General features: G+C 64.5%; 127 protein-coding genes, 1 tRNA gene and 2 pseudogenes (1 of these 130 cut by a window edge). 40 read left to right on the forward strand and 90 right to left on the reverse strand.

The features are described from left to right. Positions 1 to 121 precede the first annotated feature (121 nt). A complete protein-coding gene (locus tag ASE00_RS14955) occupies positions 122 to 844 on the forward strand; it encodes an FCD domain-containing protein (protein ID WP_056381767.1) in 723 nt (240 codons plus the stop codon). A gap of 134 nt (positions 845 to 978) precedes the next feature. On the opposite strand, the pseudogene ASE00_RS24090 reads toward ASE00_RS14955, so the two are convergent. The 4 genes and pseudogenes from ASE00_RS24090 to traA form a co-directional block, all read right to left on the reverse strand. Continuing rightward, positions 979 to 1,748 (reverse strand): annotated as a pseudogene (locus ASE00_RS24090) (IS630 family transposase); the annotation flags it as partial. A gap of 154 nt (positions 1,749 to 1,902) precedes the next feature. Further along, a protein-coding gene (locus ASE00_RS14965) for an IS5 family transposase (protein WP_156405479.1) occupies positions 1,903 to 2,663 on the reverse strand; the annotation gives its coding sequence in 2 pieces (ribosomal slippage) (positions 1,903 to 2,339 and positions 2,339 to 2,663; 762 coding nt in all). Between the two features lie 70 nt (positions 2,664 to 2,733). Then, on the reverse strand, positions 2,734 to 4,509 hold the full coding sequence (locus ASE00_RS14970; protein ID WP_056381773.1) for a type IV secretion system DNA-binding domain-containing protein: 1,776 nt from the start codon (positions 4,507 to 4,509) through the stop codon (positions 2,734 to 2,736). Beyond that, a complete protein-coding gene (gene traA / locus ASE00_RS14975; protein WP_056381774.1) occupies positions 4,506 to 7,145 on the reverse strand; it encodes a Ti-type conjugative transfer relaxase TraA in 2,640 nt (879 codons plus the stop codon). The genes ASE00_RS14970 and traA overlap by 4 nt, the downstream gene beginning before the upstream one ends. A 96-nt stretch (positions 7,146 to 7,241) precedes the next feature. Here traA and ASE00_RS14980 point away from each other — a divergent pair, with 96 nt between their 5' ends. Both ASE00_RS14980 and ASE00_RS14985 read left to right on the forward strand, forming a co-directional pair. Then, entirely contained in the window at positions 7,242 to 7,604 is a 363-nt protein-coding gene (locus tag ASE00_RS14980; protein WP_414819860.1) for a conjugal transfer protein TraD, read from the forward strand. Positions 7,605 to 7,641: 37 nt separating this feature from the next. Continuing rightward, the gene (locus ASE00_RS14985) at positions 7,642 to 7,908 is read left to right on the forward strand and encodes a conjugal transfer protein TraD (RefSeq protein WP_056381778.1); all 267 of its coding nucleotides are present in this window, start codon (positions 7,642 to 7,644) and stop codon (positions 7,906 to 7,908) included. A gap of 185 nt (positions 7,909 to 8,093) precedes the next feature. Here ASE00_RS14985 and ASE00_RS14990 read toward each other — a convergent pair whose 3' ends face one another. From ASE00_RS14990 to ASE00_RS15050, 14 genes are all read right to left on the reverse strand, one after another. Then, complete coding sequence (locus ASE00_RS14990; RefSeq protein WP_056381780.1) at positions 8,094 to 9,077, reverse strand: Dyp-type peroxidase; 984 nt, start codon at positions 9,075 to 9,077, stop codon at positions 8,094 to 8,096. Between the two features lie 132 nt (positions 9,078 to 9,209). Next, positions 9,210 to 9,857, reverse strand: a complete 648-nt coding sequence (locus ASE00_RS14995; protein WP_056381782.1) for a lytic transglycosylase domain-containing protein — start codon at positions 9,855 to 9,857, stop codon at positions 9,210 to 9,212. Continuing rightward, on the reverse strand, positions 9,854 to 10,423 hold the full coding sequence (locus ASE00_RS15000) for a S26 family signal peptidase (protein ID WP_235538701.1): 570 nt from the start codon (positions 10,421 to 10,423) through the stop codon (positions 9,854 to 9,856). Before ASE00_RS15000 ends, ASE00_RS14995 begins: the two co-directional genes overlap by 4 nt. Then, entirely contained in the window at positions 10,423 to 10,686 is a 264-nt protein-coding gene (locus ASE00_RS15005) for a helix-turn-helix transcriptional regulator (RefSeq protein ID WP_056381784.1), read from the reverse strand. The genes ASE00_RS15000 and ASE00_RS15005 overlap by 1 nt, the downstream gene beginning before the upstream one ends. Before the next feature lie 142 nt (positions 10,687 to 10,828). Next, the gene (locus tag ASE00_RS23560) at positions 10,829 to 11,323 is read right to left on the reverse strand and encodes a DNA -binding domain-containing protein (protein ID WP_056381786.1); all 495 of its coding nucleotides are present in this window, start codon (positions 11,321 to 11,323) and stop codon (positions 10,829 to 10,831) included. 28 nt (positions 11,324 to 11,351) lie between these two features. Then, positions 11,352 to 11,663, reverse strand: coding sequence for a transcriptional regulator domain-containing protein (locus tag ASE00_RS24490; protein ID WP_414819861.1), 312 nt, complete (start codon positions 11,661 to 11,663; stop codon positions 11,352 to 11,354). 179 nt (positions 11,664 to 11,842) lie between these two features. Continuing rightward, positions 11,843 to 12,169 (reverse strand): DUF736 domain-containing protein, encoded by a 327-nt coding sequence (locus ASE00_RS15015; protein WP_056381788.1) that lies wholly within the window; start codon positions 12,167 to 12,169, stop codon positions 11,843 to 11,845. A 635-nt stretch (positions 12,170 to 12,804) separates the two neighbouring features. Continuing rightward, a complete protein-coding gene (locus ASE00_RS15020; protein WP_056381790.1) occupies positions 12,805 to 13,200 on the reverse strand; it encodes a hypothetical protein in 396 nt (131 codons plus the stop codon). 129 nt (positions 13,201 to 13,329) lie between these two features. After that, positions 13,330 to 13,494 (reverse strand): hypothetical protein, encoded by a 165-nt coding sequence (locus ASE00_RS23875; RefSeq protein ID WP_200957946.1) that lies wholly within the window; start codon positions 13,492 to 13,494, stop codon positions 13,330 to 13,332. A 275-nt stretch (positions 13,495 to 13,769) separates the two neighbouring features. Next, positions 13,770 to 14,702, reverse strand: coding sequence for a DUF2493 domain-containing protein (locus tag ASE00_RS15030; protein WP_056381794.1), 933 nt, complete (start codon positions 14,700 to 14,702; stop codon positions 13,770 to 13,772). A 305-nt stretch (positions 14,703 to 15,007) separates the two neighbouring features. Then, positions 15,008 to 16,054, reverse strand: a complete 1,047-nt coding sequence (locus ASE00_RS15035) for a toprim domain-containing protein (RefSeq protein ID WP_056382586.1) — start codon at positions 16,052 to 16,054, stop codon at positions 15,008 to 15,010. A 58-nt stretch (positions 16,055 to 16,112) separates the two neighbouring features. Then, entirely contained in the window at positions 16,113 to 18,248 is a 2,136-nt protein-coding gene (locus tag ASE00_RS15040; RefSeq protein WP_056381797.1) for a ParB/RepB/Spo0J family partition protein, read from the reverse strand. Between the two features lie 122 nt (positions 18,249 to 18,370). Next, positions 18,371 to 18,775, reverse strand: a complete 405-nt coding sequence (locus ASE00_RS15045) for a DUF2958 domain-containing protein (protein ID WP_056381799.1) — start codon at positions 18,773 to 18,775, stop codon at positions 18,371 to 18,373. A gap of 36 nt (positions 18,776 to 18,811) precedes the next feature. Further along, positions 18,812 to 20,008: a hypothetical protein gene (locus ASE00_RS15050; protein ID WP_056381801.1), complete on the reverse strand. Its 1,197-nt coding sequence runs from the start codon at positions 20,006 to 20,008 to the stop codon at positions 18,812 to 18,814. Positions 20,009 to 20,317: 309 nt separating this feature from the next. Here ASE00_RS15050 and ASE00_RS23060 point away from each other — a divergent pair, with 309 nt between their 5' ends. Next, on the forward strand, positions 20,318 to 20,590 hold the full coding sequence (locus tag ASE00_RS23060; protein ID WP_200957956.1) for a helix-turn-helix transcriptional regulator: 273 nt from the start codon (positions 20,318 to 20,320) through the stop codon (positions 20,588 to 20,590). Here the strand turns inward: ASE00_RS23060 and ASE00_RS15055 are convergent. From ASE00_RS15055 to ASE00_RS15240, 38 genes are all read right to left on the reverse strand, one after another. Next, on the reverse strand, positions 20,565 to 21,821 hold the full coding sequence (locus tag ASE00_RS15055) for a tyrosine-type recombinase/integrase (RefSeq protein WP_056381802.1): 1,257 nt from the start codon (positions 21,819 to 21,821) through the stop codon (positions 20,565 to 20,567). The two genes, ASE00_RS23060 and ASE00_RS15055, sit on opposite strands and share 26 nt — an antisense overlap. A 286-nt stretch (positions 21,822 to 22,107) precedes the next feature. After that, entirely contained in the window at positions 22,108 to 23,706 is a 1,599-nt protein-coding gene (gene guaA, locus ASE00_RS15060; protein ID WP_056381805.1) for a glutamine-hydrolyzing GMP synthase, read from the reverse strand. A gap of 119 nt (positions 23,707 to 23,825) precedes the next feature. Beyond that, complete coding sequence (locus tag ASE00_RS15065) at positions 23,826 to 24,305, reverse strand: hypothetical protein (protein ID WP_056381807.1); 480 nt, start codon at positions 24,303 to 24,305, stop codon at positions 23,826 to 23,828. Positions 24,306 to 24,442: 137 nt separating this feature from the next. Beyond that, entirely contained in the window at positions 24,443 to 26,575 is a 2,133-nt protein-coding gene (locus ASE00_RS15070; RefSeq protein WP_056381809.1) for a prolyl oligopeptidase family serine peptidase, read from the reverse strand. Positions 26,576 to 26,670: 95 nt separating this feature from the next. Continuing rightward, entirely contained in the window at positions 26,671 to 27,093 is a 423-nt protein-coding gene (rplQ, locus tag ASE00_RS15075) for a 50S ribosomal protein L17 (protein ID WP_056381810.1), read from the reverse strand. A 114-nt stretch (positions 27,094 to 27,207) separates the two neighbouring features. After that, entirely contained in the window at positions 27,208 to 28,269 is a 1,062-nt protein-coding gene (locus ASE00_RS15080) for a DNA-directed RNA polymerase subunit alpha (RefSeq protein ID WP_056381812.1), read from the reverse strand. 82 nt (positions 28,270 to 28,351) lie between these two features. Then, on the reverse strand, positions 28,352 to 28,741 hold the full coding sequence (gene rpsK, locus ASE00_RS15085; RefSeq protein ID WP_011952170.1) for a 30S ribosomal protein S11: 390 nt from the start codon (positions 28,739 to 28,741) through the stop codon (positions 28,352 to 28,354). A 62-nt stretch (positions 28,742 to 28,803) separates the two neighbouring features. Further along, complete coding sequence (gene rpsM, locus ASE00_RS15090; RefSeq protein WP_056381814.1) at positions 28,804 to 29,172, reverse strand: 30S ribosomal protein S13; 369 nt, start codon at positions 29,170 to 29,172, stop codon at positions 28,804 to 28,806. Positions 29,173 to 29,500: 328 nt separating this feature from the next. Beyond that, the gene (gdhA, locus tag ASE00_RS15095; protein WP_056381815.1) at positions 29,501 to 30,862 is read right to left on the reverse strand and encodes an NADP-specific glutamate dehydrogenase; all 1,362 of its coding nucleotides are present in this window, start codon (positions 30,860 to 30,862) and stop codon (positions 29,501 to 29,503) included. A gap of 205 nt (positions 30,863 to 31,067) precedes the next feature. Further along, positions 31,068 to 31,283, reverse strand: coding sequence for a hypothetical protein (locus tag ASE00_RS15100; RefSeq protein WP_056381817.1), 216 nt, complete (start codon positions 31,281 to 31,283; stop codon positions 31,068 to 31,070). Positions 31,284 to 31,361: 78 nt separating this feature from the next. Next, entirely contained in the window at positions 31,362 to 32,009 is a 648-nt protein-coding gene (locus tag ASE00_RS15105; protein ID WP_056381819.1) for an adenylate kinase, read from the reverse strand. A gap of 31 nt (positions 32,010 to 32,040) precedes the next feature. Next, on the reverse strand, positions 32,041 to 33,408 hold the full coding sequence (gene secY / locus ASE00_RS15110) for a preprotein translocase subunit SecY (RefSeq protein ID WP_056381822.1): 1,368 nt from the start codon (positions 33,406 to 33,408) through the stop codon (positions 32,041 to 32,043). A 106-nt stretch (positions 33,409 to 33,514) separates the two neighbouring features. Next, entirely contained in the window at positions 33,515 to 34,069 is a 555-nt protein-coding gene (gene rplO / locus ASE00_RS15115) for a 50S ribosomal protein L15 (protein ID WP_056381823.1), read from the reverse strand. Between the two features lie 109 nt (positions 34,070 to 34,178). Further along, a complete protein-coding gene (rpmD, locus tag ASE00_RS15120) occupies positions 34,179 to 34,361 on the reverse strand; it encodes a 50S ribosomal protein L30 (protein WP_056381825.1) in 183 nt (60 codons plus the stop codon). Between the two features lie 5 nt (positions 34,362 to 34,366). Further along, complete coding sequence (rpsE, locus tag ASE00_RS15125) at positions 34,367 to 35,089, reverse strand: 30S ribosomal protein S5 (RefSeq protein WP_082594744.1); 723 nt, start codon at positions 35,087 to 35,089, stop codon at positions 34,367 to 34,369. Continuing rightward, entirely contained in the window at positions 35,090 to 35,446 is a 357-nt protein-coding gene (gene rplR / locus ASE00_RS15130) for a 50S ribosomal protein L18 (protein ID WP_056381827.1), read from the reverse strand. Further along, complete coding sequence (gene rplF / locus ASE00_RS15135) at positions 35,446 to 35,979, reverse strand: 50S ribosomal protein L6 (RefSeq protein WP_056381830.1); 534 nt, start codon at positions 35,977 to 35,979, stop codon at positions 35,446 to 35,448. The genes rplR and rplF overlap by 1 nt, the downstream gene beginning before the upstream one ends. Further along, positions 35,979 to 36,374: a 30S ribosomal protein S8 gene (rpsH, locus tag ASE00_RS15140; RefSeq protein WP_046194310.1), complete on the reverse strand. Its 396-nt coding sequence runs from the start codon at positions 36,372 to 36,374 to the stop codon at positions 35,979 to 35,981. Before rpsH ends, rplF begins: the two co-directional genes overlap by 1 nt. Before the next feature lie 12 nt (positions 36,375 to 36,386). Next, on the reverse strand, positions 36,387 to 36,692 hold the full coding sequence (rpsN, locus tag ASE00_RS15145) for a 30S ribosomal protein S14 (protein ID WP_056381832.1): 306 nt from the start codon (positions 36,690 to 36,692) through the stop codon (positions 36,387 to 36,389). Positions 36,693 to 36,724: 32 nt separating this feature from the next. Then, positions 36,725 to 37,306, reverse strand: coding sequence for a 50S ribosomal protein L5 (gene rplE / locus ASE00_RS15150; RefSeq protein ID WP_056381834.1), 582 nt, complete (start codon positions 37,304 to 37,306; stop codon positions 36,725 to 36,727). Further along, complete coding sequence (gene rplX, locus ASE00_RS15155) at positions 37,299 to 37,616, reverse strand: 50S ribosomal protein L24 (protein ID WP_056381837.1); 318 nt, start codon at positions 37,614 to 37,616, stop codon at positions 37,299 to 37,301. The genes rplE and rplX overlap by 8 nt, the downstream gene beginning before the upstream one ends. Further along, positions 37,616 to 37,987 carry a 50S ribosomal protein L14 gene (rplN, locus tag ASE00_RS15160; protein ID WP_011952186.1) on the reverse strand — a complete coding sequence of 124 codons (372 nt, stop codon included), beginning with the start codon at positions 37,985 to 37,987 and terminating at the stop codon, positions 37,616 to 37,618. Before rplN ends, rplX begins: the two co-directional genes overlap by 1 nt. A gap of 19 nt (positions 37,988 to 38,006) precedes the next feature. Next, positions 38,007 to 38,267 (reverse strand): 30S ribosomal protein S17, encoded by a 261-nt coding sequence (rpsQ, locus tag ASE00_RS15165; protein ID WP_056381839.1) that lies wholly within the window; start codon positions 38,265 to 38,267, stop codon positions 38,007 to 38,009. Positions 38,268 to 38,279: 12 nt separating this feature from the next. Beyond that, a complete protein-coding gene (gene rpmC / locus ASE00_RS15170) occupies positions 38,280 to 38,483 on the reverse strand; it encodes a 50S ribosomal protein L29 (RefSeq protein ID WP_056381841.1) in 204 nt (67 codons plus the stop codon). A gap of 1 nt (position 38,484) precedes the next feature. Next, positions 38,485 to 38,916 (reverse strand): 50S ribosomal protein L16, encoded by a 432-nt coding sequence (rplP, locus tag ASE00_RS15175; protein ID WP_056381845.1) that lies wholly within the window; start codon positions 38,914 to 38,916, stop codon positions 38,485 to 38,487. A 63-nt stretch (positions 38,917 to 38,979) separates the two neighbouring features. Then, positions 38,980 to 39,675 (reverse strand): 30S ribosomal protein S3, encoded by a 696-nt coding sequence (gene rpsC / locus ASE00_RS15180; protein ID WP_046194318.1) that lies wholly within the window; start codon positions 39,673 to 39,675, stop codon positions 38,980 to 38,982. 1 nt (position 39,676) lies between these two features. Next, entirely contained in the window at positions 39,677 to 40,060 is a 384-nt protein-coding gene (rplV, locus tag ASE00_RS15185; RefSeq protein WP_056381846.1) for a 50S ribosomal protein L22, read from the reverse strand. Next, positions 40,060 to 40,332 carry a 30S ribosomal protein S19 gene (gene rpsS / locus ASE00_RS15190; protein ID WP_046194320.1) on the reverse strand — a complete coding sequence of 91 codons (273 nt, stop codon included), beginning with the start codon at positions 40,330 to 40,332 and terminating at the stop codon, positions 40,060 to 40,062. Before rpsS ends, rplV begins: the two co-directional genes overlap by 1 nt. Before the next feature lie 3 nt (positions 40,333 to 40,335). Beyond that, on the reverse strand, positions 40,336 to 41,172 hold the full coding sequence (gene rplB, locus ASE00_RS15195) for a 50S ribosomal protein L2 (RefSeq protein WP_056381849.1): 837 nt from the start codon (positions 41,170 to 41,172) through the stop codon (positions 40,336 to 40,338). Between the two features lie 4 nt (positions 41,173 to 41,176). Next, the gene (locus ASE00_RS15200; RefSeq protein ID WP_056381852.1) at positions 41,177 to 41,488 is read right to left on the reverse strand and encodes a 50S ribosomal protein L23; all 312 of its coding nucleotides are present in this window, start codon (positions 41,486 to 41,488) and stop codon (positions 41,177 to 41,179) included. Continuing rightward, on the reverse strand, positions 41,481 to 42,107 hold the full coding sequence (gene rplD / locus ASE00_RS15205; protein ID WP_056381854.1) for a 50S ribosomal protein L4: 627 nt from the start codon (positions 42,105 to 42,107) through the stop codon (positions 41,481 to 41,483). Before rplD ends, ASE00_RS15200 begins: the two co-directional genes overlap by 8 nt. A gap of 2 nt (positions 42,108 to 42,109) precedes the next feature. Then, on the reverse strand, positions 42,110 to 42,865 hold the full coding sequence (gene rplC, locus ASE00_RS15210) for a 50S ribosomal protein L3 (protein ID WP_056381857.1): 756 nt from the start codon (positions 42,863 to 42,865) through the stop codon (positions 42,110 to 42,112). A 256-nt stretch (positions 42,866 to 43,121) separates the two neighbouring features. Beyond that, positions 43,122 to 43,433 carry a 30S ribosomal protein S10 gene (gene rpsJ, locus ASE00_RS15215; RefSeq protein WP_011952197.1) on the reverse strand — a complete coding sequence of 104 codons (312 nt, stop codon included), beginning with the start codon at positions 43,431 to 43,433 and terminating at the stop codon, positions 43,122 to 43,124. 143 nt (positions 43,434 to 43,576) lie between these two features. Next, positions 43,577 to 44,767, reverse strand: coding sequence for an elongation factor Tu (gene tuf / locus ASE00_RS15220; protein ID WP_056381859.1), 1,191 nt, complete (start codon positions 44,765 to 44,767; stop codon positions 43,577 to 43,579). A gap of 76 nt (positions 44,768 to 44,843) precedes the next feature. Further along, entirely contained in the window at positions 44,844 to 46,919 is a 2,076-nt protein-coding gene (gene fusA, locus ASE00_RS15225; protein WP_056381862.1) for an elongation factor G, read from the reverse strand. A gap of 114 nt (positions 46,920 to 47,033) precedes the next feature. Further along, on the reverse strand, positions 47,034 to 47,504 hold the full coding sequence (gene rpsG, locus ASE00_RS15230; protein WP_056381864.1) for a 30S ribosomal protein S7: 471 nt from the start codon (positions 47,502 to 47,504) through the stop codon (positions 47,034 to 47,036). Positions 47,505 to 47,517: 13 nt separating this feature from the next. Then, entirely contained in the window at positions 47,518 to 47,889 is a 372-nt protein-coding gene (gene rpsL, locus ASE00_RS15235) for a 30S ribosomal protein S12 (protein WP_011952201.1), read from the reverse strand. 340 nt (positions 47,890 to 48,229) lie between these two features. Next, entirely contained in the window at positions 48,230 to 49,156 is a 927-nt protein-coding gene (locus ASE00_RS15240; protein ID WP_056381866.1) for a cation diffusion facilitator family transporter, read from the reverse strand. Positions 49,157 to 49,338: 182 nt separating this feature from the next. Here ASE00_RS15240 and ASE00_RS15245 point away from each other — a divergent pair, with 182 nt between their 5' ends. The 3 genes from ASE00_RS15245 (at position 49,339) to ASE00_RS15255 (ending at position 52,501) form a co-directional block, all read left to right on the forward strand. Further along, the gene (locus ASE00_RS15245; protein ID WP_056381868.1) at positions 49,339 to 50,616 is read left to right on the forward strand and encodes a L,D-transpeptidase family protein; all 1,278 of its coding nucleotides are present in this window, start codon (positions 49,339 to 49,341) and stop codon (positions 50,614 to 50,616) included. 182 nt (positions 50,617 to 50,798) lie between these two features. Further along, on the forward strand, positions 50,799 to 51,437 hold the full coding sequence (locus tag ASE00_RS15250) for a murein L,D-transpeptidase catalytic domain family protein (protein WP_056381869.1): 639 nt from the start codon (positions 50,799 to 50,801) through the stop codon (positions 51,435 to 51,437). A 104-nt stretch (positions 51,438 to 51,541) separates the two neighbouring features. After that, entirely contained in the window at positions 51,542 to 52,501 is a 960-nt protein-coding gene (locus ASE00_RS15255; RefSeq protein WP_235538702.1) for a D-alanyl-D-alanine carboxypeptidase family protein, read from the forward strand. 131 nt (positions 52,502 to 52,632) lie between these two features. Here ASE00_RS15255 and ASE00_RS15260 read toward each other — a convergent pair whose 3' ends face one another. The 4 genes from ASE00_RS15260 to ASE00_RS15275 all read right to left on the reverse strand — a co-directional run bounded on the left by ASE00_RS15260 (position 52,633) and on the right by ASE00_RS15275 (position 56,060). Beyond that, positions 52,633 to 52,845: a hypothetical protein gene (locus ASE00_RS15260; protein ID WP_156405456.1), complete on the reverse strand. Its 213-nt coding sequence runs from the start codon at positions 52,843 to 52,845 to the stop codon at positions 52,633 to 52,635. Between the two features lie 109 nt (positions 52,846 to 52,954). Beyond that, positions 52,955 to 54,349 carry a dihydrolipoyl dehydrogenase gene (lpdA, locus tag ASE00_RS15265; RefSeq protein WP_056381876.1) on the reverse strand — a complete coding sequence of 465 codons (1,395 nt, stop codon included), beginning with the start codon at positions 54,347 to 54,349 and terminating at the stop codon, positions 52,955 to 52,957. A 17-nt stretch (positions 54,350 to 54,366) separates the two neighbouring features. Beyond that, positions 54,367 to 54,759 (reverse strand): acyl-CoA thioesterase, encoded by a 393-nt coding sequence (locus tag ASE00_RS15270; protein WP_056381878.1) that lies wholly within the window; start codon positions 54,757 to 54,759, stop codon positions 54,367 to 54,369. 2 nt (positions 54,760 to 54,761) lie between these two features. Then, entirely contained in the window at positions 54,762 to 56,060 is a 1,299-nt protein-coding gene (locus ASE00_RS15275; RefSeq protein ID WP_056381880.1) for a pyruvate dehydrogenase complex dihydrolipoamide acetyltransferase, read from the reverse strand. Between the two features lie 147 nt (positions 56,061 to 56,207). Here ASE00_RS15275 and ASE00_RS15280 point away from each other — a divergent pair, with 147 nt between their 5' ends. Beyond that, complete coding sequence (locus tag ASE00_RS15280) at positions 56,208 to 56,663, forward strand: universal stress protein (RefSeq protein ID WP_056381882.1); 456 nt, start codon at positions 56,208 to 56,210, stop codon at positions 56,661 to 56,663. Between the two features lie 146 nt (positions 56,664 to 56,809). Here ASE00_RS15280 and ASE00_RS15285 read toward each other — a convergent pair whose 3' ends face one another. Then, entirely contained in the window at positions 56,810 to 57,298 is a 489-nt protein-coding gene (locus ASE00_RS15285; RefSeq protein ID WP_056381884.1) for a GAF domain-containing protein, read from the reverse strand. A gap of 80 nt (positions 57,299 to 57,378) precedes the next feature. On the opposite strand from ASE00_RS15285, the gene ASE00_RS15290 reads away from it, so the two are divergent. Continuing rightward, the gene (locus tag ASE00_RS15290; protein WP_056381885.1) at positions 57,379 to 57,855 is read left to right on the forward strand and encodes an HXXEE domain-containing protein; all 477 of its coding nucleotides are present in this window, start codon (positions 57,379 to 57,381) and stop codon (positions 57,853 to 57,855) included. Positions 57,856 to 57,859: 4 nt separating this feature from the next. On the opposite strand, the gene arfB is transcribed toward ASE00_RS15290, so the two are convergent. Together arfB and ASE00_RS15300 are read right to left on the reverse strand one after the other, a co-directional pair. Beyond that, the gene (gene arfB / locus ASE00_RS15295; RefSeq protein WP_056381887.1) at positions 57,860 to 58,285 is read right to left on the reverse strand and encodes an alternative ribosome rescue aminoacyl-tRNA hydrolase ArfB; all 426 of its coding nucleotides are present in this window, start codon (positions 58,283 to 58,285) and stop codon (positions 57,860 to 57,862) included. Positions 58,286 to 58,291: 6 nt separating this feature from the next. Continuing rightward, positions 58,292 to 58,945, reverse strand: a complete 654-nt coding sequence (locus tag ASE00_RS15300) for an RluA family pseudouridine synthase (RefSeq protein WP_056381889.1) — start codon at positions 58,943 to 58,945, stop codon at positions 58,292 to 58,294. A 157-nt stretch (positions 58,946 to 59,102) separates the two neighbouring features. Here ASE00_RS15300 and ASE00_RS15305 point away from each other — a divergent pair, with 157 nt between their 5' ends. Continuing rightward, entirely contained in the window at positions 59,103 to 59,771 is a 669-nt protein-coding gene (locus tag ASE00_RS15305) for a 50S ribosomal protein L25/general stress protein Ctc (protein WP_056381891.1), read from the forward strand. Between the two features lie 88 nt (positions 59,772 to 59,859). After that, entirely contained in the window at positions 59,860 to 60,435 is a 576-nt protein-coding gene (pth, locus tag ASE00_RS15310) for an aminoacyl-tRNA hydrolase (protein ID WP_056381893.1), read from the forward strand. 9 nt (positions 60,436 to 60,444) lie between these two features. Here pth and ASE00_RS15315 read toward each other — a convergent pair whose 3' ends face one another. Further along, entirely contained in the window at positions 60,445 to 60,756 is a 312-nt protein-coding gene (locus ASE00_RS15315) for a hypothetical protein (protein ID WP_056381895.1), read from the reverse strand. A 141-nt stretch (positions 60,757 to 60,897) separates the two neighbouring features. On the opposite strand from ASE00_RS15315, the gene ASE00_RS15320 reads away from it, so the two are divergent. The 5 genes from ASE00_RS15320 to ASE00_RS15340 all read left to right on the forward strand — a co-directional run bounded on the left by ASE00_RS15320 (position 60,898) and on the right by ASE00_RS15340 (position 65,745). Next, positions 60,898 to 62,700 carry a diguanylate cyclase gene (locus ASE00_RS15320; RefSeq protein WP_056381896.1) on the forward strand — a complete coding sequence of 601 codons (1,803 nt, stop codon included), beginning with the start codon at positions 60,898 to 60,900 and terminating at the stop codon, positions 62,698 to 62,700. A gap of 16 nt (positions 62,701 to 62,716) precedes the next feature. Next, on the forward strand, positions 62,717 to 63,361 hold the full coding sequence (locus ASE00_RS15325) for a DUF2238 domain-containing protein (protein ID WP_056381898.1): 645 nt from the start codon (positions 62,717 to 62,719) through the stop codon (positions 63,359 to 63,361). Between the two features lie 37 nt (positions 63,362 to 63,398). Then, entirely contained in the window at positions 63,399 to 64,052 is a 654-nt protein-coding gene (locus ASE00_RS15330) for a hypothetical protein (RefSeq protein ID WP_056381900.1), read from the forward strand. A gap of 128 nt (positions 64,053 to 64,180) precedes the next feature. Next, positions 64,181 to 65,281: a redox-regulated ATPase YchF gene (gene ychF, locus ASE00_RS15335; RefSeq protein WP_056381903.1), complete on the forward strand. Its 1,101-nt coding sequence runs from the start codon at positions 64,181 to 64,183 to the stop codon at positions 65,279 to 65,281. Positions 65,282 to 65,292: 11 nt separating this feature from the next. Continuing rightward, positions 65,293 to 65,745: a MaoC family dehydratase gene (locus ASE00_RS15340; protein ID WP_056381905.1), complete on the forward strand. Its 453-nt coding sequence runs from the start codon at positions 65,293 to 65,295 to the stop codon at positions 65,743 to 65,745. Here ASE00_RS15340 and ASE00_RS15345 read toward each other — a convergent pair. The 5 genes from ASE00_RS15345 to petA all read right to left on the reverse strand — a co-directional run bounded on the left by ASE00_RS15345 (position 65,742) and on the right by petA (position 70,008). Continuing rightward, on the reverse strand, positions 65,742 to 66,227 hold the full coding sequence (locus ASE00_RS15345; protein ID WP_056381907.1) for a GFA family protein: 486 nt from the start codon (positions 66,225 to 66,227) through the stop codon (positions 65,742 to 65,744). The two genes, ASE00_RS15340 and ASE00_RS15345, sit on opposite strands and share 4 nt — an antisense overlap. Before the next feature lie 96 nt (positions 66,228 to 66,323). Beyond that, positions 66,324 to 67,187: a 5'-methylthioadenosine phosphorylase gene (locus ASE00_RS15350; protein WP_056381909.1), complete on the reverse strand. Its 864-nt coding sequence runs from the start codon at positions 67,185 to 67,187 to the stop codon at positions 66,324 to 66,326. A 116-nt stretch (positions 67,188 to 67,303) separates the two neighbouring features. Beyond that, complete coding sequence (locus tag ASE00_RS15355) at positions 67,304 to 68,146, reverse strand: cytochrome c1 (RefSeq protein ID WP_056381910.1); 843 nt, start codon at positions 68,144 to 68,146, stop codon at positions 67,304 to 67,306. 15 nt (positions 68,147 to 68,161) lie between these two features. Next, the gene (locus ASE00_RS15360; RefSeq protein ID WP_056381912.1) at positions 68,162 to 69,430 is read right to left on the reverse strand and encodes a cytochrome b; all 1,269 of its coding nucleotides are present in this window, start codon (positions 69,428 to 69,430) and stop codon (positions 68,162 to 68,164) included. Positions 69,431 to 69,441: 11 nt separating this feature from the next. Further along, positions 69,442 to 70,008, reverse strand: a complete 567-nt coding sequence (gene petA, locus ASE00_RS15365) for a ubiquinol-cytochrome c reductase iron-sulfur subunit (RefSeq protein ID WP_056381914.1) — start codon at positions 70,006 to 70,008, stop codon at positions 69,442 to 69,444. A 193-nt stretch (positions 70,009 to 70,201) separates the two neighbouring features. Here petA and ASE00_RS15370 point away from each other — a divergent pair, with 193 nt between their 5' ends. The 3 genes from ASE00_RS15370 to ASE00_RS15380 are packed head-to-tail and all read left to right on the forward strand — an operon-like array spanning position 70,202 to position 72,097. Beyond that, positions 70,202 to 70,651: a tRNA (cytidine(34)-2'-O)-methyltransferase gene (locus ASE00_RS15370; RefSeq protein WP_056381916.1), complete on the forward strand. Its 450-nt coding sequence runs from the start codon at positions 70,202 to 70,204 to the stop codon at positions 70,649 to 70,651. Beyond that, positions 70,648 to 71,505 carry an oxygen-dependent coproporphyrinogen oxidase gene (gene hemF / locus ASE00_RS15375; protein WP_056381918.1) on the forward strand — a complete coding sequence of 286 codons (858 nt, stop codon included), beginning with the start codon at positions 70,648 to 70,650 and terminating at the stop codon, positions 71,503 to 71,505. The genes ASE00_RS15370 and hemF overlap by 4 nt, the downstream gene beginning before the upstream one ends. A gap of 7 nt (positions 71,506 to 71,512) precedes the next feature. After that, positions 71,513 to 72,097, forward strand: a complete 585-nt coding sequence (locus ASE00_RS15380) for a GNAT family N-acetyltransferase (RefSeq protein ID WP_056381921.1) — start codon at positions 71,513 to 71,515, stop codon at positions 72,095 to 72,097. On the opposite strand, the gene ASE00_RS15385 is transcribed toward ASE00_RS15380, so the two are convergent. Continuing rightward, entirely contained in the window at positions 72,094 to 72,876 is a 783-nt protein-coding gene (locus ASE00_RS15385; protein ID WP_056381923.1) for a hypothetical protein, read from the reverse strand. The two genes, ASE00_RS15380 and ASE00_RS15385, sit on opposite strands and share 4 nt — an antisense overlap. A gap of 103 nt (positions 72,877 to 72,979) precedes the next feature. Between ASE00_RS15385 and lipB the strand changes: the two genes are divergently transcribed. The 3 genes from lipB to ASE00_RS15400 all read left to right on the forward strand — a co-directional run bounded on the left by lipB (position 72,980) and on the right by ASE00_RS15400 (position 74,691). Then, on the forward strand, positions 72,980 to 73,651 hold the full coding sequence (gene lipB, locus ASE00_RS15390) for a lipoyl(octanoyl) transferase LipB (protein WP_056382590.1): 672 nt from the start codon (positions 72,980 to 72,982) through the stop codon (positions 73,649 to 73,651). A gap of 70 nt (positions 73,652 to 73,721) precedes the next feature. After that, a complete protein-coding gene (locus ASE00_RS15395) occupies positions 73,722 to 73,952 on the forward strand; it encodes a hypothetical protein (RefSeq protein WP_056381924.1) in 231 nt (76 codons plus the stop codon). Between the two features lie 43 nt (positions 73,953 to 73,995). Continuing rightward, positions 73,996 to 74,691 carry a hypothetical protein gene (locus ASE00_RS15400; protein WP_235538704.1) on the forward strand — a complete coding sequence of 232 codons (696 nt, stop codon included), beginning with the start codon at positions 73,996 to 73,998 and terminating at the stop codon, positions 74,689 to 74,691. Between the two features lie 42 nt (positions 74,692 to 74,733). Here ASE00_RS15400 and queE read toward each other — a convergent pair whose 3' ends face one another. Continuing rightward, complete coding sequence (queE, locus tag ASE00_RS15405; protein ID WP_056381927.1) at positions 74,734 to 75,366, reverse strand: 7-carboxy-7-deazaguanine synthase; 633 nt, start codon at positions 75,364 to 75,366, stop codon at positions 74,734 to 74,736. After that, positions 75,366 to 76,058: a 7-cyano-7-deazaguanine synthase QueC gene (queC, locus tag ASE00_RS15410; protein WP_056381929.1), complete on the reverse strand. Its 693-nt coding sequence runs from the start codon at positions 76,056 to 76,058 to the stop codon at positions 75,366 to 75,368. Before queC ends, queE begins: the two co-directional genes overlap by 1 nt. Positions 76,059 to 76,186: 128 nt before the next feature. Between queC and ASE00_RS15415 the strand changes: the two genes are divergently transcribed. After that, positions 76,187 to 76,978: a peptidase gene (locus tag ASE00_RS15415; protein ID WP_056382595.1), complete on the forward strand. Its 792-nt coding sequence runs from the start codon at positions 76,187 to 76,189 to the stop codon at positions 76,976 to 76,978. Positions 76,979 to 77,185: 207 nt separating this feature from the next. Here ASE00_RS15415 and ASE00_RS15420 read toward each other — a convergent pair whose 3' ends face one another. The 4 genes from ASE00_RS15420 to ASE00_RS15435 all read right to left on the reverse strand — a co-directional run bounded on the left by ASE00_RS15420 (position 77,186) and on the right by ASE00_RS15435 (position 80,870). Then, positions 77,186 to 77,626, reverse strand: a complete 441-nt coding sequence (locus ASE00_RS15420) for a DUF3617 family protein (protein ID WP_056381931.1) — start codon at positions 77,624 to 77,626, stop codon at positions 77,186 to 77,188. A gap of 161 nt (positions 77,627 to 77,787) precedes the next feature. Next, positions 77,788 to 78,690, reverse strand: coding sequence for an Hsp33 family molecular chaperone HslO (locus ASE00_RS15425; RefSeq protein ID WP_056381932.1), 903 nt, complete (start codon positions 78,688 to 78,690; stop codon positions 77,788 to 77,790). Between the two features lie 63 nt (positions 78,691 to 78,753). Next, positions 78,754 to 79,683: an ornithine carbamoyltransferase gene (argF, locus tag ASE00_RS15430; RefSeq protein ID WP_056381935.1), complete on the reverse strand. Its 930-nt coding sequence runs from the start codon at positions 79,681 to 79,683 to the stop codon at positions 78,754 to 78,756. After that, entirely contained in the window at positions 79,680 to 80,870 is a 1,191-nt protein-coding gene (locus ASE00_RS15435) for an aspartate aminotransferase family protein (RefSeq protein WP_056381936.1), read from the reverse strand. The genes argF and ASE00_RS15435 overlap by 4 nt, the downstream gene beginning before the upstream one ends. 217 nt (positions 80,871 to 81,087) lie before the next feature. On the opposite strand from ASE00_RS15435, the gene ASE00_RS15440 reads away from it, so the two are divergent. From ASE00_RS15440 to ASE00_RS23565, 6 genes are all read left to right on the forward strand, one after another. Then, positions 81,088 to 82,080, forward strand: a complete 993-nt coding sequence (locus ASE00_RS15440; protein WP_235538705.1) for a hypothetical protein — start codon at positions 81,088 to 81,090, stop codon at positions 82,078 to 82,080. A gap of 91 nt (positions 82,081 to 82,171) precedes the next feature. Then, the gene (locus ASE00_RS15445; RefSeq protein WP_056381940.1) at positions 82,172 to 82,636 is read left to right on the forward strand and encodes a GFA family protein; all 465 of its coding nucleotides are present in this window, start codon (positions 82,172 to 82,174) and stop codon (positions 82,634 to 82,636) included. A gap of 48 nt (positions 82,637 to 82,684) precedes the next feature. Next, positions 82,685 to 84,085 (forward strand): threonine synthase, encoded by a 1,401-nt coding sequence (gene thrC / locus ASE00_RS15450; RefSeq protein ID WP_056381943.1) that lies wholly within the window; start codon positions 82,685 to 82,687, stop codon positions 84,083 to 84,085. Positions 84,086 to 84,089: 4 nt separating this feature from the next. Continuing rightward, a complete protein-coding gene (locus ASE00_RS15455) occupies positions 84,090 to 85,322 on the forward strand; it encodes a M16 family metallopeptidase (RefSeq protein WP_056381944.1) in 1,233 nt (410 codons plus the stop codon). Further along, positions 85,319 to 86,185 (forward strand): class I SAM-dependent methyltransferase, encoded by an 867-nt coding sequence (locus ASE00_RS15460; RefSeq protein WP_056381946.1) that lies wholly within the window; start codon positions 85,319 to 85,321, stop codon positions 86,183 to 86,185. Before ASE00_RS15455 ends, ASE00_RS15460 begins: the two co-directional genes overlap by 4 nt. Before the next feature lie 336 nt (positions 86,186 to 86,521). Further along, positions 86,522 to 87,031: a hypothetical protein gene (locus ASE00_RS23565; RefSeq protein ID WP_156405458.1), complete on the forward strand. Its 510-nt coding sequence runs from the start codon at positions 86,522 to 86,524 to the stop codon at positions 87,029 to 87,031. Between the two features lie 49 nt (positions 87,032 to 87,080). Here ASE00_RS23565 and ASE00_RS23570 read toward each other — a convergent pair whose 3' ends face one another. Further along, positions 87,081 to 87,623, reverse strand: coding sequence for a hypothetical protein (locus tag ASE00_RS23570; protein ID WP_156405459.1), 543 nt, complete (start codon positions 87,621 to 87,623; stop codon positions 87,081 to 87,083). Between the two features lie 97 nt (positions 87,624 to 87,720). Beyond that, positions 87,721 to 88,014, reverse strand: a complete 294-nt coding sequence (locus ASE00_RS15465; protein ID WP_056381948.1) for a 4a-hydroxytetrahydrobiopterin dehydratase — start codon at positions 88,012 to 88,014, stop codon at positions 87,721 to 87,723. A 53-nt stretch (positions 88,015 to 88,067) separates the two neighbouring features. On the opposite strand from ASE00_RS15465, the gene ASE00_RS15470 reads away from it, so the two are divergent. The 3 genes from ASE00_RS15470 to ccmB are packed head-to-tail and all read left to right on the forward strand — an operon-like array spanning position 88,068 to position 89,697. Next, on the forward strand, positions 88,068 to 88,469 hold the full coding sequence (locus ASE00_RS15470) for a metallopeptidase family protein (RefSeq protein WP_056381950.1): 402 nt from the start codon (positions 88,068 to 88,070) through the stop codon (positions 88,467 to 88,469). Then, entirely contained in the window at positions 88,466 to 89,053 is a 588-nt protein-coding gene (ccmA, locus tag ASE00_RS15475) for a heme ABC exporter ATP-binding protein CcmA (RefSeq protein ID WP_056381954.1), read from the forward strand. Before ASE00_RS15470 ends, ccmA begins: the two co-directional genes overlap by 4 nt. Next, on the forward strand, positions 89,050 to 89,697 hold the full coding sequence (ccmB, locus tag ASE00_RS15480) for a heme exporter protein CcmB (protein ID WP_056381956.1): 648 nt from the start codon (positions 89,050 to 89,052) through the stop codon (positions 89,695 to 89,697). The genes ccmA and ccmB overlap by 4 nt, the downstream gene beginning before the upstream one ends. A 4-nt stretch (positions 89,698 to 89,701) precedes the next feature. Here ccmB and ASE00_RS15485 read toward each other — a convergent pair whose 3' ends face one another. Next, positions 89,702 to 91,789 (reverse strand): S9 family peptidase, encoded by a 2,088-nt coding sequence (locus tag ASE00_RS15485; RefSeq protein WP_156405460.1) that lies wholly within the window; start codon positions 91,787 to 91,789, stop codon positions 89,702 to 89,704. A 2-nt stretch (positions 91,790 to 91,791) separates the two neighbouring features. Next, positions 91,792 to 92,325, reverse strand: a complete 534-nt coding sequence (locus tag ASE00_RS15490; RefSeq protein WP_056381958.1) for a hypothetical protein — start codon at positions 92,323 to 92,325, stop codon at positions 91,792 to 91,794. A gap of 82 nt (positions 92,326 to 92,407) precedes the next feature. On the opposite strand from ASE00_RS15490, the gene ASE00_RS15495 reads away from it, so the two are divergent. Beyond that, positions 92,408 to 92,484 (forward strand) — tRNA-Arg (locus tag ASE00_RS15495). Between the two features lie 248 nt (positions 92,485 to 92,732). Here ASE00_RS15495 and ASE00_RS24495 read toward each other — a convergent pair. Together ASE00_RS24495 and ASE00_RS15505 are read right to left on the reverse strand one after the other, a co-directional pair. Beyond that, positions 92,733 to 92,939, reverse strand: a pseudogene (locus ASE00_RS24495) (HGGxSTG domain-containing protein); the annotation flags it as partial. Continuing rightward, positions 92,936 to 93,256 carry a hypothetical protein gene (locus ASE00_RS15505; RefSeq protein ID WP_235538706.1) on the reverse strand — a complete coding sequence of 107 codons (321 nt, stop codon included), beginning with the start codon at positions 93,254 to 93,256 and terminating at the stop codon, positions 92,936 to 92,938. The pseudogene ASE00_RS24495 and the gene ASE00_RS15505, both read right to left, overlap by 4 nt. A gap of 179 nt (positions 93,257 to 93,435) precedes the next feature. Between ASE00_RS15505 and ASE00_RS15510 the strand changes: the two genes are divergently transcribed. Further along, the gene (locus tag ASE00_RS15510; RefSeq protein ID WP_162256470.1) at positions 93,436 to 93,588 is read left to right on the forward strand and encodes a hypothetical protein; all 153 of its coding nucleotides are present in this window, start codon (positions 93,436 to 93,438) and stop codon (positions 93,586 to 93,588) included. A gap of 22 nt (positions 93,589 to 93,610) precedes the next feature. On the opposite strand, the gene ASE00_RS15515 is transcribed toward ASE00_RS15510, so the two are convergent. Genes ASE00_RS15515 through ASE00_RS15530 form a run of 4 tightly spaced genes read right to left on the reverse strand, consistent with a single transcriptional unit; the run spans position 93,611 to position 98,353 of the window. Next, complete coding sequence (locus ASE00_RS15515) at positions 93,611 to 94,567, reverse strand: hypothetical protein (RefSeq protein WP_056381963.1); 957 nt, start codon at positions 94,565 to 94,567, stop codon at positions 93,611 to 93,613. After that, on the reverse strand, positions 94,564 to 95,631 hold the full coding sequence (locus ASE00_RS15520; protein ID WP_056381965.1) for a DUF262 domain-containing protein: 1,068 nt from the start codon (positions 95,629 to 95,631) through the stop codon (positions 94,564 to 94,566). The genes ASE00_RS15515 and ASE00_RS15520 overlap by 4 nt, the downstream gene beginning before the upstream one ends. Further along, positions 95,631 to 96,683: a BsuBI/PstI family type II restriction endonuclease gene (locus tag ASE00_RS15525; protein WP_056382600.1), complete on the reverse strand. Its 1,053-nt coding sequence runs from the start codon at positions 96,681 to 96,683 to the stop codon at positions 95,631 to 95,633. The genes ASE00_RS15520 and ASE00_RS15525 overlap by 1 nt, the downstream gene beginning before the upstream one ends. Positions 96,684 to 96,688: 5 nt before the next feature. Beyond that, the gene (locus ASE00_RS15530; RefSeq protein ID WP_156405462.1) at positions 96,689 to 98,353 is read right to left on the reverse strand and encodes an Eco57I restriction-modification methylase domain-containing protein; all 1,665 of its coding nucleotides are present in this window, start codon (positions 98,351 to 98,353) and stop codon (positions 96,689 to 96,691) included. Between the two features lie 844 nt (positions 98,354 to 99,197). Between ASE00_RS15530 and ASE00_RS15540 the strand changes: the two genes are divergently transcribed. The 3 genes from ASE00_RS15540 to ASE00_RS15550 all read left to right on the forward strand — a co-directional run bounded on the left by ASE00_RS15540 (position 99,198) and on the right by ASE00_RS15550 (position 102,182). Then, on the forward strand, positions 99,198 to 99,599 hold the full coding sequence (locus ASE00_RS15540; RefSeq protein ID WP_056381972.1) for a response regulator: 402 nt from the start codon (positions 99,198 to 99,200) through the stop codon (positions 99,597 to 99,599). Positions 99,600 to 99,696: 97 nt separating this feature from the next. Then, positions 99,697 to 101,562, forward strand: a complete 1,866-nt coding sequence (locus ASE00_RS15545; RefSeq protein WP_056381974.1) for a PAS domain S-box protein — start codon at positions 99,697 to 99,699, stop codon at positions 101,560 to 101,562. Further along, positions 101,559 to 102,182, forward strand: coding sequence for a response regulator transcription factor (locus ASE00_RS15550; protein ID WP_056381976.1), 624 nt, complete (start codon positions 101,559 to 101,561; stop codon positions 102,180 to 102,182). The genes ASE00_RS15545 and ASE00_RS15550 overlap by 4 nt, the downstream gene beginning before the upstream one ends. 6 nt (positions 102,183 to 102,188) lie before the next feature. Here ASE00_RS15550 and ASE00_RS15555 read toward each other — a convergent pair whose 3' ends face one another. Beyond that, a complete protein-coding gene (locus tag ASE00_RS15555) occupies positions 102,189 to 103,679 on the reverse strand; it encodes a thymidine phosphorylase family protein (protein WP_056381977.1) in 1,491 nt (496 codons plus the stop codon). A 206-nt stretch (positions 103,680 to 103,885) separates the two neighbouring features. Between ASE00_RS15555 and ASE00_RS15560 the strand changes: the two genes are divergently transcribed. After that, positions 103,886 to 104,554, forward strand: a complete 669-nt coding sequence (locus ASE00_RS15560; RefSeq protein ID WP_156405463.1) for an NAD(P)H-dependent oxidoreductase — start codon at positions 103,886 to 103,888, stop codon at positions 104,552 to 104,554. Positions 104,555 to 104,597: 43 nt separating this feature from the next. Next, a complete protein-coding gene (locus ASE00_RS15565) occupies positions 104,598 to 104,981 on the forward strand; it encodes a c-type cytochrome (protein ID WP_162256471.1) in 384 nt (127 codons plus the stop codon). A 4-nt stretch (positions 104,982 to 104,985) separates the two neighbouring features. Here the strand turns inward: ASE00_RS15565 and ASE00_RS15570 are convergent, their stop codons facing one another. Next, complete coding sequence (locus tag ASE00_RS15570) at positions 104,986 to 106,563, reverse strand: MBL fold metallo-hydrolase RNA specificity domain-containing protein (protein WP_056381983.1); 1,578 nt, start codon at positions 106,561 to 106,563, stop codon at positions 104,986 to 104,988. A 146-nt stretch (positions 106,564 to 106,709) separates the two neighbouring features. On the opposite strand from ASE00_RS15570, the gene ASE00_RS15575 reads away from it, so the two are divergent. Beyond that, complete coding sequence (locus tag ASE00_RS15575; RefSeq protein ID WP_056381985.1) at positions 106,710 to 107,261, forward strand: HdeD family acid-resistance protein; 552 nt, start codon at positions 106,710 to 106,712, stop codon at positions 107,259 to 107,261. A 34-nt stretch (positions 107,262 to 107,295) separates the two neighbouring features. Here the strand turns inward: ASE00_RS15575 and ASE00_RS15580 are convergent, their stop codons facing one another. Both ASE00_RS15580 and ASE00_RS15585 read right to left on the reverse strand, forming a co-directional pair. Further along, positions 107,296 to 107,811, reverse strand: coding sequence for a GNAT family N-acetyltransferase (locus ASE00_RS15580; protein WP_156405465.1), 516 nt, complete (start codon positions 107,809 to 107,811; stop codon positions 107,296 to 107,298). Positions 107,812 to 107,939: 128 nt separating this feature from the next. Then, positions 107,940 to 108,084 carry the end of a cupin domain-containing protein gene (locus tag ASE00_RS15585; RefSeq protein WP_056382601.1) on the reverse strand. The gene runs 251 nt beyond the window's last position, so only the last 145 of its 396 coding nucleotides appear in the window; its start codon lies beyond the right edge, outside the window — the gene reads right to left on this strand; it ends in the stop codon at positions 107,940 to 107,942.

Consider the following 108,084-nt stretch of genomic DNA (forward strand, 5'->3'; position numbering starts at 1 on the left):
AAGCTAGCGCTGCCCGCGATGGAGCACGCTTCAGCCAGATGGCGAGAACGAGGTCTGCCGCAACGGCATCGGCTTTCACAGGCCGGCGCTCACCCAACCCTTTAGAATGTGATAAGCAAAAATGGCCTCCCATCCCGTGATTTCGACCGCCATCGACCGGCCGAGCGAAGCGTCTCCTAAGAGCCTAGTCTCCGCGGCATATCGGAGTTTGCGCAAGGACATTATCGAGGGTCGCTTGGCACCGGGTTCGAAACTGCGTGCTGAACATCTCAAGGATATCTACAATGTCGGAGCAGGCACTCTCAGGGAAGCGCTGGCCTTGCTTGCCTCCGACGCCCTTGTGGTTATGCAAGAGCAACGCGGCTTTCGTGTCGCGGCCATGTCATATGCCGATTTTCAGGATATTACGGAAACCAGGGTGGTACTGGAATGCCATGCGCTGAGGCTGGCAATTCAGGCGGGGGACGATCAATGGGAGTGCGAACTCATCGGCGCTTTCCATATGCTTAATCTCGCCGAACAGCGGTTCCAGAAGAACCGGACGGAAATGTTCGAAGAATGGGAGATGGCGAACAAACGTTTCCACGAGGCCCTGATATCTCGATGCGATACGCTCTGGACCGAGCGCTTCCTTAAAATTTTGTATAGTCAGGCTGAGCGATATCGCCGGTTCTTGCTGCCCAAACGCCCCGAAGCGCGCGATGTCCATGAGGAACATAAGGCGATTTTTAACGCCGCCATGGCAAGAGATCCGAATACCGCATGCGACCTTTTATCTGCGCATATACGCTATAATCTCGACAATTATAAAAATGTCGATGAAAAATCTACGATAACTTTATGATTATAGCTGAAAAAAAGGCAATTCCCATCGAAAGAGAGTTGTCAAAATATTGTCATGCGCCGTCCCCCGGCCTGTCCNGATCCGAATACCGCATGCGACCTTTTATCTGCGCATATACGCTATAATCTCGACAATTATAAAAATGTCGATGAAAAATCTACGATAACTTTATGATTATAGCGGTTTTTGTGCATCGAAACTAACGCTTGGTGCCCACGTCTGACGGCGGCGATAACACTATCCGGTTCAGCGGTTCACTGGAAGGGTTTGGGTTGGCGTTGTTGTGCTTAGCGACGAAGCGGTTGACGGCTGCCTAGAGGCGAGGATGGACCGGAAGACGCCCCGTGAGGGGCCATTCCGACAGCCTGACAAAGAAATCCTCGACCGCGTTGAGCCTGGAGGATGTCGGCGTGAAGTGCAAGTGAAGCGCTGATGGCGGTCGAGCCAAGCGCGCAATTTGAGAGTTAAGTTGCTTGTAAGAGGCGTAATTGTCGAGGATGACATGAACGGTCTTGCCGACTGGCACCTCGGTATCGATTGCGTTGAACAAGCAGACGAGCTCCTGAAGCCTATCGCGCCGCATGTTCCTGCCGATGACGGCGCCGTGGAGCATGAGGGAGGTAAGCAGTGCGGTCACGCCGTGGCGCTTATAATCATGGATAATGGTGCCGAGCCTGCCCTGCTTCATCGGCAGGCCGGGCTGAGTGCCATCGAGCACATGGGTCTGACTTTTATCGTCGACCGACAGCAGGATCACGGGCGCCGGCGCATCGACATAGAGGCCGACTACGTGTCGCAGCTTCTCCACGAACTTTAGATCGTTAGAGAGCTTGAATAGTCGCCAGCGAAGCGGCTGCAGGCCGTGCGCCTTCCAGAGGCACCTGACCGCGCTGGAGCTGATGCCGGCACCACTAAATGGTCGCATTCGAATCCCAAGCACTTCTTGATGTTTGAAGAACTTCCGCGAAGCGCAAGCGGAAGAATTCTTAAGCATGACTTGTCCCAGAGATGCTCGACAAGATAATATCTAGAGAGTCTAGGTCGTAGTGACGATTTAATCATTTGAGCCAGAGCATGATGCTTGCGAGCTTGATGAATCCGAGGAAGTTTGCGGCGAGTTTGTCGTATCGGGTGGCGATGCGTCGCCATTGCTTGAGCTTGGCGAAGAAGCTCTCGATGCCCCAGCGTTGCTTGTAGGCGATTACATTGTAGGGTCGGCGGATGCTGCGATGACGGCGTGGCGGGATGACGGGTTCGCCTCCTTGTGTACGGATGAGATCGCATAGGCTGTCGGCGTCGTAGGCTCGGTCGGCCAGCACCTGCCTGGCCGGTATTCCGCGGATCAGATCGCAGGCGGGCGCCATGTCGTTCTGCTGGCCGGGTCCCAACATGAAGCGCACCGGCAGGCCAAGGGCATCGACTACGGCGTGGATTTTGGTTCCGAACCCGCCTCGTGACCGGCCAAGAGCCTGGGCTTGAGCGCCCCCCTTTTTACCCGAGCCCCGGCAGCCTGGGCTTGGGCTCGGATCACGGTGGCATCGATCGCCAGCCATTCGATGTCGGGATCGTCCGACACCGCCGCGAATATCCGGTCGATCACGCCTTGCTCGACCCAGCGATAGTACCGCCGCTTCGCTGTCTGATAAGGCCCGAACCGCTCCGGCAGATCGCGCCAGCGACCACCCGAACGCGCCAGCCATAGCAGCGCATCCAGAAACAGACGGCCATCGCTGCGCGGACCACGTTTGCCCTTGCGCCCGCCAGGCACAAACTCGCGCAGCCGTTCCCACTGATCATCCCGAAGTACTTCGCCTTCCACACCAGCCTCCAAAAGCCAGTGTTGAATCAGAAAACCTCGCCGCCGTGAATCCCTAAAATGTCACTACGGCCTAGATCCCGTCCAGGAGCTCAAAGGGAGTCACTCGTTCGGAATATGAAGTATAAGGAATTTTTACTTTTCGCCATTGCCCTTCCGTTGCACGCTTCATGAAGCCCTCACGATTGGGAAGCTGCATGATTTCGCTTGCGAGCGTCACGTCCTCAACCGTCCTTTTGGTCTGCATCGATATCGAACGCGACGTGTAACGCCCCCGCGTGCGCGACCGGCTGACATCGTCGCGCTCTACCTCGCGGCTGCCAATCAGATCCGAAGCGAGTTCGGCGGTCCCGCCCCCTTCGCTTAGACCCGAGCGCAGCAGCAGCAGGTTTCCGCAGTTCTCGATGATGGTGTGCGCGCCCTCGCCGTAGACAGCTTTCACCTGCGCTAACGACTGGAAGCCGATCGCGACGCAGCCGCCGAACTTCCGAAGCCGAGCCTGCGCGTCCTTCAGCCCCTCGATCCGTCCCAAGGCGTCGAGCTCGTCGATGTGGAACCAGATCCGCCGGTCCCGATCGGGCGAGAGCGACAACGTTTCGAGGATGGCGATGTTCATCCAGCACGAGATCAGCCCACGTAACGCTGCCACCTGGTTGGCGGTGTAGGGTAGCCAGAGCGAGCCGGTTCCTGAGCGAACCCATTGCCGGATGGAGAAGGGTGCGCCATCCAGCGCAGCGATAAACCGGAGGTTCGCGACTGCGGGCGCCAACGTGCCCAGTATGCTGGCGAGCATCTTCTCGCCGCCCGGCTCGAAATAGCGCGCCGCCGCGGTGCCCTGGCAGAGCAGCTTCAATTCGGCGACCGATCCAGAGGCAAGCATCGTGATGAGGTCGCTTGTCGTGCCAAGCCCGAGACGGCCAAAATTCTCTAGCGCCGCCGCGAGCAGCTGTTGGGCATAGGTGATCCACTGGTCATGCTCGCCGATCCCGAGATGGGGTAAGACCGATTGGGAGAGAAATGCATGATCGCCGGGCCGCTCGATCTCGCCGAGTAGATCCCAGCGTGCGCAGCGCCGGTCGAAGGGGTTGAGGATTACGTCGCCCGGCTCGAAGAAGGCGCTCATCGCCGCGCCGTCGGGGTCGGCGACGACCTGCCGGTCACCACGACGGATCGCGTCTGCCATCAGCGCACGGAGCGCCGTGGACTTGCCCGATCCGGTTGCGCCGATCGCGGCGACATGCATGGTCTCGTCCTCACGGCTCAGTGGCACGCCGGCCAAGGTCACGCCGCCTGTGAGCCTCGCCTTGAGCCGCCCGCCCCGTTCGCCGGTGAACACACCCACGCGCGTGCCGCGCAGATGCGTGACCTTGCGCGGGCTGGCGGCGATCCGGGCAGCGATGGCACCGCCGAGGAAGCTGAAAGCCGCAGGCATCATCACCGCCAACGGCCAGCTATCGGCACGGAAGCTGGTGTAGAGCCAATAGCCCAGCGCGCTTCCACCCAGCCAACCGATCGGCGCATGCAACAGTGGCCAAAAGGTTCGGCGATCCGCGCCCTGAACGATCGCGGCTGCAATCACGCCGGGTAGCGCGGCGAGCGCGAACCACAGATGATAGCCGTGGAGCGCGAGCCAGGCCCATCGCTGCTCCAGCCATGGTTCGAGCGCCTGTCGATGCGCCCAATGCTCTCGCACCAGATCGGCGAGCGCGAAGCGCCCATCTGCCGGAACAATTAGCCGGACCAGCGGCCAGCAGGCCGCGATCGCGCCCAGCGCCGACAGGAACGCAATCTGTTGAACGACCGGCTCGGACCCGCCCCGGACACCGCCCCCGCCGGCAACGCCGGTCATCGCTCGGCTCCATAATCCTGTTCGCGCGAGATGCCGGGCGCCTTCTTCGCCGCCGCCAGCGCCTCGCGCATGGACTCCGCCGTTTGACGAGGGGCACGTTCACGCGCCGCCATCATGGCACGCAGCGCCTTGGCCTGGTCGCTGTTCGCCGGATCGGCGCCACGGCCGGGGTCCGCGCCGCGTTGCGTTGCTGGCGAGACGCGCGCGGCCGCCTGATCCTTTCCCGGTTCCCGGACGGCCCCGCCGCTGCGATCGCCCGCGCGATCGCCACTCGCTTCGCGGCCCGGATCGGGTGCCACCATGCGCTCGTCGCCTGTGCGACCGAAGACGCGCGACACCAGCGCTGCCAATCCCTGGGGCTGCTCGCGCGGTGCGGTGGACCTGCCGTCATCGCCCGCTCGCGCGCCGGTCGTGGGTTGCGATCGGGAGGGAGGCGACACAGCCGGCCGCTCATAATCGAGCGCCATATCCTTCGGCCGCTCGCGCGCGAGCGTGCGGCGGAGCGCCGCCTCGTCTGCGAAATCGTCGCGACCAAAATGGAGAGCGGTGCCCTCGCGATGGCGGCTGAGCGCGACGTAGGAAGCGTGCGCATCGAGCCCGGGCGTTGCCAGCACATGCGTTCGATCGACGGTCATGCCCTGGGTCTTGTGGACGGTCGCTGCGTAGCCATGATCGACATTCGCGTAGCTCTTGAGATCGACGCTAATGCGCCGACCATCATCGAGCCGCACGGCGAGGCGATCCGGCTCGACTTTCTCGACCTGCCCCAGCGATCCGTTCTTCACGCCGAGGTCGCGTTCATTTTTGAGGAACAAGATGCGGTCGTTGTCAGCGAACTCGCGCAGACCGCGTTCGGTGCGGATCGCGACGTCGGTGCCGAGCTCGCCTTGTGCGTGGAGCCGCTCGCGCGCAGCACGGTTGAGCATTTCAACCTCCTGGTTGGTGTGCGTAAGGATGATGCGGGTGGCCGCGGGTGCGGCGCGACGGTCGGCGTCCCAGCGATCAATCAGCGCCGCGCGCGCGGCGTCGCGGGTATTAGCGGCATGGACCATGCCCTCGTCCGAATATGCCAAGATTGCCTCGCCGGTTCGCCCGGTCGCAAAGGCGCGGGTCGCCTCGCGCATCCACTCGGCGGTCTGGCGGCGTACCTCGCCGATCTCAGCAGCACCATGGCGCTCGGCGAGCAGTCGGAACGCGGCGCCGGCCTCGATCGCCTGCAGCTGCTGGACGTCGCCTACCATCACGACCTTGGCGCCGGCACCGGCCGCCTCGGCGAGCACGCGCTGGAGCTGGCGTGTGCCGATCATTCCGGCCTCATCGACCACCAGCACGTCACGCGATGTGAGCCGGTCGCGGTCGCGCGCCCAACCATGTTCGAGGCTGGCGATAGTGCGCGACGCAATGCCCGACCCGCCTTCAAGATTTTCGGCGGCAATGCCTGAGAGCGCGGCACCACGCACAGAATACCCGGCCGACTCCCACGCCTCGCGCGCAATGCCGAGCATCGCGGACTTGCCAGCGCCGGCGTAGCCGACGACCAGTGCAAGACCGGGTTTGCGCAGCACATGATCGAGCGCGGCGCGCTGCTCGACGCCGAGCCGCATCCCGCGCGCCTCACTATCCGTGACAGCTTGGGAAAGATCGCCGCGCGTGACCGCGTGGCTGCGTGAAACGGCGAGGCGCTCGCCTTCACGCACCAACGCCTCTTCGGCGCTCATCATGCCGGACGTGGTGAAACGCTCGGCGCCGGTCCCGTCGCGGCCGAGCGCAAGCACGGACTCATGATTCCGCATGCTGGCGAGCACGCGATTGAACTGATCCTGGCCGTCCGAATGGCGATGCGCGAACATCGCAAGGTCGCGCACCGTGAATGTCGCCTGCTGTCGGGTCAGCGTTTCCAAACCGATGCGCGGATCGGCGATGATCGCCACACCATTGTCGCGCGCGATTTCGCGGTGGTCGGCAGCGCGTTCGGCATCCTCACCTTTCGCCTCGCGTCGCGCGCCGGCCGCGCCGATCTTGTGCTGCGGCTCGAGTTCGATTCCCTGCGCATCGTAGCTGCGGTGATCGATGCGCGTTTCGATCCCGAGCTGCGCCAGGCGCTCGTTGACGTGGCTCGCCCAATTCTCGCGCCATTGTTGCAGGAGTGCGGTCGCGTTCCACTCGCGCACCTTCGGACCGAAACCGTCCGGCCCAACCTCGCGCATGGTGAGCATGACATGGGCGTGAGGCTTGGCTTCGCCGTCGGCGCCGATGTCCCAATGCACATTGAGATCGGCGACCATGCCGCGATCGACAAACTCGCGGGCCGCAAACTCGCGGGCGAGCGCGACGCCCTGTTCCCGCGTCATCTCGCGCGGGATCGCGAATTCGACCTCGCGGGCGAATTGCGCGTCCTTCCGCTTTTCGGTCGCCTCGACCTCGTTCCACAGCGCCTCGCGATCGCGCAGCCGCTCGGGCGCGCCCTCCGGCAGCATCACCTCGGAGTGGACGACGCCCGGCTTGTTGGTGAAGTCATGATGCCGGCCGAGCCGCTCGTCGTGGAGGCGCGAGGCCGAGCGGTAGGCCGCTGACGCCACCGCGCTGCGGCCGCTGCCGCGCCCCATGACCTTGGCCGAGAAGTGATAGATCGCCATCGCGGCAACCCATCTACGCCTGATCCCGCGACGTCGGTACGACGTATAAGCGCGCTCTCCTACGCTAGAGCGCTCCAGAGAGATTTGCAGCGTTGAATGGGGCCTCAGACCGCCCAGCTAGAACGTATCGATCCGCGAAATGGAGATGCAACGATGCGAAAGGTACGGGATTTCGACGCTGAACTGAAGGCGCTCAACGATCGGGCGAAACTCCTCAAGCAGCGCAAGATCCAGCAATTCGGCGAGCTGATCGAGGCGACCGGTGCAGATGCGCTCGAGCCCGATCTTCTTGCGGGCGCTTTGCTGGCGGTCGTGGCAGAAACGGACAAGGCGGTCATGACGAAGTGGAGCGCGCGGGGAGCGCAATTCTTTCGCGAAACAAGCCGGCGACCCTCGCGCCGCGCTGATAGCAATGATGCAAGCGGCAAGGCGGCTGAGACAGGCACGGAACCGGCTTGATGCGGCACGGGCGAGGATCGACACGCGAGCATGGGTCGTGGCGAGACGCGAACGCACCAAGCATCTGATCGAGCTCGGTGGGCTCGTGCAGAAAGCCGGTCTCGTCGCACTCGCCGACGATGACCGCGCGCTGCTGTACGGCGCATTCCTTGATCTCGCGATCCGCCTCCAGGGCGATGACGGGGCGCAGTTAAAGCTCCTGTATCGGCGGCGCGGCGCCCGCGCGTTTGCGACCGAGGCCGAGGACGCAGCGGCAGCGCGAGCAGCGCGCCTGCATTCGCCCGACGTTCCCCATCGTGATTGACAATGCGCAAGAACGTTCGCGCAGATGTGACGCGGCCGAGGTGCACCCATGGCCGATCCGGGGGCGTAGAAAGGCAAGGGATGCACGTGCGGCATATTCGGTCAGCGGAAGAAACGGCCCGTCTCGCAGCTGTTGCGGTCATGCGCATTGCCGGTCCGTAACATCTGTCGAGCAAGAGCCATCGATCAAGGCGAAGCCAGACTGGCCGTATCGGCTTGTGTGATCGCCTCAAGGGTTCGGCGCGATGGCGCAAAAAATGTCGTGCCAGTCTGCGGTTTTGAGACGTCGAGCAAGCGATCATAGGCGCCAGCCGAATCGCCGACATACATGCGCTGAAGCATCTTCTCGATCACCCACAAATGCCGGGTGTAGCCGATGAAGTAGGTGCCGAACTCGCCATGGCCGGCACGCCCGAACGGCATGTTGTCGCGCAGAATGTCGTGCTCGGTGCCTTCCGCGTCCGTGATGGTGCAAAGCGACTTGTGGGACTTGCGCGGCGCATCGTCATCGTCGATCTCGATGTTGTCAATCTTCCTCCGCCCGATGATCTCCTCCTGTAGGGGCGTCGGAACGCGTCCCCAGGCACCGAGATCGTGAAGATATTTTTGCACGACGACGTAGCTCCCGCCGGCAAAATCCGCATCCTCGTCGCCGACCAGGGCGGAGGCGTACAGATCGGGACCAGACGGATTGGCGGTCCCATGGACAAAACCGAGCAGGTCGCGCGCGTCGAAGTAGCGGAAGCCCGACACTTCGTCGATCATCGACACCGCAGAGCCGAGCGCATCCAGCAATATGCGCTCGAACTCGAAGCAGATGTCCGCTCGCTCCGCCCTGATATGAAAGAGGAGATCGCCCGGCGTCGACGGGGCATCGTACGCGGCGCCCCTGATCGGCGCGAACGGCTTCAATTCGCGGGGCCGACTTGCTGGATGAAGCCGATCCCACAGGTCGCTGCCGATGCCGACGATACAGGAGAGGCGCGCCGACAATTCCCGAAAGCCGACTGTTTTGACGAGGTCGTCCAGACCGCCAAGGACAGAGCAAACGTTAGCGACCGCGTCCGGATCGGCGACGACTCCAACAACGAGAAAGATGGCGGCTTGGGAAAGCGGCGCATCGACGCTCTGCGCATCGATCGGCACCCGCTCCCAGCTGTTTCCGGACATAGCGCCGTCTCCTTTGCTTAAACTGCAACTGACCGAAAACGGCGCTGGCGATCATGCTATACAGTGATGGGCGGGTTCGCTATACAGCGGTCGCGCAGATCGACGAACAATCACAACTTCAGCCGCGTCTGTTCAACGGTCGGACGGCGCGACCTGCTTGTCGAAACCGGCAAGAGGGAACAGCGAGACCGTGGGTGGCGAGGACGCCGCTGCCGCTGCGCCGTGATCGCCGGCTGTCATTGACCGCTTCATGAACAGGCTTGCATCCTGCCAGCGGGCGACCATCGGCGGGACTCCCGGCGCGGAACGGCTCGCGCCTATTCGCGCGACGTATGCGATCGTCTCAGCGGGGAGTGGGACCGCGCCTTTCGCGTATCGCTCGTAACGCCCAGGACCGGCATTATAGGCTGCGATCGCGCCGGCAGCACCGTAGCGGTTGGTGAGTTCGGCGAGATACATTGCACCTCCGATCATGTTCATGCGCGCATCGAACGGGTCGGGTCCGAGACGGTAGCGCGCCGTGAGATAAGCCCAGGTCGCGGGCATGATCTGCATGCATCCCATCGCCCCTTTGGGCGACACGATCCGGGGATTGCTGGCCGACTCCGCCATCATCACGCGCAGCACGACATCGATCGGCAAGCCCGATCTATTGGCGGCTTCCGCTGCATGGGTAGCGCAGCCGTTCGCGGCTGCCGACGGAGCCGGCTGCGCGGCTACCGGGAAGGCTGTAGTGAACAGCGCGATTGCGCCAGCGGCGCTCCTTAAGCCCCCGATCATGACCACGTCCACAGCGGCGTGGCGCCACCGATGATCTGCCCGCGGTCGACGGGACCAAAGTAGCGGCTGTCAAACGAGTCCGGGTGCGAAGGCGCGATCAGGAAGAGCTCGTCGGGCTTCAGTCGTTGGCAGCCCGACCATGATGGCAAGGAACGGCCGATGCGATCACGCGTGAGCGCGGAGGCGGCCGTCCGACCATTGACGGTCACGCGCAGACCGAGACGGCAGATGGTCGCGCCGCCAGTTGCCGCGATTGGCTTCAGCAGCGGAACATGGACTTCGACGTAGCGGCGCTCGGCCATGAAGCGGGCAAGCGCGGGCACCGGTTGCACAGCAACCATGTCGCCGACGCGCAGCGCCGGGGCCGGGTCGATGCGATAGAGGCCGAGCGGTACGCTCGCCGACGCATTCCAGACGAGACGCAAATCCGGATGGTGGATCGCTGGAAGGAGCAGGCCGGCAAGTGCGGCCGTGCTGGCGGCAAGCAGGCCGCGCCGGACGGGGCGGCGTCGCGACTGGCGATTCGGTGCGGCCGATCGCGGTTGTAGGTGCGGAGCGCCGAACATTAGCCGTGTTCCGGCGCCTGGTCGGGACGGCGCACCGCCGGAAGGACCGAACCGTTGTTCGGATCCGACGTCGATGCGCAGGCGCCGCGATCGGCCCAGGCGCGGAGGTCCTCGAGCGTATAGACGACGCGACCGCCGATCTTCCGGTAGGCGGGACCGGTGCCATAGGTGCGGTGCTTTTCGAGGGTGCGCGCGGAGAGGCCGACATAGTGAGCGGCCTCCTTGGTGCGCAGATAGCGTGTGTCCTTGATGATGTCGGGCATGACCGGGCTCCTATGACGCGATGGGAGCGAGGCGCGTGCCAAGCGCCTCGCGAACCCGGTCATCATCGGCGAGGAAAGAAGGCCCGTGGTGGCCGGAACGAGGGGGCGTGGATTCCGACCACATGAGGCGCTGCCCTGATCGCTATGTTGGTGGTCGTGATCCCAGCAGCAGGCGATATCCCCCAACGATCATCTGCGCGGCCGCGTCAGCAAGGCGGCGCAGATCGGACCGCTCCGAGCTCGACCGCCAGTCCTCGGGCAGCTGGTCGAGCAGCAGGCCGGCAATGTCGCGGAGCGACGCGCCGTCCTGCGCGAGATCATGAATATAGAGCATCGCCGCCTGGCGGTGGGCCTGCGCGTAAGTTGCAGGACGGATCGGGACGCCATGTCCGATCGAGCGGCGGAAGGTCGCCGCTGCCTGCATACGGGCAGCGTGCCTTGTATCGGGGTGGAGATAGATGCCGAAGCTGCCGCCGGTCGCGGGCGCCAGGCCGGACGGAAGCCAGAGCTGCAGTTCCGGCGAGCCTCTTCGACGAATCAAGAGGTGGGTTCCGCCAGGTGCACCGATGCGGATGACCCGGTCGCCCCAGCGCTCGAAGAGAAATCGGAGATCGCCGATCGCCCTTGCCCAGGGCACCGGGCGGACGATCGTCAGAATAGACGTATCAATTTCCGGACGCCAGGCGATCGCCGGCGTGTCGGTGGCTGGCGTGTCGGGATCGGGTGCGAAAGGTAAGGCCCCAATGGGACCACCTCCGTGCCAAGGGATGCTGTGCGATGTGGATGAGACTGCGTGCCGATCGACGGACGGTGGCCTCGGTGCTGGCGCTCGCTCGGCGAGCGGGCGCGTTCGCCGACTGCCACACGGCGCGAAACTCCGGGTTACGACGGAGCCATTCCCAAGCAAAGCCGCGCGCATCGAGCGCCGTCGTCGCCTTATATTCGGAAGGTAAGCGTAGCCGATTGTATCCTGGCATCGTGAAAACTCCTCGATGCCCCCTGCAGGAATAACCTAAGTTGCGAATGCTGCACTGCGCAACGGCACAGCAGCTTATTTGCGAATAAGTCGCAACTTATCGCAAGTGGTTAATAAATATCGCCAAAATGGATCAAACGAAAGCCCCGCCCGGCCGATCCGGGCGGGTTTTCGATCGGCTCAGTCGCCGTTGCGACGAGAAGGGCGCGACCAAATGAGGTTGAACGTCTCGCCGTCCTCGTCGTCGAAGAGGTTGGCATAGATCGGAGCGGTGAAGCTCGGATCGTCGAGCTTGAGGCCCAGATAATCGCGACCCTCGTTGGACTGCTTGGTCCAGGCGGCGCCAATTTCGGCCCGGCCAACCATCACCCGGTGCGAAGGCGCATTGTCGTTGGCGCGGTTGCTGTCGGGAACAATGCGAACGCCCTTGGCCTGGACGCTGAGGGTGACGATGTCGCCGACGAACTCGTTGTTGGCGGTCTTCTTGAAGGTGCCAATGGTAGCCATTTCAAATCTCCAGTCTTGATCCACGAGGTCCGTGCCCATCACGGTCTCGATGGCTTGGGACATGACCGGGACTGCCGCGGCTGCAGTCGTCAGACCTGAAGCGCTAGCGGAAGACGGCGGCGGGGCGCTTTTTTGACCCGCGAGGAATGCCGGCGCAGCCGGCAGGGGAAAAAAGCGACCCAGAGCCGTTGCGGCCATGAGCGGCAGAGGCGAAGCCGGTCCCGGTCATCAAAGCCATGAAGAGAGGCCGTTTGGGCACTGGCCTGGATCCGCCGACAGGAGACGTGGCACCACTATCGAAGCCGTTCCAGACGCCCGACATGGCGATCGTGGCTCCGGATAGGATCGCGTGCAGATTGGGGTGACGCCCCTTCCCGACGCCGCGACGGCGGACCCCACTCGCGCGGTGAGAATGGCCCCGACGAATCAGCCGCCCAGCCCAGCCGCGAAGTGAGAGGCGCGCATGGGCCCGGTCTCGCTCCGGTCATCCGCCTCCAACGTCGATCTCTCCAAGGACGCAGGCGTGATCACGACAGATCGCGCTGCCCCTCCCGGCCATTGGCGAAGCTTGGCAAAGAAAAGCCCCGCCCGGGCATGACCGGGCGGGGCGATTTGGGGCCTTCGGAGGGTGAAGGTCAGGTGGCGGGGCGCAACAGCCGATGGGCTGCAATGACCGCGCACAGAGCGGCACCGATCAGTCCAGCGATGATGCCGGTTCCACCCGCAAACCATCCGAGCGCATGTGCGACGGAATATCCGGCGAGTGCCGCCGGTACGGCAAAAATCGCAGCCAGGGCGGCCCTTGTGTATGGGCTGGAGAAATTCAGCGCGGCGAACCGACTCGCCGCGATAACGGCCAGGAACGCGAGTGTGCCGATGGCGACAGCCAGCAAGGGCGAGGAGCCGAGATGGCTGGCGCCGAACCCGGCGGCGATGCCGAGGGCGATCGGCAGTACCAGCGTCGCGCCAGCGAAGATCTGGTAGATCAGATAACCGACCCCTAGCAGGGTCAGAGGGAGCATGATCGGCATGGCGTCGCATCCTTATGGCAAGGGGTTGGACGCGCTTCCACCTGCCACCACAGCGCGTCGGTATCATAGCAGAAATGGCCCGCCAGCGAAACCACTGGCGGGGTCGTCCGATCGGATCGGTTGGTCGGATCAGCTTGCGTAGACATCATATTCGCGGACGACGCGCTCGACGTCGCCGTCGTAGTCGTCGCTGGGGATCGCGTTGTAGCCTTCGTCGGTCTCGATCAGAATGATGATGACCTTGAGGGTGCAGGCGAGGTTCCAGGCGTAGCGCTGTGCGGCTTCGAGGCTCATGTCCGACTCCTGTCGTTCTGAGCGGGGCCACTCCCCGCTCGACAGGCGCCGACGCATCCGGCGCGCGACCGCGATCACCGCGTCCGTGAGGGCATAGCCCGAACAGCGGCCGCATGCAGAGCATAGCGGACCCCTTGCGGGTTGATCGAACAAGGTCGCGGGTCCGGGAAGGACTAGCGCCTCAAAGAGCGGGGAGTGGTCCCGCTTCTCAACAGGATGTGCTCGGAGAGCCGGTTGCCCGTGGGACGGACTTCGCTCATCGCAAGACGACGGTTTCATCCCGACCGCTTGCGGAAGTCCCAGAGACGGATGCCCATCTTGCGTGCCTTGTCGGCAAGGTTGTCCTGGATGCCGGTGCCCGGGAAGACGATGACCCCCTTCGGCATTGCTTCGAGCATCGCATCGTTGCGCTTGAACGGTGCGGCTTTCTTGTGGCGCTCCCAATCGGGCTTGTAGGGCTTTTGCGGCACGTCGCGATTGCGTGCCCAGCAGGCGGCAATGCGTTCGGCGCCGGTCGGCGTGGCGCCGTGCAGCAGGATCATATTGGGAAGCTGGGCATGAACCTTATCGAGCGTGGCGTAGATTAGCTGGTGATCGTTGAACTCGGCCCCGCCCGTGAAGGCGATCTTGATCCCATCGGGATTGAGGACGCGGGCATCCTGATATGCACGGCGGTCGATTTGCTTGCGGCTGTCGAGCACGGCTGAGGTCAGCATCTTGCGATTGACCATCGCACCAGAGCGCGGGAGCCAGGCCCTGCGGATATGGGTGCGGAACTGCTCGGCGGCGGCGTCGCGGAAAAATTCCATGGTGTCGCGGCGCTCGATCATCGTGATGCCCTCGGCGATCCGCCGTTCCAGCTCGACCGATTTCACTTCGCTACCGTCCTGCTCGCGTTGCAGGCGCTGCTGCGCTCGCTCATTGTCGTCCAGTTCGCGTTCGATGCGCTCGCCGGCACGGTGGAAGACGTTGACGATGCCCCAGGCGAGATCCTCGAGGTCGGGTTCGATGCGCGTGTCGATCAGCGAAGAGACGAGCGCATCGAAGATATCGGCGATGGCACCCCCGGCTATACGGGCGTCCGGCAACGGACGGTCATCGGGCTCGTCCTCGAAGGGACGGTGGCCGTAGAGTTGCATCTCCTGAAGAAGATAGGCGGTGGAACCGAGCTGCGGTTCGTCCGCGTCGTCATGGGTGTCGGTTGTCATGAGAGCCTCCGTCGCTGGAGCCGCGCCTCTCGCGGCCTTCCTGGCGACGTCATGCGGCGGGCGGCCCGGGCCAGAACCGCGCCCGCAGTGGCGCGGCCGGAGCGCAGCGGAGGATGGCGGAGCGCGGCTATTTTGCCTCGCGCTGCAAAGGGGCGTCAGCCCCGGCGGAAAATAGCCGCGTCGAAGCCATTGCCGGCCTGGGTCGCTTGCCGCAGTCGCCCTCTCGAGGAAGGCCGGGCGCGGCTCGCCCGAGACGAAGAGGTCTGACAACCAGCCGCTGCTGTGACGGCGACGATCGCTTGGGCTCAACCCGTCTTCAGGTAGAGTTCCGCATCCTCGGCCCGAAGCTGGGAGCGCAAGTTAGCGGCCAGCCGGTCCCTACCAAAGGCGCGCAAGTCGCTGTTGAAGTCGTCGAGCTGCGGTTCGAGCGGTACGATTTCGATGCCTGTCGCGGTCGCCCGTTCGGTCAGCGTCGCAAGTGCGCCCGCGCCGGCGGGATCATCGTCGCGGGCAACATAGAGGCGCTGCAAACCGGCCGGAAACAGGATGGCGGCGAGGTGCGCAGCGGACAGGCCGGCAATCGCAGCGGCGGCCGGCATGACCTGTCGCAGCGACAGCATGGTCTCGATGCCTTCGCCGACGAGCATGACCCGGCCGCGCCGCCCGAAGCGCACACCGTGACCAAGCAGATGGCCCATGGCCCGACGCGGATAGGCGACGGGCGCCTTGTCGGACCCGTCGGGCGTCAGCCAGGTCCGATGCACGCCGGTGATTGTGCTATCCAGATCAGTGACGGCGGCGATCATCGCGGGCCATGCGGGCCGCACATCGGGATCGTCGTCTTCCGATGCGCGATACCAGCAATGCGGATGGTAGCCGAGCGCCTCGCAGCCGGTGAGATCGGTGATGCGCCGGGTTGCGAGATAGGTCGCGACCACGCTGCGCAGGATCGGTTTCGATGCCGCCTGGAGGCGGCGAGCCGCTTCTGGCGTCCCGGTCGGAGCCTTGGTGCGCCGGGCTGGCGTATCTTCGGTCGGAGGCGCGATCGGCATGCTGAGGAAGCGGCGTGCCTCATCGAGGGTCTCGCGCATTGTGCGGCAGCTCTGTGCCGCAGCTATGATGTCGAGCAAATCGCCATGATCGCCGCTCTGCGCGTCGGTCCATTTGCCGGCCGCGCCGCGACCGTCGGGAGACGCGGACAGGCGGACATAGAGGCTGCGGCCGGGCGTGTTGTGCACATCGCCGACCAGCCAATAGCGACCTTCTTTGCGGCCCTTCGACAGATAGCGGCGACATACGGCCTCGGCATTGTCGGCGAGTCGTTGCGCAAGGTCAGAAGCGATGGAGGCCACAAGCGTCTCCAAAACAAATGGGGCCTGCCGATGAGACAGGCCCCAAGGTCAAAGGCTTTCACTCAGCCGCGATGGCGAAGTGCTCTTCGTTTTCACTGCCATCGTGCGCCGGTGCAGCTTCGGACTCCACGGCCGGTTCGGCGTCGATCGCCGCCGGTTCTTCGATCGGTTCGATGGAGGGTTCACGCAACGGCTCTGCGAGCCAGCCGGTGCCTGCCAGCAGGGATTCGGCTTCCTTGGCCATGTCGGGCTTTTTCAGCCCGGCGATGCGGGCCGAGGCTTCGGTCCCTTTCGCCTCGCCGACGGCGCCCAGGATGCGCACCTTGGTCACGCGGCCAAGGTAATTGTCGACGGTGGCGGTCCAGCCCGCGGCGACCATGTCGAGATCGGCGGCGCGGCCGAGGACATGGCTGTGCTCGATTCGCCCCGAGACGGTACGCGCCGAGACCCGGCCGCCGTTGTAGCGGTTGGCCGGTTCCCACACCGCATTGATGCCGAACGAGGCGCAGTGCGCGAAGAGCGCCGCCTGATCGTCGGCGCTGAGTGCGATCAGCACGTGCCAGAGGTCCTGGGGTTGATCGGGCAAAAGCTCGGCCCAGCCCTCGTGCCGTTCGTCAATCGCACGGGCCGAGGCGCTGTCGTTGATCCCCGGGGCATGAGTGCCCAGGCTGCCGCCGCGGACCGAAATCTCGACGCAGCTGGTGCCCGACGAATAATGGTAGAAGGTGTCGAGCGCGAGCGCGTGGAGAACGGCGGCAAAGGCAACCTGCGGATGCGACGCCACCGCATTGCGCAGCGCAAGCGTGCGATGCGTGGTCAGCTCGGTCACCAGGCGGTCGGGCAGCGGACGGAGCAGATCGTCCTGCTCGTCCTCCTCACCGGGATCGCCTGCGCCCGGAGCGCCCCCAACGGAAACGATGGCCGGACCAACATCGCCATCGTCTGTCCCGTACTCGGGATCGGCGACCCGCTCACCGTCCTGTTCGTCACCATCGGTGACAGGCTCCTCGGCGGGTTCGTCCTCGGGCCGGACATAGCCACGCTCGATGTAGAGCGACCCGTCGACATCGATGCTGATGAACACACCGGCGCAGGACATTTCCGTCGGCTGATAGACCAGCGGGCGCGAAACGATCGCGCTGATCTCCTCATCTATCGCGGTGACACGCGCGTCGACCTCGTCCGGCACGTCGGCAGCACCCGACCATCCCTCTTCGAGTGCTTCGGCTTCTTCGCGCAGTGCAGCGAGCCGGGCCTCGTCGGATTCGGTCATCTCAGGCTGGTCGCCGTCGATCACGCGCATGTCGTCATCATAGTCGTAGGGGAAGTCGACCGCGACCGCGACCCACTTCCAGCCTTCCTCACCGATGCGGGCGCCCTCGGCCTTGAGCTTCTCGTCGACCATGCGATCCAGCAGCGTCACATCCTGCAGCCAGCCGCCCTGGTCGTCTTCGAACAGGTCGCGCAGGACGTAGCCGCCGGCTGCGACATAAGCGTCGAGACCGACGAAGCGGACGCGCTTGTCGGTGGCGCGCACCGATTGCTCGGTCAGTTTAGCGCGGATCATATAGGGCTGTTGGTTGTAGCTCGACTGGAGCATATCCCAGACCTGCTCCTGGCGCTCATGGTCTTCGGAAACCGAGAAGGCCATCAGCTGTTCGAGCGTCATGCCGTCGTCGGCGTAGACATCGTGCAGCTTGGGCGAGACGGAGGCGAGCCSCAGCCGCTGCTTCACGACGGCCGCGGTCGTCATGAAGGTGGCGGCGACGGTCTCGATGTCGGTACCCTGGGTCACCAGTTGCTGCATCGCGCGGAATTGGTCGAGCGGATGCAGGGTTTCGCGGTGGACGTTCTCGGCGAGCGAGTCCTCCTCGGCCGAGATCTGGTCATCGTCGCGCACGATGCACGGCACGGGCTCAGTCTTCGCCATGCGGCGCTGCTTCACCAGCTTTTCGAGCGCGCGGAAGCGACGGCCGCCGGCGGGCACCTCGAACAGGCCGGTCTCCTGGCCTTCGGCATCGTGCTGGGCGCGGACGGTCAGGCTCTGTAGGAGGCCGCGGCGGGCGATGTCGGCGGCGAGCGCATCGATCGAGACGCCGGCCTTCACGCGCCGGACATTGGCCTGGCTCAGCACCAGTTGATTGAACGGGATGTCCCGCGAACCGCTGAGGACGATCTTCATATGCTTGGTCATGGGTCTTCTCCATGACGGGCGGCCGGGAGACTCTCTCTCGACCCTCAACCCGTCATGGAGCCGGCGCAGCCCTCTCCCTCTAGGAGGGTGAGAGCCGCGCCGACGTCCCGGGATTTGCGCGCCTAATCCGGAGGTAGATCACCAGGCGGTGACCGCCGGAACAGGGTTTCGGTCCAGAGGATCGAACCTGTTCGGCGGGACAATGTAGCCCAGACCGAGAGCGGCACGTTCGACGTGAACGCGGTGTCGATCTCGATGCTCATGCCAAACGGTAGCCGGATCGCGGAGAGTTCGCCGAGCGACCATGGACCGATCTCCGGGCAGCCAAAGCCCAGATCCGCAAGTCCCCAGAGCACATCGCCGTCAGCGGCGAGTTCAGTGGCAAGCCAGGTCTGGCCCCCAAGCGGATTGAAGAACTTGACCACGGGCGGCGGGTCCGGCTCGGACCTGTCGGCTTGCGCGGCTGCGCGCCGATTGATGTCGTTCGCCCGCAGCGCGTAGCGAATGGTTTGAGGGAGCTCGATCATGGATCGCTCCTTTCGGTAGAGGTGGTGCGGGTGCCGTCAGACAGCGGCGAGCAGCTTGGCGGCTTTGCCCTCAAGCTCGAGGCGGGTGTCCTGATGGGGCTTGTCGCGTGCGACCGCGGTGATGCCCTGGACGAAATCGAAGATCGACGCAGGGGGATGGCCTTCCTCGTCGAGCACGGTGGCGATGATCCGGTCGGTGTCGCCCTTGGAGAAGCCGCGTTTGCGCAGGAAGGACTGACGGTCCTCGTCGGTGCGAGCGACCAAGCGTTCGCGCGCGGCCTTGATGCCCGCCATGAACGGCACCGGCGAAGAGGTCGCGAAGTTCTCCAGCGCGGGCGCCGCTTCATGAGCGAAACGGTTAGCGGCGAACTTGCTGTGCCGGATGCTGATCTCCTCGAAGCCTTCAGCGCCCCAGATGTTGCGGTTCATGCAGACCGCGCGCAGGTAGAAGGACGCGATGCCGAGCGTCTTGGAGCCCACCTCGCTGTTCCACGCGTAGAAGCCGCGAAAGAAGAGGTCTGGATCGCCGTTCGGCAGGCGGCCGGCCTCGATCGGATGAGCATCGTCGACCAAGAACAGGAAGACGTCCCGGTCGCTCGCATAGAGCGTGGTCGTATCCTCGGTCACCTCGACAAACGGGTTGTGGGTCATGGTCGACCAGTCGAGCAGGCCGGGGACTTTCCAGCGCGTGTCGCCGGTGCCGTCGCCCGCGATCTTCATGACCGCCGCGACCAGTTCATGGTCCCAGATGCGGCCATAGTCGGGGCCGGTCACGGCACGCAGCTCGACCCGCCCATCGTCGGTCTCAAGGGTTTTCATCAACTCGGCACGGTGCGACAGCAAACCGTGCTGCATGTTGATCGCGGCGAGCGGCGCGGGCAGCTGCCGGAGGTAGCTCGCTGGTGCACCGACCAGGCTGGAAAGCTGGCCGAACGACCAATGGGTCGGCATGACCGGCTCATCGCGTCCGGGCACGAGGAGTGCCAGGCGCTCGGCGTCGTCGCGACTCGCCTCGACCCGGACATCGCGGGTCTCAATAGTGCGGGCGGTAGCGCGCTCGGCGCGGGATTTCACCGCGGCGTGAAGCGAGGATAGGGACAGGAAGCGCTCATCGTCTGGGCGCGAGAACCATTCGGATGAGACGCGGCCGATGCGTTGACCGCGTGCGATGTCAACCTTGTAGCCAGCCGAGACCGGCCGGGACGTATCGGATTGCGTGAGGATCGTCGCCATGGGATTTCTCCGCGACGGGCGCCGAGAGCCTCTCTCTCAGCCCTTACCCGTCACGGAATTCCGGCTTTTCTCTTACTCTCAGCCGGGGCGTTGCGGGGGCGGAGCCTCCCGTAGAAGGGGTTCGGCGCGACCTCGGGCGCGACGATAGGGGAAGGCTTTCCCCATCTGGCATCCTTATCCTGCCAATTCGCGTGGATGGAAATTGACCCGTTCGACGTCGATTGTCGCCGTTCGTTGGCGATTGAGGGCAGCAGTCTTTTCCATCCGCAGATTCAGTACCAAGAAGCGGGTCGTAAGGAGGCACTGTTCATGACAGCGAACCCAATCGATCTTCCGAGAACTATTCGACGGCATGAACTGCGACAGATTGTGCCTCTCGCCGACAGCACGATCTACGAGATGGAACAGAGGGGAGAATTTCCACGGCGCTATGCGCTTTCATCGCGCTGCGTGGTCTGGGATCTCGCGGAGGTTGAAGCTTGGCTCGCCGAGCGGCGAGCCAAGCCAGTTCAACGAGCTCCCTTTCCCGATGTCGCTCTCCGGAAAGCGAGGCCCGTCAAAGCGAAGGATCGAGGACGTTGAAGGCGGAGTTCGGAGGCATAATCGTCGGTATGCGCTTTTGACCTTCTACCCAAGCGTCGATCATATCGGCCCACTCCTGCAACATGTGACGGCGCTGCGGCTCATATTCTGCTTTGTTGTAGACGCCCCGTGACGACTTACCGTCTTCATGGGCGAGGCACTTTTCGATCCAGTCCCGGTTGAATCCTGATTCGTTGAGCAATGTGGACCCCGTTCGACGAAGGTCGTGCACGGTGAACGGGTCGAGCGGCAATCGGTCAAGCCTGGCCTGCTCGACCACGGCATAGGTCACACGGTTGAAGGTCGCTCGCGACATCGGCGCATCTGCATCATAGCGGGAGGGCAGCAGATAACGGGAGTTGCCGGCACAGGTCTTCAGTGCGACCATGATGTCGAGTGCCTGCCGCGAGAGGTAGACGTTGTGCGCCTTAGATCGCTTCATGCGCTCCTTCGGTATGCTCCAGACCGCATTCTCGAAGTCAATCTCGTCCCAAGTCGCGTCCTGTAGCTCGCTCTTTCGTACCAGAGTCAGAAGGAACAACCGCATCCCGAGGCGGATTGTTGGAAGCGTAGCGACCTTCTCCAAACTTCTCAGCATCACGCGAATTTCAGACGGCGTTAGCGACCGATCGCGAGCGACGAATGTCGCGATAGAGGCAGGTCCCACCTCTTCAGCGGGGTTGGCAACCTTTTCGCCGTGAAGGATCGCAAAGCCGTAGATTTGCTTGACGATGTCGCGGACGTGAATCGCCGTAGCCGGTGCACCCCGATCGACAATTTTGCCGCATAGGGCGCGAAGGTCGTTAGGCTGCACCTCTCTGAGCAGCCGCTTGTTCCAGTGCGGCAGGAGGTCCCGCTCAAAGATCGCGCGACGCATCGACCGGGTGCTGTCGGCCATTGGCGCCTTGGCAAGCCAGCTCTCGCCGAATTCGCCGAAGCTTCTGGCCTCTCGAAGCCGCCGCTTCTCGCGCTGCTTTTCCTGGGCGGGAGAACGTCCCTCGTTCAGAACCCGGCGTGCATCAATGCACTTCTCTCGGGCAAGGGCCAGCGACAGCGCTGCCGGCCCATAGCGACCGAGGTGTAAGGTCTCCCGCCGGCCGTGGAGGCGATAGTCGAGCCTAAACGTGATCGTGCCGGAGGGCGCGACGTGGGCATACATCCCGTCGCGATCAGTCACTTTGTAAGGCTTTGCACGTGGCTTACAGGCGCGCAGCGCCGCATCCGTCAGCATAACGGTCTCCTTTGAATACCGTCAGGCTGGTTCGGCGCCACCACCACCAAATTTTTCGGCTAAACTCAATGTTTTAGTCCGAAAAAATACCGTCAACCGCTTGACTGAGGGTGACGGTATGTCGTCTCGCGAAGATACGCAACCGCGCGTGGACCGTCGATTGTGCTACCAATCGCGATCTATGCGGGCCGATCGTCTCCGATAGACTTCGAACAAATTATATTGATAATTCAGTGCGTTGCTGGGTGCAATTGAGCGGTTCTGGATATCGCCGGTATGCTCTGAATCATTCCCACTCGATCGTCCCGGGCGGCTTCGACGTGAAGTCGTAGGTGACCCGGTTGATGCCCTGCACCTCGTTGACGATCCGGGTGGCGACGCGGCTCAGGAAGGCGGGGTCGAAGGGGTAGACGTCGGCGGTCATGCCGTCGGTCGAGGTAACGGCGCGCAGCGCACAAACGCTGTCATAGGTGCGGCCGTCGCCCATCACGCCGACGGTACGCACCGGCAACAGCACGGCGAAGGCCTGCCAGATCGCATCGTAAAGTCCCGCGCGACGGATCTCATCGAGATAGACGGCATCGGCCTTGCGCAGGATATCGCAGCGCTCCTTGGTGACCTCGCCCGGGATCCGGATCGCGAGGCCCGGCCCCGGGAAGGGGTGGCGGCCGACGAAGATATCAGGCAGGCCGAGTTCACGGCCGAGCGCACGGACCTCGTCCTTGAACAGTTCGCGCAGCGGCTCGACCAGCTTCATGTTCATCCGCTCGGGCAGGCCACCGACATTGTGGTGGCTCTTGATCGTGACCGAAGGGCCGCCGGTGAAGCTGACGCTCTCGATCACGTCGGGATAGAGCGTGCCCTGTGCCAGGAAGTCGGCGCCGCCGATCTTCTTCGCCTCGGCCTCGAACACCTCGATGAAGGTCTTGCCGATGAACTTGCGCTTGGCCTCGGGATCGGTGAGGCCCTTCAGGCCGCTGAGGAACAGCGTCTCGGCGTTCACATGGACCAGCGGGATGCCGTAATGTTCGCGGAACAGGCTGACCACCTGATCGGCCTCGCCCATCCGCATCAGGCCATGATCGACGAACACGCAGGTCAGCTGGTCGCCGATTGCTTCGTGGATCAGCACCGCCGCGACCGCGCTGTCGACGCCGCCGGACAGGCCGCAGATCACCCGGCCATCGCCGACCTGCTTGCGGATTTCAGCGATCTTGGTCGCGCGGAATTCGGCCATCGTCCAGTCGCCGGCCAGCCCGCAGACATGGCGGACGAAGTTGGCGATCAGCTTGCCGCCATCGGGGGTGTGGACCACCTCGGGATGGAACTGAACGCCATAGAAGCGACGCTTCTCGTCCGAGGTCACCGCAAAGGGCGCGCCTTCCGACACCGCGATCGGCGAAAAGCCTTCGGGCAGGGCATCGACTTTGTCGCCATGGCTCATCCAGACCTGGTGGCTCTCGCCTTCCTTCCATAAGCCGTCGAACAGCGCCGAACGATCCTTGATCTCGATGAAGGCGCGGCCGAACTCGCGGCTGTCATGGCCCGGCGTGACCGAACCGCCGAGCTGCTGGCACATCGTCTGCTGGCCATAGCAGATGCCCAGGATCGGCACGCCCGCCTCGAAGAAGCGCTGCGGCGCCCGCGGACTGCCGATATCGGTGACCGAGGCGGGGCCACCGCCGAGGATGATGCCCTTGGGCTGCAGCCTGTCGAAGGCCGCGTCGGCCGCGTTGAAGGGCGCGATTTCGCTGTAGACGCCCGCCTCGCGAACCCGTCTCGCGATGAGCTGGGTCACCTGACTGCCGAAATCGACGATCAGGATCGTTTCCTGCGGCTGGCTGCTGGGCTTCGGGGCGGCGGTGGCGGGAAGCTGGGCTGTCATGGGGAGCCGATAATGGCGGACGGCCCCGCTGTCCAGCGAGTCGCCATGATTATCGTGCAGACGCGAAAAGACCCGCTCTCGATGAGGAGAGCGGGCCTCCGCTTAGTCCTTGATTTAGCTTAGCGCGCGGCGAGACGATCGCCGAGGTCGACCATCTCGATCTGCCCCTCGCGCACCGCGCAGCGGAAGGCGCGATCGCCGCGATCGCCGCGAACGACGCCTTCGACGCGCCAGCCATCCGGGCCGTCGCGGCCAACCGAGTCGACCGTCGAGACGGGGCCGCGCGCCATATTCTCCACCGCGGTCGAACACATCGACGCAACTTCGCGGGCGTCCTCGCCATCCTGGCGGAGGTCGTCGCGCTGATCGTCGCTGCGACGCGAGGCGATGCCGCCGTCGCTATTCTTCTTGGACGCATTGGCGACCGCGAAGATTCCGCCCGCGATCACGCCGCCGAGCAGGATATTGCCGAAGGTGTCGCCACCGCCATGATGACGATGATGGCCGTAGCCGCCCCAATAGGGCCGCGCCGCCGCGGGCGATGCCGCCGCCGCAACAAGGGCCAGTGCCGTTGCCGAACCGATGAGTGCCTTGATCATCTCGATGCCCCGCTACCTGAATACACAAACCATGATGGCAACAGCGATTAGCCGCCACATGCTTGCGACAAGCTGAATGCATAGCGTCAATTCGCCGTCCCCACCGCGCACTTGTGAACGTCCGGGCGGGGAAACTGCTATTTCGGCAGCGCCATCCCCGTCCAGTAGCCGAGGAAGGCCCAAAGGTCGGCATATTCCTCGATGATCTTGTCGGTCGGCTTGCCCGAGCCGTGGCCCGCCCTGGTCTCTATGCGGATCAGATGCGGCTTCGATCCGATATCGGCGGCCTGCAGGGCGGCGGTATATTTGAAACTATGCCCGGGCACTACGCGATCGTCCGTGTCGGCGGTGGTCACCATGATCGCCGGATAATCCACGCCGGGGCGGATATTGTGGTAGGGCGAATAGCCGCGCAGCAGCTTGAAGTCCGCGGCCTTGCCCGGATCGCCATAATCGTCGACCCAATAACGCCCGGCGGTGAAGCGGTTGAAGCGCAGCATGTCCATCACGCCGACCGCGGGATTGGCCGCCGCGAAAAGATCGGGCCGCTGGTTGACCACCGCGCCGATCAGCAAGCCGCCGTTCGACCGGCCCATTGCGGCGAGCCGGCCCTTGGCGCTGATCCCGCTGGAGATCAGATATTCCCCCGCCGCTATGAAATCGTCGAAGACATTCTGCTTCTGCGCGAGCCGCCCGGCATCGTGCCACGCCTTGCCATATTCACCGCCGCCGCGAAGATTGGCGACCGCATAGACCCCGCCCATCTCCATCCAGCCGAGCGCCGCCGGGGAAAAAGCGGGCGTCACCGCGATGTTGAAGCCGCCATAGCCGTAGAGCAATGCGGGCGCTCCCGGCGGCGTGCTCTTCTTCTTCGTCACGAACATGGGGATCCGCGTGCCGTCCTTCGACGTGAAGAATTGCTGCTCGACGCTATACTCGGCGGGATCGAACGCCAGCTTCGGCTGAATGAACAGCTCCATTTTCCCGGTCGCAGTGTTCAGGCGGTAGATGGTCGACGGGGTCGCGTAGCTGGAGAAGCTGAAGAAGGTCTCCGGATCCCCGACCCGGCCGCCGAAACCGGCACCGCTGCCGATATCGGGCAGGCTGATCGGCGCGACCAGCCGGCCGTCCAGCTCGCGCAGTTCGGCCTCGGTCTTGGCGTCGCCGAGATAGGCGAGGATCAGCCGGTTGCCGACCAGCGACACGCCCACCAGCGTATCGGCCGTCTGGGGCACGACCTCCACGGGGTTCAGCTTCGGCTGCGCCACATCCACCATCACGACGCGCTGGCGCGGCGCCTTGAGATTGGTGCGGAAGTAGAATTTGCTGCCGACGCTGCCCGCCAGCACCCATTCGTTGACGAAGCCCTTGACCAGCTTGCGGGGTTTCGGATTGGCTTCGGCCAGATCGAACAGCACCAGTTCGTAGCGCTCGTCGGTCCCTTCGCTCGACGTAACCAAAGCATAGCGGCCGTCTTGCGTGGTCTCGATACTATGGTTGAGTTTGGGCCGGCCAGGCGTTGCGTAGAGCAGACGGTCTTCGCTCTGTGGCGTCCCGATCCGGTGATAATAGACCTGATGGTTCAGGTTGAGCTGCTGATAGGCGGCGTCCTGCTTCGGCTCGGGAAAGCGCGCGTAGAAGAAACCCTTGCCGTCGCCATCCCAAGCGAGATCGGAGAATTTGACCCATTTGATCTCGTCGTCGAGGGTCTTGCCGCTGACGACGTCGATGACACGCAGCGTGCGCCAGTCGCTGCCACCGTCCTGGATCGAATAGAGCAGCAGATCGCCATTGTTCGACGGCCGCCATTCATCGAGCGCGGTCGCGCCGTCGCGCGCCCAGCCATTGGGGTCGAGCAGCTTGCGCTCCTTGCCCTCCAGCCCATCGCGCACCAGCAGCACCGGCTGGTTCAGCAGACCGCTGTTGTACGTGTAGAAATAGCGGCCGCCGCGTTTGCGGGGCACACCGTATCGCTCGTAATTCCACAACGCCTTCATCCGCGCCTTGATCGCGTCGCGGCTGCCCAGGCTCTCGAGATAGCGCTCGGTGACCTTGTTCTCCTGCTCGACCCAGCGTGCGACCGCTTCATTGGTCCGCACATCATTTTCGAGCCAGCGATAGGGATCGGCCACCGCCTCACCGAACTGGGTCTCGACGATGTCGTCGCGGCGGGTTTCGGGATAGGTGATGCTGTCTGCGGCCTTGGCGGGCATGGCGATGCTCATCGTCAACAGGGCAAGGAAGGCGGCACGCGCCCGGTTTGGCGGCATCAGTCAAACTCCCCCGGCATTGATTTCAAACGAAAAGAGCCGCGAGCGTAACGCCCGCGGCCCCCTCTTTGCAATGCTGTCAGCAGTTAAACTGATCAGGCCGCTTCAGCGACGTCCTCGTCAGTCTCGACCGGACCCGAATCCTGGCCCTTGGCCGAAACGTCGCGGTCGACGAACTCGATCACCGCCATCGCCGCGGCGTCCGACGCGCGGATGCCGGCCTTGATGATGCGGGTGTAGCCGCCGTTGCGGTTCGCATAGCGCTCGGCCAGCACGTCGAATAGCTTCTTGAGCTGGGTGTCGTCGAGCAGGCGGGCATGGGCGAGACGGCGATTGGCCAGGCCGCCCTTCTTGGCGAGCGTGATCAGCTTCTCGACATAGGGGCGAAGTTCCTTCGCCTTGGCGAGCGTGGTCGTGATCTGCTCGTGCTTGATGAGCGCCGCCGACTGGTTGCGGAACAGGGCGGTACGATGGGATGCGGTCCGCTGAAGCTTACGACCGCCAACGCGATGGCGCATGGTATTTTCCTTCGTTTGTCAGGGGGCCGTGCGAGGTACCCCAAGCCAGGCGGCAGTTGAGGGCGCCGCCCTTTCCCTTGCAGATGGGAGGGGGGCCGAAGCCCCCCCGCCGCATCAGAACTCCTGTTCGAGCTTCTTGGCCATTTCCTCGATATTCTCCGGCGGCCAGCCCGGGATTTCCATGCCCAGGCGCAGGCCCATCGAAGCGAGGACTTCCTTGATCTCATTGAGCGACTTGCGGCCGAAGTTCGGCGTGCGCAGCATCTCGGCCTCGGTCTTCTGGACCAGATCGCCGATGTAGATGATGTTGTCGTTCTTGAGGCAGTTGGCCGAGCGAACCGACAGTTCGAGCTCGTCGACCTTCTTGAGCAGGTACCGGTTGAGCTGGTTGGCGTCGCCTTCCGGCTCCGCGCCGCCCGCCGCCGGAGACGCCGCACCCGCGGTCGGGGCAGCGATCGCCATGCCATCGTCGAAGTGGACGAACAGCTGGAGCTGATCCTGCAGGATGCGCGCCGAATAGGCGAGAGCGTCCTCGGGGGTGACGGTGCCGTCGGTCTCGATCGTCAGCGTGAGCTTGTCATAGTCGAGCTCCTGACCGACGCGGGTGTTCTCGACCTTGTAGGCGACCTGACGAACCGGCGAATAGAGCGCGTCGACCGGGATCAGACCGATCGGCGCGTCGACCGGGCGGTTGGCCGCGGCGGTGACATAGCCCTTACCGATGTCGGCGGTCAGCTCCATGTTGAGCGTCGCGCCGTCGTCGAGATGGCAGATGACCAGATCCGGGTTCATCACCTCGATGTCGCCAGTGGCGGCGATCATGCCGGCGGTGACTTCGGCCGGGCCGGTCGCCGAGAGCTGAAGCCGCTTCGGGCCTTCGCCCTGCATCTTCAGCGCGATCTGCTTCACGTTGAGGACGATGTCGGTCACGTCCTCGCGGACGCCCGCGAGCGACGAGAACTCGTGAAGGACGTTCTCGATCTTGATCGAGGTGACGGCCGCGCCCTGTAGCGAGGACAGCAGCACGCGGCGCAGCGAGTTGCCGAGCGTCAGGCCGAAGCCGCGCTCGAGCGGCTCGGCAACGAAGGTTGCCTTGCGCTTGCCATCGCCGCCCGACTTCTTTTCGAGGCCGTTCGGCTTCTTGAGTTCCTGCCAGTTCTTTGCGTTGACAGCCACTGTGTTCCCCTTGGGGTATGGCAGGCGCGGGAGGCAACCTGCCGGAAAGCATAAGAACGAGGGCCGAAGCCCCCGAGCCGGATCAGACGCGACGGCGCTTCGACGGGCGAACGCCGTTGTGCGGGATCGGCGTCACGTCACGGATCGACGTGATGTGGAAGCCGACCGCCTGCAGCGCGCGAAGCGCCGATTCACGACCCGAACCAGGGCCCTTGACCTCGACCTCGAGCGTACGGACGCCGTGCTCGGCGGCCTTCTTGCCCGCGTCCTCGGCCGCGACCTGCGCGGCGTAAGGGGTCGACTTGCGGCTGCCCTTGAAGCCCATCATGCCCGCCGACGACCAGGCAATCGCATTGCCCTGCGCGTCGGTGATCGTGATCATGGTGTTGTTGAAGCTGGCGTTCACATGCGCGACGCCGGCGGTGATGTTCTTGCGCTCGCGACGGCGAATGCGCTGGGGTTCACGTGCCATGTTATCCGTTTCCTACCTGAAGGAGCGAGCACCGCGACCGGACGGCCCGATGCTCAAGCCCATTACTTCTTCTTGCCGGCGATCGGCTTGGCCTTGCCCTTGCGGGTGCGCGCATTGGTGTGCGTGCGCTGGCCACGGACGGGCAAGCCCTTGCGATGACGAAGGCCGCGATAGCAGGCCAGATCCATCAGGCGCTTGATGTTCATCGCCACCTGGCGGCGAAGATCGCCTTCCACGGTGTAGCCGGCGTCGATCGCCTCGCGGATCTGGAGAACTTCCTGATCGCTGAGGTCCTGAACGCGGCGCTCGCGCGCGATGCCGAGCTTGGCGGTGATTTCCTTGGCCTTGGTCGCGCCAATGCCGTGAATGTAGGTCAGCGCGATTTCGACGCGCTTGTTGGTCGGGATATTAACGCCCGCGATACGTGCCACTGTGCTATTCTCCTGCTCCACGGGGCGACTGGCGAATCACCCCATCTCGACGCTCGCCCCATCGGACCGGGGCCGCCCCCCAGAACGCAACAAACACGGCACGCGCACGAAGCGGCACCGATCAGAGCGGTATGGGAAGGAGCGTCACTAATGCGCGAGTCCGGGACTGTCAAGCGCGTGACAGGAGCCGACCGCGCTGGCCCGGACGGCCCGAGGCGGTCCGGCGGATCATCGCTTCGTCCTCTGTAGCATCAAAGGCCCCATAGAGAAAGGGCGCCCGCTCATCCCTGAGCAGACGCCCCTTCCTCACGGCTTTCGCCCTAGTGGATCAGACGACGCCGTAGGCGAGCATCGCGTCGGCAACCTTCTTGAAACCGGCGATGTTGGCGCCCTTCACATAGTCGATATGGTCGCTGCCCGCGACGCCGCCATATTCGATGCAGCGCGAGTGGATGCCCTGCATGATGTCGAGCAGGAGACGCTGAAGCTCCTCCTCCTTCCACGAGATGCGCGCCGAGTTCTGGCTCATCTCCAGGCCCGAGACGGCGACGCCGCCGGCATTGGCAGCCTTGCCGGGCGCGAACAGCACCTTGGCCTTCTTGAAGACATGGGTGCCTTCGAGCGTGGTCGGCATATTGGCGCCTTCGGCGACCGCGATGCAGCCGTTGGCGACCAGCGTCTTGGCCTCTTCCTCGTTCAGCTCGTTCTGAGTCGCGCATGGCACCGCCACGTCGCAAGGAACCGCCCAAGGGCGCGCGCCATTGCCGTGGAACTGAGCACCGGTGAACTCTTTCACATATTCGGAGATGCGGCCGCGCTTGACGGTCTTGAGGTCCTTGACCCAGTTGACCTTTTCCTGGGTGATGCCGTCCGGATCGTAGATATAGCCTTCCGAGTCCGACAGGGTCAGCACCTTGCCGCCGAGCTGGTTGATCTTCTCCGCGGCATGCGTCGCGACATTGCCCGAACCCGAGACGACCGCATTGAGGCCGACCATGTCCTTGCCCTTGTGCTTGAGCATCTCGTTCAGGAAGTAGACCGCGCCATAGCCGGTCGCCTCGGTGCGGATCAGCGAGCCGCCATATTCGAGGCCCTTGCCGGTGAGCACGCCGGTGAACTCATTGGTGAGGCGCTTATACTGGCCGAACATATAGCCGATCTCGCGGCCGCCCACGCCGATGTCGCCGGCGGGCACGTCGACATCCGCGCCGATGTGGCGATAGAGCTCGTTCATGAAGCTCTGGCAGAAGCGCATCACTTCATTGGCGCTCTTGCCCTTCGGGTTGAAGTTGGAGCCGCCCTTGCCGCCGCCCATCGGCAGGCCGGTCAGCGCGTTCTTGAAGGTCTGCTCGAACGCCAGGAACTTGAGCACGCTCTCGGTCACCGACGGGTGGAAGCGGATACCGCCCTTGTACGGCCCGATCGAATTGTTGTTCTGAACGCGCCAGCCACGCTGGACGCGGATATTGCCGTTATCGTCTTCCCAGCAGACGCGGAAGCTGATCACGCGATCTGGCTCCGCGATGCGGCGGAGGATCTGATATTTGTGATACTGTTCCTTGTCGGCGATGAAGTCGAAAATATCCTCGGCGACTTCCTGCACCGCCTGCGCGAACTCGGGCTGACCAGGATTGCGCTTTTTCACACCCTCGACGAAGGACGCCAAGTCGACATGATCAGAAACGGCCATAATGAATTCCCCTGCTCCTCAGACGCCATCCGATCCCCATGAGACTCGGCGCCCGTAGGCAGAGGCATCCCGCGATTTTCGAGCGCGGGCAAGGACTTTCGGCACGATTTTACCGGAGAACTTGATCGAAAATATCAGCGCCGTCTCGATAGCTGAATATTATTGTCACAAGCGCACATTGGGAGTTGCCGAAGCCGCCCGGGATCTACCAGTGCCCCCACCAGCTGAAGGCGGTTTCCAACAGGGTGATGGGGGCGCCCAGCCCGAGCATCAGGATGGAGCCGACGATAAGGAGCAGCGCCGCCCAATGCGAGGCGCGGCGCAGCAGACTGACGATATAGGTGAGCCATGCGACGGTTTCCCGGCCGGCATGCGATGACCGCCGCCGCCGTCTCCGTCGCCTGACCGGTTGCTGCTCCATGACCGCGGAGAATGCACGAAATCGTTGCGAAGCCAAAGCGACTTTCGCGCGCGGCTCCCGGAAACCCTCCGTTGCGGATCAGCTTCCCAGGATCGCCGCGATCGCCGCCGACACGTCTGCCATGTCAGCCATGCCGTCGACACGCTTCACGAGCCCGCGGGCTTCGTAGAGCGGAAGGATCGGTGCGGTCTTGGCGCGATATTCGGCCATGCGGGTGCGGACCGTCTCTTCATTGTCGTCGGGACGGCGCTTGAACTCGGTCCCGCCGCACTTGTCACAGGTCCCCGCAACCTTGGGCTGCTTGAACCTATCGTGATAGCCCTCGCCGCACGCGGCGCAGGTGTAACGGCCGGTGATCCGCTCGACGAGCGCGTCCTCGTCGACGTCGAGCTCGATGACATGGGCGAGCGTGCGCCCACGGCTTGCGAGGATCTGGTCGAGCGACAGCGCCTGCGCCTCGGTGCGCGGATAGCCGTCGAATATCGCGCCTTCCGATGCTGCCATGCTGTCGAGCTTCTCGCCGATCAGGCCCGAGACGATCTCGTCGGAGACGAGTTCACCGGCGTCCATGACCGCCTTGGCTTGAAGCCCGATCGGAGTCCCCGCCTTGACCGCGGCACGCAGCATGTCGCCCGTCGACAGCTGCACCATGCCACGCTCGCTCACGAGGATCGACGCCTGGGTTCCCTTACCGGCGCCGGGCGGTCCCAGCAGAATGATGTTCACGACGCGAAACCCTCCCCGAAGCTCAGCTCTGTCACCGGCGTGTTCCCCCCTTGAGTTTCGCTTTCTTGATCAGATCGCCATATTGATGGGCGAGCAGATGGCTCTGGATCTGCGTGACCGTATCGATCGTCACATTGACCACGATCAAAAGACTGGTGCCGCCCAGCGCCAGGCCCAGACCGTAATGCGAAGTGACATATTCCGGCACCAGGCAGATGAAGGTCAGGTAGGCCGCGCCGATCACGGTGATACGGGTCAGCACATAATCGAGATAGTCGGCGGTGTTCTTGCCCGGGCGGATACCGGGGATGAAGCCGCCATAACGCTTCAGATTGTCCGCGGTCTCCTCCGGATTGAAGACGACTGCGGTGTAGAAGAAGCAGAAGAAAATGATCCCAGCCGCGTAGAGCCCCATGTAGAGCGGGGTGCCATGCTGGAGATATTGGTTGAGCGTGATGACGAAGTCGCCCCAGGTGCTTTCGCCCGCCACGCGCTGCCCGGCGAACTGGCTGATCGTCAGCGGCATCAGCAGCAGCGACGAGGCGAAGATCGGGGGGATGACATTGGCGGTGTTGATCTTGAGCGGCAGGTGGCTCTTGTCCGCCTGCATATGCCCGCGCGCCGTCTGGCGCTTGGGGTACTGGATCAGCACGCGGCGCTGGGCCCGCTCCATGAACACGATGCCCGCGACCAGCAGGATCACGCCCGCGACGGCGGCGATGATGAAGAAGGCCGACAGCGAACCCGTGCGGCCGCCTTCGAACAGATTGGCGAGCGCAGTGGGCAATTGCGACACGATGCCCGCCATGATGATCAGCGAGACGCCGTTGCCGATCCCCCGGCTGGTGATCTGCTCGCCCAGCCACATCAGGAACATCGTGCCGCCGATCAGCGAGATCACCGTGGTGGCGCGGAAGAGATAGGGGTCGATCACGACCGCCTCCATTCCAGCGCTGGCACCCCAGGTCTCCAGACCCACGGCAATGAAATAGCCTTGGATCGCGGTCAGCAGCACCGTGCCGTAGCGGGTATACTGGTTGAGCTTCTTGCGGCCGCTTTCGCCTTCCTTTTTGATCGCCGCGAGCGTCGGCGACAGCGAGGTCGCGAGCTGTACCACGATCGAGGCGGTGATGTACGGCATCACGCCGAGCGCGATCAGCGACATGCGGGTCAGCGCGCCGCCCGAAAAGGCGTTGAAGAAATCGAGAACGCCGCCCCGCGTCGTGTCGAACAGCGTCTGCAACGCGCGTGGGTCGAGACCCGGCAGCGGCACATGGCTCAACAGACGGAAGATGATCAGCGCGCCCAGCGTGAACCACAGGCGCTTCTTGAGCTCGGTCGCCCTGGCGAACTGCCCCAGGTTGATGTTGGCGGCCATTTGTTCGGCTGCGGATGCCATGTGTTTTCTGACCCCGAAAATAAGAGCGGCGGCGAACCTTATCGGTCCCGCCGCCGCCTCATATAGTGTTCGCGTCGCGCTTGTCTAAGCCCGAATGCGAGACGGCTCAGGCTTTGGCCGCTGCCTTCTTCGCTTCCTTGTCGGCGGCGCGCGCCTTCTGGACGGTGCGATGCTTCGCAGCGGCCTTCTCGGCCGCGGGCATGACCTCGATCACGTCGACCGAACCACCGGCCTTTTCGATCGCTGCCTTGGCGCCAGCGGAGACGCCGGCAACCTTGAACGACAGCTTCGCGGTCAGCTCGCCCTTGCCCAGGATGCGCACGCCGTCCTTGCCGCCGCGCGCCACGCCGGCCGCCTTCAGCGCCGCATGATCGATCAGCGCGCTGGCGTCGAGCGTCTTGGCGTCGATCAGCTTCTGGATCGCGCCCAGGTTAACCTCGGCATAATCCTTGGCGAAGATGTTGTTGAAGCCGCGCTTCGGCAGCCGCATGTGCAGCGGCATCTGACCGCCTTCAAAGCCCTTGATCGAGACGCCCGAACGGCTCTTCTGACCCTTCTGGCCGCGGCCGCCGGTCTTGCCTACGCCTGAGCCGATGCCGCGTCCGACACGGACCCGGCCCTTGCGGGCGCCTGCATTATCGCGGATGTCGTTGAGTTTCATGTCTGTGCACTCGCTTTCGCTATGTTCGCGCTGAATAGAGGAAGGGGGCCATTAGCCCCCTTCGAGTCTTTTTGCCAGCCCCGAAAGACCGGCGATGTCGGACGAGGACTTAGTCCTCGACCTTCACCATGTGCTGCACCTTGGCGATCATGCCACGCACAGCCGGCGTGTCCTGAAGCTCGCGGGTGCGATGCAGCTTGTTGAGGCCGAGGCCGATCAGCGTCGCGCGCTGATCGTCGGGACGGCGGATCGGCGAACCGATCTGAGTCACCTTGATGGTCTTGCCAGCCATGTCGATTACTCCGTGATCGCCGCGGCTTCGGCCTCGGCGACAGTGGCCGAAGCACCGCCACGACCCAGCAGGTCGGCGATCTTCTTGCCACGGCGCTGCGACACCGACTTCGGCGACGTCTGGTCCGAAAGCGCCTCGAAGGTCGCCCGGATCATGTTGTAGGGGTTCGAGGTGCCGACCGACTTGGTGACGACGTCATGGACGCCGAGGCTCTCGAAGATCGCGCGCATCGGACCGCCGGCGATGATGCCGGTGCCCGGAGGCGCGGTGCGGACGGTCACGCGGCCAGCGCCGAAATGGCCCTTGCCGTCATGGTGCAGCGTCCGGCCCTCGCGCAGCGGCACGCGGACCATCGCCTTCTTGGCGGCGGCGGTCGCCTTGGAGATCGCCTCCGGCACTTCGCGCGCCTTGCCATGGCCAAAGCCCGCACGGCCCTTGCCGTCGCCCACGACGACCAGCGCCGCGAAGCCGAAGCGCTTGCCGCCCTTCACCGTCTTCGAGACGCGGTTGATGTGGACCAGCTTCTCGATCAGTTCCTCGCCCTGATCTTCGCCACCCTTGTTGCGGTCGTCGCGACGGCCGCGATTGCCGTCACGGCCTCCACGGCCGGGACCACGATCATTGCCGCCACGGCCGCGGCCGCCACGGCCACGGCGCTCGCCCTGGCCTTCGGCACCGGGAATGACGTCGGCGGGAGCGCCCGCCTGGATTTCGGTTTCGTCAGCCATTTAGAACTCCAATCCGCCTTCGCGGGCAGCATCGGCCAGCGCCTTGACGCGGCCATGGAACAGGAAGCCGCCACGATCGAACACCACCTTGGTGATGCCTGCCTTCTTGGCGCGCTCGGCCACCGCCTTGCCGACCGACGCCGCAGCGTCGGCGGTGGCGCCGGTCTGGCCCTTCAGATCCTTGTCCAGGGTCGAAGCCGCGGCGACCGTACGGCCGGCCTCGTCGTCGATGACCTGGGCATAGATGTGACGGCCCGAGCGATGGATCGACAGGCGCGGACGCATGCCGCCCCGGGCGCGGAGCGCGGTACGAACGCGCCGGCGGCGGCGTTCGAAGAGAGAGAGACCCTTGGCCATTACTTCTTCTTCCCTTCCTTACGGAAGATATACTCGCCGGCGTACTTGATGCCCTTGCCCTTATAGGGCTCCGGCTTGCGCCAACGGCGGATTTCGGCGGCGACCTGGCCGACCTGCTGCTTGTCGATGCCCGAGATCTGGACCGTGGTCTGATCCGGCGTCGCGATCGTGATCCCCTCGGGGATCGCGAAGTCGACGTCGTGGCTGTAGCCGAGCTGCAGCTTCAGATTCTTGCCCTGGACGTTGGCGCGGTAGCCGACGCCGGTGATCTGGAGGGTCTTGGTGTAGCCCTCTGTGACCCCGGTGATCAGGTTCTGCACTAGTGTGCGCTGCATGCCCCAGAAGGAGCGCGCGCGCTTCGTCTCGTTGACCGGCTGGACCGAGATCGAACCGTCTTCGACAGCGTAGCTGACCTCGTCAGCCAGGCTCAGCGTCAGCGTGCCCTTCGGACCCTTGACCGAAAGCGTCTTGCCTTCGATCGCGGCGGTGACGCCTGCGGGAACCGGGACCGGCTTCTTACCAATGCGGCTCATCAGAAGACCTCCGCGAGAACCTCGCCGCCGACATTCTGTTCGCGCGCTTCCGCGTCGGACAGAACGCCCTTGGGCGTCGAGACGATGGTGATGCCCAGGCCGTTGCGGACGCGCGGGAGTTCCTTCGAACCCGAATAGACGCGGCGGCCAGGCTTGGAGACGCGGGCGACGTGCTGGATAGCAGGCTGCCCTTCGAAATATTTCAGCTCGATGCGCAGGCCGTTGTGGCCGGCGAGGTCTTCCTCGCTATAGCCACGGATATAGCCTTCGCGCTGAAGCACGTCGAGAACGCGGGCGCGCAGCTTGGACGCGGGCGAAAGCACGCTGTCCTTGCGGGCGCGCTGCCCGTTGCGGATGCGGGTGAGCAGATCACCCAAAGGATCGGTCAGAGCCATTTCTTCGGTTCCTTACCAGCTCGACTTCGTGACGCCGGGGATCAGGCCCTTGTTGGCCAGATCACGGAGCTGCACACGGCAAAGCCGGAACTTGCGATAATAAGCGCGGGGACGGCCCGTCACTTCGCAACGGTTGCGCACGCGGGTCGGATTCGCATTGCGCGGAATCTCGGCCAGCTTGAGACGAGCGATCAGCCGCTCGGTCTCGTCCTTGCTCTCATCGTCGGCAACCGCCTTCAGACGCGCATATTTGCCCGCATAAGCCTTGACCAGCTTCTTGCGACGCTCGTTCTTGTTGATCGAACTCAGTTTCGCCATGACTTAAGTTCTTCCTTCTCTAAGCAGACCGCTTACGCGGCCTGCTTCTGATCCTGATTTTCCGCCGGGAAGGGGAAGCCGAAAAGACGCAGCAGCTCGCGCGCTTCGTCGTCGGTCTTCGCCGTCGTGGCGATGATGACATCCATGCCGCGGATCTTGTCCACCGAGTCATAGCTAATTTCCGGGAAGATCAGCTGTTCCTTCAGGCCGGTGGCATAGTTGCCGCGGCCGTCGAACGACTTGGGGTTGAGACCACGGAAGTCGCGAACGCGGGGAAGCGCGATCGTGACGAACCGGTCGAGGAATTCGTACATGCGCTCGCGGCGGAGGGTGACCTTCGCGCCGATCGGCATGCCTTCACGCAGCTTGAACTGCGCGATCGACTTCTTCGCCTTGGTGATCACGGCCTTCTGGCCAGCGATCTTCGTCATTTCCTGCGCGGCCTGTTCGACCTTCTTCTTGTCCTGGGTCGCCTCACCGACGCCCATGTTCAGGACGATTTTGGTGACCTTGGGGACTTCCATCGCGTTCTTGTAGCCGAACTTCTCGGTCATCGCCTTGACGATGACGTCGTCGTACAGCTTCTTCGCGCGGGGCGTATAAGCATCAGCCATTGATCGTCTCCCCGGTCTTGACCGCGACGCGGACCTTCTTGCCGTCCTTGACGTCGAAGCGGACGCGCGAGGCCTTGCCGTCGGCAGTCGCGATCGCGACCTTCGAGACATGCAGCGGTGCTTCGACGCGCTCGAGGCCACCCTGGGGGTTGGCCTGGCTCGGCTTGCGATGGCGGGTCGAGACGTTGACGCCCGACACGATCACCTTGGCGTCCTTCGGAAAGGACTTGGTGACTTCGCCGGTCTTGCCCTTGTCCTTGCCGGACAGGACGACGACGCGGTCACCCTTCTTGATCTTCAGCGCGGACATTACAGCACCTCAGGCGCGAGCGAGATGATCTTCATGTGGTTCTTGGCGCGGAGCTCGCGGACGACCGGGCCGAAGATGCGGGTGCCGATCGGCTCGCCGCTGTTCTTGTTGATCAGGACGGCGGCGTTGCCATCGAACCGGATCGTCGAACCGTCGGGACGATGGATGTCCTTGGCGGTGCGGACGATGACCGCGCGATGCACGTCACCCTTCTTGACCTTGCCGCGCGGAGCCGCTTCCTTGATCGAGACGACGATGACGTCGCCCACGGTCGCGAAACGGCGCTTGGAACCGCCCAGCACCTTGATGCACTGCACCCTCTTCGCGCCGCTGTTGTCAGCGACATCGAGGTTCGTCTGCATCTGGATCATTGTTCAGACCCTTCCGTAATCAGGCGTGGTTCGGCGTCGCGTGGGTATCAACCCGCTCGATCACCTTCCACGACTTCAGCTTCGAAATCGGCGCGGTCTCTTCGATGCGCACCGTCTCACCCTCGCGATACTGGTTGGTCTCGTCGTGGGCGTGATACTTCTTCGACCGCTTGATGATCTTGCCGTACAGCGCGTGCTTCACGCGACGTTCGACTTTCACCACGACAGTCTTGTCGGTCTTGTCGGAGACCACCGTTCCGGTCAGCACGCGCTTCGGCATGGCTGGCGCTCCTTACTTCGCGGCCGCAGCGGAGCGCTGCGTCTGCAGGGTCTTGATCTGCGCGATGGTCCGGCGGACTTCACGCACGCGGCTGGGCTTCTCGAGCTGGTTGGTCGCAGCCTGGAAGCGCAGGTTGAACTGCTCGCGCTTCAGCTCGCCCAGTTCCTGGGAGAGCTGATCGTCGGTCTTGGCAGTGAGATCAGCGATCTTGGCCATCTTATGCGTCCTCGTAGATGGACTCGCCGAAGCGGGCGACCACCTTGGTCTTGATCGGGAGCTTCTCCATCGCGCGCTCGAAAGCGACGCGGGCGAGCGGGCCGGGAACGCCGTCCAGCTCGAACAGGATGCGGCCGGGCTTGACGCGCGCCGCCCAGAACTCCGGCGAACCCTTACCCGAGCCCATGCGGACTTCGGCGGGCTTCGACGAGACCGGAACGTCCGGGAACACGCGGATCCACAAACGCCCCTGGCGCTTGATGTGACGCGTGATCGCGCGGCGGGCCGCCTCGATCTGGCGCGCGGTGATCCGGTCCGGCTCGAGGGCCTTGAGGCCGAACGCGCCGAAGTTCAGCGTCGCGCCGCCGGGCGCGTTGCCATGGATGCGGCCCTTGTGGGCCTTGCGGTACTTAGTGCGCTTTGGTTGCAGCATTTCTTATCGCCTTCTGACACCGATTGTCCGGTCGATCAGGCGACGCTGATAAGGGGAAACCCCTTATCGCGCCGGCCGGACCCCCGACGTCTGAGCTTCCATCATGAGCCGATCCTGGGCCATCGGATCGTGACCAAGGATTTCACCCTTGAAGATCCAGACCTTGATGCCGCACACGCCATAAGCGGTGTGGGCTTCGGCTTCGGCATAGTCGACATTGGCGCGCAGCGTGTGCAGCGGCACACGGCCTTCGCGATACCATTCGGTCCGGGCGATCTCCGCGCCGCCAAGACGGCCGGCGCAGGTGATCCGGATACCCTCGGCGCCGAGACGCAGCGCCGACTGAACCGCGCGCTTCATGGCGCGGCGGAAGGCGATGCGGCGCTCGAGCTGGTCGGCGACGCCCTGAGCCACGAGCTTGGAGTCAATCTCGGGCTTGCGGATTTCGACGATGTTCAGCGAGACTTCCGACGAGGTCATCTTGCCGAGTGCGCGGCGCAGCTTCTCGATGTCCGCGCCCTTCTTGCCGATGATGACACCGGGACGAGCGGCATAGACCGAGATACGGCACAGCTTGGCGGGACGCTCGATCACGACCTTCGAGATCGCGGCCTGCGGGATCGCCTTCATGATGTGCTTGCGGATCTTGAGATCCTCGAGCAGCAGGCGGCCGTAGTCGGCGCCGTCGGCGTACCAGCGGCTGTCCCAGGTGCGGTTGATCTGCAACCGCATACCGATCGGGTTGGACTTCTGACCCATATTATTCAGCCTCTTCCTGCTGCTCGCGCACGACGACACGGAGACGCGCGAACGGCTTGATGATGCGGGTCGACTTGCCGCGGCCGCGGGTTGCGAAGCGCTTCATGACGATCGACTTGCCGACCGAAGCTTCCTTCACGACGAGCGCGTCGACGTCGAGGTTATGATTGTTCTCGGCATTGGCGATCGCCGAAGCGAGCACCTTGCGAACGTCAACCGCCATCGCCTTCTTCGAGAAGGTGAGGATGTTGAGCGCGTCGCCGGCCTTCTTGTTGCGGATCAGCGCCGCGACAAGATTGAGCTTCTGCGGGCTGCCGCGAACGGTGGTGGCGACCGCAAGGGCCTCCTTGTCACCGACCTTGCGCGGGGATGCGGGCTTCGACATCAGCGCTTACCCTTCTTGTCGGCGTGGCCGGGGAAGTAACGCGTCGGCGCGAACTCACCAAGCTTGTGGCCGACCATGTCCTCGTTGACCGAGACAGGGACGAACTTGCGGCCGTTGTAGACGTTGAACGTCAGACCAACGAACTGCGGCAAAATGGTCGAGCGACGCGACCAGGTCTTGATCGGAGCGCGCGCGCCACTGTCCTGAGCGCCTTCCGCCTTCCGGAGAAGGTGGAGATCGACGAACGGACCTTTCCAGACGGAACGGGCCATGGATTACCTCTTCTTCTTCGCGTGGCGCGAACGGATGATGAACTTGTCGGTCGACTTGTTGTGACGCGTGCGCGCACCCTTCGTCGGCTTGCCCCACGGCGTGACCGGATGACGGCCGCCCGAGGTCCGGCCTTCACCACCGCCATGGGGGTGGTCGACCGGGTTCTTGGCGACGCCGCGGGTCAGCGGACGCTTGCCCAGCCAGCGATTCCGGCCGGCCTTGGCAAGGTTCTGGTTGGCGTTGTCTGGGTTCGACACCGCACCGACCGTGCACATGCAATCCGAGCGGATGTAGCGCTGCTCGCCCGAGTTCAGGCGAACCATCACCATGCCCTTGTCGCGGCCGACGATCTGCACATAGGTGCCCGCCGCACGTGCGATCTGACCGCCCTTGCCGGGCTTCATCTCGACGTTGTGGACGATCGTGCCGACCGGAGCCTGGCCGATTTCCATCGCGTTGCCCGGCTTGGTGTCGGTCTTCTTGCCCGCGACGATGACGTCGCCGGCGGCCAGACGCTGCGGCGCGATGACATAAGCCAGTTCGCCGTCCTCATACTTCACCAGCGCGATGAAGGCCGAACGGTTCGGGTCATACTCTAGATGCTCGACGGTCGCGGGCTGATCCCACTTGCGACGCTTGAAGTCGATGATCCGGTACTTCTGCTTGTGGCCGCCCGCGATGCCACGCGCGGTCGCATGGCCCATATTGTTGCGGCCACCCGACTTGCGCTTGCCTTCGGTCAGCGCCTTGACAGGCTTGCCCTTGTGCAGTGCGGACTTGTCGACGAGGATCAGGCCGCGGCGGGCCGGGCTCGTCGGGTTATAATGCTTCAGCGCCATGGCGTCAGATTCCCGTCGTAACGTCGATGGACTGGCCTTCGGCCAGCGTCACGATCGCCTTCTTCACGTCGGAGCGCTTGTAGGGCGTGCCCTTCCAGCGCTTCGTCTTGCCCTTGGCGACGATCGTGTTGACGCCCGTCACCTTGACGTTGAACAGGGCCTCGACCGCAGCCTTGATCTCCGGCTTGCTGGCATCGCCGGCAACCTGGAAAACAACGGCGTTATGCTCGGAGAGCAGCGTCGTCTTTTCGGTGATGTGGGGCTTGAGCACCACGTCATAGTGGCGGTTGTCCACCACGGCTTCCTTCTTAGCCATTGAAGCGCGCCTCCAGCTTCTCGACCGCGGCGCGCGTCAGCACCAGCGTTTCATGCTTCAGGATGTCATAGACGTTCGCGCCGACGGCGGGCATCACGTTGAGCTTCGGAATGTTCGAAGACGCCAGCGCGAAACCGTTGTCGACCATGTCGCCATCGATCACCAGGGTGGTGTTGCCGAAGCCCAGCTTGCCGATCTGCGAGAGCAGCGCCTTGGTCTTCGCTTCCTTGACGGTCAGCGTGTCGAGCACGACGAGCTTACCGTCCTTCGCCTTCGACGAAAGCGCCATCTTCAGGCCGAGCGCGCGAACCTTCTTGTTCAGCGACGGATTGAAGTCGCGGACGCGGGGGCCATGGGCCTTACCGCCGCCGATGAAGTTGGGAGCGCGGCGATCGCCGTGACGCGCCGTACCGCCGCCCTTCTGACGGCCGAACTTCTTGCCGGTGCGGGCGACATCCGAACGCTCACGGGCACCGCGGGCAGTGCCGCGACGCTTTTCGAGCTGCCAGGTGACGACGCGGTGCAGGATATCGGCGCGCGGCTCAACGGCGAAGATCTCGTCGTTGAGTTCGATGTCGCCCGATGCCTTGGCGTCGAGGGTCTGAACCTTGACCTTCATGATCAGCCCTCCTGGCCTTCGGTGGCCTCGGGAGCCGCGGTCTCTTCCGCAGGCGTCTCGGCAGGCGCATTGTTGCTGTTGGCCACCGACTTCAGGCCGGCCGGGAACGGCGCATCCTTGGGAGCGGCGATCTTGACCGAGTCCTTGACGAGCAGCCAGCCGCCCTTCGAGCCCGGGACCGAGCCCTTGACGAAGAGAAGGCCGCGCTCGACGTCGGTCTGCACGATCTCGAGGTTCTGCTGGGTGCGGTTCTTGTCACCCATGTGGCCGGCCATCTTCTTGTTCTTGAAGACCTTGCCCGGATCCTGGCGCTGACCGGTCGAACCGAGCGAGCGGTGCGAGACCGAGACACCGTGGGTGGCGCGCAGACCGCCGAAGCCCCAGCGCTTCATACCGCCCTGAAAGCCCTTACCCTGGGTGCTGCCCTGGATGTCGACATACTGGCCCGCGACATAATGGTCGGCAGAGATTTCCGCGCCCACGTCGAGCAGGCCGTCTTCCGACACGCGGAACTCGGCGAGGATAGCCTTGGGCTCCACTTCGGCCTTGCCGAAATGACCGCGCTCCGGCTTGGTGAGATTCTTCGGCTTGGCCGAGCCGGCGCCGAGCTGCACCGCGACATAGCCGTCACGGTCCTGCTCGCGGCGAGCCACGACCTGTACATTTTCCAGCGCCAGAACGGTAACCGGCACGTGCCGGCCATCATCCTGGAACAGGCGGGTCATGCCCATCTTCTTAGCGATCACGCCAGTGCGCATGATCTGTTCCTTCCCAACAGAGGCTCGCGTTAGCGGCGAGCGTGCCAACGAAAAAAGCTTCGGCATCAACCGAAGCTTCCAGCCCAAATGCGATTAGCCCCCGCCCGGGCTCGGTTTTTTCGCATTACTGCGAAAAGGCGGGGACCAGGGCACCGGCTAGGCCGGTCGGTATCCCTATCCTTCCCGTCATCCCTCGATCCAAATGGAGAGAAATGACGAGCGCGGGACCGATTCGATCCCGCGCGGAGCCGGCCTCTTAGGCCAGTTTGATCTCGACATCAACACCCGCGGCGAGATCGAGCTTCATGAGAGCGTCGACGGTCTGCGGGGTGGGCTGCACGATGTCCAGCAGCCGCTTGTAGGTGCGCACCTCGAACTGCTCGCGCGACTTCTTGTCGATATGCGGACCGCGGTTCACGGTGAACTTCTCGATGCGAGTGGGCAGCGGGATCGGACCACGGATGAGCGCGCCGGTACGGCGGGCGGTGTCAGCAATGTCGCCAGTGGCCTGATCGAGCACGCGATGATCAAAAGCCTTGAGGCGAATACGAATATTCTGCGTTTCCATGTCCTACACCGATGCGAAAGAGCCGCGCCTTGCCAAAGATAAGGCGACCCGGCGGGCCGCCCTCACCTCCGGCGGAGGCAAAAAATATCAATCAAAAAGCACACCGCCCGACTCCCGGAGGAGCCGAGCGGTGCCGCCCTATATTACTTCGAGATCGCGCTGACAACCCCGGCGCCGACGGTGCGGCCACCTTCACGGATCGAGAAGCGCAGGCCCTCTTCCATGGCGATCGGGGCAATGAGCTTGACGCCGAGCTGAACGTTGTCGCCGGGCATGACCATCTCGGTGCCCGCGGGCAGCTCGACGGTGCCGGTCACGTCGGTCGTACGGAAGTAGAACTGCGGACGATAGTTCGCAAAGAACGGCGTGTGACGGCCACCCTCTTCCTTCGACAGAACATAGACTTCCGACGAGAAGTCGGTGTGCGGCTTGATCGAGCCCGGCTTGCAGAGAACCTGACCACGCTCGACCTCTTCACGGCCGACGCCGCGGATCAGCGCGCCGATGTTGTCGCCGGCCTGGCCCTGGTCGAGCAGCTTGCGGAACATTTCGACGCCGGTCACGACGGTCTTGCGGGTGTCCTTGATGCCGACGATCTCGACTTCTTCGCCAACCTTGACGACGCCGGTCTCGACGCGGCCGGTGACGACGGTGCCGCGGCCCGAGATCGAGAACACGTCTTCGATCGGCATCAGGAACGGCTTGTCGAGCGGACGCTCGGGCTGCGGGATATATTCGTCGACAGCGGCCATCAGCTTGAGGACGGCGTTCTTGCCGATCTCGTCGTTGCTGCCGTCGAGGGCCTTGACCGCCGAACCCTGGATGACGGGGATGTCATCGCCCGGGAAGTCATAAGACGAGAGCAGCTCGCGGATTTCCAGCTCGACGAGCTCGAGGATCTCGGCGTCATCGACCAGGTCGACCTTGTTCATGAACACGACCAGGGCGGGAACGCCGACCTGACGGGCGAGCAGGATGTGCTCGCGGGTCTGCGGCATCGGGCCGTCGGTGGCCGAGACGACCAGGATGCCGCCGTCCATCTGCGCGGCGCCGGTGATCATGTTCTTCACATAGTCGGCGTGGCCCGGGCAATCGACGTGCGCATAGTGGCGCTTGTCGGTCTCATACTCGACGTGCGCGGTCGAGATGGTGATGCCGCGCTCGCGCTCTTCGGGAGCCTTGTCGATGTTCGCATAGTCGACGAAGGTCGCGCCGCCGGTCTCGGCCAGCACCTTGGTGATGGCAGCCGTGAGCGACGTCTTGCCGTGGTCGACGTGTCCGATGGTGCCGATGTTGCAGTGCGGCTTGGTCCGCTCAAACTTAGCCTTAGCCATTTTTCGCCTCTTCTCTTCGAATCAAATGCCGGACGCGCCGCCCGATGCGGACGCGCCCATAACCACAAATTTCCGTTTACGCCAGCTTTGCCTTGACCTCATCGGCCACGTTCGCCGGCACTTCTTCATAATGCGAGAACTGCATCGTGTACTGAGCCCGGCCCTGGGTGAACGAGCGGAGCTGGTTCACATAGCCGAACATGTTCGCGAGCGGTACCAGCGCCTCGACAACCTGGGCGTTGCCCCGGCTGTCGGTGCCCTGGATCTGGCCGCGACGGCTGTTCATGTCGCCAATGACGTCGCCCAGATAATCTTCCGGGGTGACGACCTCGACCTTCATGATCGGCTCGAGCAGCTTGATGCCCGACTTCTGAGCCGCTTCGCGCATACCGCCACGACCGGTGATTTCGAACGCCAGCGCCGACGAGTCGACGTCGTGATAGGCGCCGTCATACAGCGTCGCGGTGAAATCGATGATCGGGAAGCCGATGAGTGAACCCGATGCCGCGATGTCGCGGATGCCCTTTTCGACCGACGGGATATATTCCTTGGGAATATTGCCGCCCTTGACCTCATCCTTGAAGATGATGCCCTGGCCGCGCTCGCCCGGCTCCACCGTGAACTTGATGCGGCCGAACTGGCCCGAGCCGCCCGACTGCTTCTTGTGGGTGTAGTCGACATCGACCTTGCGGCCGATCGATTCACGATAGGCAACCTGCGGAGCGCCGATGTTCGCCTCGACCTTGAACTCGCGCTTCATGCGGTCGACGAGAATTTCAAGGTGGAGCTCGCCCATGCCCTTGATGATCGTCTGGCCCGACTCGGCGTCCGACGACACGCGGAACGACGGATCTTCGCGCGCCAGGCGGTTGAGCGCGATGCCCATCTTCTCCTGGTCGGCCTTGGTCTTCGGTTCGACCGACAGCTCGATGACGGGATCGGGGAACTCCATCCGCTCCAGGATGATCGGCGCGCTCTGCGCGCACAGCGTGTCACCCGTGGTGGTGTCCTTGAGGCCGGCGAGAGCGACGATGTCACCCGCATAGGCTTCCTGGATGTCCTCGCGACTGTTCGCATGCATCAGCAGCATGCGGCCAACCTTTTCCTTCTTGTCCTTCACCGAGTTCAGGACGGTCGTCGCGGCCTCCATTTTGCCCGAATAGATGCGGGCGAAGGTCAGCGTGCCGACGAACGGATCGTTCATGATCTTGAACGCCAGCGCCGACATCGGGGCATCGTCGGTGGCCGGGCGGCTGTCGGGCGTCACGCCGTCGAGCTTGAGGCCTTCGACCGGCGGAATGTCCAGCGGGCTGGGCAGATAGTCGATGACGCCGTCCAGCAGCGGCTGAACACCCTTGTTCTTGAACGCCGAGCCGCAGAGGACCGGAACGAACGAGAAGTTGAGCGTGCCCTTGCGGATCAGCTTCTTCAGGGTGGCGGCGTCAGGCTCGGTGCCTTCGAGATAGGCCTCCATGACGTCGTCGTCCTGCTCGACGGCCATTTCGATCAGCTCCGAACGGGCTGCCGCAGCGGCGTCGGCCAGATCGGCCGGGATGTCCTGATATTCGAACTTCGCGCCCAGCGACTCTTCGAGCCAGATGATCGCGCGGTTCTCGACGAGGTCGACGAGGCCCTTGAAGCCACCCTCGATGCCGATCGGAAGATAGAGGACGGCCGGGCGGGCGCCCAGGCGATCCTTGATCATCTCGACGCAACGCTCGAAGCTGGCGCCGGTGCGGTCCAGCTTGTTGACGAAGCACATCCGCGGGACCTTGTACTTCTCGGCCTGGCGCCAGACGGTCTCGGACTGCGGCTCGACGCCGGCGACGCCGTCGAAGCAAGCCACCGCGCCGTCGAGGACGCGCAGCGAACGCTCGACTTCGATGGTGAAGTCGACGTGACCGGGCGTGTCGATGATGTTGATGCGGTGGTCGTTCCAGAAGCAGGTCGTGGCGGCCGACGTGATCGTGATCCCGCGCTCCTGCTCCTGCTCCATCCAGTCCATCGTGGCGGTGCCCTCATGGACCTCGCCGATCTTGTACGACTTGCCGGTGTAATAAAGGATGCGCTCGGTCGTGGTCGTCTTGCCGGCATCGATGTGGGCCATGATGCCGATGTTGCGATATTTGTCGAGCGGGTGGCTGCGGGCCATGATCTTAAAACTCCGATGTCGGGGAGGGCTTTGACGGCCCGGCCCCGACGATATGGGAACGAAGTGTTACACTTCCGGGTCCCGCCCCCGAGGGACGGAACCCGAAATGCGCTGTTACCAGCGGTAGTGCGAGAAGGCGCGGTTCGCTTCCGCCATGCGGTGCGTGTCTTCGCGCTTCTTGACGGCGTTGCCGCGGTTGTTCGCGGCGTCCATCAGCTCGCCCGACAGACGGCCGGCCATGGTGTGCTCCGAGCGCGCACGCGCGGCCGAGATCAGCCAGCGGATGGCAAGAGCCTGCGAGCGCTCGGTGCGAACCTCGACCGGAACCTGATAGGTCGCACCGCCGACGCGGCGGCTGCGGACCTCGATGCCCGGCTTCACATTGTTGAGGGCGTCATGGAACACGCCGAGCGGCTCGCGCTTGGCGCGGGCTTCGATGGTTTCAAGGGCGCCATAGACGATGCCTTCGGCGACGGACTTCTTGCCGTCGAGCATGACACTGTTCATGAACTTGGAGAGCACGACATCCCCGAACTTAGGATCGGGAAGGATTTCGCGCTTTTCTGGGCGACGACGACGAGCCATTTCAATCTACCTCTTACTTAGGACGCTTGGCGCCGTACTTCGAACGGCTCTGCTTGCGATCCTTGACACCCTGCGTATCGAGCACGCCGCGCAGCACGTGATAACGCACACCGGGAAGGTCGCGCACACGGCCGCCACGGATCAGGACCACCGAGTGCTCCTGAAGATTGTGGCCCTCGCCGGGGATGTAGCTGATGACTTCGCGGCTGTTGGTCAGACGGACCTTGGCCACCTTGCGAAGCGCCGAGTTCGGCTTCTTCGGGGTCGTCGTGTAGACGCGGGTGCAGACACCACGCTTCTGCGGATTCTTTTCCATCGCAGGGACCTTGGACTTGGCCTTCTGCGGCTCGCGACCCTTGCGGATCAGCTGGTTGATCGTTGGCATGAAGCCCTTCACCTCTAAGAGAGTTACTTTACCAATGCCCGACTTGCCTTCCCGAAAGGCCCGAGAGATCGGGCTGTCCGGAAATGCACGAAAGCCCCGGCGGTCGTTCGACCCCCCAGGCCCTCACACGCATCAGCAATGTTCAAGCTTGCCCAGATACGGCCGGAGCCGGTCCTGAGCAGGGCGCGCCTATAGAGAAGGAGTCGGATCGGGTCAACCGCCGGAGCCGCCGCATTCCGCCGCTCGTTTCCAACGCCCGCCGAAGGAGGGCCCAATATACCGCCGGCCCCACTTCCCGGCCATGGTGACAGCGACGGCCCGTTCTGACGTCAGCCGCAGGCTATGGTTTGCCCGCCGCCGGCGCGGCCTGGGGCTTGATATAGATCGCCCGGATCGAGGGCCAACGCTGGCGCAGTTCCGTTTCTGCCTCGGCGATCATCGCCTCCACCCGGCCCACCGGCACCCGGTCGACGAAATCGACCGACAAGCCGAGGAAGATGTTGCGCGGCCCGATATGGATGGTGGTAATCTCGTTGATGCCGCTGACTTCGGGCCGCCGGTCGATCGCGCTGCGAACGGCCGCCTCCAGGGCCGGGTCCGCCGGCTCGCCGATCAGCAGGTCCTTCGATTCGCGCGCCAGCGCCAGCGCCACGGCGGCGAGCGCCAAACCGATTACGATCGACGCGACGCCGTCCCAGCGCGCGTCTCCGGTCTGCAGGCTGAGGGTGATGCCCACCCCCGCCACGAGGAGGCCGAACATCGCGGCGCTGTCCTCGAACAGGACGATGAAGCTCGGCGGATCCTTCGACCGGCGGATCGCAGCCCACCAGCCGAGGTCGCCGCGTGCGTTGCCGAACTCGCGCACCGCGATCAGCCAGCTCGCCCCCTCCAGCAACAACGCCACCGCCAGCACCACATAGTTGATCAACGGCGAGCGGATCGGCTCGGGATCGAGAATGTGGAGAACGCCCTCGTAGATCGACAGGCCCGCGCCGGTGGCGAAGATCAGGATCGCGACGACGAAGCTCCAGAAATAGAGCTCGCGGCCATAGCCGAGCGGATGGTGGTCGTCGGGCGGCCGCTCCGATCGCTTCTGTCCGTAGAGAAGCAAAATCTGGTTGAGACTGTCGACGACCGAGTGAAACCCCTCAGTCAACATCGCCGACGAACCGGTGAAGGCCGCCGCGACGAATTTGGCGACGGCGATGCCCAGATTAGCGGCCAGCGCCGCAAACAGGGTCAATCGGCTTTCAGGCGGTTCGGTCATGCAGCCCCATGTCGTTCGATCCTCCGTCGAAACGCCTTCGCATCGAAAAAGCACCAAGCCCGATTTTTTGATTTGCAGGAAGCCGAAAAGGTTCCTAAGAGAAATTATCCATAGCTGCGCTCCCAGCACGGATCATAGGAGCCAATCGGCCGTTTTCGCATCGTGGACCAAGGGAGGTCGCGATGTTCACGTCCGTTAGTAGCTCTGAGTATCTCGCAAAAACCTTCAGCAAGGCCTTTGCGCGCCGCCGCGCACGCCGCCCGGCAAAGGCGTGGCTTGCCACCCTTCCGCTGATCGCCGTCACCGCGCTCACCTTCAACGGCCCCGCGCCGGCGGAAATGTCCTCCGGCACACCGATCGAAACCATTGTCCGGCAGGAAGGGCGGTGGTCGATCGACAATGCCAGGACGTTGGCCAGCCTGATCGAGGAATCGGCGCAGGAGGGGCTGGAACCATCGGACTACAGACTGGCCGAGCTCAAGTCCGCGCTCGAAGCAGGGGAACCGGGCGCGGCGCTCGACATGCTCGCCTCCTCCTCCGCGCTGATGCTGGCGCACGATTATGCCGATGGCCGCATCGAGGACAAACAGGCTTTCGACTGGCACATGACGCAGCCGGCCGACCCCAACCTTCTCCAGCGTGGCCTCGACGACGCACTCGCCCAAGGCAAGCTGCGCACGTGGATGCAGGGACTGCTTCCGGACAACGCGCAATATCGCGCGCTGAAGGCAGCCTATGCCGCGACGGGTCCGGCGGACTCCGCCAGGCGGGAATTGCTACGGGCCAATCTCGAACGCTGGCGCTGGATGCCCCGCAACCTCGGCGAGCGCTATATCTATGTGAATGTGCCGAGCTACCGGCTCGAGCTGATCAACGCCGGCGTGGAAGAGGCTAGCTTCAACGTCGTCGTGGGCGCCCCCAAGACCCCTACCCCGCAGCTCGCGCTTCAGGCCCAGTCGGTCGTCGCCAACCCCAGCTGGACGCTTCCGCCCAGCGTGCTCAAGGAAGGCCGCTGGCAAGGCAAGGGCTATAGCGTCACGCGCCGCGCAGATGGCAGCCTGAACGTCAGACAGGCTCCGGGGCCGCGAAACGCACTGGGGCGGATCAAGATCGACATGCCCAATTCCCACGCGATCTATCTGCACGACACACCGCAGAAGGCAGCGTTCGAGCGAACCGACCGCGCGCTGAGCCATGGCTGCGTCCGGGTCCAGAATATCGAGGAGCTGGCCGCCTTGCTCCATGGCGGTGTCGAACTCGATGACGCTCTCGCCGACCCTGCGAAGACGAAGGTGCTGCAGCTTCAGAAAAGCGTCCCGGTCTATATCGCCTACTTCACCGCCGAGGCGCAGCCCGATGGCACGATCCGTTATTTGGGCGACCCGTACCAGCGCGATCAGGCGCTGCTCGAGCGGATCGGCGCGCAGGGCGGCAGCCCCATTCGGATGGCCGCGCGCTGATTCAGCTCCGCGGTCGCGTCCGTGCAAACGATATCGACGAAAGTCGTAGTCTGACGATGAACCGTGCAAGGAAAGCGCCAGGCGCGCGCCGTACAGGGAACAAAGGTCCACTCTGCGAATGAAATGGTTAACCCGCTCTGGTAAGTAGAGGCTCTTGTTAGCGTAAAGAGCGGGTCGGGCAATTGCAGGATTTTATCGACACGCCGGTCAACCGGCGCGGATTACTGGGTTCAGCCATTTTCGGCGGATTGGCATTGGCAGCGGGCGGCACTTCGGTGGCAGCCCCCCTGATCCCGCCGGCCAGGCTTCGCCCCGAAGTACGCGCACGCGCCCTTGCCGCGATGAGCCGCAATGTCGGCAGGGTCAAATGCCGCGACGTCATAGGCATCTGCGATTTCGACGATCCATCGGCGACGCCGCGTTTCCATCTGCTCGACGTCGCATCGGGCAAGGTCGACAGTTTCCTCGTCGCGCATGGCCGCGGCTCGGATCCAGGCCACACGGGCTGGCTGCAAAAATTCTCGAACGCGATGGGCTCCGCCGCATCGTCCGATGGAGCCTATGTCACCGCCGAGGAATATTTCGGCCAGCACGGCCGTTCACGCCGGATCGACGGACTCGATGGCACCAACAGCAACGCCCGCGCCCGCGCCGTCGTGATCCATGGCGCCTGGTATGCCGAGCGCAACATGATCGCGCAGCACGGCAAGCTTGGCCGTTCGGAGGGCTGTTTCGCGTTCGGCGAGAGCGATCTGGCGCAGGTCATGGCGCGTCTCGGCCCGGGCCGCCTGCTATATGCCGACAAGGTCGACCGTGCGTAAAATGAGTCGAAGCGCATGAACCGCCCTGTCGGAGCGGCTGTCGCGATTCTCGAAAATGCTTTAGATTCAATCCCATCTGGTCGATAACAGAGGGGACTGGATCGGTGACTTTGGTTGCTTTCAGATATTGGCTGGCGGGCATGTCGCTGGCGCTCGCCACCCTGGTCACACCGCTATCGACGGCGCAGGCGATCAGCCCGCTCGGCGGCCCGCGCTTCGCCGCGGTGCTGATGGACGCCGACACCAACGAAATCCTCTACGCCGAACAGGCGACAGCGATCCGCCATCCCGCGTCGATCACCAAGGTGATGACGCTCTACATTGTCTTCGACGCGCTCGACGCGGGGCGGCTGCGCCTCGACGACCGGGTCGTCATGACGCCGCGCGCCGTCAGTCAGCGCCCGTCCAAGCTCGGTATAGGCGTCGGCCAGTCGCTGTCGGTCGAAGAGGCGATCAGCGTCGTCGCGGTCAAATCGGCCAATGACGTGGCGGTCGCGCTCGCCGAGAAGGTCGGCGGCAGCGAAGAGAATTTCGCCCGGCTGATGACCGCGAAGGCGCGCCAGCTGGGCATGCGGCAGACGGTGTTCGCCAATGCCAGCGGCCTGCCCGATCCCGCCCATTTCACATCGGCGCAGGATATCGCGATCCTGTCCGCCGCGATGATCCGACATCACCCGGACCGCTATCGCTGCTTTTCGGAACAAAGCTACAGCTACGGCCGGCTGCGTTTGGCCAACCACAACAAGCTGCTTGGCGTGGTGCCCGGCCTCGACGGTATCAAGACCGGCTTCACCAACGACAGCGGCTTCACCCTCACCGCCTCGGCGATCCGCGGCGGCCGCCGGCTGATCGCAGTGGTGCTCGGTTCACCTTCGGGCTGGCAGCGCGATCGCGACATTACCACCCTTCTCAACACCGGCTTCACCGCGCTCGACATCCGCCGCAACGGCGGCATCGAGGATATGCCGGCGCTGCTGTCGAGCGCTGGCTTCACGCTCAACCGCAGCCTTCGCCCGGTGCCGCAGCTGGCGACGCTGGATGTCGAAGAAGGCGACGGCGAATAGAGCGATTTCTAGGCAGATGGAAATCTGCGACCCGGAAATCGCGCTAGATCAAAAAGATACTGCTTCCAGGCCCCTTCATAGAGGGCAAGGGAGGGGCAAATGGGACGGACGCGAGTCCGTCCCTTTTTTGATTATTGCAGGATCAGCCGGCGGCTGAAGATCGGCGCGTAGGAAGGGTTCACACGCGGCGCGCGGCGCTCCACCTCGGCGATCCGCACGCTCTTACGCGCTTGCGCCTCGGCGACCGAACGCGCCTTGGGATGAAGCTGGCAGGCGAGCACGCCATGAGCATATAGGGCGGACAAGGCCGCCCCGCCCAGTATGAGGATCTTTCCCAAACCCAACGCCGCCTCCCTGATGACGACTTTCCCGCGTGGACGCTAGGCCGACGCTGGGCAAGCCGCACAGCGCTGGTCGGCGAACCGCCGACCAGCGTCGACGAACGACAGGCCGTCAGATGTGCAGCGGGCGTCCGTAGGCGGCGAGCACGCTTTCATGCATCGACTCGCTGATCGTCGGATGCGGGAAGACCGTGCCCATCAGTTCGGCTTCTGTGGTCTCCAGCGTCTTGCCGATCGTATAGCCCTGGATCATCTCGGTCACTTCGGCGCCGACCATGTGCGCGCCGAGCAGTTCGCCGGTCGCCTCGTCGAACACCGTCTTCACGAACCCCTCGACCTCGCCCATGGCGATCGCCTTGCCGTTGCCGATGAAGGGGAATTTACCCACCTTCACCTTGTAACCAGCCTCCTTGGCCTTGGCCTCGGTAAGGCCGACCGAAGCGACCTGCGGGCGGCAATAGGTGCAGCCCGGAATGTTGCGGACGTCCATTGCATGCGGATGCTGACCCGCGATCGTCTCGGCGGCGATCACCGCTTCGTGCATCGCTTTGTGCGCCAGCCAGGGCGCGCCTGCGACGTCGCCGATCGCGTAGATGCCCTCGACATTGGTACGGCAATGGCCGTCGATCAGGATATGGCCGCGATCGGTCTTCACGCCCAGCGTCTCCAGACCGATATTCTCGGTGTTGGGGACGATGCCGACCGCGACGATGACGTGGCTATACTCTTCGGTCGTGACCTTGCCGTCCTTGTCCTTGATCTCGGCCTTGACGCCCTTGGCCGTGGTCTCGAGCTTCTGGACCCCCGTCGACGGACGGATCGTCATGCCCTGCTTGGTGAGCGCCTTGGTCATGAACGCGCTGACTTCGGCATCTTCCACCGGAAGGATGCGGTCGAGCATCTCGACGATCGTCACCTCGGCCCCCATGTCGCCATAGAAGCTGGCGAACTCGACGCCGATCGCGCCCGATCCGATCACCAGCAGCTTGGTCGGCATCTCGGGCGGCACGAGCGCGTGGCGATAGGTCCAGATCTTCTTGCCGTCGGCCTTGGCGAAGGGCAGGTCGCGGGCACGCGCGCCGGTCGCGACGATGATGTTCTTCGCGGTCAGCTCGGTCTTCTGGCCGTCCTTGGTGACGGTCAGCTTGCCCTTGGCCGTCAGCACGCCGTCGCCGACATGCACGGCGATCTTGTGCTTCTTCATTAGCCCGGTGACACCCTGATTGAGCTGCTTGGCGACACCGCGCGAGCGCTGCACCACCTTGTCCAGATCGAAGCTCGGCTTGCCCGCCGTCAGCCCGAAATCCGCGGCGTGGAGCATATGATGGTAGATTTCCGACGAGCGCAGCAAAGCCTTCGTCGGAATGCAGCCCCAGTTAAGGCAGATGCCGCCGAGCAATTCGCGCTCGACGATCGCAGTTTTCAGGCCAAGCTGAGACGCCCGGATGGCGGCGACATAGCCGCCCGGCCCCGATCCGAGTACGATGAGGTCGTAGGATTCCGCCACTTGCTGCTCCTCAGAGACTATTGTTCGTGAATGACCCGCGGCCGCCCCTGGTCGTCGATCGCCACGAAGGTGATCGTCGCATGGGTGACCTGCTCACTTTCCAGACCGTTGCGCGATTGCCGCCAGGCCGTCACCTCTATCTTCATAGAGGTCCGGCCGGTCGAGACGAGGTCCGCATAGACGGACACGACGTCGCCGACCTTCACCGGGCGATGGAAGATCATCCCGTCCATCGCGATCGTCGCGGCGCGGCCACGGCTGTGCTGCGACGCCACGGTGCCCGCCGCGAGATCCATCATGCTCACCAGCCAGCCGCCGAAAATATCGCCGTTGGCATTGGTGTCGGCAGGCATCGCCACCACGCGGATCGCCGGCTCACCGGTAGGCCGCGTCGGTTTGCCGCCCGACATCGTCAGGCGAGCATCCCCAGCGGATTTTCGACCAGCCGCTTGAAGGCCTGCATCAGCTGCGCGCCGACCGCGCCGTCGATGGCGCGATGGTCGAAGCTGCCGGTCGCAGACATGATCGTCGCGGTCGAGAGCGCGTCATTGACGATATAGGGCCGCTTTTCGCCCGCGCCGACCGCCATGATCATCGCCTGAGGCGGATTGATGACCGCGGTGAACTGCTTGATCCCGAACATCCCCATGTTGGAAATCGAGGCGGTGCCGCCCTGATATTCCGCCGGCTGCAGCTTGCCGTCCTTGGCGCGCTGGGCCAGATCCTTGGCTTCGGCCGCGATCGCCGCGACGCTTTTCGTGTCCGCGCCCTTGATGATCGGGGTGATCAGCCCGCCCGGGATCGCCACGGCGACCGAGATATCGGCGCGCTTGTACTGGATCAGCGTGTCGCCCGCGAACGAGACGTTGCATTCGGGCACTTCTATCAGCGCGACGGCGAGCGCCTTGATCAGCAGATCGTTGACCGACAGCTTCACGCCGCGCGATTCGAGCGAGGCGTTGAGCTGGCCGCGCAGCTTGAGCAGCGCGTCGAGCTGGATATCGACCGTAAGGAAGATGTGCGGGCTTTGCTGCATCGACTCGGTCAGCCGGCGCGCAATCGTCTTGCGCATGTTCGACAGCTTGACGACCTCATGCGGGATATCGTCGTTCGCGACGACCGGTGCGGGCGCAACCGCGGGAGCCGACGACGCAGCGGCCACAGGGGCGGCAGACGCGCCCTTCGACGCGCTGTCGAGATCGGCCTTGACGACCCGGCCGCCGGGCCCCGAACCGGTTACCTGCGCCAGATCGATGCCCTGCGCGCTCGCCAGCCGCTTTGCCAGCGGGCTCGCCTTGACGCGGTCGTTCGATGCCGGCGCGGCCTTCGGCGCGGGTTCCGCCGCCTTGGCGGGCGCGGGCGCAGCGGCAGGCGCTTCGGCCTTGGGCTTTTCGGCAGGCTTCTCTTCTGCCTTGGCAGGCGCGGCCTCGGCCTTCGGCGCGGCCTTGGCGGGGGCCGGGGCGGCTTCATCCTCACCCTGGATCAGCGCGATCACCGCGCCGACCTTCACGCCTTCGCTGCCTTCGGCGACGAGGATCTGCGAGATCACGCCCTCGTCGACCGCTTCGAATTCCATCGTCGCCTTGTCCGTCTCGATCTCGGCGAGCAGATCGCCCGACTTGACGCTATCACCCTCCTTGACCAGCCATTTGGCCAGTGTTCCTTCCTCCATGGTCGGAGAGAGGGCAGGCATCTTCAGTTCTATCGGCATATTCTTGTCCCTTGAGGCGGGATTGGGGTCGATGCGCGTCCCTCTTCCCCGCTCGCCGGGACAAGGTCAACCCTGCTATAGGGTAGAATCGCGCAAAATCGTCACGTAGCGCACCTAATTGGTTAATACAGGGGAAGGATTGCCACCATGAGAACCTATTTGGTTGTAATCGACGATAATGACGTTGCGCGAATCGCCCTGCGCTTCGCCGCGCGCCGCGCGCAGAAAACCGGTGGGGCGGTCGAGATCCTCGCGCTGGTGGCCCAGCAGGAGTTCGTCCAGTGGGGAGCGGTCCAGGCCGCGATGGAGGAAGAGGCCCGGCTGCGCGCCGAGGCGATGGTGGCGCAGGCGGCGAGCGCCTTGATCGAGGAAACCGGCATCATGCCGTCGATCACGGTCAAACAGGGCGACCCGATCGTCGCGGTCCGCGAGATATTGGCCGAACAGCCTCATGTCGCCGCGCTGGTTCTCGGCGCCCCGGAGAGCGGCCCGCCCGGCAAACTGATCACCCATTTCGCCGGGGCGGAGGCGGGTCAGCTTCCCTGCCCGCTGATGATCATTCCCGGCTCATTGAGTGAGGAAGCGCTGGACCGGTTGAGCTGAGCTGAACTCCCTCTCCCGCGTTCGCGGGAGAGGTCGGGGTGAGGGTCTTTCAACCTCTCATCCACACTCCGCCCAACGAAAGAAGAAGACCCTCACCCAACCTCTCCCGTGAAAACGGGAGAGGGGTTAAATGTGGAAATCTTTTCTCACCCCGTGATCCGGGGCCCCAGCACCGCCATCAATTCCGCACATCCGGTCACGTCGACATCGTCGAACCGCCCCTTGACCGGGCTGTCGAGGTCGAGCACCCCGATCAGCCGGCCTTCATGGACGATCGGCATCACCAGTTCCGACGCCGAATAGGCATCACAGGCGATATGCCCTGGAAACTCATGGACGTCGGCGACGCATTGCGGCTCGTGCGTGGCCGCCGCCGTGCCGCAGACACCCTTGCCGAACGGGATACGGATGCAAGCGGTCTTGCCCTGGAAGGGCCCCAGGATCAGCTCCTCGCCTGCCGCCCGATAGAAGCCCGCCCAGTTGAGGTCGGGCAGATATTCCCAGATCAGCGCCGCCGCATTGGCCATATTGGCAATCGCGTCGGGCTCGTCGGCGGTCAGCGCCGCGAGCGCCGCCGAGAGATCTGCGTAGAGAGCAGCCTTGTCGCCATGCTTGTCGATATCGAAGCTGTACATGCGCCTGATCTGGCCCGGCTTCGCTTGCGCTTCAAGCCGCTTCGCGTATCGTTCCCGAAATATCGGGGGAGGGCTTTGCCATGACGATATCCTTCTATCGGCTGATCTGGGCCCTGCCGGTCGCCTTCGCGCTCCATGTCTTCGAAGAGTTCGCGACGGGCTATCCGGCCTGGGCGACGATGGTCACCGGGCATCCGATGGAGCTTCCCACTTTCCTTGGCAGCAACATCGCCTTCATCGTCATCATGGCGTTGCTCGTACGCTGGGCCGCGAAAGCGCAGTCGACGAGAGCGGTCTTCTGGATGCTCGCCTGGGCGGCGGGCAATCTGTTCTGGAACTTCGTCTACCATTTCGCCTGCGTGCTGGCATATGACCGGAACTCACCCGGTCTGATCACCGCGACGCTGATCTATTATCCGCTGTCGCTCGCCCTCTGGCAGGCCGCGCTCGCCGAAAAGATCGTCCGTCCCGCAACACTGGCAGGCGCAATCGCGGCCGGCGGCGCCTTCATGGGCGCCGTCGCGGCATTCGGCATCTACCATCTCGGCGGGGCGTGACCGGTCAATCCAGCCGCGGCTTGCCCCGCCCCGCCTTGACGCCCGAACGCTTGGCCTTGCCCTCCAGCCGCCTCACCTTCGATGAATAGGTCGCCTTGGTCGCTTTGCGCTTCTTCGGGACGAAGGTCGCATCCCGGATCAGCGCCAGCAGGCGGTCGACCACATCGCGCCGATTGTCATGCTGCGAGCGTGATCCCTCACTGCGCAGGATCAGCATGCCATCGCCGGTCATCCGCGATCCCGCCAGATCGGCAAGGCGGCTCTTCACCATGTCGGGCAGGCTCGCCGACCCCGCGACATCGAAGCGCAGGATGACGGCGCTGTCGGTGGTGTTGACATGCTGCCCCCCCGCCCCGCCCGACCGGGTCGTCGAGAAATCCAGTTCCTCGTCGCCAATGCTGATCGAGCGGGTGACCGGGATGCGCGCCATCGCGGATCAACTCGGGTCGGTGAAGCCCAGCGCGGCGAACCGCTCCGGCAGCGGCGCGCGCGCCGTGATCGGTTCCTTGCCCTCGCGCGGCACGACCAGCGCGAGCGCGTGGAGCAGCGTCACCCCGCCGCCCTTACCATAGACCGGGTCGCCGAGGATCGGTACGCCGATGCCGCTGGCGGCATGGACGCGGATCTGGTGGGTGCGGCCGGTCGCCGGCTTGAACTCGACCAGCGCGCGGCCCTTCACCTCGGCGATTTGCCGCCAGGCGGTTGTCGCGGGCTTACCCCTGGGATCGCCGATCATCCGCCATCCGCTTTCGCGGGTCGACGTCTTGGCGAGCGGGAGATCGACCACGCCCTCCGACGTGGCGGGGATGCCGTCGAGGATCGCGAGATAGGTTTTCTCCACCCGCCCCTCTTCGAACGCCAGTGCGAAGCGCTTGTGCGCCTTGGGATTGCGGGCGAGCAGCAGGCAGCCCGACGTGTCACGATCGAGCCTGTGGACCGCGCTCGGCCAGCGCTTGAATCCGAAGCTCAGCGACTGGAGATGGTTTTCCAGGCTGATGCTCCCGTCGCGCGGCGGATCGACCGGCAGGCCCGAAGGCTTGTCGATCACCATCGCTTCGCCGTCGATGAAGAGTATATGTTCGTCGAGCATCGGGGCCTCATGCACCGCGCAGGCTGCGACCGCAATGAAACTGCGAGTCCGGTCTTGCTTGCCTTTCGCCCATTATCCCTCTATGCGCCCCCCTCCCGTCTGGTCATCCCTGGAGGCAGACGGTTTTGGAAACTCAAATGCGAACTGGAGACATGTTATGAGCGAAGTGCTCGACCTGTCGGCCGAGGCGCGCGATCGGGCAGGCAAGGGAGCCTCCCGTGCGATCCGCCGCGAAGGCCGCGTCCCCGCCGTGATTTACGGCGAAAAGCAGGAACCGACCGCCATCCACCTCGAAGAGAAGGTGCTGATGAAGCTGCTCCACACCGGGCACTTCTTCAACAGCGTGGTGATGATCGACGTCGCGGGCAAGAAGGTCCGCACCCTGCCGAAGGACGTTCAGTTCCATCCGGTCACCGATCGTCCGCTTCATGCAGACTTCCTGCGCATCGGCGAGCACAGCAAGGTGCACGTCAACGTTCCCGTCCACTTCAAGGACGAAGAACTGTCGCCGGGCCTGAAGCGTGGCGGCGTGCTCAACATTGTCGTGCATGACCTCGGCCTTACCGTCGATGCCGCCGAAATTCCGGAAGAGATCGTGATCTCGCTGAAGGGCCTGGAAGTCGGCGACAACATCCATCTGTCGCAGATCAAGCTCCCCAAGGGCGCGACCGCGAACGACACGACGGACATCACGCTGGCGACGATCGTCGCCCCGTCGGCGCTGAAGAGCTCGGAAGACGAAGCGGACGAGGCCACCGAGGCTGCTGCGGAGACCGCACAAGCCCCCGAGGCGCCGGAAGCCGGTTCGGAGGAAGCCGAGGGCTGAGCCCTTCGCCTCTTCGGAAAGATCGGGGCCCCGTCGGATATCCGCCGGGGCCCTTCTTTTTATCGCGATGAACGGATAGACGACGCCGATGCAAATCTGGGTCGGTCTTGGCAATCCGGGCGCGCAATATGCGATGCACCGGCACAATGTGGGCTTCATGGCGGTCGACACGATCGCCGAACTCCACGGCTTCGATCCCTGGAAGAAACAGTTCCAGGGCTGGGCCGCGCAGGGGCGAATCGGCGCGCAGCGGATATTGCTGCTCAAGCCTGCCACCTTCATGAACGAGAGCGGCCGATCGGTCGGCGAGGCGATGCGCTTCTTCAAGGCCGAGACCGGCGACGTCACCGTCTTCCACGACGAACTCGATCTCGCCCCTTTCAAGGTCAAAGTGAAGACCGGCGGCGGCACCGCGGGTCATAACGGCCTACGCTCGACCGAGGCACATATCGGCAATGCCTTTCGCCGGGTCCGGATCGGCATCGGTCACCCGGGCCATAAGGACCGCGTCACCGGCCATGTTCTAGGCAATTATGTTAAGGCCGAGCTCGATCCGCTCGTCGGCATGCTCGGCGCGATCGCGCGCGAAGCGCCCTGGCTCGCTACGGGCGACGATCCGCGCTTCATGAGCGAGATCGCGCTCCGGCTGACCGACAACGCCTGACGCCCGCCGTCACGGCGGCAGCAAAATACCCAGCTCACGCTCGATATCGCCGCGCGGCACCGCACCGGACCGTTCCACGCCCTTGGCGACGATCAGCACGATCACCTCGGCTGGCGCGGTCGTCAACGGAGGAAAGCGGCGATGCAAGCTGCTCTCGATCGAGCGCGCGAACAGGCCGATGCGGTATCGCAGACCGGCGCCGGGCGGCACCGCAACCGAAAGGCTGAACGAAAGCCACCGCTGCGCCGCGAAATCGATCGCCTCGTCGATGATCTCGACCGCGCTAGCGCCGGCAGGAATCCTTTTCCGAAATGGCCACATGATCGCTGAGGCTAACGTGGCTTGCGGCGGGTCAGGTGACGCACGTCACAGCCCGTCGGCATCCCCATCCGATTTGGCGAGATTGCTTGAAGAAATCGGCGAGAATGTCGTTATATCTCCAAGATCCGCTTTCGAAGCGGCGTGCCGGGGGGCGACGATGACGTGAATGGGGTGATCGGACACCGGACCTATCGGGATCTGGGGACAGCTGTGGCCTGCGGTCTGGGCTATCTGCTGCTTGCCGCCGGCACGATTTCGGTCGCCGCGAATGGCGACGACGTCTCGGCGATCTGGCCAGCCAACGCGCTACTGCTTGCCTTCATCCTTCCCCTCGCCCCGACACGGTGGCCCGTCTTTTTCGCCATGGCGCTTTCCGGCAGCCTGGCCGCGATCATCCTGACCGGCAGCGGCGTGGCCATCGCTGCACTCTACAGCCTGGCGAACATGGTCGAGGTGCTGACTGCGGGATTGCTGCTCCAGAGCCGGCACGCGCATGGCAACGCTCTCGAAAATGTGCGCTCGGTGCTGCGGTTCATGCTGCTGGGTGGCATGATCCCCCCCGCGATCAGCGGCCTCATCGGCGCGGGCGCCTCGGTCCTGGTCGCAGGCCAGCCCTTCTGGCCCACTTACGCCACCTGGTACATCGCCAACGGCCTTGGCCTGATGATCCTTACCCCGCTCTTTTCGGGGATCGTCACCGGCGAATTGTCCCGCTGGGTAAGCGAGATGAGCGCCGCCGCCCGGCTCGAGGCGGCCGCGATCCTGGCTTTCGCGATTTGCGCCGGGCTGTTCACCTTCCTGATCGCCGGTTATCCGATGCTGTTCGTGATGACCGCGGCAGTGATGGTCGCGACCTTCCGCCTCGGGCAGTTCGGCACCAAGATAGCGCTGATCATCACCGCAATCATCGGCGTCATCTGCACCATATATGACCATGGTCCGATCGCGGCGATGGTCCATGATCGCAGGGAACAGGCATTTTTCCTCCAATTCTATCTGGCGGTCATGCTGATCACCGCGCTGCCCGTTTCCGCCGAACTCAACGCCCGCCGCGCGCTCGCCCGCCGCCTGATGGAAAGCGAGGCAAGTCTCAGGCTTCTCGCCTCGGAATCTGCCGATGCGCTGGTCAGGCTTGATGATCAGGGCCGCTGCATGCAGTCGTCGGGCGCGATCGGCATGCTGTTGGGGATCGACACGCGGGCGCTGGCCGGCAGCGTGTTGCAGGCGGCGGTCGACGACCGCGATCGGCCGGCACTCGACGAGTCCTTTGCCGAAGCGCTGCGCAATCCGGGCATGGTCGCCTATTGCGAGTTCCGGCCCCGCGGACGTTCTTCGGGCTGGCTCGAATGCACGCTGCGCGCGCTCGTCGATCAAAATGGCAAGGTCTATGGGGCGATCGGAGCAATCCGCGACATCACCATGCGCAAGGAACGCGAAGTCAGCCTGTCGCTGGCCGCATCGACCGACAGCCTGACAGGCATGTTGAACCATGCGGCCTTCATGGCCCATCTCGACCATGCGCTGTCGCACATATCCTCATCGCATCTTGCGCTGATCATGATCGACATCGACCATTTCAAGCAGGTCAACGACCGCCACGGCCACCCGGCGGGCGATGCGGTACTCGTCGAACTGACCGGCCGGCTGCGTGCGCTGCTGCGCGATCATGACAGGATCGGGCGGCTCGGCGGCGACGAGCTCGCGATCCTGCTCGACGGCACCAGCGAAGAATTGGCCCTATCGATTGCGGAGGCTCTGCGCCTGGATATCGCGAACCGCCCCATGCCGATGCGCGACGGCAAGACGCTGACGATATCGGTGAGCTGCGGCGTGGCGCAGGCCTATCCCGGCATGTCCCGCGGCGAGCTGCTGCGCCGCGCGGACGATGCCCTTTATCAGGCCAAGGGCGGCGGACGCGACCGGGTCGTGGCCAGCACGCTGTGAACGGAGCCCTCATCCGATGACCCGCGCATCGTCCGGCCGGCCCCTGTTCATCCTCGGCGGGCTATGGCTTGCCGGCCTGCTGCTTTCGGGCTGGAGCCCATATGACAGGGCGACATGGCTGATGGAGGTGGCGCCGGTGCTGATCGCCTGGCCATTGCTGTTCGCCCTGCGCCACCGCTTCCCGTTGACGCCGCTCGCCCTGACGCTGATCGGCTTCCACGGTGCGGTGCTGATGCTCGGCGGCGCTTACAGCTATGCCCGGGTTCCGATCGGCTTCGCGGTGCAGGATGCGCTGGGGCTCGCCCGCAATCCTTATGATCGCTTCGGCCATCTCATGCAGGGCTTCGTTCCCGCGATCGTCATCCGCGAAATCTTCGTCCGCCGCGCGCTGCTGCGGGTTCCTTCCCTGCTGACGCCGGTGGTGCTGCTCGTCTGCCTGGCGATCAGCGCCTTTTATGAGCTCATCGAATTCGGCGCGGCGATGGCCCTGGGCCAGGGGGCGGACGCTTTTCTCGGCACACAGGGCGATGCCTGGGATACGCAGTGGGACATGCTAATGTGCTTGGCGGGTGCGGCGCTTGCTCTGGCTGCGCTGAGCCGGTGGCATGACCGGATGTGCCGCACCATGCCGTTTATCAAGCGTTCAGCTTCAGCCGACTAATTTTCCGCCCATCGACTCTAACGATGGAGGCAAAGCCATGCGTATAGTTCGGACCGCCATTATCGCCGGTGTCGCCGCCGCTGCCCTCGCGGGCGCGGCCTTCGCCGCGCATGACCAAGGCAAGACGATGCTGGTCGCCCTGCCCGACGGCTCGGTGCAGCATATCCGCTATGAGGGCGACGCCACGCCACGCGTCGTGCTCGTCCCAGTCCGCGCGCCTGCGACGCTCTACGAGGCCGCTTTCGGCCCCGCGTCGCCCTTTGCCGAGATGGAGCGCATCTCGGCAGCGTTGGACGCGCAGGCCGCCGCGATGATGCGCCAGGCGGCGATGATGGAGGCCCAGGCTCCCGCCGCGAACGGAGAGGCCATCACGCTCACCAACGCCGCCGGTCAACCGGTCGGCGTGATGCACTATAGCTATGTGTCGAGCACGAGGAACGCCGATGGCTGCACCCGGACCGTGCGGATCAGCTCGGCGGGTTCAGAGCAACAGCCGCGGGTGATCCGCACCAGCGCGGGCGATTGCGGCGCTGCTCAGCCCGCGCCGTCGCCGGCCATTGCGCCGGGCAGCCCCGCCGCCCGCGCGGTGGCTTCGGTCAAGGCCGCGCCCGCTACGAAGCCCGCACCCAAGGTGACGCCCGTCAGCGCGCCCAAGCCGCTGCCGGAATTCACCCCGTCCTTCACGATCTGATATTTTCCGCGTCTGGAGGAGTGAGGGCCCGTGGAGCCCCGGCTCCAGGGCCCTCCCGAATTTCAAGCTCTGGCCTTTGCGGGCATCAGCGGCTATCGCGCGCGCATCCAGATAGGGCTTGAGACAATATGGGTTTTCGCTGTGGTATCGTCGGGCTTCCGAATGTCGGCAAGTCCACCCTCTTCAACGCGCTCACCGAGACCGCGGCGGCGCAGGCCGCCAACTATCCCTTCTGCACGATCGAGCCGAATATAGGGCAGGTCGCGGTGCCCGATCCCCGTCTCTATGAGATCGCGAAGATCGGCGGCTCCGCCAAGATCATCGAAACCCAGCTCGCCTTCGTCGACATCGCCGGGCTGGTCCGCGGCGCTTCGAAGGGCGAGGGCCTGGGCAACCAGTTTCTCGGCAACATTCGCGAGGTCGATGCGATCGTCCATGTGCTGCGCTGCTTCGAGGATGGCGACGTCACGCATGTCGAGAACAAGATCGACCCGATCGCCGACGCCGAGACGGTCGAGACCGAGCTGATGCTGTCCGACCTCGAAAGCCTCGAGAAACGCGTCCCCGCCTTCGCCAAGAAGGCGGCACAGGGTGACAAGGAGGCGAAGTCCGCGGCGTCGGTGCTCGGCCAGGCGCTCGACCTGCTGCGTGAAGGCAAGCCGGCGCGCTTGACCCAGCCCAAGGACGACGACGAGGCGCGGATATTCGGCCAGGCGCAGCTGCTCACCGCCAAGCCGGTGCTCTATGTGTGCAACGTCGACGAAGGCGCGGCGGCGGACGGCAATGCGCTGTCGGCGCGGGTGTTCGAAAAGGCCAAGGCCGAGGGAGCGAAGGCGGTGATCGTCTCCGCCGCGATCGAAGCCGAGATCGTCACCCTCGACCCCGCCGACCGCGCCGAATTCCTGTCCGACCTCGGCCTCACCGAAACGGGACTGGCCCGCGTCATCCGCGCGGGCTACGAGCTGCTCGACCTGATCACCTTCTTCACCGTCGGCCCGAAGGAAGCACGCGCCTGGACCGTCGAGAAGGGCGCCAAGGCGCCGAACGCCGCAGGCGCGATCCACACCGATTTCGAACGTGGCTTCATCCGCGCCGAGACGATGTCCTATCAGGACTATGTGACACTGGGCGGCGAAGCCGCGGCGCGCGAGGCGGGCAAGTATCGCTCCGAAGGCAAGGAATATCTCGTCCAGGACGGCGACATCATGCTGTTCCGGTTCAACGTCTGAGAGGCAGGCCTATGCCCTATTTCGAGGATTATGTAGAGGGACGGGCCGAGCGATTCGGCGCCTATGAGGTCAGGCGCGAAGAGGTCATCGACTTCGCTTCCAAATATGACCCGCAGCCCTTCCATCTCGACGATGCAGCCGCTGCCGAGAACGCGATCTTCGGACGGCTGGCAGCGAGCGGTTGGCATAGCTGCGCGATGGTGATGCGGATGATGACCGATCACTGGACCGACGAGAATGGCTATTTCTCGCTGGGCGGCACCGGCGTTGACGAACTACGCTGGATCAAGCCGGCCTATCCCGGCGACGTGCTCAACATCGAAGCCGAGGTACTGTCGACCAGCGTTCCCCGCTCAAAGCCCGGCATCGGCTTCGTCACTATTCACCTGACCGTCCGGAACCAGAATGACGAGGTGGTGATGACGATGAAGGTCACCAACATACAAAAGCGCCGCCCGGCCTAACCGGGCTTGCGGACACCGCGTGCCGCATATTGTTCGATTAGTTCCGGGAAATGATCGAGCGGCGGTAGCGTCTCGAAACTGTGCACCGCCGCCGTCGTCACCCAAGCGAGCTTTTCCGACGTCCAGAACTCGGCGAACGGGACGAACCACTGATGTTTGTCGAGCATTGACGGTCGCAGGTTAACGAAATCGTCCATGCCCTCGCCGCGCGTGTACATCCAGCTCATGCACCATCCGCAGAAATAATGGCGATGGCGGCCATGCAGACCGCCGATCACGGTCTCACCCTGAGTCACGGCGAACCCCGCGCTCGGGATAGCGATGCTCATCGAGAAAGCGCTCGCCGACATGGTCTGGCAGCCGGTGCAATGACAAGCGGAAGCGAGCAGAGGAGGCCCGGTCACAAGGATACGCACCCTGCCGCAACGGCATCCGCCGTGCCAGGGCAGCTTCCAGTCGGTCTGATCGGCTTCGCTCTCCATCGGGTCGGAAAACGTCGCTGACGGCGCTTGTTTCCCCGCATTTTATGTCGCAGCGATGCGCATTTCGCCGTCGCCGAGGTGTCGTCGCGCCGTGTCTCAGACGAAGAGTCGCGGCACGATGGTCGCCAGCCGCCGTTGCGTGACAGGAGGCCAGGCGTTCCGCGCCGTGATCACAGCACCTTCGAGCGCGTGATTGCAGCCCTGCGCGCAGCTGCCATCGCCCCGAGCCCGATCCGCGACGGCAGCGACCAGCGCCTGTGCGCGCTCGACATTGGCGTTCATCACCGCGATCACCGAGGCGACGTCGACTTCCTTGTCCGACCAGGCGTCATGGTCGGTGACCATCGCCACGCTCGCGTAGCAAAGCTCTGCCTCGCGGGCGAGCCGGGCTTCGGGAAGGCCGGTCATTCCGACGACATTGCAGCCCCAGCCCTTGTGCAGCAGCGACTCGGCGCGGGTCGAGAATTGCGGGCCCTCGATCACCAGCATCGTCCCGCCTATCCGATGCGCGCGCCCGTCAGCGGCGAGCGCCTGCGCTACCGCCCCACCGAGCCGGGAACAGGTCGGCCGGCCGAAACCGACATGGGCGACGATGCCGTCACCGAAGAAGCTGCGCCCGTCGCGCATCGTGCGGTCGATATACTGGTCGACCAGCACGAACGTACCCGGCGGCACGTCGTCATCGAAGCCGCCGACCGCCGACACCGCCAATATCTCCGTACAGCCCGCCGCCTTCAGCGCGGCGATGTTGGCGCGATAGTTGACCTCGCCCGGCGCGAGCCGGTGCCCTCGGCCATGGCGGGGCAGGAAGGCGACCTCACGATCGCCGATCGAACCGATCAGCAAAGCGTCGGACGGCTTGCCCCAAGCCGTGTCGACGTCGATCCATTCACCGTCTGCAAGCGCTGGCATCCGATAGAGCCCGCTGCCGCCGATCAGGCCGAGACGGTTCTTCGACATCGACTTAAACTCCCATCGTCATTCCCGCGAAAGCGGGAATGACGGCTTGGTTGATGTGAAAAAAAGGGCCGCCCGGTCATCCCGGACGGCCCCTTTTCTCATCAAGCCGGCAAAGCTCAGTGCTTAACGCCCGCCCAGATGTTCCGGTAGGACAGATAAGCCAGCGTGGTCGCCATCAGCAGGAAGATGATGACAGCCAGGCCGATCTCATGCCGCTTCTGCAGCTTGGGCTCGGCGGTCCAGATCAGGAAGGCCGACACGTCGGTCGCCATCTGATCGACGGTCGCCTTGGTCCCGTCGGCATAAGTCACCTGTCCGTCCGCCACCAGCGGCGGCGGCATCGCGATGTTGAGGTTCGCGAAATACGGGTTGTAGTGGAGGCCCGGGCCGGTCTTCGAGTCCGGGAACTTCTTGAGAAGCTCGGCGGGCTGGTTCTGGTAACCGGTCAGCAGCGAGTGGACATAGGCACCGCCGTCGTGACGCGCCTTGGTCATCAGCGACAGATCCGGCGGCAGCGCGTTGTTGTTCGCGGCGCGGGCCGCGACTTCGTTCGCATAAGGCGACGGGATCTTGTCAGCCGGGGTCGACTTGCGGGTCGCGGGCTCGCCGGTCTCCGGGTTGATCGAGGGGGTCTCGGTCGCCCAGCCCTTGGCGATCGCCTTAACTTCGGCATCGGTGAAGCCCAGATCCTTGAAGTCGCGGAATGCGACCTGATGGAGCGAGTGACAGGCCGAGCAGACTTCCTTGTAGACCTGGAAGCCGCGCTGAAGCTGCTGCAGGTCGAACTTGCCGAAGGGGCCGTCCGAAGCGAACGAAATTTCCTTCGGATGCAGGTGGAACTCATGCTCGGCGGTCGGGGCCGGCGGCTCGGCGACATAGGCGACGGCGCCCATGATCAGCGAGTAGAGCAGGATCCCGACGAAGCCGAGGCCTGCGAGGAATGCGATGGGACGAACCATGGTCTCTATATCCCCTTAGGCCGCAGCGTTGCCGTGCTTCTCGAGCACCGCCTCGGTGATCGAGTTCGGCAGCGGAAGCGGACGCTCCATGCGCGACACGATCGGCAGGATGATCAGGAAGTGAGCGAAGTAATAAGCCGCGGCGAGCTGCGAGATCATCACATAGGGCTCTGCCGCCGGCGAACCGCCGCACCAGCCCAGGATGATCACGTCGACGACGAGCAGCCAGAAGAACTTCTTGAACGCCGGGCGGTAGTTGCCCGAGCGGACCGGGGACTTGTCCAGCCACGGCAGGAAGAAGAGCATCAGGATCGCCGAGAACATCGCCACCACGCCGAGCAGCTTGGCCGGAATGCCGAAGATATCGAAGGTGAAGGCGCGCAGGATCGCGTAGAAGGGCCAGTAATACCATTCCGGCACGATGTGCGCGGGCGTCGAGAGCGGGTTGGCCGGGATATAGTTATCCGGGTGGCCGAGCGCGTTCGGCGCATAGAACAGCACCAGGCAGTAGAGGATCAGGAACACGCCCAGTCCGAAACCGTCCTTGGCGGTGTAATAGGGGTGGAACGGAACCGTGTCCTGCGGACCCTTCACCTCGATACCGGTCGGGTTGCTCGAACCCGGGATGTGCAGCGCCCAGATGTGCAGGATGATGACACCCGCGATCACGAAGGGCAGCAGATAGTGCAGCGAGAAGAAGCGGTTCAGCGCGGCGTTGTCCGGCGCGAAACCGCCGAGCAGCCAGGTCTGGATCGGCGTGCCGACCACGGGGATCGCGCCGAACAGGCCGGTGATCACCTTGGCGCCCCAGAAGCTCATCTGACCCCAGGGAAGCACATAGCCCATGAAGCCGGTGGCCATCATGAGCAGATAGATGACGAGGCCGAGCAGCCACACCATTTCGCGCGGGGCCTTATACGACCCGTAATAAAGCCCGCGGAAGATGTGGAGATAGACCACGATGAAGAAGAAGCTCGCGCCCGTCGCGTGCGCATAGCGGATCATCCAGCCCGAGTTCACGTCGCGCATGATGTGCTCGACCGAGTCGAAGGCCACCGCGCCGTTGGCGGCATAGTGCATCGCCAGGATGATGCCGGTGATGATCTGGATGCCCAGCGCCGCGCCCGAAAGCACGCCGAAGTTCCAGAAATAGTTGAGGTTGCGCGGAACCGGGTAACCGGCGCCGACCGCGTTGTAGACCAGACGCGGAAGCGGGAGCCGCTGGTCGACCCACTGCATCAGCGGGTTCTTAGGCTCGTAATGTTTTGCCCAGGGGAAGCTCATGTCGGTCTACCTCAGCCCACTGCCACGACGGTGTCGGATTTGAAGGCATATTTCGGCACTTCGAGATTCTTCGGCGCCGGGCCCTTACGGATGCGCGCCGCGGTGTCGTAGGACGAACCATGGCACGGGCAGAAATATCCGCCGAACTCACCCTTGATCTCACCCTCGCCCGCACCCAGCGGCACGCAGCCGAGATGGGTGCAGACGCCCATGGTGATCAGCCACTGCTTCTTGCCGCCGACGGTGCGCTGCTCGAGCGTCTGCGGATCGCGCAGGCTGCTCGGATCGACCTTGTCGGCCGCCGCGATCTCGGCCGCCGTCAGGTGACGGACGAACAAAGGCTGCTTGCGGAAGATCGTCTTGATCGCCTGGCCTTCCTTGATCGCCGAGAGATCGACCTCGATCGATGCCAGCGCAAGCACGTCGGCCGAGGGATTCATCTGGTTGACCAGAGGGAGTAGAACCGTCGCGGCGCCAACGCCCGCGAAGCTCACTGCCGCGATATTGATGAAGTCACGGCGACGGACGCCGTCTTCGGCCACTTCACCGGCCGTATCTGTATGTTCGAGCGTCGCCATTCCGGAACCCTTGCGCTGCCACGATGCTGGCGCCTGCAAGAGGGTAAGACCGTTCAGCCATTGCCCCCTGCGCATGCGCGACCGCCCGCAAAATCCCCGGCGGCTGCGCGCTGATAGCGCCGGTTCATCGGCTTTGCCAATCCCATTTGATGAATATTGCCGCATTGCGATACATTCGCATATCAGCAGGGCCATGCGGATCGCCCTTCATCAGCCCGATATCGCCGGAAATGTCGGCACGATTCTGCGCCTGGCGGCGTGTTTCGGCGTCGGCGTCGACATCATCGAACCGTGCGGATTCGCCTTTTCGGACCGCGCGCTGAAGCGATCGAGGATGGATTATGCCGCCGACGCGGCGGTGATCCGCCATGCCGACTGGGCCGAGTTCGATGCCGAACGGCGCGGTCGGCTGATCCTTTTGTCGACCCAGGCGGATGTGACGCTCGTCAATTCCCGCTTCGAACCCGGCGACATATTGCTGTTCGGGTCAGAGGGCGCGGGCGTCCCCCCGCACGTCCACGACCGGGCCGATCTGCGGGTGCGTATTCCGATGCGCCCGGGCTTCCGGTCCTTGAATGTCGCGGTTTCGGCTGGCATCGCGCTCGCCGAGGCGCTGCGGCAAACCGAAGGATTCCCCGAATGACCCTGACCCTGGACGATCAGCAGGCCGCTGCGCGCAGCTGGTTCGAATCACTGCGCGACCGGATTTGCGCAGCGTTCGAGGCGATCGAACGCGAAGCAGGCAGCGACGCGCGCTTCGCCTACACCCCCTGGAATCGCGACGGCGATCCGGAAGCCGAGGGCGGCGGCGGGGTTCAGGGTCTGATGAAGGGCCGCGTTTTCGAGAAGGTCGGCGTCAATGTCTCGACCGTCGGCGGCGCCTTCGCGCCTGAGTTCGCCAAGACCATCCATGGCGCGGGCGAGGACCCGAGCTTCTTCGCCACGGGAATCAGCCTCGTCGCGCATATGGCGAACCCGCATGTGCCCGCGGTGCATATGAACACCCGATTCCTCAACACCACCAAGCGCTGGTTCGGCGGCGGCGCCGATCTCAACCCGCCCATCCCCTATCAGGAAGATACCGACGCCTTCCACGCCCGGCTGAAGGCAGCGTGCGACGCGCATGGCGAGGATTATTACGACCGGTTCAAGAAATGGGCCGACGACTATTTCTGGATACCGCACCGTCAGGTCCATCGCGGTGTCGGCGGAATCTTCTACGATCATCTCGATTGTGAGGGCGACGCCGGGTTTGACGCCAATTTCGCCTTCACCCGCGACGTCGGCGAAGCCTTTCTCGACATCTTCCCCCGGATCGTCCGCGCCCGCATGGGCCTCGACGCGGGCGACGAGGACCGCCGGCAGATGCTCACATTCCGGGGCCGCTATGCCGAGTTCAACCTTGTCTATGACCGGGGCACGCTGTTCGGGCTCAAGACCGGCGGCAATATCGACGCGATCCTGATGAGCCTGCCGCCGGTCGCTGTGTGGGAGTGACGCCGGCGTGCCGCTGACGCCCGTTCCACCGGAGATGATCGCGACGATCGTAACGTCGCTGGAGATGCGCGAGCGGCCCAAGCCCCGCATGATGCCGCACGCGCCGCTGCGGCTGGTGCGATGGAAGGCCCCCTCCCCCGACAAATATCGCGCGTTGTTCCGCCGGGTCGGCGAACCATGGATGTGGTTCTCGCGGCTGGTGATGCCCGAAGCCGAGCTGCTGGCGATCATTCACGACCCGGCAGTCGAGATCTTTGCGGTCGAGGATCCGCGCGGCGTCGAGATCGGCCTGCTCGAGCTGGACTTCCGCAAGGCAGGGGAGGCCGAGATAGGCTTTTTCGGATTGGTCCCCGAACTGACCGGCAAGGGCCATGGCAACTGGCTGATGGCGCAGGCGCTGTCGATCGGCTGGCGCAAGGATGTCGAGCGGATGTGGGTGCACACTTGCACGCTCGATCATCCGGGCGCGCTCGGCTTCTACCGCCGCCACGGCTTCATAGCTTCCGAACGCGCCGTGGAGACCTTCGCTGATCCACGGCTAGCTGGCGTCATGCCACGCGAGGCAGCACCACACATCCCGCTGCTGGGCTAAGCCAGTCTGCGGTAGATCAGCGCGATATACACCGTCATGCCCAGCGACAGCATGGCCTGAAGAGCCGCAGTGAGCAGCAGCTGGACGACCCCGACCACTTCGCCGTCGCCGATAGCGAGTGCAACCAGCCGGAACACCGAACCGAACACCAGCGTGTCGACCATCGTCACGACGACGCCGAGAAACAGGAAGAGGACCCACACGCCGACGAAGCGCACGACATTGTCGCGCCCCAGCGCCCAGACCCGCCGCAGCGCATCGACGGGGCCTCTCTGCTCCATCGCCAGGACGGGGGCGAACAGCAGCATCCGGATGACGATGACCAGCATGGGCACGATGACCAGGAACGTCAGGGTGTTCGTAAGCCCGCCCGCCTGCGCGCTGGACCGGAACATCATGATCCCCAGCGTCGCCGCGATCACGACCGCCAGGGCTATGCCCAGCCACACCGTCATTACCGCCATGCCGGTCGCAATCGTGCGGGGAAAGGCTCGAACGGCGCGCGACAGCGCCTCCCCGACACTGATTCCCGGTACCAGCACGAGCAAGGAAATGACCAGATACCCATATAACGCGAACAGCAAGGCCGGAAAGGCGAGCAACGTCTGCGGATTGGCTTGGCCCGACATCGCGGTCGGATCGGTCCCCGCCATGGCGAAGCGCAGCAACAGCTGCGCCGGGCCGAAAATGGCCAACGCAACGGGGATGAGCAGCGCACGCTCCCGGCGCAGGAAGGCGATCGTCTCCTCCCAGACCGTACCCAGCGAAAAAGCCGTCATGCGCGCATTGCTCCAACCATATCGGTCTCGCCTATCCTGTCGGCATGGTGCAGCGCAATCGCATCGCTCTTGATTGGCGGAGAAAATCGTCAATATGCGAAGCATGACAATCGATGACAGCAGCGTCGATGGGGAAGCGATCGAGTGGCGGGTGTCGCCCGGCCTGCTACCCTATGCCGAAACCCTGGCCGAGATGGAGGCGCGCGCCGCCGCGATCCGGGCCGGAGAGGCGCGCGAACTCGTCTGGCTGCTCGAGCATCCCCCGCTCTACACGGCGGGCACCAGTGCGGTCGGAGACGAATTGCTGGCGCCGGATCGCTTCCCGGTGTTCCGGGCCGGACGCGGCGGGCGCTATACCTATCACGGGCCGGGCCAGCGGGTCGGCTATGTCCTGCTCGATCTCGACAAGCGTGGCCGCGACATTCGCTGCTTCGTGGCAGGGGTGGAGAAATGGCTGATCGCCACCCTCGCCGATTTCGGCATCGCCGCGCGCAGCGAGCCCGGGCGGGTCGGCATCTGGACTGGCCACGGCCCCGACGAAGCCAAGATCGGCGCGATCGGCGTGCGGGTGCGCCGCTGGGTCAGCTTCCACGGCTTCTCGCTCAACGTCGATCCGGACCTGTCACATTTTTCGGGCATCGTTCCATGCGGGCTCGGCGAGTTCGCGGTGACCAGCATGGCACAGCTCGGTGCCCCCGCCGTGATGGCCGAAGTCGACACTGCGCTCGCCCGCCATTTTCCGACGATGCTCGACGGTCTGAGTTGCACCGCCTGAATGCTCGCTTGAGTGCCCGAGTCGTTCGCTATATCGTCGCTCCAAAGCTTAGATTTTCAGGGAGTGAAGCATGTACCGTTCGACCAGCATCATCGTCGCCGGCAGCCTGATCCTGGCGGCTGCGGGCCTGTCCGGCTGCGGCAAGAAGAGCGAGACGGACACCAACGTCGTCGAAATGAACGCCAGCGACGGTTCGATGAACGATATGACCGTGGTCGAAAGCGCCACGCTCGATCAGGCTGGCGGTGCGATGGCCGATACCAATGCGGCTGAGGCGGGGAACGCCAGCAACGCGAACTAAACGATACTTCCGGGGGCGGGCGTATTTCGGCTTCAGGAGAGTGATGATGGTGTTTCGGCAGCTGGCGATGGCAGCGGCGGCTTTGGCGGCGACGGCACAGGCCGTCCCCGCCTCGGCCTATCTATTCTGGGTGCAGCCCAGCTTCAGCGGTGGCCCGGTCAACGGCGACGAGCCAGGCCTGGGCCTGGCGATGCCCAAGGCCACCCCGGCCGAGCTGAAGGCGCACCTGCTGTGGAACATGCGCGCCGGGCTCAATGTCGCCGCGCTGCAGTGCCAGTTCTCGCCGATCCTCTTCACCGTCCCAAATTACAACGATCTGCTCGCGAAGAACGCGGTCGAACTGAACGGCGCGTACAAGGCGCTCGAAGGCTATTTCAAGCGGACCAGCGCCAAGACCTGGCAGAAGGCCTTGGATCAGTACACGACCAAGACCTATAATGGCTTCTCGACCATGCATGCGCAGCTCGGTTTCTGCGAGACCGCGGCCGCGATCGGACGCGAAGCCCGCAAGCTCAACAAGGGTCAGCTCACCCAGCTCGCCACCAACCGCATGCGGGAATTCCGCAACAGCCTGGTGCCGGTCGGCGACATGATGCACGCGCGCCGGTACATCCAGATCCCGGCCGAACAAGTGCCGTCGATGGACAAGCAGTGTTGGGACCGCAAGGAACGGCTCAAACCACAGTGCGCAGTCGGCCGGTGGAGCATGGCAGGTTCGGGCGGGTCGACCGCTAGCTGAGCCGCCATCGACATCATCCAAGCAAAGCTGGATGATGTCCCCTTATCGGATACCGACCACCTTATGCGTCTGCGTCGACAGCCGCCAGCGCGGGTGCTCGAGGATATAGGCGATCGCGGCATCGCGCGCGCTCGCCAGCGTCGGGCCGTCCATCGGCTGAAGCAGGAAATGCTCGAAATCCCACGTCGCCAGCTCGCCCGGATCGATCCCTGGCTGCGGCCAGACCAATTTGAGTTCATTGCCCCGGCGTAACACCACGTCGCTGCCTGCCTTGGGACTGACGCAGATCCAGTCGATGCCGTCGGGCGCCGGTTGCGTGCCATTGGTCTCGACCGCGGTCTCGAAGCCGCGCGCCTTCAGCGCCGCGATCAAAGCATCATCGATCTGGAGCAGCGGCTCCCCGCCGGTCATGACCAGGAAGGGGTCGGGGAGCGCGCCCCACAGCCTCAGCGCCTGGTCCGCCAACGCGTCCGCACCAGGATAGCGGCCGCCATGATCGCCATCGGTACCGACGAAATCGGTGTCGCAGAAGCGGCAGACAGCCGTCTCCCGGTCCTGCTCGCGCCCGCTCCACAGATTGCACCCGGCGAAGCGCAGGAACACCGCGCGGCGGCCGACCTGCATGCCTTCGCCCTGCAGGGTCAGGAACATCTCCTTGACCGCATAGCTGCCCATCAGGCGTAGACCGTGGGATCGGCCAGCCCCGCCTCGGCAAAGCCTTTCGAGCGCAACCGGCAGCTGTCGCACAGCCCGCAATGCCGGCCATCGGGGGTGGGATCGTAACAGGACCAGCTCATTCCCGCGTCGAGGCCGAGCCGGTCCGCCTCGCGGGCGATGTCCGCCTTGGTCATGTGCTGGAGCGGCGCATGGATGGTGAAGCCCTGCCCTTCGACGCCCATCTTCGTCGCCAGGTCGGCGAGGTGCTGGAAGGCGGCAATGAACTCGGGCCGGCAATCGGGATAGCCCGAATAATCGAGCGCGTTGACGCCGAGGAAGATGTCGCGCGCGCCGGTCGCCTCGGCAAATCCCAGCGCCAGCGACAGGAAGATGGTGTTGCGTGCAGGCACATAGGTCGACGGGATGCCCGGCATGACGCCGTCCTTGGGCACGTCGATGTCGTCGGTCAGCGAGGACCCGCCAAACGCGCGCAGGTTGAGCGGCATCGTCACATGCCGGTCGACGCCCAGCGCCGCAGCGACACGCCGCGCCGCCTCCAGCTCGACCCGGTGGCGCTGATTATAATCGATCGTCAAAGCCGCGAGCTGGAAACCCTGCTCGCGCGCGATGCCGCCCGACACCATCGAATCGAGACCGCCCGACAGCAGCACGATCGCGCGGCGGCCTTCGCTGTTCACCTGTGAAGCCATGGCCCGCGCTTAGGCGATTTCGGCCCGGAGCGAAAGATGATCCCCCGCGCAATTACAGGCTCTCAAAGTCCGAAGCTTCGTATATGATCGCGGCAAGCCGGTTGGGCGCCGGCGATGGAGGGGCTGCCATGACCTATTGTCTCGGGATCAACCTGCGTCAGGGGCTGATCATGATCGCCGACACCCGGACCAACGCGGGGATCGACAATATCTCCACCTACCGAAAGCTGCATGTGCTGGCCGACGATGACGAGCGCTTCTGCGTCGTTGCCAGCGCCGGCAATCTGTCGGTGACGCAACTGGTGTTGGGCATGTTGAAGGAAGGCCTGCCGTCCTTCGGCCCCGAAGACCCGCCCCGCAGGATAGAGAATATGCCGACCATGTTCCGCGCGGCGCAGCTGATCGGCGAAGCGGTGATGGAAGCCGGCCGCCAGTTGAAACCGGCGTTGCACGCGGCAGGGGTAAGCTCGGGCATATCGCTGCTGCTCGGCGGCCGGATCGGCGGCGGCCAGCCACAGCTGTTCCTGATCTACGACGCGGGCAATTTCATCGAATGCCAGCAGGACAGCCCCTTCTACCAGATCGGGGCGACCCAATATGGCAAGCCGATCCTCGACCGTGCGATGAACTATGAAAGCACGATCGACGAGGCGGTGAAGGTCGGTCTGCTGTCTTTCGATTCGACGATCCGGTCGGACAAGTCGGTCGGGCTGCCCTTCGACGTGATGGTGATCCGCGCCGATCCGGCGCTGCCGATCATCAAGCGGCGGATCGAGCCCCAGGACCCCTATATGCGCGCGCTGTCCGATCGCTGGTCGGTGATCCTGAACGAAGGCCGCCAGCAAATCCCCGATCCGCCCTTTCTGATCGGAGAGGAAGGCACGCACGACGGCGACGTGGTGACGCTGAAATCGGTCTGAAAAAAATGGGCCGCTCGAGAGCGGCCCAGTGAGGCTCGAAAGCCTGCTAAGGGAGGAAATGTGCCCAAAGGGGAAGGCACAGTCAGACTTTTACCCCGCCAAGCCTAAACAAAAGCTTAACCAGAGCCCGCGTACGCGCGATGATGATTCGACTTTGGTCGAGATTCAGACCGTCTTCCGGCGAAAGCTCGGATCGGCTTGCTTGTTCTACCGTTGCCGCGAACTGACCTGGGTGCCGCAACTGCCGAGCCGCTTGGCCTGGACCGAATAGTCGAAGGGCGCGTTGCGCGCGATCCCCTGGGTCTGGATCGTCGCCGTACGCGGGGTTTCGACCCGCACCGTCGTCCGCCCCCAGCCTGCACGCTGACAGCTGTAATGCACGGTCGAGCTCTTCGGATCGTTCGCGATCACGAAGCGCGAGCAGCCAGGCTGGTCATGCTCGATCTGGACCAGCGCCATCGGATCGGACACGCACAACTGCTTCGGTGCACGGCCCTTGACTTCGAGCTGCCAAAGCCCGGTTTCGAGCTGCTGGAGCGCGACCAGCGACATCGGGGCCGAAGCGGCTGGCGCGGGGACGGGAGCGGCGAACGCGTAGGACGCGGCCGGCACGATCAAAAGCAACATCAAGCGACGCAGCAAAGCCATCTTGCCCTCATAGCCCGAAACAACGGCACCCGATTCCCCACATCGGGCGCCACAGGATAGCGCGGTTCGACCAACGATCGATACAGCAAGACCGGTAAACATCTTACTGAGCGCAGCTGTGTTCTACCGCACCCTTTTACGGCGCGTGCCAGCAAATTGTTTCAGATCGAGTCGAGCGCGAGCGAAAAGCGCTTGGCGCAGAACTCGCAATCGACATGGATCTCGCCCTTGTCGTCGGCCATCTCGGCGCGCTCGTCGGCGGGAAAGCGCGAGATCACCGTGCGGATATGCACAGGATCGCAGCGGCAGCCGCGCGCCAGCGGCACGGTCGCCATGGTGCGGACCTCGTCCTCCTCGTTGAACAACCGCCACAGCAGCCGGTCGAGCGGCAGGCCCGGATCGGTGAGCTCATTGGCCGACAGCGTCTCACCCAGCGCCCGGACATGATCCCATTCAGGATGATCGAGCCGGGTATGGATACGGTCGCGTCCCTCTTCGCCCTCGGGCAGATGCTGAATCAATATGCCGCCCGCCACGTGACGGCCATCGTCGAGGCGGCGGCTCGCCAAGCGGACCAGGCTCGGCAATTGCTCCGACTGGCTGAAATAGCTTTCGGCCGCCTCAGCGAGCGAGCCCCCTTCCAGCGGGACGATCCCCTGATAGCGTTCGCCGGTCACCGCCTGGTCGAAGGTGATCGCGAGATAGCCCTTGCCGAACAGCGCGAACAGCGACGGTTCGGCGGGCATCTCGGCCAGCCGCTCGGCGTCATGGCGGATATAGCCGCGCATCTGGCCGTTCTTGTAGTCGGCCACGAGCAACTCGACCGCACCACCCTCCGCCTGCGCCTGCAGCGTCAGCTGGCCATCTTCATGCTTGAGCGTCGAGCCGAGCAATGCGGCGAGGACCAGCGCCTCGGCCAGCAGCCTCTCGATCGCCGGCGGGTAGCCATGCGCGCCCAGGATCGTGTCGAGCGCCGGCCCGAGCCGCGCCAGCCGCCCGCGCGCGTGCCGGTCCGGAATGGTGAAGCCCAGAGCGATGTCGAGATCGGTCGGTTCGGAGGTCAAAGCGGAAGTCCCATCGCCCACGAAGTCAGCATGACGGCGAGGTTTTTCAACCCCGCCGCCAGCTTATCCCAATTTGCCCAGGCACCAGAGCAGCACCGCCTTCTGGGCATGCAACCGGTTCTCGGCCTCGTCCCAGATCAGCGATTGCGGTCCGTCCATCACCGCGTCGACCACCTCTTCGCCACGATGCGCGGGCAGGCAGTGGAGGAAGGCCGCATCGGGAGCGGCCTGCGCCATCAGCGCCTCGCTCACCTGGAACGGCATCATCGCCGCCAGCTTTTCCTCGGCATGCTCCTGCCCCATCGATATCCAGGTGTCGGTGACGATCACATCGGCCCCGCGCGCCACCGCAACCGGATCGCGCGAGGCAGTGACGTCGCCGCCGCGTGCCCTGGCCGCAGCGATCACGCCCGGATCGGGATCATAGCCCTCGGGGCAGGCGATCCGCACCGGGAAGTCGAGCAGGCTGCCCGCCTCGACGATCGAATGGAGGACGTTGTTGCCGTCGCCCAGCCACGCCCATGTCAGGCCGTTCAGGCGGCCCTTATGCTCGAGGATGGTGAGCAGGTCCGCCATGATCTGACAGGGATGCGACTGGTCGGTCAGCCCGTTGATCACAGGCACGTCGGCATATCGCGCCAGATCAGCGATCTTCTGATGATCGTCGGTGCGGATCATGATCGCGTCGACATAGCGGCTGAGCACGCGCGCGGTGTCGGCGATCGTCTCGCCGCGGCCGAGCTGCATGCTGCCCGCGTCCATCACGATCGTCGTGCCGCCCAGCTGCCGCATCGCCATGTCGAACGAAACCCGGGTCCGCGTCGAGTTCTTCTCAAAGATCATCGCCAGCGTGTAGCCGGCAAGCGGCGCGTCGGCGTCCGCCGTGCCTTTGGGCAGGCCCTTGCGGGCCGCCTTCCGGGCCTTGGCAGCGTCCAGCATGGCCCGCAGGCCGTCTCCCCCCGCATCGGCGAGGTCGATGAAATGCCGGGTCATGACGCAGACGGAAACGAGCGCGCGCCCGCCGAGAGCTTCTCGATGCACTCCGCGATATGGCTTTCTTCGATCACCAGCGGCGGCAGGATGCGGACGACATTCTCGCCAGCCGCCACCGTCAGCAATCCGTGATTGTCACGCAGATGCGCGACGAAACCACGCGCCTCGGCGCTATCCTTCAGCTTGATGCCGATCATCAGGCCCAGGCCGCGCACGCTGTCGAAGATGCCGTCATGGTTCGGGATCATCTGCTCGATCGCCTGGCGCAGCCAGTCCCCCATCTTGGTGACATTGGCGAGAAACGCGTCGTTGACAGCGACGTCGAACACCGCCTCGCCCGCCGCCATGGCGAGCGGGTTGCCGCCATAGGTCGAGCCATGGGTGCCGATCACCATGCCCTTCGCCGCTTCCTCGGTCGCGAGGCACGCGCCGAGCGGGAAACCGCCGCCGATGCCCTTGGCCACCGCCATGATGTCCGGCGTGATGCCATAATGTTCATGCGCGAAGAACTTGCCGGTCCGGCAATAGCCGCACTGCACCTCGTCCAGGATCAGCAAAAGGCCGTGCTCATCGCAGATCTGGCGCAGGCCCTTCAGGAATTCCTGTGTCGATGGGGTCATGCCGCCCTCGCCCTGCACCGGCTCGACCAGGAAGCCCGCGGTCGTGCCGTCCACCGCGGCGCGCGCGGCCTCGAGATCGTTGAACGGCACCACCTCGAAGCCCGGCAGCAGCGGCTCGAAACCGTCGCGCATCTTGGGCTGGTTGGTGGCGGAGATCGTGCCCAGCGTCCGGCCATGGAAGGCGTTGGCGAAGCTGATGATCTTGGTCCGCTCGGGCGCGCCGTTGACATAATGATAGCGGCGCGCGGTCTTGATCGCGCATTCCACCGCCTCGGCGCCCGAATTGGTGAAGAACACCGTGTCGGCGAAAGTCTTGTCGACCAGCTTCTGCGCAAAGGCTTCGCCCTGCGGGCTGCCATAGAGATTGGAGACGTGCATCAGCGTCGCCGCCTGGTCGGCGATCGCCTTGACCAGCGCCGGATGGCCATGCCCCAGCATGTTGACCGCGATACCGCTGGCGAAATCCAGATAGCGTTCGCCGCGCTCGCCGATCAGGTAGCAGCCTTCGCCTCGGACCGGACGCACGCCACACCGCGGATAGACCGGCATGAGCGGGGTGATGGTCATGGCAAAAACTCCTTCTTCCCTCAGTTCGACGTTGAAACAGCTCCGAAACGCAAAAAGGCGGCCCACCCGGCCGCCTGACGGAGCGCGCATATAGAGAAGCCGCACCCCGCTCGTCAAACGCTTCGTCGAATCGCGCTGGGCTTGTTAACCCCATACTGATAATTGGCCGCCAAATCCGTTGCTTTCGTTCCTTCGCTCAGGTCACTCCATGCGTCGCTTGCTGGCCCTGTCCCTGCTCGCCTCTGCCCCACCGCTGGGCGCGCAGCCGATCGACCTCCACATAGCGCCGCTGTTCGGCACCGAGCTGCGCTACGAACAATATGCCGCCGACCGGCTGGCGGGCGCGAACGATGCGATCCTGTTCCGCGCGCGGCCTGGGGTCAGCCTGTCGTCGGGTCTATGGTCGATCGAGGCGGTCGGCGATGCCGCGGTCGAGGCCCGCAGGACCGAGACCAGCGCCACCGCGGGGCGCGTCCCGATCCGGCCCGACGCCGTCCAGCTCGGCGAGCTCAAGCTCGAATATCGCGGTCTGCCCGCTACCCAGATCAGCGTCGGCCGTCAGCATCTCGGCATGGCGAGCGCCAGCTTCACCGGCGATCGCGACGGCGACCAGACCTTCGACGCCGCGCGCCTGCGGTGGAGCGGGCTGCCGGGGCTCAGCGCCGATCTCGCTTATGCCTGGTCGAGCAGCAGCCAATGGGCCGCCGCCGAGGGGCCGCTGCCCGCCACGGTGCCGGGCGAAAACCTGTTTGCGCAGCTCAACTGGACGAACGGGTTCGGCACATTCAGCGGCTATGCCTATCAGATCGATCAGCGGAACCTGGCCGACAGCCAGTTCCGTCTGCTCAACCAGATCTATGGCGCACGCTTCGCAGGAAGCCGCAGGGTCGGCGAGGATATCCGCCTGAACTATGCGATGGGTTATGTCCGGCAAACCGGCTCGGTCGCGAACGCCGCGGGCGGCGCGCCGACCTATTGGCAGATCGGCAGCCGGCTCGATCTCGGCGAACTGGGCGCCACCCAGACCAGCTACCGCCGCTTCGCCGCCAATGGCATCAGCACGCTCAACGGCAATACGCTGAGCCTCGCGACCAGCGCGACCAAGGGCCGGATGACGCTGGGGGCTACGTATAACGACTTCCGCCCGGTCGAGGACACCAACGCCATATCGACCCGCGACATCCGCATCTCGCTCGGGCTGATCTTCTAACTTCGTCCCGCGAATCCAACCGCTCGCGTGAAAGAGCGGATACTTGCTCCGTCCGCGCCCGTTCCCTCTCCGATCAGATCGGGAGAGGCACATGTTCGATGAAGCCGAAAGACGCGGCGGCTGCCTGTGCGGGGCGATCCGCTATCGCTTGCTGACCGAGCCCTATGATGCAGGCTATTGCCATTGCCGGATGTGCCAGCTGTCGAGCGGCGCGCCCGCGACCGTGTTCGCCACGGTCCCGCGCGCCGATTTCCTGCTGGAAAAGGGCGATCTCGTGTGCCGGCGTTCGTCCGATATCGGCGAGCGCTGGTTCTGCGGCGATTGCGGCACGCCGATCGCGATGGTGGTCGATCATGCACCTGACGAGATCGACTTCACCGTTGTCACCCTCGACGACTCGATCGACCTGCCGCCGCGCTTCCATATCTGGCGCGAGAGCCGGATCGGCTGGTTCGATACGATCGACGCGCTGCCCCGCCATGAGCGGTCGCGTCCGCAAACCGGGTCGCCGATGCACGATGCTATGGCAAAGCGGCATCCCATCCACGCTGGATAGGTTCATTTCCTTGCCGTCCCGGCCCCGCCCCGCTAAGGGCCGCCGGTCATGCAATATGTCAGCACCAGGGGCGACGCGCCCCGCCTCGGATTCGAAGACGTAACGCTCGCCGGACTCGCCGCCGACGGCGGGCTTTACGTGCCCGAAAACTTCCCCAGCTTCAGCAAGGCGGAAATCGCGGCGCTGCGCGGCCTGTCCTATGCCGACACCGCCGTCGCGGTCATGCGTCCCTTCGTCGCGGGCGCGCTGGACGATGCCGCGCTCAAGAGCCTGTGCGAGGCCGCTTATGGCCGCTTCGCCCATGCCGCCGTCGTGCCGATCAAGCAGCTCGACCATCGCCAGTGGCTGATGGAGCTGTTCCACGGCCCGACCCTCGCCTTCAAGGATGTCGCGCTCCAGCTTCTCGGCCTGCTGTTCGAACGTTTTCTGGCCAATCGCGACACCCATCTCACCGTCATCGGCGCGACCAGCGGCGACACCGGATCGGCGGCGATCGACGCTCTGGCGGGCCGCGCCAAGGTGGACATCTTCATGCTCCACCCCAAGGGCCGCGTGTCCGAGGTGCAGCGGCGGCAGATGACGACGGTGCTGGCCCCCAACGTCCACAATATCGCGATCGAGGGCAGCTTCGACGACGCCCAGGCGCTGGTAAAGGCCATGTTCGCGGACACCGCTTTCGCCAGCCGCTTCAACCTGTCCGCGGTCAATTCGATCAACTGGGCGCGGCTGATGGCGCAGATCGTCTATTATTTCTACGCCGCCGTACGCCTCGGCGCGCCCGACAGCCCGGTCGCCTTCTCGGTGCCGACCGGCAATTTCGGCGATGTCTTCGCTGGCTATGTCGCCGCGAAGATGGGTCTGCCCGTCGCCCGGCTGATCGTTGCCACGAACGTCAACGACATCCTCCACCGTGCGCTCTCCGCGGGCGACTATTCGGTCGGATCGGTGACGCCGACCGCAGCGCCCTCGATGGACATCCAGGTCAGCTCGAACTTCGAGCGGCTGTTGTTCGACCTGCACGACCGCGACGGCGCCGCGCTGTCGGCCGCGATGAAGGGTTTCGAGGCGAGCAAGCGCTTCGACATCCCCGCCCCAATGCGCGACCAGGCCGCCGCGCTCTTCACCAGCGCGCGAATCGACGCCGACCGGATGCAGCTCGCGATGCGCTGGGCGCATGACCGGGCGGGCGAGACGATCGACCCGCACAGCGCGATCGGCCTCGCCGCCGCGCAGGACGCCGCGCTCGATCCCGCGATCCCGGTGGTGACGCTGGCGACCGCGCACCCCGCCAAGTTTGGCGACGCCGTCGAGCGCGCAACCGGTATCCGCCCCGCGCTGCCCGCCCGGATCGGCGAACTGTTCGAGCGGCAGGAACGCTATACCGTCCTGCCCGCCGAGATCGGCGCGATCGAGGGCTTCGTCGCCGAACAGGCCGTAGCGGCTGTCTGATCCGATGAGCGGCCCGCATCTTCACCGGCTGGCCAACGGCTTCACTATCGCCGCCGAACCGATGGCGGGGGTCGAGACGATCGCGGTCGGGCTGCACGTCGATTGCGGCGCACGGCATGAGGAGGCGCGGACCAACGGCCTCGCCCATCTGTTCGAGCATATGGTGTTCAAGGGCGCGGGCGGGCGCAGCGCGCGGGAGATTTCCGAAGCGGTCGAGAATGTCGGCGGCTATCTCAACGCCTTCACCTCGCGTGACCAGACCGCCTTTCAGGCGCGGCTGCTCGCCGAGAATCTCGATCTCGGTATCGAACTGATCGCCGATCTGGTCCGCAAGCCGCATTTCGACGAGGGCGACCTGATTCGCGAGAAGGACGTCGTGCTGCAGGAACTGGGCGAGGCCCGCGACCTGCCCGACGACATCATCAACGACCATTTCCATTCGACCGCCTGGCCGGGCCAGCCCTTCGGCCGCCCGGTGCTGGGCGACGAAGCGAGCATCGCCGCGATCTCGGTCGGCGATCTCCAGGGCTGGACCCGCAAATATTATCGTCCGGAGAATATGGTCCTTGCCGCCGCGGGCAAGATCGACATCGACCGGCTGATCGGCATGGCCGAGGCCCGCTTCGGCGACATGGAGACAGCCCCGCGCCCGGTGGCTGAGCCCGCCGTTTACGAAGGCGGCAGCTTCGTCGAGAAGCGCGCCCTGGAATCAGCGCACATTTTGTTCGGCTATGAAGGCGTCGGCTATTTCGACGCCGATTATTATCCGCTGATGCTGTTCAGCCAGGCCGCGGGCGAAGGCAGCTCGTCGCGGCTGTTCCAGGCGGTGCGCGAGGAACGCGGCCTGGCCTATTCGGTCGGCAGCTCGGTGGCGGCGTGGCGCGACACCGGCATGCTCACGGTCTATCTGGCGACCGCGCGGCGCGAGGCGCAGCATGCCGCCGATCTGTCGCGCGGTATCTTGCAACAGGCGGCGATCGACCTGACCCCGACCGAATTGGCCCGTGCCAAGGCGCAAATCCGCGCGACGATCCTGATGGCGCTGGAATCGGTCCAGGGCCGCGCCGACCGGCTCGGCTTCCAGACGCTCGTCCATGGCAGGCCGCTCGATCCCGCCGCGATCGTCGCGAAGATAGACGCCTGCACGCTGGACCAGGTCCGCGCGGTCGGCGCCCGTCTGTTCGAAGGCCGCGAGACGCTGGCGACGGTGGGGCCCGCGCTCAAGGCGGCAGCGTGAATCTCACCACCCTCATCACCGAACCGTGGGACGACTACGGCCTCGTCGACTCCGGGCATGGCCGCAAGCTCGAACGCTATGGCCGCTTCCGCTTCATCCGGCCCGAGCCGCAGGCGATGTGGGCGCCCGCCTCGAACAACTGGGAAGCCGATGGCGACTTCATCGGTGCATCGGATGAGGATGGCGGCGGCAAATGGCATCTGTCGCGTGACGTTCCGCGCGGTGGCTGGCACATGCGCTGGGAAGAGGTGCGCTTCACCGCGCAGAACACCCCCTTCCGCCACCTCGCCTTCTTCCCCGACATGGCCCCGCAATGGAGCTGGATGCGCGAGCGGACCGGCGAGGGCGACGAGGTGATGAACCTGTTCGGCTACACAGGCGTCGGCACGCTGGCGCTGGCGGCGAAGGGCGCGAAGCTCACCCATGTCGATGCGTCGAAGAAGTCGGTCGACGCCGCGAAGGCCAATGCCTTCCTCAGCGATATGGCCGACCGGCCGATCCGCTGGATGGTCGACGACGCCGCCAAGTTCACCGCGCGCGAGGTACGCCGCGGCCGCCGCTACGACGGCATCTTCCTCGACCCGCCCAAATTTGGGCGCGGCCCCAATGGCGAGACCTGGCGGCTGGAGGAACATCTCCCCGCCCTGATCGCCGACAGCCGCGCGCTGCTCGACCAGAACTCCAAATTCCTCGTCCTCACCGTCTACGCGATCCGCATGTCGGCGCTGGCAATCGGCGAACTGCTTCGCCAAGCGATGGCCGATCTCGGCGGCACCGTCGAAGTGGGCGAGATGGCGGTCCGCGAAGAGGCGCGCGGGCTGCTGCTGCCGACCGCCATCTTCGCGCGGTGGTCGCGGGGCTGATGTCGAAAGATGGCAGACCTCAACGGCAACAGCCAGAAGCCGGATAATAGACTTTCAAGACAAATAGCGTTCAAATCTAAAGCGGATTGAAATTGGCTAGCGAGCAATCAGCCAAATAACGCCAAGCGCGAGAAATATGGAACCAACGATTCCCCAAAATAGCCGTGACGGCAGGAGGAGGAGGGAATAGTCGCCCAGCCCCCCCATTGCTCCACCTTCTCCCCCGCAAATTTGATCAAGTGCCGGGCTGCTGCGGACATTCGGCAGAAGCGGAATATTCGACCCTCGTTCCAAGACACAATTGACACCGTTCTATCGGAACATATAAAGAACAATATGGCTAGGTCAATCAGCGCATGGATGGACTGGGCAATAAGCCGATATACCAGCTTGATAGCTGACCGCCCATGGTTGCTGGCATTTACGCTAGTGATGCTTTCGGGTTGTAATAGCGGCCCTTGGGGTCATGCACCCGAGCCTGTCGTCATCGATAAAATCGAGAGAAGTTTATCAATAATACCCTGTGTCGGCCAAATGTCGCGCTGGGCACGCCTGTATAATTACAAGTCTGAACCGAGCTTTTTAGCGGGTTTTGTCAATCTCTCCGATACTGGCCGCTGGTATGATTTCTCCAAGATAGAGATTACCTATTTTCAGGCCGGTATCGAAGGGTATCGGACAGGTCGCATCCTCCATAGCGGTACACCGATGGTTGATATCGACGATCGTGAATATGATCTTGTTCGCGGAGAATATGATATCGCTTCCAAGAGAGCGCGCATCTGGGCTTGCGGTCCCAATATGTCGCCTGGACTTCCAAACGAACTGGATATCGAGATTAGGTAGGCGGCGGCCAGCACAATCGATAACCGTTGCTGATAGCCACCGCCCGTTATTATTTTTGCCTAGGGGTGCAGGTCAAAATGCCTGCACGATCGATCGCAGCGACTGGAAGCCCCAAATTAGATGCAGCGCCCCGATCGGCTGCGCTGACCGGCGACGGGGATTTGTTGTTGGGGTGAGCATGTACCAAGACGCTAGGGGGATAAGTGCCATTAGCTAAAGACGGCAACAATCCGGATTTCATCCGTGAAGCTCGCTCCAAATCAATGCGGCGCTGAAAGCCGGACGTGAAGGTCGGCCCGACAGAATAACCATCGCCAAAAATATTCTCAGAAGCATAAAATCCATGTTCTGCCTTTCCAGCGGCCTCATCATGCATCGAGCGGTTCAAAGCCGCCAAAGCTGCCTTTTGAACCGTTGGGTCTTTGGTGGCCGGTATATAATCGCAACTCGGATCTACCGTAACCTGGGTAGGGGCAGCATAGGCAGTTGCTTTCGCGCGTTGCTCCTCCATCAACAATTTATCCCAATAGGATCGAGGATCATCCGGCGTGCTGTCCCGGGCCAGCGGGATTTTATTAGAAAAATTCGTCACGGCATTCTCCAGTTGCCGCAGCTTTATCGCTGCCTATCGCTCATAACGATTTCAGCGAGAATGTCAAGAACAAATAGAGAACAAACTGCATTAGGACCTATCCCGCAAGCTCCTCAATCGCCTCCGCCATCGCCACGTCGCGCACCGACAAACCGCCCGCGTCATGCGTGGTCAGCAGGATGTCGACCCGGTTCCAGACGTTCGACCATTCGGGGTGATGGTCATGCTTTTCGGCATAGAGCGCGACGCGGGTCATGAAGGCGAAGGCTTCGGAGAAATCGGCGAAGGTGAAGCTGCGGCTGATTGCGTCGCGGGCCTCGTCATAGTCCCAGTCGGACAGCGCATCGAGCGCGTCGGCGCGGTCCTCGTCGCTCAGGGGTTCGATGGCCATGGCTGCGTCCTCTCGCTGGCGTGATCCGAATATGCTGTCTATGTCGCGGGTAGATGAGCGAAGGTCAAACCATGGCGCCCGGCGCGGAACGGATCGAGGCGATCGCGCGCGCGACGATCGCGAAGCTGCCGTCCGAGTTCATCGCCCATCTCGGCAATGTCGTCCTCCATATCGAGGAGTTCGCCGATGACGCCACCCTCGCCGAGATGGGGATCGAGAACCCGTTCGAGCTGACCGGCCTCTACAGCGGCCTCGCGGTGGGATCGAAGTCGATCGATCATAGCGGCACGATGCCCGACATGATCCACCTCTATCGCCGCGCCATCCTCGACGAATGGGTCGAGACCGGAGTGACGCTCGAAGCGCTCGTCGCGCATGTCGTGATCCATGAGATCGGCCATCATTTCGGCCTGTCGGACGAGGACATGCACCGGCTGGAGGAACTGGCCGGATGAGCGCCGCGCGGCTCGCTTTCGACCGCGTCGCCTGCCTGCGCGGCGACCGGCTGCTGTTCGAGGCCATGCGCTTCGCGCTGGGCGCGGGCGACGCGGCGCTGCTCACCGGGCCGAACGGCGCGGGCAAGTCGAGCCTGATGCGGATCGCCGCCGGACTGCTGCGCCCTTCGGCGGGCACGGTCGATCGGGCGGGCGGGATCGCCTTCACCGGGGAGGCGGCGGCGCTCGACGGGCGCCTGCCGCTCGGCCGGGCCCTGCTCTACTGGGCGCGGCTCGACGGGGTCGGCAAGGCCGAGGTCGACGCCGCGCTCGACACGATGGGGATCGCCAATCTGGCGCAGGTGCCCGCACACATGCTGTCGACCGGCCAGCGCAAGCGCGCCGCGCTCGCCCGGGTGATCGCGGGCCGGGCGGCGCTGTGGCTGCTCGACGAGCCCGGCAACGGCCTCGACACCGCCTCGCTCGACCGGCTCGCGGCGGCGATGGCGGCGCACCGGGCGCGCGGCGGCATCGTCATGGTCGCGACCCACCAGCCGCTCGCCCTGCCCGGCGCCGTCACGATCGCGCTGGGAGACCGCGCATGAGCGTCTGGGGCGCGATCATCCGGCGCGACGTGCGGATTGCCTATCAGGGCGGCGGCGCGATGCTGCCGCTGATCTTCTTCCTGTTGGTCGCCACGCTCTTTCCTTTCGCGGTTGGCCCTGACGGCGCGCTGCTCGGCCGGGTCGGCGGCGGGGCGCTGTGGATGGCGGCGCTGCTCGCGGCGCTGCTGCCGGTCGACCGGCTGATCGCGCCCGACGCCGACGCTGGCGTGCTCGATCAATATGCGGTGCGCGGCCTGTCCGACGAAGGGATCGCCGCCGCCAAGATCGCGGCGCACTGGCTGGGCTTCGGCCCGCCGCTGATGATCGCCGCCCTGCCCGCCGCCGCACTGCTCAAGCTCGACGGCGATGTACTGCTCCGCCTCGAGCTCGGCCTCGCCATCGGCACCCCGGCGCTCGCCGCGCTCGGGGTGATGACCAGCGCGCTGACCCTGGGCCTGCGCGGCGCGGGGGCGCTGGCGGGGCTGGTGATGCTGCCGCTCGCGGTTCCGCTGCTGATCTTCGGCGCGGGCGCACTCAACGCCAGCGGCATGGGCGCGATCAAGCTGCTCGGCGCGGCCGCGCTGCTGCTGACCGCCCTCGCCCCCTTTGCCGCCGGCGCGGCGTTACGGGCGGCGCGGGACTGAAGCCCTACGCGCCACCCATCTGCGTCAGGACGAAGGCATAGGCCTCGGCGTCCTCGCGCAGGCTGTCATAGCGGCCGGACTTGCCGCCATGGCCCGCGCCCATGTTGATCTTGAGCAGCAGCAGATTGTCGTCGGTCTTGGTCGCGCGCAGGCGGGCGGCCCATTTGGCGGGCTCCCAATAGGTGACGCGCGGATCGTTGAGGCCGCCGGTGATCAGCATCGGCGGATAGGGCTTCGCCGCGACATTGTCATAGGGGCTGTAGCTGCGGATCAGATCGAACGCAGCCTTGTCGGTGATCGGGTTGCCCCATTCGGGCCATTCGCCCGGGGTCAGCGGCAGATCGGCGTCGAGCATGGTGTTGAGCACGTCGACGAAAGGCACATCGGCCACCACCGCGCCCCACAGTTCGGGATCGGTGTTGGCGACGACGCCCATCAGTTCGCCCCCCGCCGATCCGCCGTTGATCGCGATCTTGCCCGCGCTGGTCAGCCCGGCGGCGATCAGCCCCTTCGCCGCGTCGGAGAAGTCGTGGAAGGTGTTCCAGCGCGCCTCGGCCTTGCCCTGGAGATACCAGTCATAACCGAGATCGTCGCCGCCGCGGATATGCGCGATCGCATAGGCCCAGCCGCGATCGACCATCGACAGCCGCACGGTCGAGAAGCCCGGCGGGATCGCATGGCCATAGGCGCCATAGGCATAGAGGAAGAGCTTGCCCGATCCATCGCGCGGAAAGCCCTTGCGATAGAGCACCGACACCGGGATCAGCTTGCCGTCGCGCGCGGGGACCATCAGCCGCTCGGTCGCGTAGAGCGAGGGATCGAAGCCCGAGGGTATCTCCTGCACCTTGAGCGTGGTCAGCGCCCGCGCGGCGGGATCATAGTCGAACACCGTCTGCGGCGTGACCATCGACGCATAGTGCAGCCGATAGGCGGGCGGATCATATTCGGGGTTGCTGCCGAGCACGGCGGTGTAGCTCGCCTCCGGAAAGGCGACGCGGTGTTCGCTGCCGTCATAGGCGCGCAGCCGCACCTGATCGAGCCCGTCGACCCGCTCGGTCAGCGCGATATGCCGCGCGAAGCTGGTGAGGCCGCGGATATAGACGCTGTCCGACCCCGCGATCACCGTCTCCCACTTGCCGGGATTGGCCGGATCGGCGCGCGCCACGCGAAAGTTCACATGCTCGTCATTGGTCAGGATCCAGAGCGTTCCGTGCGCGCTGTCGACCGAATATTCGCGCTTGGTCTGGCGCGGGCTCACCAATAGCGGCGCGGCGGCGGGATCGGCGGCGGGGACAAGGCGGACCTCGCTGGTCTGGTTGTCGCCGGTGGCGATGACGATCCATGCATCGTCCTGGGTCTTGCCGACCCCGACGTTGAAGCCGAGTTCCTCGGTCTCCTCATAGAGGGTGCGATCGGTCGCCGGATCGCTGCCGAGGATGTGGAGGCGGGCGCGGTAGGTGCGCCAGTTGTCGTTGACCTCGGTATAGACGAGGCTCCTGGAATCCGCGCCCCAGGCGACCGCGCCGTTGGTGACCGCGCTGACCGTCTCGATATCCTCGCCGGTCGCGAGATCGCGGATCTTGAGCACGAAGCGTTCGGCGCCGCTGCTGTCGGCCGACCAGGCGGCGAGTTTGCCGTCGGGGCTGACGCTCAGCACCTGGAGCCGGAAATAGTCTACGGCGGCGGCCTCGGCCGGTTCGTCGAGGATCACCGCATCGGGCCCGCCCGCGGCCGGGCGGCGATACCAGATGCGATATTGCCCGCCGGGCTTGAACGCCCACCAGTAGAGCCAGTCGCCGTCCTTCTGGGGCACGCTCGCGTCGTCCTCCTTCAGACGGCCCTTCATCTCGGCGAACAGCGCATCGACCAGCGCCGCGTGCGGCTGCATCGCCTTCTCGAAATAGGCATTCTCCTCGCGCAGATAGGCGAGGATATCCTCGTCATCGACGACCGGATATTTCGGGTCCTTCAGCCAGGCCCAGGGATCGTCGATGGTGATGCCATGATGGCTGTAGCTGTGCGGCCGCTGCGCCGCGACGGGCGGCCTGGAAAGATCGGTGAGGGACAGGTCGGCCCCTGAAAAATCGTTCATGGTCAGCCCGCGATCAGGCTGGCGAGCAGCGCGCGCCCGGCCTCGTCGAGCGCCTGGACCTGCAACCCCGCCTCGGCGATCGCGGCGGCCTCGTCGGCGCGCCCCGCCTCGGTCGCCGCCTCGCGCCGCCGGTCGAGCTCGGCCAGCGCCTCGCCCACCGGCGCGCGCAACGATTCGACGTCGCTATAGGCCTGCTGCCCGACCACCCAGGCTTCGCTGCCCTCCGCCGCGGTGCGCCCGGCGGCGATCTGCGGCCGGGCCTTGTCCAGCGCCGTACGGAAGGCCGCGTCCGCCGCCTGCGCCCGCGCGACGATCTGCGCGATATCGGCCGAGGCGGGCAGCGGCGTTGCCGCCGGACCCGCGACCGGCGCGGCGGGCGCAGGATCGGCCTGCATCACCGCCCGCTCGACGGGGCGCGGCGCGAGCGACGGATAGCCGCTGCGCGTGTCGGCGCAGGACGCGAGGGCGGACAGGGCGGCAAGGGCCGGCAAGGCGGACAACACCGGCAGCGCGGCGGCAAAACGGGGGATCATCATCGCCCCGGGTCTAGGCTTCGCAGAAAATCTGCGCAACGGGGTTGCGCCGCGCGGCCAACCCGACTAGCTAGCCCCCCACAACGCGCCCGTAGCTCAGCTGGATAGAGCATCAGACTACGAATCTGAGGGTCGGACGTTCGAATCGTTCCGGGCGCGCCATATTTCCCCATAGCATCGTCACGACGCGGCACGCCGAAGGCGGCCGACTTTCCGGGTGCATGGGGTTGTTCGGCGAATTTTATGTTCGGCGCGCGCCCGTCCCTTCCAAAATCGGCCGGCAGGCGCGGCGCCGGCATCACCACAAGCAGGCCCGCGCGGGTGGCGCGCATATAGCGGGCGATCGCGCGGACGGGCGCGGAGCGGAGGCCATGCTTCCAGGCATTGCGATTGCCGCGCGGCGCGCCGCTGCCCCGCCCGCCATGCATGCGGCAGCGATGCGCCCCGCGGATCGCGGGCGACTGACAGGCCGCCCCGCTGCGCGTGCGCGCGCCGCAGCGGGGCGCGGCGGCGAGAATGGCGGGCTGCCCGGCGGAAGCGAAGACGGGAGCGGAAGCGGAAGCGGCGGCAGCGCGCGCGCCAGCGGCACCGGCAACAGCGGCGGGGGCGAGGTTCATGCCCGGTCGTCCGCATCGCCCTGGCGCGCGGCGCGCCCGACACGATCGGCCTGATCCGCCCGCGCGATCGTCTCCAGCGCGGCGCGGCAATTGGACTGCGCCCGGAGCGCCAGCCGGATATAGGCCTGGGCGTAGCCAGGCGCATCGGGGAAGATACTCGCCCCATAATCGCGCAGATCATAGAACATGAGATGGAGCGACGCCGACTGCTCGGCGAGCATCTTGTTCAGCATCGCCATCGGATCGTCGGGCCATTCAGGGATGGGAATGACGGGCGCGGGTTCGGACTGATCGTCCTCGCTGATCAACTGGCTCATGGGCGGCTGCACTCCTGCAAAGACAGCCGGAGACTATAGTCGAAACGGGCGAGTTTACAAGAACAAAATAAGAACAAATCTTTCGGACTAGCTATGCTTATGGTAGATGGAGAAGAGCATATGTGCTCGGCCGAAACCGGGTTGCGACATTGCTTGGCTCGCCCAAGCGGCTGCGCTCCGTGTTGCTTAACACGATCGGCGAGGTCGTTCCCTACGCTCGTGAAACGCTGCTGCGCGTCGCCAGCGAAGCCCACCACCAGCTCGCTGACCGCGCCCGCCTCGCGCTCGCCGCCGGCTGCCGCACGCCCGTCCCAAAACCACATGCCACCTGAGTCAACGAGGAATAGCAGCCAATCAGTCGGCCGGGACGATGAGGAAGCCCGGATGGTGCGTAGCTAGCCACTCGGGGCGGTCAGCCTCGTAGAGCACGAACCGCCTTTTTCCCGGATTGCGCCCGGCGTAGCGGCGGAGGTCGGCTTCGCAGTTGGCGATGACCAGTTGAACCGCACGTTGATAGGGACCAACGTCGAGGGGCAGGGCACCGGCACCCGCCAGCCAGTCGACGAAGATGTCGACCTCAATTTTCACGAGGCGGAGCATACCGCGGACATTCTGAGCAAGACGCCTGCGATCGGTGGGGAGCTGGTCCGCCGGCCAGGCGTCTAACGCGGTCATCAGGGCCTTAAGCTCAGCGGTCTCTTTGTCTTCACGGGCAAGCTGGCCGGCACCGGCCAGAACGTCGGCTTTCTGGATAGTTATCTCCGCGTGCTCAAGCATAGCCCGAACCTGGAAGGCAATACGTTCGCGCGCCCAGCTAAGCTGATCGGATTTATAGAGCAGGTCGTGGGTCGCGATGGCCCACGCGTGCATCAGGAACGTCTTGAGCTGGATCTCAAAAATCAAACCGTCGGCCGGAGATGGGCGGGTGCCAGGCGTCGGCTTCAGACGGACGTAGAGACGCAAATCGTCGAAGACAAAGTTTGATGGCGTCGAGCTCGTCTCCTCCGGAATCGGCGGCTTGCGATATACGATGTCGCAGAAGGTCTCCACCAACTCGAGAGCCGAAGCGATCTGGGAGCTGTTCTGAACGACAATTGTGCAACCGAGGAAGTCCTCCATCTGATCGACTGCCAACACGCGTCCGGTCTCAATCTTCATGGCGAAGCTGTCGAGCTCCTTCACCCTCGCCTCGTAGTGCCAGCGGCGCCGAGAACACTCGAGTCGGAACTTATTTTCGGCGAGTTGGCCCAACTCCTCGAAGCCGGCCTTCTGGATTGTCCAGCTCTCGCGGAGAGCCGCCCGGACCTTCATGGGATGAGCTGCAGGCCTTCTTCAAGCGCCCCTGCGCGCGCTCGGCGAGGGGTTTCATCGGTAGATGCGCCGGACAAGTTCACGCCAAACCGGAAGGCTGCGGCCATGAGCTCATAGCCGGGTTCGCCCTCTTTCGGGAGAGCGAGCGGCATTTCCGTCGTCGTTTTCACGCGGTCGAGGAAGTCGCCAAGCCGGCGGCCGAACTCGATTGGATCACGGTTTGGGTCGAAGTGCGCCTGTAGATAGCCCCAGACGCTATAGAAGGTGGCCTGATTGCGAAGGGGCGCGCGAATCCGCTCTTCGACGTCCCAAGCTTTTGAGAGGAACTCCCGACCAGTCATAAAGCGGGCTTCGAGGACGTCGGTCGTCTCCGGCAGGACGGCTTCTTCGCTGGATTCGTAGTAAGCATAGGCCTCGTCGAGCGCACCTTGGCTAAAACCTTGGATGTCTCCGGTGATCGTTGCGAGGAACAATTCCGAGATGAACTGGACGTCCGCCATACGTCTGGCCCGAGCTTTCGTAACGACGCCGAGTTTTTCCCAAGCGGCCTCATTGGACTGCGCCTCAACGAAGTTGATGAACCAGCCCTCGAACTTGGCATGGCGAAGTTCCTGCGCCGTAAGCTTCCGGCTGTTGCGGTTGATCCGCTCGAAGATGTTGTTGACGATGGTGTCGTCCACGACCGGTAAGAACTCTACCGAAACGGAATAATTCCAGAAGCGCTCTTTGCCTTCGCGATCGAGTTCCGAGAACTTTTTGCCCGCAAGCCGGGGGTCGCTGATAGTAAGCGGAATCCGCAGCTTGTCAGCGGCAAAAAGTAGGATTGTCTCAAGCCGCTGCTTACCATCGACCACATGGTGGATCGAGTTACCCGCTTCGTCGAAGGTTTTGTGCAGGAAGACTGCTGGCACCGGATAGTTATTAAAGATGGTGTCGAGGAAATATCGGCGGTCGCCCGTCGTCCATACGCTGCGACGCTGATAGGGAGGGTCTAGGTCGAGTTGGCTGTTACGGTTGAGGTCGAGGAACCACGAGATGTCTTGGGGGCGAGGCTGTCGTTGCATTAACCGATCGTCCTTCGCGTTTTGGTGAGCTCGAGCAAGCCTTCGGGCTCCGACATAAACCAGGCGTAGCTTCCCCAGGCCAGCGTCCCGATAGTCGACCGGAAAGGTGCCGCGCTGCGGTCGAGATAGGCTGTGACAAACGCTACATGAGCCGGGGGGAAGCCGGCTTCGGCGACAAGCTGCCGGAGTGCCTCCATACGGCGCTCGCTTACAGGTCCATCCGTCGCGACCACCTCGACGAAGACGAGAAGCGGATCAGCAGGCCCAAGATCGACGAGGATGATGTCGGGCAGATTCTGGTCGGCTTTGACGTTGAGGCCTATCGCCTTAGCGCGTGCCTCGTCCAGCGTTGTGACTTTCTCCGCGCTGTCGCTGGTGGCGATGACGACGGGCTGGGCTAGGAAGCGCGGCGCGAAGTCCTCGATGATGGCTTTCGTAATGTTGGCACTTGGCCCCGGCCGCATCCGGCGCGTTTCGCCGTTCGGGAAGGTAATCAGGACGTCGTCGTTCCCGGTTGTAGCGCCCTGTAGGGTCAGCGCGATGCGCGCTAAAGTGCCAGGCGACAAGGCGGAGCTACGCCAGGCTGTGATAGCTGCCGCGAGCGCCTCGCCCTCTAGCGAAGGATCGAACAATGCGGCGAAGCCGGAGGAGAGAACGTAACGGGGCTTGTTCGCCGTGATCGTCACATTGGGGTCGGCAATGACCGCACCGAGCGGAACGAGGGTCTCGCGCAGGACGTCGTCGCGAATTGTCTCTCGGCTGTTGTCCTGATACCATCGGGTCGTACCTACGGCTTGGCCCCTCCCTCGCATTGCCTTCGCGAAAGCCTCCCGGTCTTTGCCGCTGGTAAGTGCCGCCTGCTCTTCGGTCATCCGGTAGATTGGCTTCGGCTGTAGGACTTCGGTACCGCCTTCGACCGCGTTGATGTAAAGCGCAACAAAGATGGTGGCCGCCGCCGCCGGACTTATGGCGTATGTTCGGCGCGGGATGCCGTTCGGGAAGATTTCTGGTAGCCGGGTCCGAATCTGGTCACGGGTCAGAAGGTCAGGCATCTCGGTCAAACGCGGGCCTGCTTGTAGAGTGCGACGATCGCCGCTTCGATGTGATCGCGATCGGCACCGCGCGCTACGAGCCGTTCAACCGCCGTCATCTCCGCAGCGGTGGGCAAAGGCAAAGCTTCAAGCTCGAAGGCTGAGACGGCGACGCTGCCATTGATGCAGCGGAAAAGCTGATCGGCGGCCGCGCTGTTCAGAAAGGCCGCGACAACGGCTGGCGAAACCTTCGGCGACGCGATAGGCCGGACCATATTCAGATGATTCTCGACCACCACGCCGCCTTCTGCATTGATGAAGGCTTGCGGAAGCTCGGCCGCGATGAGCCGGCGTGGTTGTTCCTTAGCGGTCGTGCGGTGAACTAGAACGCAGGCTTGGTCGACGACTAGCCAGGCGTCGCCGCGCTCGATTTTGAAATAGGGGGCGTGTCCCCGTCGCTCGGCGCGATGTATGAAACGTCCGTCCGTTGTGACCGCCTCTGCCCAGATGAGGGGGCGCGTCTGCTTACTTGGGCGGTCCTTCAACTGAGACTTGAACCGATTCCAGACCAAGGGGCCGGTCGAGACTTGATAACCCCAATCGGCTAGGCGACAAGCCATGCGCTCGGCGGTGGCAATGAGCTTCGCTTGATGCGGTTCGCGCGGTGCCAGCCACGGATCCGAGGCGGTCGCCGGCAGGGCGACCGTGCCGTTGCGAACGAGACGGGTTTCCGCATCATCCGTGAGTTGCAAGTAGTGAACTTGGAAGCGGCTCGCGTTCTGGCCACGCCGGTAGACGGCCAGCAACGTCTCCTGAAGTACATCCTCGAAGACGCCGCTGCGCGCCTGGACGAAGTCCACCGCGACAGGCGGAGCCTCTAGCGCAAGCATTGACCGGAGCGCCGAGAAATATTGGCCGCCGAGAAAGCTCGTCGGGGTCAAATAGGCTATTACGCCGTTGGGTTTAGCCCAGCGCACAGCAATATCGGTGAAGACGCCGTAGAGGTTCGCGTGGCCGTAAAGGCTGCGTGCGAACCGCGCCCGCTGATCGGGCGTCAGCGTCAGCCGGCCGTAGGGAGGGTTGCCTACGACCAGACCGTAGTCTTCGGTGGGGGCCTCCTCAATCGTGTCGGCGACGTGGACAACGATCGGCACGGGCCGGCGCGCACGCGCAGCGAGGTCAGCCAGTTCGATTTCGACGGCCGCCTGGCCGAACCAAGCGGCGTAGGGGTCCAGTTCGAACCCCTTAAGCCGTGTGCCAATCTGCGCGAGAGCGAACACCGGGTCGACGCTCGCTAGGGCCATCCGCATGCGACGCGCTGCCGGCACGAGGAACGCGCCGCCGCCGCTGGCCGGGTCCAGGATCGAAGCCGTGCGCCAGTCGACGCCATGTTCCCCGGCAAGGTCTAGTAGACGCTCGGCAAGAGCCGGTGGCGTATAGAACGCGCCGAGCGCGCTGCGCTCGCGGCTGTCGAGCAAGGTCGTGTATAGGCTGGTGAGTTGGAAGAGCGCCTCAGCTGGGGGCAAGGGCACAGCTTCCCTGCCGAGCGCCTCGGCCAACTGCTGTACAGCTAAGTCGAGTCTGCCATAGGGCTTGCTGAACGGGTCGCTGAACCTTGCCGTTGGGTAGGCATGGTTGCGATAGGATTCCATCGCCCGCTGCGTGAACAGCGCGGCCAGATCGCGTCGCATCGGCTCGGGGAGGGTCGCGGCCCAGGCGCGAGCCAACTGTCGCGTTCGGGCGAGTTCGTATCGGCTCGCTTTAATGTTGGTGACAGGGGAAGGGTGCGGCGCGGCCGTAAGACGGAGTTTCACGTGGTCACACAAGGACGCGCGGGCTGTCTAGGCATTGATTGCACATCGTCGAGCGGGTGGGACCTACGAGCATTGTCTTCTATCTCCAGTAGGTTGCGAGAGTCGCTCGATTTCAGTCCAATGGACAACGAAAATTCTGCCGACCGACTGTATGTCACGACCGGGTTTGAAGAGTCCATATCCGTTCGCAATGGGTTATAGCGGAGTAGATGCGGAATAACCGGTTGGCCGGACCCTGCCGTTCGATAAGCCGCGATGTAACGGCAGAAATGTCCCAAAGTCGGACATTTCTCGTCCCGCATTTAAGTTGGTAAATGAACAGCGGCTTTCAGGTACGGCGAGCGAGCGCTGAAGGCCTGGAAGTAAGGCAAATATCGAACGTCTCGGACAACCCTAACGCAACGCTAACCCACCGCAATCTCCCATCGGAAACACGATAGCCAACGCCTCCGCCAAAGCCCTGGGCTCCAGCGGCAACGAAAGCTCGGTGATCTCGCCGTCGAGCGCGATCTCGATCGTGCTGATATTTCCCTGGCACGCCCGCCAACTCGCATTCGCCGAAGGTGAAGTCGTTACTCGCTGGACGCGGCCGATAAGGGCGCGGAGGGCGAACCCGATTAAATACATCCGACCTGCATCAGTAACTCTACCAATCCCGCACCACCCCCCTGCGTGCGTAGGAAGAAGCGAGTTCCAGCATCGGGATGAGGCAAAGGCGAATATGACGGCGAAAAATAAGGCTCGTCTTCTGCTGATCGAGGACGATGCGGGGGTGCGGCGTTCCTTGCAGTTGCTTCTCCATGGCGAACGGTTCGAGGTCCATGCCTTCTCTTCCGCCGGGCCTGCGCTGGCGGAGATGGCGTTCTGGCAGCCCACGCATGCGGTGATCGACTATTGCCTGCCCGATGGCGACGGCGTCGAAGCGCTGCGCGCGCTGCGCGCAAATGGCTGGAACGGGACGGCAATCCTGATCACCGCGTTCGATACCCGGGATGTGCGGAAGGCCGCGGCCGACGCCGGATTCTCGGCGGTGCTTTCGAAGCCCTTCGCCGATTCCAGGCTGGTCGAAACGCTGCGGCGGGGTCAGGCGGCTATGGCCAGCGCGCCTTCGGCGACATTATAGACGTGGGTTAAAGGAAAAGGACGAGTCGGCCGTGTCTGGCCGCGCTCCGCCTTCTGGAGACCCAGCGGATGGAAAACGCCCTGGCGTTGCCTGACGAATGATGTTTTCAAGATCGGCGCTCCTCCGGCTGGCCGCCTATGGCCTGGCGATCGGGTCGGTATCGCTGGCTTTCGCGCTGCGGACCGTTGTGGACGGCCCGCTCCAGGCCAGCGGTCCTTATCTGCCGTTCATCCTTGCCATCCTCGTCACCGGTGTCGCCGCCGGGCCGGGGCCTGCCATCGCGGCGACGGTGCTGGCGATCGCCTGCCTCGGCTGGCAAGGCTGGACCGGCGGACCGGACGGGCTCGCCGGGCTGGCCTTCCTGGTCATAGCCGGGCTGATCATCCTGATCGCCTATTATGTCATGGGCCTGCGCAGCCGGTCGCGCGAAAGCGAACAGGCGGCGCGTCAACGCGCAGCCGACGCCGACCAGCTTGCCGACGAGCTCAACCTGCTGATCGACGGCGCGGCCGGCTATGCCATCTACATGCTCGATCCCCAAGGCCGGGTGACCATCTGGAACAAGGCCGCCGAACGGCTGGTGGGGTGGAAGGAAGGCGATGTCATCGGGCAGCCCTGCTCCGTCTTCTATGCCGAACAGGCGATCGCCGAGGGGAAGCCCGCGCTCGACCTTCGACGCGCGCGGGACGAGGGCCGGTTTGAGGAGGAGGACTGGCGCGTTCGCAAGAGCGGCTCCGAATTCCTGGCGCATGTGACCATGACGGCGCTGTATGACGATGCGGGCGCTCTGCGCGGTTTCGGAACGGTGGTGCGCGACATCACCGAGCAACGCGCCACCGAACGGCGGCTGGAGGCGAGCGCGCGGCAGTTCCGGTCGATCCTGGCGACCGTGCCCGACGCGATGATCGTGATCAACGACACGGGCGAGATCCTGTCCTTCAGCGCGGCCGCCGAGCGGCTGTTCGGGCTGGCCGAGGCCGATGTCGTCGGCAGCAACGTCAGCCGGCTGATGCCCGCGCCCTATGCTCAGAAACATGACGCTTTCATCGAACGCTATCTTTCGACCGGCGAGAAGCGGATCATCGGCATCGGCCGCACCGTCATCGGCCAGCGCGGCGACGGCACCACCTTTCCGATGGAACTGGCGGTCGGCGAGGCGATCACCGGGGGAGAGAGGGTGTTCACCGGCTTCATCCGCGACCTGACCGAGAAGCAGGCGACCGACGACCGCATCGAGGAGTTGCGGTCGGGCCTGGTCCACGCGGCGCGGGTCAGCGCGATGGGGACGATGGCGTCCACCCTGGCGCATGAGTTGAACCAGCCGATCACCGCCGTCGTGAACTATGTCCGCGGCGTCCAGAACCTGATGCGCGAAGACGATCCCGAAGACCGGCCGATGATCGAGGAAGCCCTCGACGGCGCCGCCAGCGAAGCGCTTCGCGCCGGTGGCATCGTCCGCCGCCTGCGCGAATTCGTCGCCAGGGGCGAGGTCGAGAAGAGCGTCGAGCGCCTGTCCGACCTGATCGACGAGGCGTCCAAGCTGGCGCTGATCGGCGCGCGCGAGAAGGGAATCGAAACCCGCGTCGACCTGGACCCGGCGGCCATGCTGGTGCTGGTCGACAAGGTCCAGACCCAGCAGGTCCTGATCAACCTGATCCGCAACGCGATCGAGGCAATGGGCGAGTCGCCCGTCCGCCGCCTGACGATCGCGAGTGCGGCCGAGGACGACGGCTTCGTGCGGATGACGGTGGCCGATACCGGCCCCGGAATCGCGCCGGAGATTGCGGAAAACCTGTTTCGGGCCTTTAACAGCACCAAGGCCGGAGGAATGGGCCTTGGCCTTTCGATCTGCCGGACCATCGTGGAAGCCAATGGCGGGCGGATCTGGGCGGAGCCGGTGGAAGGCGGCGGCACCGCCTTTCACTTCACATTGGTCCGCGCGGACATGGAGACTGTCGAATGAGTGACAAGCGCCTGATCCACATCATCGACGATGAGGAGAGCATCCGCCGGTCCGCGGGCTTCATGCTCAAGACATCGGGCTTCGCGGTCCGTACCTGGGAATCGGGCGTCGCCTTCCTGAAGGAGGTTCGCCATGCCGAAACCGGGTGCATCCTGCTCGACGTCCGCATGCCGGAGAAGGACGGGCTGGAGGTTCAGCAGGAACTCAACGAGCGCGGCGTCGGGATGCCGGTGATCGTGCTGACCGGCCATGGCGACGTCGGCATCGCGGTCAAGGCGATGAAGGCCGGCGCGGTCGACTTCCTGGAAAAGCCGTTCGAGGCCGCCGCGCTGCTGGAAGCGATCGAACGGGCCTTCGAACGGCTCGAGGCGAAGCATGACGCGGCGGCGCGCGCGGCCGAAGCCGATATTGCCCTCGGCGCGCTCACCGCGCGCGAGCGCGAGGTGCTCGAGGGGCTTGCCCAGGGTTATCCCAACAAGACCATCGCCTATGATCTGGGCATTTCGTCGCGGACCGTGGAGGTGCATCGCGCCAACATCATGACCAAGCTGCACGCGCGCAGCCTGTCCGAAGCGCTGCGGATCGCGTTCGCCGCCGGCATGGGCGAAGGCAAGGACTGACACCCGTTACTGGAGCGTATAGCCCGAACTACGCTCCGAAAGCGTTCGCGCGAAGGCGAGGCCCGCCTCCGAATGCGCGTGGATGCGGTACAGCGCATCCCCCGCGCGCGCCGGCTCGCCGACCTTCCTGAACAGGTCGATCCCCGCGCCCTTGTCCATCGGCGCGCCCGCCAGCCGCGCGATGCGGGCGATGAGATGACAGTCGATCGCGGTGACCACGCCGTCCTTCCAGGCAGGCGCTTCCCACGCGAAATGGCCGAGCTGGGGCTGCACCGGCTGGCGGCCCTGCGCGGCGATCAGCCGCTCCATCGCGGCGAGCGCCTCTCCCGATTCCAGCAGCGCCCGCGCCCGTGCGAAGCCCTGACCACCCGCGAGACCGGGATCGAAGTCGAGCACATGCCCGGCGAGCATCAAGGCCCGGTCGCGCAGGTCGCCGCACGCATTCTCCTCGTTGCGCAACACGCTCATCACGTCGCGCGCCTCGAGCACCGGCCCGATGCCCCGGCCGATCGGCTGCGCGCCGTCGGTCAGGATCACCTTCATGACGAGACCCAGCCGGCCGCCGACATATTCGAACAGCTTGCGCAGCCGGATGGCCTCGCTCTGCGAACGCACCTTGGCGGTGGGGCCGACCGGTATGTCGATCACCAGATGGGTCGAGCCCACCGCCAGCTTCTTCGAGAGGATCGACGCGACCATCTGATCGAACGTGTCGATGCGGAGCGGACGCTCGACCGAGATCAATATGTCGTCGGCCGGGGAAAGATTGACCCGCCCGCCCCAGGCGAGGACCGCCTTCTCCGCCGCCGCGATCGCCTGCAACCGGTCCGGCGACAGATCGACATTGGCGAGCACCTCCATCGTGTCGGCCGTCCCCGACGGCGAGGTGATCGCGCGCGAGGATGTCTTGGGCATGGTCAGGCCATGCGCCGCGACGATCGGCACGACGATCATCGACGTCCGGTTGCCGGGGATACCGCCGATGCAATGCTTGTCGACGATCATCGGTATGTCCCAGCGCAGCCGGTTTCCCACCTCGGCCATGGCCCGGGTCAGCGACAGGGTCTCCTCGGTCGTCATGAAACCCGCGCAGGCGACCAGAAAGGCCGCTATCTCCATCGGCGAATATCGAAAGGCGGCGACGTCGCCGATGATCGCGCGGATTTCATGATCGACGAGGGTCTCGCTACCGATCTTCCGGCGAACCGCCTCCAGGCTGTCGGGCGGCGTCGCCTGGGCGATGTCCACCATCGCGCCCTCGGGCAGGCCGAGCCGCCTGAACGCCTGTTCGCCGAGGCCGATCTCGTCAGCGCCCAGCAGGCCCGCGTCGTCGACTATCGCGAGCGTCGCTAGGATCTGCCGCGGCCCCTCGCCTATCTCGATCTTCCGCAACGCCTGGAATTGCTCCGGACCATAGCCGTTGTTGCCGCGCGACAGGAACACCGTGTTTTCCGGGTGGGTGTCGACCGCGACCCTTCTGATCCTGAACTTGTGCACGAACGCCCCTCTGCAATGGAACAGCCATGCATGTCGTCGCGCCGCCGCTCAGGCGCCATGCGTAACTTCCCCAAGCCGCAACGGCATCGGGAGCATCGTGACCGATAGGTAGACTTCCCAATGGGCCGCCTGCCCGCCCGGATTTAGAGAGGCCGTCAATATTGCGGCAAACCGATCTGCGCGCTCGGTCCGTGAAGGAGGTTGCGATGTCTTCGATCGACCGGCCCGTTCGCCACGCCGTCATCCTCGCCCATCCAGACGCCCACAGCTTCAATGCGGCGATTGCACAGACCTATTGCGACACCGTGCGCGATCAGGGCCAGGAGTTCGTGCTGCGCGACCTCTACAGGATGGGCTTCGATCCGGTGCTTCGCGAAGAGGAACAGCCCGGGGCGCCCGGCTTCCACGTCTCCGCCGACGTCAGGGCGGAACTCGAGGCGCTGGAGGGCAGCGATATCTTCACTTTCATCTATCCGATCTGGTTCGGCATGCCGCCCGCCATATTGAAGGGCTATATCGACCGCGTCGTCGGCAGCGGCGTCACCGTCAGCCAGATCCGGAAGCGGCACGGCCAGGGTCTGCTCAGCGCGGCGCATCTGCTGTGTATCACGACGTCCGGCGCACCCGAAGCCTGGCTCAACGAACAGGGCCAGGTTCAGGCGCTGCGCGAGATTTCGACCCGCTATCTCTTCCGCGCCTTTGCGATGAAGTCCGCCCGCACGATGCACATCGGCGGCATCGTCGAAGGCCTCGGCAAGCTGTTCGCCGATCGCCATCTGAACGACGTCCGCGAGGAAGCCCGCGCCGTCTGCGCCAGGCTCTATGCCGAACGCCGCGGCATGGCGCCGCTGCAGACGATCGGTGACGGTAGCTGAAAAGATGGCCCGCACCGGCAGTTGCGCAAACCATATGGCGCGAATGAAGGCGCTGGTCCCGCTCGGATGCACGCTGTCGGCGGCGATGTTGCTGGTGGCCTGCGCCACGATCGCCCGGCCCCCCGCGCCGCTCTCCGCCCGCGACCTGACCGACCGGCGTTGCGGCGGCTGTCATGCGATCGGCCTCGACGGGGCCAGCCCGCATCCCGACGCTCCACCGCTGCGGGATCTGTTCCGGCGCTATCCGATATACGCCTTGCCGGGAGCTCTGCTGCAAGGCGTCGAGATCGGGCATCGCGACATGCCGCGCTTCATCCTGGAGCCTGACGAGACCGCAGCGATCATGTCCTATCTCGACAGCATCAATCCCTGCGCCCGGCCATCGTCGGATGACGCGGCGATGGAGCGTTGTTTCGGCCCAGACTGACGCGTCAGCCGTGGCGTCGGGGCCGCTCCCGCTTGTCCTGATAGGCGGTCAGCACCCGCCACATCTCCGCTATGGCGCGGCGGCGATCGGCCGGCTTGGTGATCGCTTCGAGCTCGTGCTTCAGCCGCAGCGAGAAATCGGCATAGTCGTTCTGCCAGTCGTGCTCGACCGCGCCCTGCAGGACCGGATCGCCCGTTTTCGTCCGCTGTGCCGGCTTGCCCGCCGCAAGGTGGTAGCGCTCGCCGATCGACGGGCAGCGTATGTCGGCCTTGCCCGCACAGGCGAGCGCCAGCGACGCGATCGCCTCGGCCTCGCCATGGTTGAGGAACAGGCTCCCGGCGATCGGCCGCCGCGCCTCGATCCAGCTGAGCAGATCGTTACGATCGGCATGCGCCGAATAGGTGTCGATCGAGCGGATCTGCGCGCGGACGGCGACGTCATGGCCCGAAATGCGGACCCGGTTGGCGCCTTCCGAGATCAGCCGGCCGAGCGTCCCGCGCGCCTGATAGCCGACGAACAAGATTGTCGAATCCGGGCGCGCGAGATTGTGGATCAGATGATGGCGGACGCGCCCGCCCTCGCACATGCCCGATCCGGCGAGGATGATCGCGCCCGACATCGCATTCAGCCGCATCGATTCGGCGCTGGTCTCGGTGAAGTGGAACGCGCTGTGCGAAAAGACCGCGCCATCGTCGGTGCCGTCGATGCCATTGCTGGCGAAGACCGAGGTGACGCGCGTGGCGAGCGGGGAATCGATGAACACCGCCTGGGGCGCGAGTTCGCCGGTATCGAACAGGGTCGCCATGTCAAGCAGCAGCTCCTGGGTACGCTCCACCGCGAACACCGGGATGATCAGGTTGCCGCCCGCGGCCCGCGCAGCTTCGATCACCGCCTTCAGCTCCTGCCGGCGCTGCAAGAGATCGGCCGGCGGCCGGACGCGGTCGCCATAGGTAGATTCGCAGATGACATGGTCGACGCCCGCGGGCCCGCGCGGCGCGGCCTCCAGCGAAGCGATCTTGCCGCCGAGATCCCCGGAGAACAGCAGGGACACGCCCCCGGCCTCCACCTCGATCGACGCCGCGCCGAGGATATGTCCTGCGTCCCAGAAGCGGGCCCGGACGCCGTCGCACGGTTCGAACCATTGCTCCAGGCCGGTCGTCCGCACGAGGTCCATCACCCGCTCGGCGTCGAGCGGGGTGTAGAGCGGGTCGTGGCGACGGCCATCGGCGCGGTCCCTGCGGAGATTGTGGTGGCGTGCGTCGCTCACCTGGATGCGCGCCGCGTCGGCCAGCATATAGCCGATCAGGTCGCGGGTCGGCGTCGTCATCCAGATCGGACCGGCATAGCCTTCGGCGGCAAGCCGCGGGAGCAGCCCGCTATGATCGATATGGGCGTGGCTGAGGATCACCGCATCGATCGACCGCACGTCGAAGCCGAAGGGCTGATGGTTGAGATGCTCCAGGCTGCGCGGCCCCTGGAACAGCCCGCAATCGATGAGCAGGCAGCTCTTCCCGGCGATGACCTCGGTGCAAGACCCGGTCACGGTCTGGGCTGCGCCATGGAACTGGATATCGAGCGACATGAACCTCTCCTTCGAAAGGCCCTCGTGCCCGATCGCCAGCGTGACTCGAATAGGGGATTATCCCAAGGCGAGGGCGTCCGTATTTTCACCAATGGCGGCCATGCCGGCGGGTGGAGGAAGGTGGGGGCCAGTAGAGGGAGGCCAGGATGCTTGAACCACATGATGCCTATGGCGAACAGTCAACGCTGCGCGAGCGGTCGATCTCGGTCGGCGGCGCGCTGTGTCTGTTGGGGGTGGCGAGCTGCGTCACCCTGTTCCTGATCGACCGGCTCACCACCTTCGAGATCAGCATGGCCATGCTGGCTGCGGGCATACTTCAGGTCAGCCATGCCTGTGCCGCGCGGCGGCGGGGTTGGCCCTTGTTCACCGTCGCCGCCTCGATCGTCTATGTCTGCGCTGCGCTCGCGCTGCTCTTCCAGCCGCTCATCGACAAGCAATGGATTACCCTGCTGCTCGTCGGATCGCTAGCCATGGCCGGGATCAGCCGCCTGGCCACCGCCGCGCGGCTCGGCGCGGCACTACGGGGCTGGGAGGCGCTTTCCGGGATCACGACGCTCGGCGTCGCCGCGATCATAGCGGCGGGCCTGCCGGGCATATCCTTATGGCCGCTGGCTTTCGCCATCGCGCTCGATCTGATCGTCGAAGGCGCGGCGCTGGCCAATATCGGCTGGGCGATACCCGCGACCGGCAAGCGCTAGCACCGCGGCACCGGCGCCGGCGTGGTGGCAACCTTCAGAACCGCGCCTCCAGGATGATGATCGAGGGGTCCCCCGAATCGATGGCCTTGAACCCCATCTCGCGCTCCAGCTCGACTGCGTAATGATTTTCGCGGCTCTCAATGCATTGAAGCCGCTTCACGCCGCGCCGCTGCGCCTCATGAGCGACATGCTCCAGCAGGGTCCAGCCGATACCGCGTCCCTTGACGTCGGCGCGCATCGAAATGGCCACCTCCCCAACGTCCATCGCTGGAGCACAGGCCAGCATGGCGGTGGCGACCAGGCGATCGTCATTGTCGAACGCCAGGAAGCTCTCGGTCTGCCAATGGTCGACGCGGACGAGCTGCGCCAGCTTGTCATGGCCGACATGGTCGAGGGCGGACAGGAAGCGAAAGCGCAGATCCTCGGGCGATACCGCGGCGAAGAAATGCTCGAGCAGCGCCTCATCGGTCGGTTCGGCCGCGCGCACGGCGAGTTCGAAGCCGGTACGGGTCTTGAGGGTGACGGTGGGTGAGGGCGGGGCAACCAGCATGGCATTTTCCATCCGAAAAAGGTCTGCCGTCCGGATATGGCGTCACGGCGCGCCGCTATATTGGTAGAGTCCCTTACCCCTGCCCCTTCGCTCTCCCGAACGATCCTCCCGATGGCGGATTCGTTCGCTCATTCGGTGGTGCGGCCGTCGAAATGCTCATGCTGTGCTTCGGCATCCCGCTTCGAAGGGTGTACCGTCGCATCGACATGCTCGGGCGGGCCATAGATCGTATAGAGCCGCAACGGCCCGGCGCCCGTGGCCCTGACATTGTGC

The sequence above is a fragment of the Sphingomonas sp. Root710 genome (assembly GCF_001429065.1).
In the GTDB taxonomy this organism is placed as follows: Bacteria; Pseudomonadota; Alphaproteobacteria; order Sphingomonadales; family Sphingomonadaceae; genus Rhizorhabdus.

Excerpts from the sequence above, each read along its gene's own strand:
- rpsH (WP_046194310.1), bottom strand. The coding sequence starts at position 36,374 with ATGGCTCTGACCGATCCTTTGGGTGATCTGCTCACCCGCATCCGCAAC.
- ASE00_RS23060 (WP_200957956.1), top strand. The coding sequence starts at position 20,318 with ATGACAGCGAACCCAATCGATCTTCCGAGAACTATTCGACGGCATGAA.
- rplQ (WP_056381810.1), bottom strand. The coding sequence starts at position 27,093 with ATGCGCCATCGCGTTGGCGGTCGTAAGCTTCAGCGGACCGCATCCCAT.
- ASE00_RS15340 (WP_056381905.1), top strand. The coding sequence starts at position 65,293 with ATGCCCTATTTCGAGGATTATGTAGAGGGACGGGCCGAGCGATTCGGC.
- ASE00_RS15315 (WP_056381895.1), bottom strand. The coding sequence starts at position 60,756 with ATGTGGCCATTTCGGAAAAGGATTCCTGCCGGCGCTAGCGCGGTCGAG.
- queE (WP_056381927.1), bottom strand. The coding sequence starts at position 75,366 with ATGGGCAGCTATGCGGTCAAGGAGATGTTCCTGACCCTGCAGGGCGAA.
- ASE00_RS15065 (WP_056381807.1), bottom strand. The coding sequence starts at position 24,305 with ATGATCAAGGCACTCATCGGTTCGGCAACGGCACTGGCCCTTGTTGCG.
- rplD (WP_056381854.1), bottom strand. The coding sequence starts at position 42,107 with ATGAAGGTCAAGGTTCAGACCCTCGACGCCAAGGCATCGGGCGACATC.
- ASE00_RS15350 (WP_056381909.1), bottom strand. The coding sequence starts at position 67,187 with ATGTCGAAGAACCGTCTCGGCCTGATCGGCGGCAGCGGGCTCTATCGG.
- rpsK (WP_011952170.1), bottom strand. The coding sequence starts at position 28,741 with ATGGCACGTGAACCCCAGCGCATTCGCCGTCGCGAGCGCAAGAACATC.
- ASE00_RS14955 (WP_056381767.1), top strand. The coding sequence starts at position 122 with ATGGCCTCCCATCCCGTGATTTCGACCGCCATCGACCGGCCGAGCGAA.
- ASE00_RS15465 (WP_056381948.1), bottom strand. The coding sequence starts at position 88,014 with ATGGCCATCGAACCCCTGAGCGACGAGGACCGCGCCGACGCGCTCGAT.
- ASE00_RS14980 (WP_414819860.1), top strand. The coding sequence starts at position 7,242 with ATGGGGCCTCAGACCGCCCAGCTAGAACGTATCGATCCGCGAAATGGA.
- ASE00_RS15580 (WP_156405465.1), bottom strand. The coding sequence starts at position 107,811 with ATGCTGGTTGCCCCGCCCTCACCCACCGTCACCCTCAAGACCCGTACC.
- ASE00_RS15550 (WP_056381976.1), top strand. The coding sequence starts at position 101,559 with ATGAGTGACAAGCGCCTGATCCACATCATCGACGATGAGGAGAGCATC.
- ASE00_RS15200 (WP_056381852.1), bottom strand. The coding sequence starts at position 41,488 with ATGGCTAAGAAGGAAGCCGTGGTGGACAACCGCCACTATGACGTGGTG.
- rplO (WP_056381823.1), bottom strand. The coding sequence starts at position 34,069 with ATGAAACTCAACGACATCCGCGATAATGCAGGCGCCCGCAAGGGCCGG.
- ASE00_RS15385 (WP_056381923.1), bottom strand. The coding sequence starts at position 72,876 with ATGACGGCTTTTTCGCTGGGTACGGTCTGGGAGGAGACGATCGCCTTC.
- arfB (WP_056381887.1), bottom strand. The coding sequence starts at position 58,285 with ATGGCGCGCATCCCGGTCACCCGCTCGATCAGCATTGGCGACGAGGAA.
- ASE00_RS15540 (WP_056381972.1), top strand. The coding sequence starts at position 99,198 with ATGACGGCGAAAAATAAGGCTCGTCTTCTGCTGATCGAGGACGATGCG.
- ASE00_RS15000 (WP_235538701.1), bottom strand. The coding sequence starts at position 10,423 with ATGTTCGGCGCTCCGCACCTACAACCGCGATCGGCCGCACCGAATCGC.
- rplN (WP_011952186.1), bottom strand. The coding sequence starts at position 37,987 with ATGATCCAGATGCAGACGAACCTCGATGTCGCTGACAACAGCGGCGCG.
- rpmD (WP_056381825.1), bottom strand. The coding sequence starts at position 34,361 with ATGGCTGGCAAGACCATCAAGGTGACTCAGATCGGTTCGCCGATCCGC.
- ASE00_RS15565 (WP_162256471.1), top strand. The coding sequence starts at position 104,598 with ATGAAGGCGCTGGTCCCGCTCGGATGCACGCTGTCGGCGGCGATGTTG.
- ASE00_RS15345 (WP_056381907.1), bottom strand. The coding sequence starts at position 66,227 with ATGGAGAGCGAAGCCGATCAGACCGACTGGAAGCTGCCCTGGCACGGC.
- ASE00_RS15575 (WP_056381985.1), top strand. The coding sequence starts at position 106,710 with ATGCTTGAACCACATGATGCCTATGGCGAACAGTCAACGCTGCGCGAG.
- tuf (WP_056381859.1), bottom strand. The coding sequence starts at position 44,767 with ATGGCTAAGGCTAAGTTTGAGCGGACCAAGCCGCACTGCAACATCGGC.
- ASE00_RS15300 (WP_056381889.1), bottom strand. The coding sequence starts at position 58,945 with ATGCTCGACGAACATATACTCTTCATCGACGGCGAAGCGATGGTGATC.
- gdhA (WP_056381815.1), bottom strand. The coding sequence starts at position 30,862 with ATGGCCGTTTCTGATCATGTCGACTTGGCGTCCTTCGTCGAGGGTGTG.
- rpsG (WP_056381864.1), bottom strand. The coding sequence starts at position 47,504 with ATGGCTCGTCGTCGTCGCCCAGAAAAGCGCGAAATCCTTCCCGATCCT.
- ASE00_RS15020 (WP_056381790.1), bottom strand. The coding sequence starts at position 13,200 with ATGCCGATCATGCTCCCTCTGACCCTGCTAGGGGTCGGTTATCTGATC.
- ASE00_RS15330 (WP_056381900.1), top strand. The coding sequence starts at position 63,399 with ATGCGTATAGTTCGGACCGCCATTATCGCCGGTGTCGCCGCCGCTGCC.
- ychF (WP_056381903.1), top strand. The coding sequence starts at position 64,181 with ATGGGTTTTCGCTGTGGTATCGTCGGGCTTCCGAATGTCGGCAAGTCC.
- ASE00_RS15015 (WP_056381788.1), bottom strand. The coding sequence starts at position 12,169 with ATGGCTACCATTGGCACCTTCAAGAAGACCGCCAACAACGAGTTCGTC.
- rplV (WP_056381846.1), bottom strand. The coding sequence starts at position 40,060 with ATGTCGAAGCCCGCATCCCCGCGCAAGGTCGGTGACAAGGAGGCCCTT.
- rpsN (WP_056381832.1), bottom strand. The coding sequence starts at position 36,692 with ATGGCGAAACTGAGTTCGATCAACAAGAACGAGCGTCGCAAGAAGCTG.
- petA (WP_056381914.1), bottom strand. The coding sequence starts at position 70,008 with ATGGCGACGCTCGAACATACAGATACGGCCGGTGAAGTGGCCGAAGAC.
- ASE00_RS15240 (WP_056381866.1), bottom strand. The coding sequence starts at position 49,156 with ATGACCGAACCGCCTGAAAGCCGATTGACCCTGTTTGCGGCGCTGGCC.
- ASE00_RS15355 (WP_056381910.1), bottom strand. The coding sequence starts at position 68,146 with ATGGTTCGTCCCATCGCATTCCTCGCAGGCCTCGGCTTCGTCGGGATC.
- ASE00_RS15455 (WP_056381944.1), top strand. The coding sequence starts at position 84,090 with ATGAGCGGCCCGCATCTTCACCGGCTGGCCAACGGCTTCACTATCGCC.
- ASE00_RS15420 (WP_056381931.1), bottom strand. The coding sequence starts at position 77,626 with ATGGCTTTGCTGCGTCGCTTGATGTTGCTTTTGATCGTGCCGGCCGCG.
- ASE00_RS14995 (WP_056381782.1), bottom strand. The coding sequence starts at position 9,857 with ATGATCGGGGGCTTAAGGAGCGCCGCTGGCGCAATCGCGCTGTTCACT.
- ASE00_RS15030 (WP_056381794.1), bottom strand. The coding sequence starts at position 14,702 with ATGACAACCGACACCCATGACGACGCGGACGAACCGCAGCTCGGTTCC.
- guaA (WP_056381805.1), bottom strand. The coding sequence starts at position 23,706 with ATGACAGCCCAGCTTCCCGCCACCGCCGCCCCGAAGCCCAGCAGCCAG.
- ASE00_RS15515 (WP_056381963.1), bottom strand. The coding sequence starts at position 94,567 with ATGAAGGTCCGGGCGGCTCTCCGCGAGAGCTGGACAATCCAGAAGGCC.
- rpsC (WP_046194318.1), bottom strand. The coding sequence starts at position 39,675 with ATGGGTCAGAAGTCCAACCCGATCGGTATGCGGTTGCAGATCAACCGC.
- fusA (WP_056381862.1), bottom strand. The coding sequence starts at position 46,919 with ATGGCCCGCAGCCACCCGCTCGACAAATATCGCAACATCGGCATCATG.
- thrC (WP_056381943.1), top strand. The coding sequence starts at position 82,685 with ATGCAATATGTCAGCACCAGGGGCGACGCGCCCCGCCTCGGATTCGAA.
- traA (WP_056381774.1), bottom strand. The coding sequence starts at position 7,145 with ATGGCGATCTATCACTTCTCGGCCAAGGTCATGGGGCGCGGCAGCGGC.
- ASE00_RS15545 (WP_056381974.1), top strand. The coding sequence starts at position 99,697 with ATGATGTTTTCAAGATCGGCGCTCCTCCGGCTGGCCGCCTATGGCCTG.
- rplB (WP_056381849.1), bottom strand. The coding sequence starts at position 41,172 with ATGGCGCTGAAGCATTATAACCCGACGAGCCCGGCCCGCCGCGGCCTG.
- ASE00_RS24490 (WP_414819861.1), bottom strand. The coding sequence starts at position 11,663 with ATGCCAGGATACAATCGGCTACGCTTACCTTCCGAATATAAGGCGACG.
- ASE00_RS15305 (WP_056381891.1), top strand. The coding sequence starts at position 59,103 with ATGAGCGAAGTGCTCGACCTGTCGGCCGAGGCGCGCGATCGGGCAGGC.
- ASE00_RS15395 (WP_056381924.1), top strand. The coding sequence starts at position 73,722 with ATGTACCGTTCGACCAGCATCATCGTCGCCGGCAGCCTGATCCTGGCG.
- ASE00_RS15070 (WP_056381809.1), bottom strand. The coding sequence starts at position 26,575 with ATGCCGCCAAACCGGGCGCGTGCCGCCTTCCTTGCCCTGTTGACGATG.
- ASE00_RS15490 (WP_056381958.1), bottom strand. The coding sequence starts at position 92,325 with ATGATGATCCCCCGTTTTGCCGCCGCGCTGCCGGTGTTGTCCGCCTTG.
- ASE00_RS15415 (WP_056382595.1), top strand. The coding sequence starts at position 76,187 with ATGACCTATTGTCTCGGGATCAACCTGCGTCAGGGGCTGATCATGATC.
- rplX (WP_056381837.1), bottom strand. The coding sequence starts at position 37,616 with ATGTCCGCGCTGAAGATCAAGAAGGGTGACCGCGTCGTCGTCCTGTCC.
- ASE00_RS15525 (WP_056382600.1), bottom strand. The coding sequence starts at position 96,683 with ATGCCTGACCTTCTGACCCGTGACCAGATTCGGACCCGGCTACCAGAA.
- ASE00_RS15435 (WP_056381936.1), bottom strand. The coding sequence starts at position 80,870 with ATGACCATCACCCCGCTCATGCCGGTCTATCCGCGGTGTGGCGTGCGT.
- argF (WP_056381935.1), bottom strand. The coding sequence starts at position 79,683 with ATGACCCGGCATTTCATCGACCTCGCCGATGCGGGGGGAGACGGCCTG.
- ASE00_RS15045 (WP_056381799.1), bottom strand. The coding sequence starts at position 18,775 with ATGATCGAGCTCCCTCAAACCATTCGCTACGCGCTGCGGGCGAACGAC.
- ASE00_RS15520 (WP_056381965.1), bottom strand. The coding sequence starts at position 95,631 with ATGCAACGACAGCCTCGCCCCCAAGACATCTCGTGGTTCCTCGACCTC.
- rplP (WP_056381845.1), bottom strand. The coding sequence starts at position 38,916 with ATGCTGCAACCAAAGCGCACTAAGTACCGCAAGGCCCACAAGGGCCGC.
- rpmC (WP_056381841.1), bottom strand. The coding sequence starts at position 38,483 with ATGGCCAAGATCGCTGATCTCACTGCCAAGACCGACGATCAGCTCTCC.
- rplF (WP_056381830.1), bottom strand. The coding sequence starts at position 35,979 with ATGAGCCGCATTGGTAAGAAGCCGGTCCCGGTTCCCGCAGGCGTCACC.
- ASE00_RS15290 (WP_056381885.1), top strand. The coding sequence starts at position 57,379 with ATGACGATATCCTTCTATCGGCTGATCTGGGCCCTGCCGGTCGCCTTC.
- ASE00_RS15370 (WP_056381916.1), top strand. The coding sequence starts at position 70,202 with ATGCGGATCGCCCTTCATCAGCCCGATATCGCCGGAAATGTCGGCACG.
- ASE00_RS15280 (WP_056381882.1), top strand. The coding sequence starts at position 56,208 with ATGAGAACCTATTTGGTTGTAATCGACGATAATGACGTTGCGCGAATC.
- ccmB (WP_056381956.1), top strand. The coding sequence starts at position 89,050 with ATGAGCGTCTGGGGCGCGATCATCCGGCGCGACGTGCGGATTGCCTAT.
- ASE00_RS15360 (WP_056381912.1), bottom strand. The coding sequence starts at position 69,430 with ATGAGCTTCCCCTGGGCAAAACATTACGAGCCTAAGAACCCGCTGATG.
- ccmA (WP_056381954.1), top strand. The coding sequence starts at position 88,466 with ATGAGCGCCGCGCGGCTCGCTTTCGACCGCGTCGCCTGCCTGCGCGGC.
- ASE00_RS14990 (WP_056381780.1), bottom strand. The coding sequence starts at position 9,077 with ATGTCCGGAAACAGCTGGGAGCGGGTGCCGATCGATGCGCAGAGCGTC.
- hemF (WP_056381918.1), top strand. The coding sequence starts at position 70,648 with ATGACCCTGACCCTGGACGATCAGCAGGCCGCTGCGCGCAGCTGGTTC.
- rpsE (WP_082594744.1), bottom strand. The coding sequence starts at position 35,089 with ATGGCTGACGAAACCGAAATCCAGGCGGGCGCTCCCGCCGACGTCATT.
- ASE00_RS15470 (WP_056381950.1), top strand. The coding sequence starts at position 88,068 with ATGAGCGAAGGTCAAACCATGGCGCCCGGCGCGGAACGGATCGAGGCG.
- ASE00_RS15400 (WP_235538704.1), top strand. The coding sequence starts at position 73,996 with ATGATGGTGTTTCGGCAGCTGGCGATGGCAGCGGCGGCTTTGGCGGCG.
- rplE (WP_056381834.1), bottom strand. The coding sequence starts at position 37,306 with ATGGCTGATGCTTATACGCCCCGCGCGAAGAAGCTGTACGACGACGTC.
- ASE00_RS15285 (WP_056381884.1), bottom strand. The coding sequence starts at position 57,298 with ATGTACAGCTTCGATATCGACAAGCATGGCGACAAGGCTGCTCTCTAC.
- rpsS (WP_046194320.1), bottom strand. The coding sequence starts at position 40,332 with ATGGCCCGTTCCGTCTGGAAAGGTCCGTTCGTCGATCTCCACCTTCTC.
- rplR (WP_056381827.1), bottom strand. The coding sequence starts at position 35,446 with ATGGCCAAGGGTCTCTCTCTCTTCGAACGCCGCCGCCGGCGCGTTCGT.
- ASE00_RS15570 (WP_056381983.1), bottom strand. The coding sequence starts at position 106,563 with ATGTCGCTCGATATCCAGTTCCATGGCGCAGCCCAGACCGTGACCGGG.
- pth (WP_056381893.1), top strand. The coding sequence starts at position 59,860 with ATGCAAATCTGGGTCGGTCTTGGCAATCCGGGCGCGCAATATGCGATG.
- ASE00_RS15530 (WP_156405462.1), bottom strand. The coding sequence starts at position 98,353 with ATGCGACGCGATCTGGCCGCGCTGTTCACGCAGCGGGCGATGGAATCC.
- ASE00_RS15005 (WP_056381784.1), bottom strand. The coding sequence starts at position 10,686 with ATGCCCGACATCATCAAGGACACACGCTATCTGCGCACCAAGGAGGCC.
- lipB (WP_056382590.1), top strand. The coding sequence starts at position 72,980 with ATGACAATCGATGACAGCAGCGTCGATGGGGAAGCGATCGAGTGGCGG.
- ASE00_RS15485 (WP_156405460.1), bottom strand. The coding sequence starts at position 91,789 with ATGAACGATTTTTCAGGGGCCGACCTGTCCCTCACCGATCTTTCCAGG.
- ASE00_RS15270 (WP_056381878.1), bottom strand. The coding sequence starts at position 54,759 with ATGTCGGGCGGCAAACCGACGCGGCCTACCGGTGAGCCGGCGATCCGC.
- ASE00_RS15505 (WP_235538706.1), bottom strand. The coding sequence starts at position 93,256 with ATGAGCCAGTTGATCAGCGAGGACGATCAGTCCGAACCCGCGCCCGTC.
- queC (WP_056381929.1), bottom strand. The coding sequence starts at position 76,058 with ATGGCTTCACAGGTGAACAGCGAAGGCCGCCGCGCGATCGTGCTGCTG.
- ASE00_RS15050 (WP_056381801.1), bottom strand. The coding sequence starts at position 20,008 with ATGGCGACGATCCTCACGCAATCCGATACGTCCCGGCCGGTCTCGGCT.
- ASE00_RS23565 (WP_156405458.1), top strand. The coding sequence starts at position 86,522 with ATGGCTAGGTCAATCAGCGCATGGATGGACTGGGCAATAAGCCGATAT.
- rpsQ (WP_056381839.1), bottom strand. The coding sequence starts at position 38,267 with ATGCCGAAGCGCGTGCTGACCGGAACGGTGGTCTCCGACAAGACCGAC.
- ASE00_RS15275 (WP_056381880.1), bottom strand. The coding sequence starts at position 56,060 with ATGCCGATAGAACTGAAGATGCCTGCCCTCTCTCCGACCATGGAGGAA.
- ASE00_RS15560 (WP_156405463.1), top strand. The coding sequence starts at position 103,886 with ATGTCTTCGATCGACCGGCCCGTTCGCCACGCCGTCATCCTCGCCCAT.
- ASE00_RS15245 (WP_056381868.1), top strand. The coding sequence starts at position 49,339 with ATGTTCACGTCCGTTAGTAGCTCTGAGTATCTCGCAAAAACCTTCAGC.
- ASE00_RS15445 (WP_056381940.1), top strand. The coding sequence starts at position 82,172 with ATGTTCGATGAAGCCGAAAGACGCGGCGGCTGCCTGTGCGGGGCGATC.
- secY (WP_056381822.1), bottom strand. The coding sequence starts at position 33,408 with ATGGCATCCGCAGCCGAACAAATGGCCGCCAACATCAACCTGGGGCAG.
- ASE00_RS14970 (WP_056381773.1), bottom strand. The coding sequence starts at position 4,509 with ATGACCGGCGTTGCCGGCGGGGGCGGTGTCCGGGGCGGGTCCGAGCCG.
- ASE00_RS15325 (WP_056381898.1), top strand. The coding sequence starts at position 62,717 with ATGACCCGCGCATCGTCCGGCCGGCCCCTGTTCATCCTCGGCGGGCTA.
- rpsJ (WP_011952197.1), bottom strand. The coding sequence starts at position 43,433 with ATGGAAACGCAGAATATTCGTATTCGCCTCAAGGCTTTTGATCATCGC.
- ASE00_RS15100 (WP_056381817.1), bottom strand. The coding sequence starts at position 31,283 with ATGGAGCAGCAACCGGTCAGGCGACGGAGACGGCGGCGGCGGTCATCG.
- ASE00_RS23875 (WP_200957946.1), bottom strand. The coding sequence starts at position 13,494 with ATGAGCCTCGAAGCCGCACAGCGCTACGCCTGGAACCTCGCCTGCACC.
- rplC (WP_056381857.1), bottom strand. The coding sequence starts at position 42,865 with ATGCGCACTGGCGTGATCGCTAAGAAGATGGGCATGACCCGCCTGTTC.
- ASE00_RS15055 (WP_056381802.1), bottom strand. The coding sequence starts at position 21,821 with ATGCTGACGGATGCGGCGCTGCGCGCCTGTAAGCCACGTGCAAAGCCT.
- rpsL (WP_011952201.1), bottom strand. The coding sequence starts at position 47,889 with ATGCCAACGATCAACCAGCTGATCCGCAAGGGTCGCGAGCCGCAGAAG.